Annotated in this window: 114 protein-coding genes and 1 riboswitch (2 of these 115 running past the window's edge); of the genes, 60 read left to right on the top strand and 54 right to left on the bottom strand. The window is 61.4% G+C overall.

Annotated features, from left to right (window positions below; all coding sequences use genetic code 11):
• A protein-coding gene (locus HV822_RS14335) for a DUF1835 domain-containing protein (RefSeq protein ID WP_238870833.1) crosses the window boundary here: on the bottom strand, window positions 1-753 show its 5' portion. Its footprint begins 528 nt before the window's first position; the window shows 753 of its 1,281 coding nt (coding positions 1-753); its start codon is at window positions 751-753; its stop codon lies off the left edge, out of view.
• 246 nt (window positions 754-999) lie between these two features.
• On the opposite strand from HV822_RS14335, the gene HV822_RS14340 reads away from it, so the two are divergent.
• Window positions 1,000-1,422, top strand: coding sequence for an Mpo1 family 2-hydroxy fatty acid dioxygenase (locus tag HV822_RS14340; RefSeq protein WP_238870834.1), 423 nt, complete (start codon window positions 1,000-1,002; stop codon window positions 1,420-1,422).
• A 42-nt stretch (window positions 1,423-1,464) separates the two neighbouring features.
• Here HV822_RS14340 and HV822_RS14345 read toward each other — a convergent pair whose 3' ends face one another.
• The 9 genes from HV822_RS14345 to HV822_RS14385 all read right to left on the bottom strand — a co-directional run bounded on the left by HV822_RS14345 (window position 1,465) and on the right by HV822_RS14385 (window position 8,572).
• A complete protein-coding gene (locus HV822_RS14345) occupies window positions 1,465-2,934 on the bottom strand; it encodes a class I adenylate-forming enzyme family protein (RefSeq protein ID WP_238870835.1) in 1,470 nt (489 codons plus the stop codon).
• 53 nt (window positions 2,935-2,987) lie between these two features.
• Complete coding sequence (locus HV822_RS14350; protein WP_238870836.1) at window positions 2,988-3,608, bottom strand: pseudouridine synthase; 621 nt, start codon at window positions 3,606-3,608, stop codon at window positions 2,988-2,990.
• Window positions 3,609-3,620: 12 nt separating this feature from the next.
• Window positions 3,621-3,788, bottom strand: coding sequence for a hypothetical protein (locus HV822_RS14355; RefSeq protein ID WP_238870837.1), 168 nt, complete (start codon window positions 3,786-3,788; stop codon window positions 3,621-3,623).
• Window positions 3,789-3,796: 8 nt separating this feature from the next.
• A complete protein-coding gene (locus HV822_RS14360; protein ID WP_238870838.1) occupies window positions 3,797-5,449 on the bottom strand; it encodes an acyl-CoA dehydrogenase family protein in 1,653 nt (550 codons plus the stop codon).
• On the bottom strand, window positions 5,446-6,084 hold the full coding sequence (locus HV822_RS14365) for a TetR/AcrR family transcriptional regulator (protein ID WP_238870839.1): 639 nt from the start codon (window positions 6,082-6,084) through the stop codon (window positions 5,446-5,448). Before HV822_RS14365 ends, HV822_RS14360 begins: the two co-directional genes overlap by 4 nt.
• A 128-nt stretch (window positions 6,085-6,212) precedes the next feature.
• Window positions 6,213-6,383, bottom strand: a complete 171-nt coding sequence (locus tag HV822_RS14370; protein WP_090475018.1) for a DUF2788 domain-containing protein — start codon at window positions 6,381-6,383, stop codon at window positions 6,213-6,215.
• 111 nt (window positions 6,384-6,494) lie between these two features.
• Complete coding sequence (locus HV822_RS14375) at window positions 6,495-6,983, bottom strand: Lrp/AsnC family transcriptional regulator (RefSeq protein WP_238870840.1); 489 nt, start codon at window positions 6,981-6,983, stop codon at window positions 6,495-6,497.
• A gap of 303 nt (window positions 6,984-7,286) precedes the next feature.
• Entirely contained in the window at window positions 7,287-8,168 is an 882-nt protein-coding gene (locus HV822_RS14380) for a cation diffusion facilitator family transporter (RefSeq protein WP_238870841.1), read from the bottom strand.
• Window positions 8,165-8,572 (bottom strand): polyribonucleotide nucleotidyltransferase, encoded by a 408-nt coding sequence (locus tag HV822_RS14385; RefSeq protein WP_238870842.1) that lies wholly within the window; start codon window positions 8,570-8,572, stop codon window positions 8,165-8,167. Before HV822_RS14385 ends, HV822_RS14380 begins: the two co-directional genes overlap by 4 nt.
• 112 nt (window positions 8,573-8,684) lie before the next feature.
• Here HV822_RS14385 and hrpB point away from each other — a divergent pair, with 112 nt between their 5' ends.
• The 3 genes from hrpB to HV822_RS14400 all read left to right on the top strand — a co-directional run bounded on the left by hrpB (window position 8,685) and on the right by HV822_RS14400 (window position 13,118).
• Window positions 8,685-11,222: an ATP-dependent helicase HrpB gene (gene hrpB, locus HV822_RS14390; RefSeq protein ID WP_238870843.1), complete on the top strand. Its 2,538-nt coding sequence runs from the start codon at window positions 8,685-8,687 to the stop codon at window positions 11,220-11,222.
• Window positions 11,223-11,290: 68 nt separating this feature from the next.
• Window positions 11,291-12,310: a class I SAM-dependent methyltransferase gene (locus HV822_RS14395; RefSeq protein WP_238870844.1), complete on the top strand. Its 1,020-nt coding sequence runs from the start codon at window positions 11,291-11,293 to the stop codon at window positions 12,308-12,310.
• 26 nt (window positions 12,311-12,336) lie between these two features.
• Window positions 12,337-12,457, top strand: a riboswitch (yybP-ykoY riboswitch).
• An 88-nt stretch (window positions 12,458-12,545) separates the two neighbouring features.
• Window positions 12,546-13,118, top strand: a complete 573-nt coding sequence (locus HV822_RS14400; RefSeq protein WP_238870845.1) for a TMEM165/GDT1 family protein — start codon at window positions 12,546-12,548, stop codon at window positions 13,116-13,118.
• A gap of 2 nt (window positions 13,119-13,120) precedes the next feature.
• Here the strand turns inward: HV822_RS14400 and HV822_RS14405 are convergent, their stop codons facing one another.
• Window positions 13,121-14,062: a sensor domain-containing diguanylate cyclase gene (locus tag HV822_RS14405; protein ID WP_238873619.1), complete on the bottom strand. Its 942-nt coding sequence runs from the start codon at window positions 14,060-14,062 to the stop codon at window positions 13,121-13,123.
• An 83-nt stretch (window positions 14,063-14,145) separates the two neighbouring features.
• Entirely contained in the window at window positions 14,146-14,364 is a 219-nt protein-coding gene (locus HV822_RS14410) for a hypothetical protein (RefSeq protein WP_238870846.1), read from the bottom strand.
• 214 nt (window positions 14,365-14,578) lie between these two features.
• Between HV822_RS14410 and HV822_RS14415 the strand changes: the two genes are divergently transcribed.
• Complete coding sequence (locus HV822_RS14415; RefSeq protein WP_238873620.1) at window positions 14,579-15,820, top strand: ABC transporter substrate-binding protein; 1,242 nt, start codon at window positions 14,579-14,581, stop codon at window positions 15,818-15,820.
• Window positions 15,821-15,868: 48 nt separating this feature from the next.
• Here the strand turns inward: HV822_RS14415 and HV822_RS14420 are convergent, their stop codons facing one another.
• From HV822_RS14420 to HV822_RS14440, 5 genes are all read right to left on the bottom strand, one after another.
• Window positions 15,869-16,912 carry an ArsA family ATPase gene (locus tag HV822_RS14420; protein ID WP_396265168.1) on the bottom strand — a complete coding sequence of 348 codons (1,044 nt, stop codon included), beginning with the start codon at window positions 16,910-16,912 and terminating at the stop codon, window positions 15,869-15,871.
• The gene (locus HV822_RS14425; protein WP_238870847.1) at window positions 16,903-17,184 is read right to left on the bottom strand and encodes a cory-CC-star protein; all 282 of its coding nucleotides are present in this window, start codon (window positions 17,182-17,184) and stop codon (window positions 16,903-16,905) included. The genes HV822_RS14420 and HV822_RS14425 overlap by 10 nt, the downstream gene beginning before the upstream one ends.
• Complete coding sequence (locus tag HV822_RS14430) at window positions 17,174-18,859, bottom strand: carbon starvation CstA family protein (protein WP_238870848.1); 1,686 nt, start codon at window positions 18,857-18,859, stop codon at window positions 17,174-17,176. The genes HV822_RS14425 and HV822_RS14430 overlap by 11 nt, the downstream gene beginning before the upstream one ends.
• A 131-nt stretch (window positions 18,860-18,990) precedes the next feature.
• Window positions 18,991-19,584: a LysE family translocator gene (locus tag HV822_RS14435; RefSeq protein ID WP_238870849.1), complete on the bottom strand. Its 594-nt coding sequence runs from the start codon at window positions 19,582-19,584 to the stop codon at window positions 18,991-18,993.
• Window positions 19,584-19,820 (bottom strand): DUF1272 domain-containing protein, encoded by a 237-nt coding sequence (locus HV822_RS14440; protein ID WP_238870850.1) that lies wholly within the window; start codon window positions 19,818-19,820, stop codon window positions 19,584-19,586. The genes HV822_RS14435 and HV822_RS14440 overlap by 1 nt, the downstream gene beginning before the upstream one ends.
• 114 nt (window positions 19,821-19,934) lie before the next feature.
• Here HV822_RS14440 and HV822_RS14445 point away from each other — a divergent pair, with 114 nt between their 5' ends.
• Both HV822_RS14445 and chrA read left to right on the top strand, forming a co-directional pair.
• Window positions 19,935-20,585 (top strand): DsbA family oxidoreductase, encoded by a 651-nt coding sequence (locus HV822_RS14445; protein ID WP_238870851.1) that lies wholly within the window; start codon window positions 19,935-19,937, stop codon window positions 20,583-20,585.
• 63 nt (window positions 20,586-20,648) lie between these two features.
• Window positions 20,649-21,980: a chromate efflux transporter gene (chrA, locus tag HV822_RS14450; RefSeq protein WP_238870852.1), complete on the top strand. Its 1,332-nt coding sequence runs from the start codon at window positions 20,649-20,651 to the stop codon at window positions 21,978-21,980.
• An 18-nt stretch (window positions 21,981-21,998) separates the two neighbouring features.
• Here the strand turns inward: chrA and HV822_RS14455 are convergent, their stop codons facing one another.
• Together HV822_RS14455 and HV822_RS14460 are read right to left on the bottom strand one after the other, a co-directional pair.
• The gene (locus tag HV822_RS14455) at window positions 21,999-22,655 is read right to left on the bottom strand and encodes a 7-cyano-7-deazaguanine/7-aminomethyl-7-deazaguanine transporter (protein WP_238870853.1); all 657 of its coding nucleotides are present in this window, start codon (window positions 22,653-22,655) and stop codon (window positions 21,999-22,001) included.
• A 177-nt stretch (window positions 22,656-22,832) separates the two neighbouring features.
• Window positions 22,833-23,639, bottom strand: a complete 807-nt coding sequence (locus HV822_RS14460) for a M48 family metallopeptidase (protein ID WP_238870854.1) — start codon at window positions 23,637-23,639, stop codon at window positions 22,833-22,835.
• A 111-nt stretch (window positions 23,640-23,750) separates the two neighbouring features.
• On the opposite strand from HV822_RS14460, the gene HV822_RS14465 reads away from it, so the two are divergent.
• Both HV822_RS14465 and HV822_RS14470 read left to right on the top strand, forming a co-directional pair.
• The gene (locus HV822_RS14465) at window positions 23,751-23,897 is read left to right on the top strand and encodes a hypothetical protein (RefSeq protein WP_238870855.1); all 147 of its coding nucleotides are present in this window, start codon (window positions 23,751-23,753) and stop codon (window positions 23,895-23,897) included.
• A 128-nt stretch (window positions 23,898-24,025) separates the two neighbouring features.
• Complete coding sequence (locus HV822_RS14470; RefSeq protein WP_238870856.1) at window positions 24,026-26,161, top strand: methyl-accepting chemotaxis protein; 2,136 nt, start codon at window positions 24,026-24,028, stop codon at window positions 26,159-26,161.
• Here HV822_RS14470 and HV822_RS14475 read toward each other — a convergent pair.
• From HV822_RS14475 to HV822_RS14485, 3 genes are read right to left on the bottom strand one after another with little or no spacing between them, the layout of a single operon-like run.
• Complete coding sequence (locus tag HV822_RS14475; RefSeq protein WP_238870857.1) at window positions 26,146-26,796, bottom strand: SOS response-associated peptidase; 651 nt, start codon at window positions 26,794-26,796, stop codon at window positions 26,146-26,148. The two genes, HV822_RS14470 and HV822_RS14475, sit on opposite strands and share 16 nt — an antisense overlap.
• Window positions 26,793-27,053, bottom strand: coding sequence for a putative signal transducing protein (locus HV822_RS14480; protein WP_238870858.1), 261 nt, complete (start codon window positions 27,051-27,053; stop codon window positions 26,793-26,795). Before HV822_RS14480 ends, HV822_RS14475 begins: the two co-directional genes overlap by 4 nt.
• Before the next feature lie 2 nt (window positions 27,054-27,055).
• Entirely contained in the window at window positions 27,056-27,250 is a 195-nt protein-coding gene (locus HV822_RS14485; protein WP_238870859.1) for a CPXCG motif-containing cysteine-rich protein, read from the bottom strand.
• Window positions 27,251-27,365: 115 nt separating this feature from the next.
• Between HV822_RS14485 and HV822_RS14490 the strand changes: the two genes are divergently transcribed.
• Window positions 27,366-28,514, top strand: a complete 1,149-nt coding sequence (locus HV822_RS14490; protein WP_238870860.1) for a 1-acyl-sn-glycerol-3-phosphate acyltransferase — start codon at window positions 27,366-27,368, stop codon at window positions 28,512-28,514.
• Window positions 28,515-28,517: 3 nt separating this feature from the next.
• Here the strand turns inward: HV822_RS14490 and HV822_RS14495 are convergent, their stop codons facing one another.
• On the bottom strand, window positions 28,518-28,793 hold the full coding sequence (locus tag HV822_RS14495; protein ID WP_238870861.1) for a hypothetical protein: 276 nt from the start codon (window positions 28,791-28,793) through the stop codon (window positions 28,518-28,520).
• Between the two features lie 271 nt (window positions 28,794-29,064).
• On the opposite strand from HV822_RS14495, the gene HV822_RS14500 reads away from it, so the two are divergent.
• The 7 genes from HV822_RS14500 (at window position 29,065) to HV822_RS14530 (ending at window position 35,471) form a co-directional block, all read left to right on the top strand.
• Window positions 29,065-29,526 (top strand): outer membrane lipoprotein, encoded by a 462-nt coding sequence (locus HV822_RS14500; RefSeq protein ID WP_238870862.1) that lies wholly within the window; start codon window positions 29,065-29,067, stop codon window positions 29,524-29,526.
• 203 nt (window positions 29,527-29,729) lie between these two features.
• The gene (locus tag HV822_RS14505; RefSeq protein ID WP_238870863.1) at window positions 29,730-32,522 is read left to right on the top strand and encodes a monovalent cation/H+ antiporter subunit A; all 2,793 of its coding nucleotides are present in this window, start codon (window positions 29,730-29,732) and stop codon (window positions 32,520-32,522) included.
• Complete coding sequence (locus HV822_RS14510) at window positions 32,522-32,848, top strand: Na+/H+ antiporter subunit C (RefSeq protein ID WP_238870864.1); 327 nt, start codon at window positions 32,522-32,524, stop codon at window positions 32,846-32,848. The genes HV822_RS14505 and HV822_RS14510 overlap by 1 nt, the downstream gene beginning before the upstream one ends.
• A complete protein-coding gene (locus HV822_RS14515; RefSeq protein WP_238870865.1) occupies window positions 32,848-34,365 on the top strand; it encodes a monovalent cation/H+ antiporter subunit D in 1,518 nt (505 codons plus the stop codon). The genes HV822_RS14510 and HV822_RS14515 overlap by 1 nt, the downstream gene beginning before the upstream one ends.
• Window positions 34,362-34,868 (top strand): Na+/H+ antiporter subunit E, encoded by a 507-nt coding sequence (locus HV822_RS14520; protein ID WP_238870866.1) that lies wholly within the window; start codon window positions 34,362-34,364, stop codon window positions 34,866-34,868. The genes HV822_RS14515 and HV822_RS14520 overlap by 4 nt, the downstream gene beginning before the upstream one ends.
• The gene (locus HV822_RS14525) at window positions 34,853-35,122 is read left to right on the top strand and encodes a K+/H+ antiporter subunit F (protein WP_238870867.1); all 270 of its coding nucleotides are present in this window, start codon (window positions 34,853-34,855) and stop codon (window positions 35,120-35,122) included. The genes HV822_RS14520 and HV822_RS14525 overlap by 16 nt, the downstream gene beginning before the upstream one ends.
• A gap of 10 nt (window positions 35,123-35,132) precedes the next feature.
• Window positions 35,133-35,471 (top strand): Na+/H+ antiporter subunit G, encoded by a 339-nt coding sequence (locus HV822_RS14530; protein WP_238870868.1) that lies wholly within the window; start codon window positions 35,133-35,135, stop codon window positions 35,469-35,471.
• Between the two features lie 28 nt (window positions 35,472-35,499).
• Here HV822_RS14530 and HV822_RS14535 read toward each other — a convergent pair whose 3' ends face one another.
• Entirely contained in the window at window positions 35,500-36,825 is a 1,326-nt protein-coding gene (locus HV822_RS14535) for a Na+/H+ antiporter NhaC family protein (RefSeq protein WP_238870869.1), read from the bottom strand.
• A gap of 106 nt (window positions 36,826-36,931) precedes the next feature.
• Complete coding sequence (locus tag HV822_RS14540; RefSeq protein ID WP_238870870.1) at window positions 36,932-37,369, bottom strand: OmpA family protein; 438 nt, start codon at window positions 37,367-37,369, stop codon at window positions 36,932-36,934.
• Window positions 37,370-37,722: 353 nt separating this feature from the next.
• Here HV822_RS14540 and HV822_RS14545 point away from each other — a divergent pair, with 353 nt between their 5' ends.
• Window positions 37,723-38,370 carry a hypothetical protein gene (locus tag HV822_RS14545; RefSeq protein ID WP_238870871.1) on the top strand — a complete coding sequence of 216 codons (648 nt, stop codon included), beginning with the start codon at window positions 37,723-37,725 and terminating at the stop codon, window positions 38,368-38,370.
• Here the strand turns inward: HV822_RS14545 and HV822_RS14550 are convergent.
• The 5 genes from HV822_RS14550 to HV822_RS14570 form a co-directional block, all read right to left on the bottom strand.
• Window positions 38,355-39,056 (bottom strand): ATP-binding cassette domain-containing protein, encoded by a 702-nt coding sequence (locus HV822_RS14550; RefSeq protein ID WP_238870872.1) that lies wholly within the window; start codon window positions 39,054-39,056, stop codon window positions 38,355-38,357. The two genes, HV822_RS14545 and HV822_RS14550, sit on opposite strands and share 16 nt — an antisense overlap.
• A gap of 12 nt (window positions 39,057-39,068) precedes the next feature.
• On the bottom strand, window positions 39,069-39,836 hold the full coding sequence (gene livG / locus HV822_RS14555; RefSeq protein WP_238870873.1) for a high-affinity branched-chain amino acid ABC transporter ATP-binding protein LivG: 768 nt from the start codon (window positions 39,834-39,836) through the stop codon (window positions 39,069-39,071).
• On the bottom strand, window positions 39,833-41,089 hold the full coding sequence (livM, locus tag HV822_RS14560; protein ID WP_275419433.1) for a high-affinity branched-chain amino acid ABC transporter permease LivM: 1,257 nt from the start codon (window positions 41,087-41,089) through the stop codon (window positions 39,833-39,835). Before livM ends, livG begins: the two co-directional genes overlap by 4 nt.
• A complete protein-coding gene (livH, locus tag HV822_RS14565; protein ID WP_238870875.1) occupies window positions 41,089-42,015 on the bottom strand; it encodes a high-affinity branched-chain amino acid ABC transporter permease LivH in 927 nt (308 codons plus the stop codon). The genes livM and livH overlap by 1 nt, the downstream gene beginning before the upstream one ends.
• A gap of 105 nt (window positions 42,016-42,120) precedes the next feature.
• Entirely contained in the window at window positions 42,121-43,248 is a 1,128-nt protein-coding gene (locus HV822_RS14570) for a branched-chain amino acid ABC transporter substrate-binding protein (RefSeq protein WP_396264899.1), read from the bottom strand.
• Between the two features lie 316 nt (window positions 43,249-43,564).
• Here HV822_RS14570 and HV822_RS14575 point away from each other — a divergent pair, with 316 nt between their 5' ends.
• Complete coding sequence (locus tag HV822_RS14575; protein WP_238870876.1) at window positions 43,565-43,867, top strand: DUF2288 domain-containing protein; 303 nt, start codon at window positions 43,565-43,567, stop codon at window positions 43,865-43,867.
• Here the strand turns inward: HV822_RS14575 and phnE are convergent, their stop codons facing one another.
• Genes phnE through HV822_RS14595 form a run of 4 tightly spaced genes read right to left on the bottom strand, consistent with a single transcriptional unit; the run spans window position 43,868 to window position 47,145 of the window.
• Window positions 43,868-44,632: a phosphonate ABC transporter, permease protein PhnE gene (gene phnE / locus HV822_RS14580; protein ID WP_238870877.1), complete on the bottom strand. Its 765-nt coding sequence runs from the start codon at window positions 44,630-44,632 to the stop codon at window positions 43,868-43,870. It lies immediately after the preceding gene.
• Window positions 44,629-45,465 (bottom strand): PhnE/PtxC family ABC transporter permease, encoded by an 837-nt coding sequence (locus tag HV822_RS14585; protein WP_238870878.1) that lies wholly within the window; start codon window positions 45,463-45,465, stop codon window positions 44,629-44,631. The genes phnE and HV822_RS14585 overlap by 4 nt, the downstream gene beginning before the upstream one ends.
• 10 nt (window positions 45,466-45,475) lie before the next feature.
• On the bottom strand, window positions 45,476-46,279 hold the full coding sequence (locus HV822_RS14590) for a phosphonate ABC transporter ATP-binding protein (RefSeq protein WP_238870879.1): 804 nt from the start codon (window positions 46,277-46,279) through the stop codon (window positions 45,476-45,478).
• Complete coding sequence (locus HV822_RS14595; protein WP_238870880.1) at window positions 46,276-47,145, bottom strand: putative selenate ABC transporter substrate-binding protein; 870 nt, start codon at window positions 47,143-47,145, stop codon at window positions 46,276-46,278. Before HV822_RS14595 ends, HV822_RS14590 begins: the two co-directional genes overlap by 4 nt.
• Window positions 47,146-47,307: 162 nt before the next feature.
• Between HV822_RS14595 and HV822_RS14600 the strand changes: the two genes are divergently transcribed.
• Entirely contained in the window at window positions 47,308-48,102 is a 795-nt protein-coding gene (locus HV822_RS14600) for a hydroxypyruvate isomerase family protein (protein WP_238870881.1), read from the top strand.
• On the opposite strand, the gene HV822_RS14605 is transcribed toward HV822_RS14600, so the two are convergent.
• Both HV822_RS14605 and HV822_RS14610 read right to left on the bottom strand, forming a co-directional pair.
• A complete protein-coding gene (locus HV822_RS14605) occupies window positions 48,099-48,479 on the bottom strand; it encodes a PA0061/PA0062 family lipoprotein (protein ID WP_238870882.1) in 381 nt (126 codons plus the stop codon). The two genes, HV822_RS14600 and HV822_RS14605, sit on opposite strands and share 4 nt — an antisense overlap.
• Window positions 48,480-48,526: 47 nt before the next feature.
• Window positions 48,527-50,041, bottom strand: coding sequence for a transporter substrate-binding domain-containing protein (locus HV822_RS14610; RefSeq protein WP_238870883.1), 1,515 nt, complete (start codon window positions 50,039-50,041; stop codon window positions 48,527-48,529).
• 273 nt (window positions 50,042-50,314) lie between these two features.
• Here HV822_RS14610 and HV822_RS14615 point away from each other — a divergent pair, with 273 nt between their 5' ends.
• Window positions 50,315-51,163 (top strand): SDR family NAD(P)-dependent oxidoreductase, encoded by an 849-nt coding sequence (locus HV822_RS14615; RefSeq protein WP_238870884.1) that lies wholly within the window; start codon window positions 50,315-50,317, stop codon window positions 51,161-51,163.
• Between the two features lie 47 nt (window positions 51,164-51,210).
• Here HV822_RS14615 and HV822_RS14620 read toward each other — a convergent pair whose 3' ends face one another.
• From HV822_RS14620 to rfbB, 5 genes are all read right to left on the bottom strand, one after another.
• Window positions 51,211-52,074 (bottom strand): alpha/beta fold hydrolase, encoded by an 864-nt coding sequence (locus tag HV822_RS14620; RefSeq protein ID WP_238870885.1) that lies wholly within the window; start codon window positions 52,072-52,074, stop codon window positions 51,211-51,213.
• A 116-nt stretch (window positions 52,075-52,190) separates the two neighbouring features.
• Window positions 52,191-53,057 (bottom strand): dTDP-4-dehydrorhamnose reductase, encoded by an 867-nt coding sequence (gene rfbD, locus HV822_RS14625; RefSeq protein WP_238870886.1) that lies wholly within the window; start codon window positions 53,055-53,057, stop codon window positions 52,191-52,193.
• A complete protein-coding gene (gene rfbC / locus HV822_RS14630; RefSeq protein WP_238870887.1) occupies window positions 53,057-53,602 on the bottom strand; it encodes a dTDP-4-dehydrorhamnose 3,5-epimerase in 546 nt (181 codons plus the stop codon). Before rfbC ends, rfbD begins: the two co-directional genes overlap by 1 nt.
• Window positions 53,599-54,477 carry a glucose-1-phosphate thymidylyltransferase RfbA gene (gene rfbA, locus HV822_RS14635; protein WP_238870888.1) on the bottom strand — a complete coding sequence of 293 codons (879 nt, stop codon included), beginning with the start codon at window positions 54,475-54,477 and terminating at the stop codon, window positions 53,599-53,601. Before rfbA ends, rfbC begins: the two co-directional genes overlap by 4 nt.
• 21 nt (window positions 54,478-54,498) lie before the next feature.
• Entirely contained in the window at window positions 54,499-55,596 is a 1,098-nt protein-coding gene (gene rfbB, locus HV822_RS14640) for a dTDP-glucose 4,6-dehydratase (RefSeq protein WP_238870889.1), read from the bottom strand.
• 128 nt (window positions 55,597-55,724) lie between these two features.
• On the opposite strand from rfbB, the gene HV822_RS14645 reads away from it, so the two are divergent.
• From HV822_RS14645 to flhB, 34 genes are all read left to right on the top strand, one after another.
• Entirely contained in the window at window positions 55,725-56,642 is a 918-nt protein-coding gene (locus HV822_RS14645; RefSeq protein WP_238870890.1) for a GNAT family N-acetyltransferase, read from the top strand.
• Window positions 56,632-57,366, top strand: a complete 735-nt coding sequence (locus tag HV822_RS14650) for a class I SAM-dependent methyltransferase (RefSeq protein ID WP_238870891.1) — start codon at window positions 56,632-56,634, stop codon at window positions 57,364-57,366. Before HV822_RS14645 ends, HV822_RS14650 begins: the two co-directional genes overlap by 11 nt.
• Window positions 57,350-58,747, top strand: coding sequence for a hypothetical protein (locus HV822_RS14655; protein WP_238870892.1), 1,398 nt, complete (start codon window positions 57,350-57,352; stop codon window positions 58,745-58,747). Before HV822_RS14650 ends, HV822_RS14655 begins: the two co-directional genes overlap by 17 nt.
• Entirely contained in the window at window positions 58,744-59,487 is a 744-nt protein-coding gene (locus tag HV822_RS14660) for a class I SAM-dependent methyltransferase (protein ID WP_238870893.1), read from the top strand. The genes HV822_RS14655 and HV822_RS14660 overlap by 4 nt, the downstream gene beginning before the upstream one ends.
• A complete protein-coding gene (locus tag HV822_RS14665; protein WP_238870894.1) occupies window positions 59,487-60,605 on the top strand; it encodes a DegT/DnrJ/EryC1/StrS family aminotransferase in 1,119 nt (372 codons plus the stop codon). Before HV822_RS14660 ends, HV822_RS14665 begins: the two co-directional genes overlap by 1 nt.
• Before the next feature lie 19 nt (window positions 60,606-60,624).
• A complete protein-coding gene (locus tag HV822_RS14670; RefSeq protein WP_238870895.1) occupies window positions 60,625-61,041 on the top strand; it encodes a sugar 3,4-ketoisomerase in 417 nt (138 codons plus the stop codon).
• Between the two features lie 65 nt (window positions 61,042-61,106).
• Window positions 61,107-65,426: a glycosyltransferase gene (locus HV822_RS14675; RefSeq protein ID WP_238870896.1), complete on the top strand. Its 4,320-nt coding sequence runs from the start codon at window positions 61,107-61,109 to the stop codon at window positions 65,424-65,426.
• 254 nt (window positions 65,427-65,680) lie between these two features.
• A complete protein-coding gene (locus tag HV822_RS14680) occupies window positions 65,681-66,883 on the top strand; it encodes a flagellin (RefSeq protein WP_238870897.1) in 1,203 nt (400 codons plus the stop codon).
• 72 nt (window positions 66,884-66,955) lie between these two features.
• Window positions 66,956-67,357, top strand: a complete 402-nt coding sequence (locus HV822_RS14685) for a flagellar protein FlaG (RefSeq protein ID WP_238870898.1) — start codon at window positions 66,956-66,958, stop codon at window positions 67,355-67,357.
• A 100-nt stretch (window positions 67,358-67,457) separates the two neighbouring features.
• Window positions 67,458-68,912 (top strand): flagellar filament capping protein FliD, encoded by a 1,455-nt coding sequence (fliD, locus tag HV822_RS14690; protein WP_238870899.1) that lies wholly within the window; start codon window positions 67,458-67,460, stop codon window positions 68,910-68,912.
• A 4-nt stretch (window positions 68,913-68,916) separates the two neighbouring features.
• A complete protein-coding gene (gene fliS / locus HV822_RS14695) occupies window positions 68,917-69,285 on the top strand; it encodes a flagellar export chaperone FliS (protein ID WP_238870900.1) in 369 nt (122 codons plus the stop codon).
• A 119-nt stretch (window positions 69,286-69,404) separates the two neighbouring features.
• Window positions 69,405-69,788 (top strand): flagellar export chaperone FliS, encoded by a 384-nt coding sequence (gene fliS / locus HV822_RS14700; RefSeq protein WP_238870901.1) that lies wholly within the window; start codon window positions 69,405-69,407, stop codon window positions 69,786-69,788.
• A gap of 11 nt (window positions 69,789-69,799) precedes the next feature.
• Window positions 69,800-70,096: a flagellar protein FliT gene (locus tag HV822_RS14705; protein ID WP_238870902.1), complete on the top strand. Its 297-nt coding sequence runs from the start codon at window positions 69,800-69,802 to the stop codon at window positions 70,094-70,096.
• Between the two features lie 158 nt (window positions 70,097-70,254).
• On the top strand, window positions 70,255-71,724 hold the full coding sequence (locus HV822_RS14710) for a sigma-54 dependent transcriptional regulator (RefSeq protein WP_238870903.1): 1,470 nt from the start codon (window positions 70,255-70,257) through the stop codon (window positions 71,722-71,724).
• 110 nt (window positions 71,725-71,834) lie between these two features.
• Window positions 71,835-73,052 carry a sensor histidine kinase gene (locus HV822_RS14715; protein WP_238870904.1) on the top strand — a complete coding sequence of 406 codons (1,218 nt, stop codon included), beginning with the start codon at window positions 71,835-71,837 and terminating at the stop codon, window positions 73,050-73,052.
• A gap of 3 nt (window positions 73,053-73,055) precedes the next feature.
• Complete coding sequence (locus HV822_RS14720) at window positions 73,056-74,453, top strand: sigma-54-dependent transcriptional regulator (protein WP_238870905.1); 1,398 nt, start codon at window positions 73,056-73,058, stop codon at window positions 74,451-74,453.
• Between the two features lie 139 nt (window positions 74,454-74,592).
• Window positions 74,593-74,925: a flagellar hook-basal body complex protein FliE gene (fliE, locus tag HV822_RS14725; RefSeq protein WP_238870906.1), complete on the top strand. Its 333-nt coding sequence runs from the start codon at window positions 74,593-74,595 to the stop codon at window positions 74,923-74,925.
• 24 nt (window positions 74,926-74,949) lie between these two features.
• The gene (fliF, locus tag HV822_RS14730; protein WP_238870907.1) at window positions 74,950-76,668 is read left to right on the top strand and encodes a flagellar basal-body MS-ring/collar protein FliF; all 1,719 of its coding nucleotides are present in this window, start codon (window positions 74,950-74,952) and stop codon (window positions 76,666-76,668) included.
• Window positions 76,661-77,683 carry a flagellar motor switch protein FliG gene (gene fliG, locus HV822_RS14735; RefSeq protein WP_238870908.1) on the top strand — a complete coding sequence of 341 codons (1,023 nt, stop codon included), beginning with the start codon at window positions 76,661-76,663 and terminating at the stop codon, window positions 77,681-77,683. The genes fliF and fliG overlap by 8 nt, the downstream gene beginning before the upstream one ends.
• Before the next feature lie 53 nt (window positions 77,684-77,736).
• Window positions 77,737-78,510, top strand: a complete 774-nt coding sequence (gene fliH, locus HV822_RS14740; RefSeq protein WP_238870909.1) for a flagellar assembly protein FliH — start codon at window positions 77,737-77,739, stop codon at window positions 78,508-78,510.
• Window positions 78,507-79,859, top strand: a complete 1,353-nt coding sequence (gene fliI, locus HV822_RS14745) for a flagellar protein export ATPase FliI (protein ID WP_238870910.1) — start codon at window positions 78,507-78,509, stop codon at window positions 79,857-79,859. The genes fliH and fliI overlap by 4 nt, the downstream gene beginning before the upstream one ends.
• Window positions 79,852-80,307 carry a flagellar export protein FliJ gene (gene fliJ / locus HV822_RS14750; RefSeq protein WP_238870911.1) on the top strand — a complete coding sequence of 152 codons (456 nt, stop codon included), beginning with the start codon at window positions 79,852-79,854 and terminating at the stop codon, window positions 80,305-80,307. Before fliI ends, fliJ begins: the two co-directional genes overlap by 8 nt.
• Window positions 80,308-80,371: 64 nt before the next feature.
• On the top strand, window positions 80,372-80,677 hold the full coding sequence (locus HV822_RS14755) for an STAS domain-containing protein (RefSeq protein WP_238870912.1): 306 nt from the start codon (window positions 80,372-80,374) through the stop codon (window positions 80,675-80,677).
• 3 nt (window positions 80,678-80,680) lie between these two features.
• Window positions 80,681-82,432, top strand: coding sequence for a fused response regulator/phosphatase (locus HV822_RS14760; RefSeq protein WP_238870913.1), 1,752 nt, complete (start codon window positions 80,681-80,683; stop codon window positions 82,430-82,432).
• Window positions 82,433-82,450: 18 nt separating this feature from the next.
• The gene (locus tag HV822_RS14765) at window positions 82,451-82,786 is read left to right on the top strand and encodes an Hpt domain-containing protein (protein WP_238870914.1); all 336 of its coding nucleotides are present in this window, start codon (window positions 82,451-82,453) and stop codon (window positions 82,784-82,786) included.
• A 96-nt stretch (window positions 82,787-82,882) separates the two neighbouring features.
• Entirely contained in the window at window positions 82,883-84,286 is a 1,404-nt protein-coding gene (locus tag HV822_RS14770; RefSeq protein WP_238870915.1) for a flagellar hook-length control protein FliK, read from the top strand.
• A gap of 442 nt (window positions 84,287-84,728) precedes the next feature.
• Window positions 84,729-85,235 carry a flagellar basal body-associated FliL family protein gene (locus tag HV822_RS14775; RefSeq protein ID WP_238870916.1) on the top strand — a complete coding sequence of 169 codons (507 nt, stop codon included), beginning with the start codon at window positions 84,729-84,731 and terminating at the stop codon, window positions 85,233-85,235.
• 9 nt (window positions 85,236-85,244) lie between these two features.
• Window positions 85,245-86,216, top strand: coding sequence for a flagellar motor switch protein FliM (gene fliM / locus HV822_RS14780; RefSeq protein ID WP_238870917.1), 972 nt, complete (start codon window positions 85,245-85,247; stop codon window positions 86,214-86,216).
• A gap of 34 nt (window positions 86,217-86,250) precedes the next feature.
• Complete coding sequence (gene fliN / locus HV822_RS14785) at window positions 86,251-86,718, top strand: flagellar motor switch protein FliN (RefSeq protein ID WP_238870918.1); 468 nt, start codon at window positions 86,251-86,253, stop codon at window positions 86,716-86,718.
• Window positions 86,718-87,152, top strand: a complete 435-nt coding sequence (gene fliO, locus HV822_RS14790; RefSeq protein WP_238870919.1) for a flagellar biosynthetic protein FliO — start codon at window positions 86,718-86,720, stop codon at window positions 87,150-87,152. The genes fliN and fliO overlap by 1 nt, the downstream gene beginning before the upstream one ends.
• Window positions 87,149-87,901, top strand: a complete 753-nt coding sequence (gene fliP / locus HV822_RS14795; protein WP_238870920.1) for a flagellar type III secretion system pore protein FliP — start codon at window positions 87,149-87,151, stop codon at window positions 87,899-87,901. The genes fliO and fliP overlap by 4 nt, the downstream gene beginning before the upstream one ends.
• Before the next feature lie 9 nt (window positions 87,902-87,910).
• Entirely contained in the window at window positions 87,911-88,180 is a 270-nt protein-coding gene (gene fliQ / locus HV822_RS14800) for a flagellar biosynthesis protein FliQ (protein WP_238870921.1), read from the top strand.
• A complete protein-coding gene (gene fliR, locus HV822_RS14805; RefSeq protein WP_238870922.1) occupies window positions 88,180-88,956 on the top strand; it encodes a flagellar biosynthetic protein FliR in 777 nt (258 codons plus the stop codon). The genes fliQ and fliR overlap by 1 nt, the downstream gene beginning before the upstream one ends.
• Window positions 88,956-90,086 carry a flagellar biosynthesis protein FlhB gene (flhB, locus tag HV822_RS14810; RefSeq protein ID WP_238870923.1) on the top strand — a complete coding sequence of 377 codons (1,131 nt, stop codon included), beginning with the start codon at window positions 88,956-88,958 and terminating at the stop codon, window positions 90,084-90,086. The genes fliR and flhB overlap by 1 nt, the downstream gene beginning before the upstream one ends.
• Here flhB and HV822_RS14815 read toward each other — a convergent pair whose 3' ends face one another.
• Window positions 90,087-91,001 (bottom strand): flagellar motor protein MotB, encoded by a 915-nt coding sequence (locus tag HV822_RS14815; protein ID WP_238870924.1) that lies wholly within the window; start codon window positions 90,999-91,001, stop codon window positions 90,087-90,089.
• Window positions 91,001-91,777, bottom strand: coding sequence for a flagellar motor protein PomA (pomA, locus tag HV822_RS14820; RefSeq protein ID WP_238870925.1), 777 nt, complete (start codon window positions 91,775-91,777; stop codon window positions 91,001-91,003). Before pomA ends, HV822_RS14815 begins: the two co-directional genes overlap by 1 nt.
• A gap of 167 nt (window positions 91,778-91,944) precedes the next feature.
• Here pomA and HV822_RS14825 point away from each other — a divergent pair, with 167 nt between their 5' ends.
• Window positions 91,945-92,661, top strand: coding sequence for an SIMPL domain-containing protein (locus HV822_RS14825; RefSeq protein ID WP_238870926.1), 717 nt, complete (start codon window positions 91,945-91,947; stop codon window positions 92,659-92,661).
• A gap of 38 nt (window positions 92,662-92,699) precedes the next feature.
• Here the strand turns inward: HV822_RS14825 and HV822_RS14830 are convergent, their stop codons facing one another.
• A complete protein-coding gene (locus HV822_RS14830) occupies window positions 92,700-93,473 on the bottom strand; it encodes an alpha/beta fold hydrolase (protein WP_238870927.1) in 774 nt (257 codons plus the stop codon).
• A 112-nt stretch (window positions 93,474-93,585) separates the two neighbouring features.
• On the opposite strand from HV822_RS14830, the gene HV822_RS14835 reads away from it, so the two are divergent.
• Window positions 93,586-94,464 (top strand): alpha/beta fold hydrolase, encoded by an 879-nt coding sequence (locus HV822_RS14835; protein WP_238870928.1) that lies wholly within the window; start codon window positions 93,586-93,588, stop codon window positions 94,462-94,464.
• Here HV822_RS14835 and HV822_RS14840 read toward each other — a convergent pair.
• From HV822_RS14840 to HV822_RS14870, 7 genes are all read right to left on the bottom strand, one after another.
• Window positions 94,400-96,019 (bottom strand): cation:proton antiporter family protein, encoded by a 1,620-nt coding sequence (locus tag HV822_RS14840; RefSeq protein WP_238870929.1) that lies wholly within the window; start codon window positions 96,017-96,019, stop codon window positions 94,400-94,402. The genes HV822_RS14835 and HV822_RS14840 overlap by 65 nt on opposite strands.
• A gap of 96 nt (window positions 96,020-96,115) precedes the next feature.
• Window positions 96,116-97,546 (bottom strand): aspartate kinase, encoded by a 1,431-nt coding sequence (locus HV822_RS14845; protein WP_238870930.1) that lies wholly within the window; start codon window positions 97,544-97,546, stop codon window positions 96,116-96,118.
• Between the two features lie 66 nt (window positions 97,547-97,612).
• Window positions 97,613-98,527: an ectoine hydroxylase gene (gene thpD, locus HV822_RS14850; protein ID WP_238870931.1), complete on the bottom strand. Its 915-nt coding sequence runs from the start codon at window positions 98,525-98,527 to the stop codon at window positions 97,613-97,615.
• A gap of 29 nt (window positions 98,528-98,556) precedes the next feature.
• Window positions 98,557-98,946: an ectoine synthase gene (locus HV822_RS14855; protein ID WP_083723446.1), complete on the bottom strand. Its 390-nt coding sequence runs from the start codon at window positions 98,944-98,946 to the stop codon at window positions 98,557-98,559.
• Between the two features lie 14 nt (window positions 98,947-98,960).
• On the bottom strand, window positions 98,961-100,247 hold the full coding sequence (gene ectB / locus HV822_RS14860; RefSeq protein ID WP_238870932.1) for a diaminobutyrate--2-oxoglutarate transaminase: 1,287 nt from the start codon (window positions 100,245-100,247) through the stop codon (window positions 98,961-98,963).
• 14 nt (window positions 100,248-100,261) lie between these two features.
• Entirely contained in the window at window positions 100,262-100,783 is a 522-nt protein-coding gene (ectA, locus tag HV822_RS14865; RefSeq protein ID WP_238870933.1) for a diaminobutyrate acetyltransferase, read from the bottom strand.
• Between the two features lie 332 nt (window positions 100,784-101,115).
• Entirely contained in the window at window positions 101,116-101,886 is a 771-nt protein-coding gene (locus HV822_RS14870; protein WP_238870934.1) for an SDR family oxidoreductase, read from the bottom strand.
• 482 nt (window positions 101,887-102,368) lie between these two features.
• On the opposite strand from HV822_RS14870, the gene speA reads away from it, so the two are divergent.
• The gene (gene speA, locus HV822_RS14875) at window positions 102,369-104,288 is read left to right on the top strand and encodes an arginine decarboxylase (RefSeq protein ID WP_238870935.1); all 1,920 of its coding nucleotides are present in this window, start codon (window positions 102,369-102,371) and stop codon (window positions 104,286-104,288) included.
• 170 nt (window positions 104,289-104,458) lie between these two features.
• Here the strand turns inward: speA and HV822_RS14880 are convergent, their stop codons facing one another.
• From HV822_RS14880 to HV822_RS14890, 3 genes are read right to left on the bottom strand one after another with little or no spacing between them, the layout of a single operon-like run.
• A complete protein-coding gene (locus HV822_RS14880) occupies window positions 104,459-105,175 on the bottom strand; it encodes a hypothetical protein (RefSeq protein WP_238870936.1) in 717 nt (238 codons plus the stop codon).
• An 11-nt stretch (window positions 105,176-105,186) separates the two neighbouring features.
• On the bottom strand, window positions 105,187-105,867 hold the full coding sequence (locus HV822_RS14885) for an SDR family NAD(P)-dependent oxidoreductase (RefSeq protein ID WP_238870937.1): 681 nt from the start codon (window positions 105,865-105,867) through the stop codon (window positions 105,187-105,189).
• A gap of 14 nt (window positions 105,868-105,881) precedes the next feature.
• Complete coding sequence (locus HV822_RS14890) at window positions 105,882-106,850, bottom strand: alpha/beta fold hydrolase (RefSeq protein WP_238870938.1); 969 nt, start codon at window positions 106,848-106,850, stop codon at window positions 105,882-105,884.
• A 220-nt stretch (window positions 106,851-107,070) separates the two neighbouring features.
• Here HV822_RS14890 and HV822_RS14895 point away from each other — a divergent pair, with 220 nt between their 5' ends.
• Both HV822_RS14895 and HV822_RS14900 read left to right on the top strand, forming a co-directional pair.
• Window positions 107,071-109,947, top strand: a complete 2,877-nt coding sequence (locus HV822_RS14895) for an HD domain-containing phosphohydrolase (protein ID WP_238870939.1) — start codon at window positions 107,071-107,073, stop codon at window positions 109,945-109,947.
• An 83-nt stretch (window positions 109,948-110,030) separates the two neighbouring features.
• Window positions 110,031-110,038: the 5' portion of a lysophospholipid acyltransferase family protein gene (locus HV822_RS14900; RefSeq protein ID WP_238870940.1), read on the top strand. The gene runs 739 nt beyond the window's last position; 8 of the gene's 747 nt are visible here — the first part of the coding sequence; the start codon lies at window positions 110,031-110,033; its stop codon lies beyond the right edge, outside the window.

The raw sequence follows: 110,038 nt of genomic DNA on the forward strand, positions 1-110,038 counted from the left end.
AGGTTTGATGTGCTTGCGTTGCGGCCACAGCCAGCTCAGCACTTCGGGCGCCAATTGGCCGATACCGATGAAGCGCGCTACGCCCGGCACCTGATCGACCGCAATCAGCTGCAACTCGGCGCCGGGTTGCAGCTCGCGCAGGCGATGCAGCAGGTAGGCGAGGATCAGTTGGTCGTAGCTGTCGTGCTCGAGCCACAGGACGATGCGCTGGTACGGCGCAAGGTTCAGCAGGGCGTTGTAGCTCTGCTGTTGGCGGCCCAGCGCATCGGCGGGCGCCAGATTGAAGGCCTGCGCAAGAAAGGCGGCGCGTTCATGCAGCAGGGTTTGCGGGTCGCTATCGCTCAGCGGGCCAATGCAAAACGGGTCAGAGAATTCCAGAAAGTCGCCGGTCAGTCCTGCGGTGCGCAAGCTGTGCTGGATATCGCTGCCGCAGCGAATGTGCAGGGTCTTGCGGTCCTGGTCACCGGTGCGTTGCAGTTGCTGATTGGCCAGGCTGATGCTCTCGATGTGCTGCTTGAGTCGTGGCCAGCTGGCGAAACCGGCCTCTCGCGCGATGACCAGCTGGGCGTCGGCCAGACGCAGGGTCTGACTGCGCGGCGGCAGGTGCTGGCTAACGCGCTGCAGGGCATCAGGGTCGCCGGCGTTGAGCGATTTGAGCAGGTCTTTGGCGCGCTTGCGTTGCTGCTCCAGGTTGAGCCTGCCGTTGCTGACGGGGCTGCTGGGCGAGCGGCGAGGTGCTTTGGGTGTGGACATACGATCCCCTTATCGGGCCTGTGTCCGCCTGGCAGGCTGGGTGTCGTATGGCGATATCGGAGGTGGTTACAGCGGGCGCAGCCCTTTCCGCGAACGGGGACGCCTTGCGGCGCGAGTCAGAGCATCGCCGCTGGCCGGCGGCTTGTCAACACACCATGGCCCCTTCAGACACTGGTTGCTGCTCGCCTGGTTTGTCTACACTGTGAGGCACGAAAAGCCCCCATCAGACCAATAATAAGGTGGTTTATGAAAGCGATTGATCAATGGTTTGACGAGTACGGTGAAAGCCACCGTAACCCGATCAACAAGCTGACCCACTGGATTTGTGTACCGCTGATTACCTTCAGCGTGCTTGGCATGCTTTGGGCAATCCACCCTTGGGTAGCGATGCTGGTGGTTGGCGCCTCGCTGGTGTTTTACGCCATGTTGTCCTGGCAGATTGCCGCCGCCATGCTGGTTGTCAGCCTGGTGATGTTGCTCATCCTCAGTTTGATGACCTATGTGTTCTGGCCCAGTGTGGCGATTTTTGTACTGGCTTGGATCGGTCAGTTCATTGGGCACCACATCGAGGGCAAAAAGCCGTCCTTCTTCAAGGACTTGCAGTTTCTGCTGATCGGGCCTGCCTGGCTGTTGGGTTATGTGTTCAGGCTGTTCGGGTTGCGCTACTGAGAAAAAAGGGCGCCGGTTGGCGCCCTTTTTCGTGCAGCTGGCTTATGACAGCTGATGTTTCATCACTTTGCCGTTGGCATTGCGCGGCAGCACCTGCGCCTCGCCGTACAGGCGCGGGCGCTTGTAGTCGGCCAGCAGCGGCTCCAGGTAGGCGCTCAGCTCGCTGTGCAGGTCGGCGACCGGCTCGCGCAGCACAACAACCGCCTTGACGGTTTCGCCCCACTGCGGATGCGGTACGCCAAATACCGCAACTTCGACGATATTCGGGTGCGCTTCCAGCGCCACTTCAATCTCCCGCGGATAGACGTTTACGCCGCCGGAGATGATCAGCTCCTTGGCCCGGCCCAGTACCCAGTAGTAGCCGTCGGCGTCGCGGCGGGCCAGGTCGCCGGAGTCCAGCCAGCCGTCGCTGTGCAGGCACTCGGCGGTGGCTTCCGGCTTGTTCCAGTAGCCGAGCATCATGCCTTCGGTGCGGATCTGGATCTGGCCGGTGCATTCGCCTGCAAGCTCGTTCCCGTGCTCGTCGACCATGCGCAGTTCGGTGTGCAGCGCGCCGCGGCGGCCGATCGAACCGGCTTTGCTGGCGTGTTCTTCCGGCATCATGATGCTGCCGCTCGGGCCGGCTTCGGTCAGGCCGTATACACAGTACAGACGGTCGGTCTGCATGCGGTCGGCCAGAATCTCCAGTTGTTCGGTCGACATCGGGCCGCCGCCGTAGATCCAGTACTGCATGGAGCTGATATCGCGCTCGGTGATGTCCGGCTGCTGCGCGGTCATCATAAAGGCGACCGGGGCGCCGAAGAAGTGCGTGGTGCGCTCCTTCTCCACGGTGTCCAGCAACAACGTGGGGTGGAATTCGGGCAGAACTACGTGAGCGGCGCCGACGTAGGTGCCGCCAAGCAGAAAGACGTTGAGCGGCGCCGAGTGGGTCAGCGGCATCATGTGCAGCATGCGGCTGTGCGGGCGCATGTCCATTTCCAGCGCGGACGAATTGGCAACGGTCAGCAGGGCATGGTGGTTAAACAGTACGCCCTTGGGTTTACCGGTGGTGCCGGAGGTGTAGAGCAGCGTGCAGGGCTGTTCGGCCGGCATCTCGGCGACGCTCCAGCGGCTCTGCATGTCGGTCACCTGTACAGCCGGCTGATCCAGGCGCAGACAGGGTGCCAGCGTGCTGGCGCGGTCGGCGTGGTCGCCCAGCGCGATGACCAGACGGGCGTCACAGTCGCTGAGGATGTACTCCAGCTCGGCGGTTGTCAGGCGGGCGTTGACCGGTACCACGATGGCACCAAGGTTGATCACGGCAAAGTAGCCCAGCACCCAGCTGTAGCTGTTGGGCATGTACAGGGCGACGCGGTCGCCGCTGCCGATCTGGTACTGCTCATGCAGATGGGCGGCCAGGCGCAGGCTTTGGTCATGTAGCTCGGACCAGCTGAGGCGGCAGTCAGCGGTGATCAGGGCCTCGCCCGCGGGGAACTTGCGGGCGTTGACCGCGATCAGCTTGGGAATGTTCATGGGGTGTCCATCCTGTTGTTGTCGTGGAGTGATGGGATCTTACGGTGTTGGCTTCAGCCGGCGCTTGGCAGTTCACGCCACTGCCCCGGTTGCAGGTCGCCCAGAGACCAGTCACCGATGCGCACGCGCACTAGTCGCAGGGTCGGCAGGCCGACTGCTGCGGTCATGCGGCGTACCTGGCGGTTGCGGCCTTCGCGGATGGTGATCGCCAGCCAGCGGGTTGGCACGCTTTTGCGGAAGCGTACCGGCGGGTTGCGTGGCCAGAGTGCCGGCTCATCGATCAGTTCGACTTCGGCTGGTCGCGTGGGTCCGTCATTCAGCACTGGACCTGCTCTGAGCTGCGCGAGCTGCTGTTCGCTGGGCTCGCCCTCTACCTGCACCCAGTAGGTCTTGGGCAGCTTGTGCTTCGGGTCGGTGATGCGGGCCTGCAGGCGGCCGTCGTTGGTGAGCAGCAGCAGCCCTTCGCTGTCGCGGTCCAGCCGCCCGGCGGGGTAAACGCCCGGTACCGAGACAAAGTCGCGCAAGGTTGTTCGGCCGTCGCCGTCGGTGAACTGGGTAAGCACGTCGAAGGGCTTGTTCAGGGCAATCAGGCGCGGCTCTGCGGGTGGCGGCGCGGGTTTGCGGCGCGTGCGCTGAGGCGGTCGCGGGCGAGGCGGGCGGGGCGTTTGCTTCATGGCATTCCCGGGTCAGGTTAGGCGGCAGTGGGGGCGGGCATTGTCCATTTGCCTGGCGCCGGCTGCAACGCGCTGGTCAGCCGCCAAGGCCACCAGCGCGACGCCCAGGTCGCCAAGGAACGGGGCGTGAGCAAAGCCTTTACGCACCAGCCCTCCAATCTGTTGCTGTGTTCTGCCCATGGCCGCTTCTACAGCGTTGCCGGCGTGGAGCGGGCGACCAGGGCTTCGACATCCAGGCCACGCGGCAGGGTGCCGTAAGCCTGGCCGTGCTGGCCCAGTCGGCTGGCAATGAACGCATCTGACACGGCGCTGTTACCGGCTTCGAGCAGCAGCTTGGCCTGCAGCGCGGTGGCGACATCTTCGGTGAGCTGGCGGGCGCGATACTGGATGTCGTCGGTGTCGGCAAACTGCTGTTTGATGCGTTCGATGCGTTGCTTGAGGGCGCTGGAGCCGTGGCCATCGCCCAGTTCGATAAACAGCGCATCGAGTACGCCGGGCTCCTTGGACAGCGCACGTAACACGTCCAGACACTGGACATTGCCCGAGCCTTCCCAGATGGAGTTGACCGGAGCCTCACGGTACAGGCGGGGGAGGATGGTTTCTTCAACATAACCCGCGCCGCCGAGGCATTCCTGCGCCTCGTTGATCATGCCGGGGGCGCGCTTGCAGATCCAGTACTTGCCGATGGCGGTGACCAGCCGGGCGAACTTGTCTTCCTGTTCGTCATGCGCATGATCCAGCGCCTTGCCCATGCGCATGGTCAGGGCGAGTGCCGCTTCGCTCTCCAGCGCCAGGTCAGCCAGCACGTTCTGCATCAGTGGCTGCTCGTTCAGTACGCGAGTGCCCACGCAGCGGTGCGCGCAGTGGTGCGCGGCCTGGGTCAGCGCCTGGCGCATCAGCGAGCTGGAGCCGATCATGCAGTCAAAGCGCGTCAGCGAGACCATCTCGATGATAGTGGGTACGCCGCGGCCTTCTGCGCCAATCATCCAGGCCAGCGCGCCACGGTACTCAACTTCACTGGAGGCGTTGGCCCAGTTGCCCAGCTTGTTTTTCAGGCGCTGTATGTAAAATTCATTGCGAGTGCCGTCCGGGCGGTGACGCGGCAACAGGAAGCAGCTCAGGCCCTTGTCAGTATGGGCCAGGGTCAGGAAGGCGTCGCACATGGGGGCCGAACAGAACCATTTGTGGCCGACCAGCTCATAGGCCTGACCAGGGCCGCCTGCGCCGACCGGGTAGGCGCGGGTGGTGTTGGCACGCACATCGGTGCCGCCCTGTTTCTCGGTCATCGCCATGCCAATGGTGGCGCCGGTTTTCTGTTCAATCGGCAGGTTGCGCGGGTCGTACTGGCGCGACAGGATCTTGGGCAGCCAGTGTTCTGCAATCTCGGGCTGCAGGCGCAAGGCCGGTACGCAGGCAAAGGTCATGGTCAGCGGGCAGCTGGTGCCGGCCTCAGCCTGATTGTGCAGGTACATGGTGGCGGCGCGCGCGACCTGCGCGCCAGGTCGCGGGTCAGTCCAGGGGGCGCTGGTAATGCCGGCGGCAATGCCGGCAGCCATCAGCTCGTGGTAGGCCGGGTGAAACTCGACCAGATCGATGCGATGGCCGTAGCGGTCGTGGCTTTTGAAGACCGGCTTGTTCTCGTTGGCCAGAAAGCCTGCGTGCATCAGTGCATCGCCGGCCTGCTGACCATAGGCGTTGAGCTGGGCGTCAGCCCAGTCACCCTGATAGCGGCGCACCCACTCTTGCAGCGGCAGGTCAGCGCGGTACAGGTTGATGCCCTCCAGCGGCGGCACCTGATTGATGACGTCATGGGTTTCGGCGTACTGATGCAGCTGGGTCATGGGACCTCCTTGGCGTTGATGGCGCGCAGACAAAAGCGAATGATGGCCAGAGTGACGGCCTCAAGGGTCTCGCTGGGCAGGCCGCTTTCGCGGTCAGCGCGGGCCTGCGGTGACAGTGGGCCGACCAGCGACTCGGCAATGGCGCCAACCACACAGGCGGCGGTCAGCGGGATGTTTTCGACGGCAAAGCTGCCGTCGGCATTGCCCTCAACCAGTAGTGCGCTGTACAGCGTGGCATAGGCTTGACGGTAGTAAAGCCGCTGGGTTTCGACCTCTTCCTCGGCGGGTTCGGCGATCAGCGCGTAGGCCAGCTGGCGGCTGTGCCAGGCGCGCGCGGCAAACTGCGTAAGACCGCTCTTGAGGCGGTCTACTGCGCGGCCGGGGCCCTGAAACTCGCGCTTGAGGGTTTCCAGCTCAATGCGGGTGGCCTTGACGAAGACATCGGCGGCTAGCGCGCCCTTGCCCGGGAAATGCCGGTAAAGGCTACCGGTGGCAACGCCGGCAGCGCGCGCCAGGCCGCTCATGGTCAGGTTGCTGAAGCCGTTATCGGCAACCTGTTGCAAGGCGCAGTCGAGAATGTGTTCACGCAGCGCCTGGTCGCGCTCGATGCGCTGGGCGGTGGTGCGGTAGGCCATGCGCTGTATCCTGTATTGTTCTTGTGGATCTGCTGCGCGGCCGATGGGGGCGTGCAGCAGATCTTTAGTGAATCAGGATTCAGACTTTGGGGCAGCGGGGATAATAGCCAGAAAAGCGGCTGAATTGGTCAGTGTTCGACCACCATGATCAGGACTTCCTTGATCACAAAGGCCAGCACGCCAAGGCCAAGGGCAAAAAACAGCACCGCGGTGCCCCAGCGCCCGGCCTGAGATTTTTTTGCCAGGTCCCAGACGATAAAGCCCATAAAGGCAACGAGGCCAAAAATCATCAGGGGCATGGCGATGGCTTCGAACTGATCGTAAGTCACAGGCGACTCCGGTTAGAAAGAGGGGGCGACAGTATAACGGCTCTGCTGTCTGGCCGGGCACTGTCTGAGCCGCCCAATGTCTTACCGCGAGCCGAGGTGCTTGAGCGGGAGTTCGGTACTGCCGATGATCTGGTTGAGTACAAAACTGGAGCGTACGCTGGAAACGCCCTCGATGCGCGTCAGGGTACCAAGCAGCAGTTGCTGATAGTGCTCCATATCGGGGACGACCACTCGCAGGTGGTAGTCGGCGTCCATGCCGGTGACCAGGCAGCAATCAAGCACCTCCGGGCACTGCCCAATGACCTTCTCGAAACCGGCAAAGCGTTCAGGGGTATGGCGGTCCATGCCGATCATCACAAAGGCGGTTAGCTTTAGCCCCAACTTGGCTGGATCGAGCAGGGCGACCTGTCGCCTGATTAGTCCACTTTCTTCCAGCTGCTTGACCCGTCGCGAGCAGGGCGAAGGAGACAGGCCGATGCGCTCAGCCAGCTCCTGATTGCTGATGCGGGCGTCATGTTGCAGGGCTGCGAGGATCTTCAGGTCGTAGCGATCGAGGTGAAGAGTGTCCATTATTTTTCCTGATTGCTGGAGTTTGTTATTTTTTAGTTATTTATTGCGCACATGGCAAGCATTTGTGCAAAAAGAGGGAATTAATGGCGGGCGGGTCGCGATACCATGTTCAACAGATTCAGCCAGAGCCGGTCGTCCAGATCGCTACGTCCACAAGGCGAAGCGGAGCCACAGCATCCAGAAGGTGTGAGGCAAGCCGGTTACCCAGCCCACAAGGCAAGGGAGTAAGGAACCACCCCAAGAGGATGGCACAGGACGTATAAAAGGCGAGCTGCCCCGCAGGCAGCTCGCCTTTTTGTTTTTTTAGGCCGGGTCCTTGTGGACCAGCACGTCAGCTTGCGGAAAGCGTGTGCTGATGGCCAGGCGAACCTGCTCGCCGCGTTCATGAGCTTGCGCCAGGGTGAGTGACGCCGGTAGCTCCAGATGCAGCTGCATGAACCAGTGCTGGCCGGACTGACGAGTGCGCAGGTCGTGCACGCCCACTACGTCCGGGACGTTGCGCGCCAGCGCAAGTGCTTCGTTGCGGACCTCGTCCGGCAGCTCGTGGTCCATCAGAATCTGAACGGCGTGGATGCCGATGCGCACAGCACCATAGCCGATGAAGAGCGCTACACCAGCCCCGAACAGGGCGTCGGCGTGCTGTATACCCAGTTGAGCCAGCAGTAGGGCTGCGATGATGCTCAGGTTAAGCAGCAGATCGGAGCGGTAGTGCAGGGCGTCAGCGCCAACGGCGGTGGACTGGGTGTGTCTGATGACGTGGTGTTGCACCGCCAGCAGCCCCAGGGTGGCAGCTATCGAAAACAGCATTACCGCGATGCCGGACCACGGGTCGTCGACCGCGGTGGGGTGCAGCAAACGGTCAATCCCCTGCAGCAACACCAACAAGGCCGAGCCTGTGATGAAAGCGGATTGGGCAAGACCTGCCAGCGCCTCGGCCTTGCCATGACCAAAGCGGTGCTCGCGGTCAGCGGGTTTCAGGGCATAGGCCACAGCGACCAGGTTGATCAGCGAGGCCGCACCGTCCATCAGCGAGTCGATCAGACCGGCCAGCAGGCTGACTGAGCCGGTCTGCAGCCAGGCTAGCGTTTTTAGGCCGATCAACAGCAGCGCGACCGCCACCGAGGCGCGTGTTGCCAAACGCAGCAGACGTGCGCGTTCCTCGCTACTGACGGTCGGCTTGCTCACGCGCGCGGGGGTTGGCCCAGCAGGGCAAGCTCTTGCGGACCAGGCTCGATCTGGCGGGCATTGTCCAGCGGCAGGCTCAGACCCAGCTCCTGCTGCAGAATGCCTTGCAGCGCCTGACGGTCAACCTGGCGATCGGCGTCAACAGCCGGTTGCAGCTTTTCCGGCGCCACGCTGTAGCGGCCGTTGGGCAGGTAAATGGCACCAGTGGCAAAGTCTACGCCAAAGGCAACCAAGCCGGGGATGATGTAGAACAGCAGGCCAATGCCGTTGAGGATGGCCACGCCGGGGTCGATCTGGCCGCTGATCTGGCCGCGCCGTTCGGGGTAGAAAAGCGAGCCGCAGGCGCTCAGTTGCGTCAGCAGCGTACCGGCCAGAACGAGGGAAACAACGGGTTTCAAGCGCATGGTCTACCTTTCGTAGGAGCGAATGTCTGCTGGCAAGAATAGCGCGGCCCGGCGGATGACGGAAAGCCTGCCACCGCTATAATGCCGGCTCATTTTCTGCTGTTGCCAAACCATGTCCGAACTTCCTGTCCTCCAGATACTACCTGACTTGCAACAGGCGCTTGCGCAGCATGATGCGGTGGTGCTGCAGGCGCCACCGGGTGCCGGTAAAACCACCCAGGTGCCTTTGGCATTGCTGCAATGTGACTGGCTGGCCGGGCAAAAAATCGTCCTGCTGGAGCCGCGCCGCCTGGCCGCCAGAGCCGCCGCTGAACGGCTTGCAGAGTTGCTGGGTGAGCCGGTTGGCCAGACCGTTGGCTATCGCATCCGGCTGGAGAGTCGTGTCAGCGCCGCGACTCGCATCGAAGTGGTTACCGAAGGGATCTTGCAGCGCATGTTGCAGGATGATCCGGAACTGCCTGGTGTTGGCGTGGTGATCTTCGATGAATTTCACGAGCGTAGCCTGGATGCTGACCTGGGGTTGGCGCTGTGCGTGCAAACCCAGCAATACCTGCGCGACGACCCGCCGCTGAAGCTGTTGGTGATGTCGGCAACGCTGGATGCCCAGGGGGTTAGCAGCTTGCTGGATGACGCGCCGATCATTACCAGTGAAGGGCGCCAGTACCCGGTGGATATTCGCTATGACGCACCGGCCACCTTGGGTCGGTCCAACGACGCTGAAGTTGTGCGAACCGTGCTGCGTGCAGTGCACGAAGAGTCGGGTAGCGTGCTGGTGTTTCTGCCGGGCATGGCGGAGATTCGGCGGGTGCTGGCGCGGTTGGAGGAGGCGTTGGGCGATCAGCCGAACGTGCTGCTCACGCCGTTGTATGGCGACCTGGATTTGGCCGCCCAGCGCCGTGCGATTGCGCCAGCGCCCGAGGGTAAGCGCAAGATCGTGCTTGCCACGGCGATTGCCGAGACCAGTTTGACCATCGAAGGCATTCGTGTGGTGGTGGACGCGGGGCTGTCGCGTGAGGCGGCCTTTGATCCGTTGTCCGGCATGAGCGCGCTGCAGACCCGCCGGGTTTCCCGCGCAGCGGCGGAGCAGCGTGCCGGCCGTGCCGGACGACTGGAGCCTGGCGTGTGCTATCGCCTCTGGTCTGCCCAGCAGCATGAGCAACTGGCCGCCCAGCGTGAGGCGGAGATACTGCAGGCTGACCTTGCGCCGCTGGCCTTGCAGCTGGCCCAGTGGGGCGTGCAGCAACCCGATGAACTCGTCTGGTTGGACCCGCCCCCTTCAGCTGCGCTGGCGCAGGGGTGCGAACTGCTGGAGGGCTTGGGTGCCTTGGTGCGCGATGGCGCCAACTGGCAGCTGACAGAGCATGGTCGCGTGCTGGCTGGTTTGCCTATGCACCCCCGGCTGGCGCACATGCTGGCTGAAGGGCAGCGCCTTGGTCTGGGCGAGCTGGCCGCGCGCATTGCCGCGGTGGTGGATGAGCGGGACCTGCTGCGCCGCGCCGACAACGCTGATCTCAGCCGCCGCCTTGGCCTGTTTGACGACCCGCGCGGCGCGGATGTAGATCGCGGCGCGTTGCAGCGGGCCAAGCGATTGGTGGAGCAATGGAAACGTTTGCTGAGCCGACTGCCGTGTACCGACCCGGTGAGCGACCCGCAGAGTGACGACTGGCATGGTGTGCTGCTGGCGCTGGCCTACCCCGACCGTATTGCCCAGCGCCGCAGCGCTGCGGGTTCAGACTACCGCCTGGCCAATGGTCGCTCCGCCGGGTTTGCCGATGTCGACCGCCTGCAGCAAAGCGAGTGGCTGGCGATTGCTGCACTAGGCGGGCAGGGTGGGCAACGTCAGGCGCGCATCTTTATGGCCGCCGAGCTGAACGTCGAGCGTCTGCTGACGGTGGAGCCGGGCATGCTACAGGTACGCGATACGCTTGAATGGGACAGTCGCACCGAAACCCTGATGGCCGAGCGGCAGGAGCGCATCGGTGAGCTGGTCTGGTGCCGCAAGGCGCTGCCCAATGTGGCGCCGGAGCAGCGTCAGCGTGCGCTCTGTGATGTGGTGCGGCGTCAGGGCATCAACCTGCTGCCATGGAAGCCGGAGCAGCGCCAATGGCAGGCGCGCGTTATGCTGCTGCGCGAGCTGGATCTGGCGCAAGGTGCTGACAGCCGCTGGCCGGACCTGTCGGACGAGGTCTTGCTCGCCAGCCTGGAAGACTGGCTGGCGCCATATCTGGATAAGGTCAATCGACTGGCTCACTTCGCCAATCTTCAGCTGGGCAACATCCTCGCCGGATTGCTGCCTTGGCCGCTGCCCAAGGAGCTGGACGAACAGGCGCCGACCCACTGGACGGTGCCGACCGGCTCGCGGATTCGCATCGACTACAGCGAGACACCACCGGTGCTCGCGGTACGCCTGCAGGAGATGTTTGGCAGCGCTGATACGCCACGCATCGCCGGAGGGCGACAGGCGCTCAAGCTGCATCTGTTGTCACCGGCGCAGCGCCCGGTGCAGGTTACCCAAGACCTCGCCGGCTTCTGGCAGGGCAGTTATGCCGAGGTAAAGAAGGACATGAAGGGCCGCTATCCCAAACACTACTGGCCGGATGACCCGCTGCAGGCTGAGCCCACCCGCCGTGCAAAGCCGCGCGGCACCTGAAATTGATCAGTGCTTCCTTAGATTGGTACATCCCTTACAATGCGCCCCTTTGATCAGCGGAGACTCCGATGGACAACACCAGCCAGATTCTTGAGCGCAGTGCCGAGCTGTTCAGTGGTCAGCGCCTGCTGTTGGTCAATCCGGCGGCCGATGGGCTGACGCGCAGCCTGTCGGCTGACTGGACGCTGTGGAGCTGGGATTACGCCGCCGCTCGCGGTCTGGCCGCTGGGCTGCCGGAAGATCGATTGGTGTTCTCGCATCTGTGCCCGCCAGTAACTGATCTGGACGCGGCGATTTTGGTCATGCCCAAGGCGATCGAGCGCGCTGAATATGCGCTGGCGCAGATGTTGCCGCTGCTGGCGCAGGGCAAGACGGTCTATCTGGTAGGCGAGAAAAAGGGCGGCATCACCCGTGCCGAGAAGCTGCTGGGCCGCTACGGCGCGCAGCCTCAAAAGCTTGACTCGGCGCGCCATTGTCAGCTCTGGCGGGTGGTGGTCGATCAGCCGGTTGCGCCGTTCGTGCTGGAAGACTGGCTGCAGCAGTATGAATTGACGGTCGATGACCAAGCCCTGCACCTGGTCAGCCTGCCCGGGGTGTTCAGTCATGGTCGCCTGGACGAAGGCAGTGAGCTGCTGTTGGCCGAGCACCGAGCGCTGCCTGAGGGGCGTGTGCTGGACTTTGGCTGCGGCTCCGGTGTGCTGTCGGTGGCGATGGCGCGGCGCAATCCGGGCTGCCGGTTCGAGCTGGTGGATATCGATGCGCTGGCAATCTACTGTGCCGGGCAGACGCTGGCGCTCAACGGCATTGAGGCCGAGGTGTATGCCTCGGATGGGCTGAGTGATGTGCATGGGCGCTTTGTGGCCGTGATCAGCAATCCGCCGTTCCATACTGGTATCCGCCAGGACACCAGCATTGCCGAGCGCTTTTTCAATCAGGTGACGCGCAATCTGCTGCCGCGCGGCGAGTTGCGTATCGTGGCTAATGGCTTTCTACGCTATCCGCCGTTGATCGAGGAGCATATTGGCCCTTGCCATGTGCTGCGCGAAAACAACCGCTTCAAGGTCTATTCGGCGGTCGCTCCGGGTTGATTGCGCTGCGACCTGTCGCTATAGTTGCGGCCGTCTTAGGGGAGTAGCCTCCTTGCAAGCGCCTGCTTGCACCGGCAAACGTCAACATAATTGATCCGCAGATCATGGCGTTTGCGACCCTCCACCGCCCTGTGCGGTATCGGGTTTGACGAGACCTATGACATACACGTACCAGCCGAGGGCGGGGGTGCGCGTGTGTCATTGGTAACTCAACCCGCCCTCTGTTGGAAAATCCGTGGACGCTTTTTTCGTTTCAACCGGGATTGTCACGCTGGCAGAGATCGGCGACAAAACCCAACTGCTGGCGTTGATGCTGGCCGCACGTTTTCGCCGCCCCTGGCCCATTATCTGGGGCATTCTCGTTGCAACCATCGTCAATCACGCGCTGGCTGGTGCGTTGGGTCAGCTGTTGGCCGAGTATCTGACGGACGCTTGGCAACATGCCGTTTTGGCAGTGTCGTTCTTGGTGGTGGCTGCCTGGGCGCTTATTCCGGACAAGCTGAGCGCCGATGAGGCACCGCAGAGCAGTCGCTATGGCGCCTTTCTGGTCAGTTTGGTAGCGTTTTTTCTGGCGGAGATGGGGGACAAAACCCAGGTCGCAACCGTGGTGCTGGCGGCGCAGTTTGACGCCTATTTGTGGGTGGTAATGGGCACCACCCTGGGCATGTTGATAGCCAACGTGCCGGTGGTTGTGCTCGGCCAGGTGGCGGCTCAGCGGCTGCCGCTTGCGATGATCCGGCGTGTCACCGCGATGGCCTTTCTGGCGCTCGGGCTCTACTCGGCCTGGCAGTTGCTGCAGCTTCAGTAGCGTTAGCTGTTGGTAATGCTGCGATTGCGACCCTGCTCTTTGGCTTGATACAGGCGGCGATCCACTGCGTCTAGGAAGTCGCGTGGATCGTCCTGCTGGCTGGGCACGGCCGTACCTATGCCCATACTGATGGTGAGAATCTGACTGACTGGTGAGGTGGCGTGGACAATCTGCTCCTTGAACAGCAGCGCCCGGCATCGTTCAGCGACCCGCTCAGCCGCCTTGGCATCAGTCTCCGGCAGCACCAGAATAAATTCCTCGCCGCCGTAGCGGGCAAAGAAGTCCCGCGAGCGCGCGGCTGCGCCGCTGAGCACTTTGGCAACCCGCTTGAGGCAGTCGTCGCCGGCGATGTGCCCGTAGTGATCGTTGTATTGCTTGAAGTAATCGATATCGAGCAGGATCAGCGACAGGGGCTGACCAGTGCGCCGGGAGTTGGTCCACTCCAGCTGCAGGATCGAGTCGAACATGCGTCGGTTGGCGACGCCGGTCAGGCCGTCCTTGAAAGACAGTTCTTCCAGCTCTCGCTGCAGGGACTTGAGTTTTTCCTCGGTCTTCTTGCGTTCGCTGATGTCGAACATGAAACCGATGAGTGCCTCTACCTCGCCGTTCTCGTCCCGTGCTACATGTACCACGTCGCGTATCCAGACGTAATCTCCGTCGGCGGTCAGCGCCCGGTAGTCTGCTTCATGGTCCGTACCGGACTGTGACTGGGAAACGCAAAAGTTGACCACCCACTCCCGATCCTCCGGGTGCATCCGGGTGGCCCAGTCATCCACGCTTAGCCAGCTGTCCTGTCGCCAGCCCAGCAACTGCTCGATCTGCGGGCCAATGTACGTGAAGGCCATGGTCTTCCAGTCGATCTTCCACGGAATGGCCTTGGTCGATTCCAGCAGTGTTTTATACACCGCACTGTCTTGGGCAATTTCGATCGCGATGTTGTTCATCATGGCGTCTCTTCTGGGCAAGGTTGGCAGTCAGTTACTGATACCAGTTAGCAGGTGTCATGCCAAGTGGCCATGGCGCTCGGTCACGTTGGCGGTTGTGTGCCCGCAAGGCTGCGCTGCGCCCGCTGATACAGCGCCATCAGCTGGTCCGGCAGGGTCTGGCCAACCCGCGCGCCCACCGGGTTCTCGCGTAGTGACAGGTCAATAAAGAACGGGTTGATATTGCGCAGTTGGTCAATCTTGTCCTGCGCTCCCGCGAGAATCGCGTGGGCGTTGCTAAGCGTGTTGTCGATGGTCGACATCGGCATAACCTTCCGTGGAGTGTCAACTCTTGTGTATAGCACTCCCAAGTCGGCCTTGCCACCGCGCCTGGTCGCCGAGTGCGACCAAAGCACACTGCCGGTTGTCATCTTGCTGTGTTACCTATGACCTGGATCAGCACCTTCACCGAACCCAAAACCCATACTCTGTGCTGCCGATTCAAGGATGTCCGTCATGAGCTCTGTTATTGCCCGCGTGTCCCGTTGCCTGCTGCCTTCTTTACTGTTGTGCTGGAGCAATTTTGCCTTCGCTGCCGAGCCTATCGCCCTTGGCCTGAACCTGCCGCGCACCGGGCAATATGCGCAGGAGGGGCTGATGCAGATGCGTGGGGCGCTGTTGGCGGTGGACCAGATCAATCAGGCGGGCGGCGTGCTGGGACGGCCATTGACGTTGCTGGAGCGGGATTCGGCGTCTAACCCTGAGCGGGCGCGACGTAACGTCGACGAGCTGGCAGACGACGGGGCGCGGATGCTGTTTGGTGGTGCCTCCAGTGCGGTAGCCATTGCGGCCGGGCAGCGCGCTCGCGAGCGTGGTCTGCTGTACTTCGGCACGCTGACCTACTCCAACGACACCACCGGCGCAGCCGGGCATCGCTACATGTTCCGCGAGAGCTACAACGCCTGGATGGCGGCGCGGGTGCTGTCGGCCCAATTGCAGGAGCAGTTTGCCGGCAAGCGTTACTACTACGTGACCGCTGACTACACCTGGGGGCATAGCACTGAGCAATCGATGCGCCACTTTACCGACACTGCGTCTGCCGAGACCCATGGCGCGACCCTGGTGCCCTTTCCGAATGCGTCGCTACGTGAGCTACGCGAGGCGCTGCAAAAAGCTAAGGAAGCCGAGCCGGAGGTGTTGGTGCTGGTACTGTTTGGTGAGCAGATGGTCAAGGCAATGGGCATTGCCCGGCAGCTTGGCCTTGAGAATGTGCAGATTGTGGTGCCCAACCTCACCCTGAGTATGGTCGAGCAGGCCGGCCCGGCGGTAATGGCCGGTGTGATGGGCGCGGTGCCTTGGGCCTGGAATGTGCCGCAGCAGTTTGACTATCCGCGTGGTGAGGCCTTTGTCAGTGAGTTTGTTGAGCGCTACGAAACCTACCCCTCCAGCTCGGCAGCCTCGGCTTACAGCATTGTTTATCAGTGGGCGGATGCGGTGAGCCGTGCGGGCTCGCTGGACAGCGAGACGCTGATTCGCGCACTGGAAGGGCATAGTTACCAGCTGCTGAAAGACGCCCAGACCTGGCGAGCCTTTGATCACCAGAACCTGCAGACGGTGTACGCCGTGCGCATCAAGCCGCGTACTGAGGTGATGGCTGACCCGCTGCGACAGGACTATTTCGAGATCCTGGGCTCGCTGTCGGGCGAGCAGGCTGCGCAGACCCTGGAGCAATGGCAGCAGGTACGCCGTGAGGCCGGGCAGCCGCAGAGCCTGCAGTAGGGCTGGCGCCTTGCAGGCTGCAATCGACCATCAAGCCTAGCGGCGGGCCTAGAAACCCTGCGCCGCCAGCAGTGCGGCGACCTGCTCAAGGGCGGGGATATCCTGCACGTCGGTCTCCAGCCAGGGCAGCTGCGGGCGCGGCAGTGCGGCAAAGGAGGCTTCGATCTGTTGCAGGTACTGGGCCTCCTGGTCACGACGGCGCTGCAAAAAGGCGCCATCGGCTTCGGCCGGAATGACGCGGTTTACCAAGGTGGCGACCACCGGGATACCCGCGTTACTGAGCGCCATGACTGCGCGTTCGGTTTCCAGAATGGGCAGGCGCTCCGGTGTAAGCACGAACATGAAGCCGCTCAGCGCCGGGTCTTCCAGCTGGCGCCGGGCCTGGTGAAACAGGCGGCGGCGGGTGCGCAGGGTGTCGGCCACATCGCGGCTGCGTTTGTCCAGCCCGCTGAGTTGGTCTTCGTTGGGGTCGGACAGCGGGTTTGCCAGGTCGCGTCCGCTGCGCGGTGTCAGGTGCTGCAGAACCTTGCTCAGCTCGGCGGATTTGCGGTTGTGGCTGAGCAGGCCGTCGGTCCAGGCGGCCATGGCCTCGGGGAGTGTCAGCAGGCGCAGGGTGTGGCCGGTGGGCGCAGTGTCGAAGATGATCAGATCGTAGGCGTCTGGAGGGGCGGTTACCAGCCGGGCGATGCGCTCCAGCAGGGCCGCCTCCTGGGTGCCGGGTGAGTGACGGGTCAGCTGCATCTGCCGGGTTAGCTCTTTGAGCATGTCGGGTGACGCCAGTTTGCGCATCTGCTCGGTAACCCTGGCCAGATGGGCGTCGACTTCGGCGTCCGGGTCGATTTCCATGGCGTCGAGGTTGGGTAAAAGGCGGCGCGGGCTGTCATCCAGACTACGTGCAAAGACGTCGCCCAGGCTGTGAGCAGGGTCTGTGGATACCACCAGGCAGCGCTTGCCGCGCTGGGCGGCCAGTACGGCGAGGGCAGCTGAGACAGTGGTCTTGCCGACACCGCCCTTGCCGCCGACCCAGATCAGGCGGCGTTCCAGCAGGTTGGAAAGGTTGGATGAAATAACGTGTCTCCTGATCAGCAGCAGCGGAAATGGTCCAGCGGCGAGTGTTCCATGCCCATGCGGCGGTGCCAGTCGTGGAAGCGCTCCAGCAACAACGGCTGCAGCTCCAGCGTGTAGTAGGACGCGGGGTTGGGCACGCCCATCATTTCGCTAAACACCAGCAGCATGAACAGGTCATCGTGGTCCCGGCGACTGCGGGCAATGGCGCCGCGGTAGCGCGCGCTGTAGCTCTCTTCAAGAAAGAAACGGGCCTGGCTAAGCCAGGCCCGCCAGTTGTCACCGCGTTCAGCTGGCATCGGATTGTTCGGCCGCCGCCAGTGCACGGTGGCGTTTCAGTGCTGCGGCGCACTCCAGCGCCACCAGAATGGCGGCCACCAGCACCACGATATCCAGCCCCAGCAGGAAGTAGTTCTCCTGTTCAAAGAAGGTCTTGAGCTGCAGCACCAGGGCCAGCACGGTCATGATCAGCAGGAAGCACAGCGGCAGCAGGGTGTACCACATGGGGCGGCGCATGTGCACCAGCATCACAGTGATCACCAGCAGGGTCAGACCGGCCAGCAGCTGATTGGTGGTGCCGAACAGTGGCCAGATGATCATGCCGCCCGAGCCGTCTGCACCGCCCGCGCCAAAGGCGAGCAACAGACAGGAGCCGATGGCCAGGAGGGTCGCCGGCAGCGGCTTTTTCATCCACTGCTGGTTATAGATTTCACCCCACTCCTGGAAAATGTAGCGTTGCAGGCGCAGACCAGTATCCATGGTCGTGCCGGCAAACAGCGCTGCCATCACGGTCAGCAGGGTTGCAGCGGTTACTTCCGGCAGGCCCAGGCCGTTGTGGATGACATAAGCGCCGCCCTGCACGAAAGCCGTCACGCCGCCTTGGCCAAAGGCCGAGTACATGGCTTTCCAGTCAGTCAGGCTGGCAAAGCCGGCGCAGGCCACGAGAATGGCCGCCAGTGACAGGCAGCCTTCACCGATGGCGCCAAAGTAACCGACAAAGCGCGCATCGGTTTCCTTGTTCAGCTGCTTGGAAGTGGTGCCTGAGGCGACCAGGCCGTGGAAACCGGAAATGGCCCCGCAGGCAATGGTCACGAACAGCAAGGGCAACAGCGACGGGGTGCCGGCGGGCACATCGTTGTTGATCATGGGGGCCACCAGCACCGGGTTGAGCAGGGCGATGGCGCCATAGAGGATCAGCAGCCCTACAAACAGTTGCAGGCCGTTGATGTAGTCACGCGGTTGCAGCAGCATCCACACCGGCAGGACAGAGGCGATACCGGCATACAGGAACAGCAGCAGAATCCACACGGCGTTGCCGGACATGCCGGCTACCTCGGCCGGCATCTGGATCGGCACGCTTGGGCCGGCCCAGATCAGCGCATACAGCGCGACTACGCCAATAACCGATACCACCGGCAGGCTGATGATGCGGCGATAAATCAGCTGACCGACGATCAGCGCGACGACGATGGCGCCCCACACCGGCAGTACCGCAGTGGGGAAGTTCATCATCAGCTTGGCGATCACCACGGCGAACACCGCGTTGACCATCAGCAACACCAGGAAGATCACGATCATGAAGATGCTGCGCGCGCGCTTGCCGACCACATCGCCGGTCAGTGAGCCGACCGATTTGGCCTTGTTGCGCACACTCGCCCAGATCGCGCCCATGTCGTGCACGCCAGCGAAAAAGATAGTGCCCATGACCACCCAGAGGAAGGCGGGCAGCCAGCCCCAGATCACGGCAATGGCGGGGCCAACGATGGGCGCGGCGCCGGCGACAGAGGTGAAGTGGTGCCCCCAGAGCACAAAGCGGTTGGTCGGGACAAAGTCGATGCCATCCTCAAACTCGTGCGCCGGCGTGCGGAAGTCCGGGTCGAGTCGATAAATGTGTTTGGCAATGAAACGCGAGTAAACGAGGTACCCGAGGGACATCATGACCAGCCCGATCAGCAGAAGGATCGCTGCGCTCATGGGGTGAGGCTCCTGTACGGTTGGATCTTGTTTTAAGCGCTTTGCCTTTGTCTCAGGCAAAGCGCTTACTACTATAGTTCAGTGCGCCAGCAAGCGTGCTACGACTTATGTCTAGGGTGGGCGTGGGGCCTTCAGCGACTGGCGAGCCACAAACCGCATCCGATCATCAAACCGCCGCCCAGTTTACGCGCACCGGGCCGACCCAGCGGCCGGGAAAGGCGGCTACCGAGCACGGCGTACAGCCCCTTGACCAGCAACAGCGCGACAGCAGTGGTGCCCAGTACCTGCAGACATAGCAGCGGCGACAGTGGGGCGGTGACAAATAATGGAAAGAAGCTGGCATAAAACACCAGCGCTTTGATATCGCTCAGGGTCAACATTAGCCCGGCCAGCAGGCTGGCACCCCAGTTGCCTGCAGCGTTAGGTATTGGGCGGGTTGTCGGCTGCCTGTGCCAGAGCGTCCAGCCAAACCAGATCAGATAGGCCGCCGCCAGCCAGCGCAGCAGCTGGAACAGGGAGCCAAGGCTCTCCATTGCTGCCTGCCAGCCGGCCAGTGCCAGTGCGGCTAGCAGCAGGTCTGCGAGGGTAATTCCCGCTGCGGCAGCCAGGCCGTGGCTGATACCCCGCTCGGCGCTGCGAATCACCACCAAGGCAACGCTGCTGCTGGGTAGCATCGCGAGGGCAACCAGGGCCAGAAACAGTGACAGCCAGGCTGCAAGGCTCATCAGCGGTCATGCACCTTGCGTACGCGCTCGCTACTGGCAGGATAGCGCTGCAGCAGTGACGTGGGTCGAATAGGGCGGGTGACAAGATCTCCGCCGCAGTTGGGGCAGCGGCCGGCGAAGCGTTGCTGGGCGCAGTCGCGGCAGAAGGTGCATTCAAAGCTGCAGATCATGGCGTTGCCGGCATCGGCCGGCAGGTCCGTGTCGCAGCACTCACAGTTGGGGCGTAATTGCAGCATGGCGAATTCTGAGGGTGGAGTTATTCGTTGTTATAGCAGCGGCTGATGCGCGGTGAAAGTTGCCTGGCAAGGGTATACGCTGACGGCTGACTTCTTACAGATGCGAGCAAGCCCATGCCAAGCCTGACCATTGATATCATTTCCGACATCGCCTGCCCTTGGTGCGCCATCGGCTATGCCCGCCTGGAACAGGCACTGACCGCGCTAGAGGGTGAGATTGAAGGGCGCGTTGAGTGGCATGCCTTTGAGCTCAACCCGGACCCGAATCAGCGACCCATGCCGATCGTCGAGGCGCTGTCGCGCAAATACGGCCGCACGGAAGCCGAGATGCGGGCGGCGCAGGACAACATGATCCGTATCGCCACCGACCTGGGGCTGAACTTTACCCACATGCAGGAACGCAGCACCGCCAACACTTTTGATGGCCACCGGCTGGTCAAGTGGGCGGCCGAGCACGGCCGGCAGACGGCGATGAAGCAGGCGCTGTTCGATGCCTACTTTGGTGAAGCCAAGAACGTCAGCGATAAAGACGTCTTGCTGGAGGCGGTGGGCGCGGCCGGGTTGGATACGGCGGAGGCTGAGCAGGTGCTGGACAGTGACCGCTTTGCCGATATCGTGCGCGCCGATGAGGCAAAGTGGCAGCAAGCCGGTATCTCGTCGGTGCCGGCTTTTGTGATTAATGGCCGCTATCTGATCTCGGGTGCGCAGGAGCCGGACTATCTTGTGCAGGCCTTGCGCGAGGTGGCGAGCGAGTCTGCGGGCTAGTGCAGTCATTTTGCAATCTTGTGACAGCATACTGACTGGCATCTACGCTCGGATAGTGACTTCATGACCCACGAGAATCCAGCCCCGGCCAGCCTGCGCTCGGCGTTTGCGTTCTGGCTCAAGCTCGGTTTTATCAGTTTTGGCGGCCCGGCTGGGCAGATTGCCTTGATGCACGAGGAGCTGGTGAGCCGGCGGCGTTGGCTGTCGGAGCGGCGGTTTTTGCATGCGCTGAACTATTGCATGCTGCTGCCCGGCCCGGAGGCGCAGCAACTGGCGACTTACCTGGGTTGGCTGTTGCACCGCACCTGGGGCGGCGTGGTGGCAGGGCTGCTGTTTATTCTGCCTTCGTTGGGTTTGTTGATATTGCTGGCGTGGGTCTATCTGGTGTTCGGTCAGGTGCCCTGGGTGGCTGGTCTGTTCTATGCGATCAAGCCGGCGGTCGTGGTGATTGTGTTCCAGGCCGCCTGGCGCATTGGCGGCCGGGTGCTGCGTAACCGCTGGCTCTGGTTGATTGCCGCTGCGGCCTTTGTGGCCATATTCGCGTTGCGGCTACCATTTCCTCTGATCGTGCTGGGCGCTGCACTGGCCGGAGCGCTGGGCGCGCGTTGGCGGCCCGCAGCTTTTAGCGCCGGTGGCGGTGACTCGGTATCCGCATCTGCTGCGCCGGCGCTGATTGATGACCACACTCCGACCCCTGAACACGCGCGCTTTAGCCGTATGCGGTTGCTGCGATTGCTGTTGGTGGGGGCGCTGCTCTGGTGTCTGCCAATGTTGGTTTTGACGGCAAGCGTAGGTTGGGACGGCACCCTGACTCAGATGGCCTGGTTCTTCACCAAGGCGGCGCTGCTGACCTTTGGTGGTGCCTACGCGGTGCTGCCCTACGTGTACCAGGGCGCGGTGGTGCAGTTCGGCTGGCTTTCTCCACTGCAGATGATCGATGGCCTGGCGTTGGGCGAGAGTACGCCGGGGCCGTTGATTATGGTCGTAGCCTTTGTGGCCTTTGTCGGTGGCTATCTGGGACAGGTACTGGGGCCAGATCAACTGCTGGCCGGCGGCGCGCTGGCGGCACTACTGGTGTGCTGGTTTACCTTTCTGCCGTCCTTTGTGTTTGTGCTGGGCGGTGCGCCGTTGATTGAGGCAACCCGCGGTGAGCTGGGCTTTAGCGCGCCTTTAACAGCGGTCAGTGCAGCCGTGGTGGGGGTGATTCTGAATCTGGCGTTGTTCTTTGCCTGGCACGTTTTCATGCCCCAGGGCGTGGGCCCTGACTGGTTGGCTTTGGGCATTGCCGTGGTGGCGGCGACCTTGGTGTTCTGGCGCGGCTGGACGGCCCTGCAGACCCTGCTGCTGTGTGGCGCAGCAGGTCTGCTGTTGGGCGTCGTCGGCTGGCTGCCCTGAGTCTCTGGCAGGTCTGGTTCAGGCCGCGCTGGGGGCCGCCGGGCCGCCGAGGCGGTTGAGCAGGCTGCGCAGCAGCACACCGTACAGCGGCAGGAACAGCAACAGGCTGATGATCAGCTTGATGACGTAATCCACGGTGGCAATCTCAACCCAATGCTCGGCCATGAAGGGGTTGCTGCTGTGCCAGAAGGCCACTGAGAAAAACGCGAAGGTGTCGGCCAGGTTGCCGAGCACGGTCGACAGGCTCGGCGCAATCCACCAGGCTTTGATGCGGCGCAGACGATCAAACACCTGGATATCCAGCAGTTGGCCCAGTACATAGGCTACGAAGCTGGCCAGCGAGATGCGCAGCACAAACTCGTTGAACGACAGCAGTGCGTCGATGCCCCGGTAGCTGCCTTCCTGAAATACCACCGACACGACGTAGGAAGCCACCAGCGCCGGCAGCATGACGCGCGCGATGACGCGGCGAGCGGCCTGTTTGCCGAGCAGGCGAACGGTCAGGTCGGTAGCCAGGAAAATGAACGGAAAGCTGAAGGCGCCCCATGTGGTGTGGTAGCCGAACAGGGTGATCGGCAACTGCACCAGATAGTTGCTGGCGATGATGATAGCGATGTGAAAACTGATCAGCAGTGCAAGCGCGCGGCGCTGCATGCCGGACGTAAGTGCGGTCATGGTCTGTCCTTTTTACGATTCGGACCGGTTGGTCCGCCGTTTTGTCAAATGGGGTGAGGGAACCCATGTCGTTCGGTATGAACGGCGCGCAATTCTACCGATATTGCGGCAATTGACCAGTGAATTTGCGTGCTTCCGACTGGCGGGCCCAAGGCGGGCTCGCCGCTCGGTAGGCGATTATCTGGCTGCTTCGTACAGCGCCTGTACCTGAGGAGCCGCCGCCTGCAGTGCCTGAATTCGGCCGGCAGAGGAGGGGTGGGTGCTCATGAACGCTGGCGGTTCGCCCTGAGAGGCCGCCTGCATCTTCTGCCAGAGGCTGACGGCGGCTTTCGGGTCGTAGCCGGCGCGGGCTGCCAGTTCCAGACCGATCAGGTCGGCCTCGCTTTCGTTTGAACGGCTGTTGGGCAAGGTCAGACCGTACTGCACGGCCATCTGAGCCGCCTGGTTGCCGCCTTCACCCAAGCCCAGCAGGGCGCTTGCCAGTTGCGTGCCCATTTGCGTTGCGTAGGCGCGGGAAATGGCCTCGCGGCCGTGCTCACGCAGAGCATGGGCGATCTCGTGGCCCATGATCTGGGCAATTTCGGCATCGGTTAGCTCCAGCTGGTCGATGATGCCGGAGTAGAAAAGGATCTTGCCGCCAGGGGCACAGCTAGCGTTGAGCTGGTCGTTCTTGATCAGGTTTACTTCCCAATCCCAGTTGCTGGCGTCCGGCCTGAAGTGTGGCACCTCGTTGATCAGCTTGGCCGCAATGCTGTTGAGCCGGCGTACGGTGGTGGCGTTGGTATTGAGTAGCCCCTGTTTTTTGGCTTCGGCCAAGGTCTCCTGATAAGACTCGGCCGCCATCTGGTTGACCTCATCAGATGACAGGCCACTCATCATGTACTGGGTTCGACTAACCCCAACGTTACCACCCTGGGTGGTCTGAACGCTCTGGCAGCCAACCAGCGCAACAAGTGGTAGGCAGAGAAGGAAACGCAGTCGCATGGCAGATACTTCCTTGGTGTCTGGAGAAACAGGGACCGGACGGCTGCGCTGCGTTACTACAGCGGGTGTGGCGCCGGTGACGTCAAAAGGGTAACAGACCCGGGCGGACTGTTGAAAAACTACCTGTGTTGTCATGGTCACGTTTTACGCAGCGCGGCTCAGTGCTGCCCGGCGTTGGTCGGCGGCATCCTGAATGCTGTCACCTACCGCCTGTACAGCTTCACCGACGCCGGCCACGGTATTGCAGCCGGTCAGTGACGGCTCTGGAGGTTGGACCGCAGTAAATAGCTAAAGTATTCACAACACTGCAGATTTTTCCTCGCTGGCCGATACCCCCCTTGAAGCGGTATCTTTTCACGCCCTGCTGTCCAGAATAGAGGTATTTCATGAAATTCAGGTCCATTCAGCTGTCGATCGCCGTTCTGGCCGGCGCCTGCCTGTTTATTGCGGTTGGGGTGATGACCCTGTATTCGCTCTATTCTGCCGAGCGCAACCAGGCGTTGGTGCACGAGCGCAGCCATGGACTGGCCGAAAACCTGATTGAGGATCGCCTGATGGCGATTGCTCGTGGCCAGCAGGCGCGTATCCAGCAGCGGCTGGAGTACCCGTTGACCGTGGCGGCCCAGTTGGCCCAGCTCAACAGTCTGCTCGGGCAAATTCAGGGCGATGGTATGCCGGCGCTGATGATGGGGCGTGAAGAAATGACCCGGGTCATCCGCATGACGCTGGAGCAGAACACCTCGCTGTGGGATGCCTACGTGGGCTGGGAGCCCAACTCGCTGGACAACCTGGACAGCTTTTTCGTTGGTATTGAAAGCGACGGCTACGATGGTACTGGGCGCTACATGCCGATCTGGTATCGCAATGATGACGGCAGCCTGGCGATCGAACCGCTCGGCAACATGGAGAGTAATGACCTGCTGGAAAACGGTGTGCGTGCCGGCGAGTACTACCTGTGCCCGCGCGAGACGCTGAAGGCCTGTGTGATTGAGCCCGCCCCCTATGAAGTGGGCGGACGCACCGTATTGCTGTCGTCATTCACCGTGCCCATCATCGCAGACGGTGAGTTTATGGGGGTCGCGGGCGCGGACTTGTCGATGGATTTTCTGCAGCAGCTGCTGCAGCGCAACAACCAGGATCTCTACGATGGTGCAGGACAGCAGGTGCTGGTCAGCGCTGCTGGTCGTCTGGTCGCTTACACCGGAGATGACGCGCAACCCGGCGACCCTGCCGATCGGGTGCTGAGTGCGGCGCAGCTGGAGCGTTTGAACGGTCTGAGTGATGAGCCGACGTACCTGCTTGACGAGGCGGCCGGGCGCATTGAGCTGAGCATGCCGGTGTCGCTCGGGGAAACTGAAACGCGCTGGGCATTGTTGATCAGCCTGCCACTCGATGTCGCCATGGCGGGCTTTAACCAGATGGAGTCCGAGCTGAATGACCAGCGCCAGGCCAACACCCTGTGGTTGGCCCTGATCGGGCTGCTGGTCGCGGTAGCCGGCGTGGTGGTTATGGTGCTGGTAGGGTATGGCCTGGCGCGCCCGGCGCGGGCGCTGGTCGCCATGCTGGACGACATCGCCAAGGGAGACGGTGATCTGACCAAGCGTCTGGAGGTTGACCGCGAGGATGAGCTGGGCGCCATCGCTCGCGGCTTCAATGCGTTTCTCGACAAGTTGCAGGGCATGATTCGTGAGGTGGTGGGCTCGGTGCAGCAGGTGACCGATGCCTCTGAGCACACGGCCGATATCGCCATGCGTACCAACGATGGTGTGCAGCGTCAGCTCAGCGAGATTGACCTGGTCGCTACCGCTGTGACCGAGATGACGGCGACTGCGCAGGATGTGGCGCGTAACGCCTCGCAGGCCGCCAGTGCCGCTCACAACGCCGATGGCTCGGCCAGCCATGGTCGTGAGGTGGTCAAGGCAACCTCTGAGGCCATTCAGAGCCTGTCGCAGGATATCCAGCGTGCGGTAGACAGCGTGCAAGCGCTGGCCCGTGACAGCGAGAACATCACCGGCATCCTCGACACCATCCGCGGCATCGCCGAACAAACCAATCTGCTGGCGCTGAATGCGGCCATCGAGGCGGCGCGGGCCGGCGAGCAGGGCCGTGGTTTTGCGGTGGTGGCCGATGAGGTCCGCAACCTGGCGCAGAAAACGCAAAACTCGACGGCCGAGATTCAGGCCATGATCGAGCAGTTGCAAAATGGCACCCGTGACACCGTCAAGGTCATGGAGCAAAGCCGTAACCGCACCGAGCAAAGCGTGCTGCAGGCCGAGGAGGCTGACGCGGCGCTGACGTCTATCACGCAGGCAGTGTCGGTAATCAATGATATGAACAATCAGATTGCCAGTGCAGCCGAGCAGCAGAGCGCGGTGGCCGAGGATATCAATCGCAACGTCACCACCATTGATACCGTGGCCAAGGCGGTGGCCAAGGGAGCTGATGAAGCCTCGCAGGCCAGTGGCTCACTGACCAAGCTGGCTGAGCATCAGCGTCGCCTGATTAATCAGTTCAAAGTTTGAGCAGGGCCGCTCGGGTTGCAGCAATGCGGCCCGGCGGTGGTCGGGTTGCTTACGGCGGGGTTGACCGGGTAGATCATCTCGATGCGCCCCTCGGCGTTCAGCAGCAAAGGTTGCAAGGCGCTGACGGCGGTGCGCTCGGCCAGCCAGATCGCCTGCTCGCCGCTGTTCAGTGCGGCGGGCATGCGGTCACCCAAGCGGCTGGCCAGCCCCTTGGCGGGTACGGTGATCAGCGCGCAGCTGTCCCAGAACTGCCCATCATCGAGTTGGTATCTCTCCCACAGGCCCGCCAGCGCCAGACCGCCTTCCTTTCGACGTAGATACCAGGGCTGCTTGCGGGCGCCCTGCCGCAGCCAGAGAAAGTAGCCGTCGACTGGGATCAGACAGCGCCGTTGGGCGAATGCCTGGCGGAACATCGGTTTCTCATGCAGGTATTCGGCGCGCGCAGAAAAGCTCGCGCGGCTGAGGTCGGTGAGCCAACCCGGAGTCAAATTCCACAGCGCCTGCACGCACTCCATCTGCCCGGCCTGTTTGCGCAGGATCAGCGCTGGCTTGCCCGGTGCCAGATTCCAGTTGGGTTTCCAGTCGGCGGGCAGTTGGCTATGGGGCGGGCTGAACTGGGCCAGACGCCCGCTCATGCTTGTGGCTCCCCGGCGCCTTGCCACTCATCTTCATCATTCAGCGGGCTGGCGCTAAGGTAGTCGTGAATCAGTTGCTGGCTGCGCAGCAGGTCGTCATCCTCGACCCAGAGCCCAAGCAGGTCGTGTACCGGCAGGTCGCCGATCGCCCCTTGCAGGTAACCGCCGCTGATGTGGCTGCGAATGTGATGGGCTGCCAGCATGCCCGATAGCAGGTTGGCTTCGGCAAGATCGGCCGGGCTGTAAACGCGCTGCATGCTTAGTCCTGTTCCCGGCGCAGGTCGATGTGCACTTCGTCGCTGTGTTCGTCGATCCACAGATTGACCAATATCGGCTGACAGCAGACCTGACAGTCTTCGACATAGGATTGCGCGCCGCCGGTCAGGTCCAGCAACAGGGTGATGGGCTCGCCGCAGTGGGGGCAAGCGAGGTTGGCTTCTTCCAGCGCCTGCACTGTGAATACTCCATACATTCGGGGTGTGACACAAAGTGTAGCTGCATCGTCAATCTGGCGAAACCGCAGTCACCGACGCATAATGCGCGGCTGACGACAAGACTCAGAGGGTGACATGAGCGAGTTCGAGGGTATACGCCCCTACAACGATGCCGAAGTGCCGGCCGTGCTGCAACGGCTGCTGGCCGACCAGGAACTGATGCGCATGCTGGCGGCTTATCGCCTGCCACGCTTCAATCGCCTGCTGCCGGGGCTCAGTCGACGCCTGGTGCAGGTGGCATTGCGTCGCGAGGCGCGTGGTGTGGCAACGGTGGATGATCTGCAGCAGCGGCTTGAACCCTATCTTGATCGTCTGATCGAAAACAGCACGCTGGACGTCACTTACAGCGGTCTGGACCAGCTCAGTCCGACGCAGTCGCACCTGTTTATTGCCAATCACCGCGATATCGTGATGGACCCGGCGTTCGTCAACTACGCGCTTTACCACGCCGGCCACCCGACGCCGCGTATCGCCATTGGCGACAACCTGCTGCAACGTCCGTTTGTCAGCGACCTGATGCGTCTGAACAAGAGCTTTATCGTGCATCGCTCGTTGACCGGGCGGCGCGAGAAGCTGCAGGCCTACCAGAACCTGTCTGCCTATATCAGCCACTCTATCGCCGAAGGTGAGTCCATCTGGATTGCCCAAGCCGAAGGGCGTGCCAAGGACGGGCTGGATGAGACCGACTCGGCAATCATCAAAATGTTCTGCATGAGCCGCAAGAGTGAGCCGTTCGACGAGGTGATTGCCTCGCTGAATATGGTGCCAGTGTCCATTTCCTACGAATGGGACCCGTGCGACGGCATGAAGGCTCGCGAGCTTGAACAGCGTGCTCGCACCGGCGCCTATGCCAAGGAGGCCGGAGAGGACGATCGCTCCATCGCCATGGGGCTGACCGGTTACAAGGGGAGGGTGCACGTGGCCTTCGGTACGCCGTTACCGGCGGGCATGGCCGATGCGCGAGCGGTAGTGGCCGAGGTCGATCGGCAGGTGCTTGGTAACTATCGCCTGTATGCGGCCAACTACCTGGCCTTTGAGCAACAAGAGACCTTGCCGCCGGCGCTGGCTGGTTGGCGAGACGGTTTCTCTGCGCTGGAACTGGCGCAGGAGCAACAGCGCTTCACCGCACGGCTGGACGCGCTTCCCGAGGCGCTGCGGCCGTTCTGGCTACTGCAGTATGCCAACCCGGTGCGCAGCCACCTGCGGGTGCTGGGACAGGACTGAAGGTCAGAACTGGGTACTGGTCAGCGTCAGTAATGTGGCTAACCCAAGGCAGAGGCCGCCTACACTGTAAAACAGGCGGTTGACGCGCTGATCGCGGTTTTGGCCAAGGTCGCTTTCACTGGGCGGCAGAGTGGCCAAGCGCTGACGACCCAGACTGCTGCGCAGTTGGGTGGCAATCCACAACCAGCTGCCATTGACCGCAAAGAACAGGGCGAGGGCGTTGAGCACCAGCGCCGGGTTTTCCAGGTAATACAGCCAGGCTGCCTGTAGTGGGAACACGGCAGTACCTCCGGTGTCTCGGATTCGGGCAACCAACTGGTTTTTGTAGTTTTACAGGTTACGACGAAACGCAAATAGGGAATGACGTGGCGCTGGGTGTTTCAGAGCGCCGGTTCATAAGCGCGGCCGATGTTATGCCAGGGCGCGATTGATTTCGACCCGAATTGATCATTTTCCGATCAATGGTTGTCAAAGCAAAGTAGCGGTATCGGTTTCCGGCCGTGGTGCCTTTTTCGCGGCGCTGCAGGTCGACTTCAGCGAGGTGGGTGAGATGAAAAAGCAGTCTGTTGCAATCGTGGTGTTGGGTGCGCTGCTGGCGCTGGGTGGTTGTGCGTCGTCGCTGACTGGCGATGTTTATAGTCGTGAGGATGCACGCACGCCACAGACGGTCCGCATGGGCACCGTTGAGTCGGTGCGCCTGGTGCAGATCGAAGGCACCAAAACCATCATCGGTCCGGCTGCCGGTGCCGCGATTGGCGGCGTGGCTGGTAGCACCGTCGGTGGCGGGCGCGGTAGCACCGTCGCGGCTATCGTAGGTGCTCTGGCCGGTGGTATGGCTGGCGCCGCGGCCGAGGAAGGCATCACGCGCACGCAGGGCGTGGAAATTACTGTCAACGAAGACGGCGGCTACACCCGCGCCTACGTGCAGGAAGCGGTGGAGGGGGTGAGCTTTGCGCCGGGCGAGCGTGTTCGTATCATGACGGTCAATGGTCAGTCCCGGGTGGTGAAGTAGCCTTGCCAAGCGGCAGCGCGCATGGCCCGCGCTGTCCTGCAGGCCCGGTAGACTACGCATTTTGTAACGGATTCAGCGGCTTGCGTTGATCGGGGACAGGGCCTTGCCTCTATAATGGCCTGCGCTATTTACGCGCGGGCCATTGTTTTGGGAGTGGGCTTGCCTGTGATAGCCGCATTGGCCATTAACGGAGTAAGTCCCGCATGACCTTGGCGCTGATCGTCATTCTTCCGCTACTCGGCAGCTTGCTGCCGCTGCTGTTCAACAATCAGGGGCGTTCGCTGTGTGCTGCGATGACCATGGTCGCGCCGGTGATCGGGCTGGTGCTGCTATGGCAAGATGCCGGTGCAGTGTTCGCCGGACAGGCGGTTATCCAGTCCTGGCCCTGGTTGACGGACTTGGGGCTGAACATCAGCTTTCGTCTCGACGGTCTGAGCTTTCTCTTTGCACTGATGATTCAGGGCATTGGCCTGCTGGTCATTCTGTACGCCCGTTACTATCTCTCCAAACGCGACCCCATGGGTCGTTTTTTCTGCTATCTGCTGCTGTTCATGTCCGCCATGCTGGGCGTGGTGTTGTCCGAAAACCTGCTGCTGATGATGGTGTTCTGGGAGATGACCAGTCTGTCGTCCTTCCTGCTGATCGGCTACTGGTCGCACTCTACCGACGCACGCAAGGGCGCACGCATGGCGCTGGCCGTGACGGGCGCTGGTGGTCTGGCGCTGCTGGCCGGCGTTCTGTTGCTGGGGCAGGTGGTCGGCAGTTACGAGCTGACCGATGTGTTTGCCGCTGGCGAGCAGATTCGTCAGCACGCGCTCTATCCGGTGATTCTGGTGCTGGTGCTGCTGGGCGTTTTCACCAAGTCGGCGCAGTTTCCCTTCCATTTCTGGCTGCCCCATGCGATGGCGGCGCCAACCCCGGTCTCGGCCTATCTGCACTCGGCGACCATGGTCAAAGCCGGCGTGTTCTTGTTGGCACGGCTGTATCCGGCACTGGCAGAAACGGATCTGTGGTTCTATCTGGTCAGCAGTGCGGGCATGGCGACGCTGCTGGTGGGGGCCTGTACTGCGCTGTTTCAGCATGACCTCAAGGGGTTGCTGGCCTACTCAACGATCAGTCACCTGGGCCTGATTACCCTGCTGTTTGGCCTGGATACCCAGCTGGCGGCGGTAGCAGCGGTGTTCCATATCATTAACCATGCGACCTTCAAGGCTTCGCTGTTCATGGCTGCCGGCATCATCGACCATGAGACGGGTACCCGCGACATGCGGCGCATCAACGGCTTGCTGCGTTTTATGCCGCATACTGCGACGCTGGCGATGGTGGCGGCCTCAGCGATGGCAGGCGTGCCGTTGCTCAACGGCTTTCTCAGCAAGGAGATGTTCTTCACCGAGACGCTGGAGCAGCACATGCTCGGCAGTTTCAGCTGGCTGATTCCGCTAGGCGCAACGCTGGGCGGGGTGTTCTCGGTGGCGTACTCGCTGCGCTTTATCCACGATGTATTTTTCAACGGTAAGCCGGTCAACCTGCCCAAATACCCGCCTCATGAACCGCCACGCTATATGAAAGTACCGGTAGAAGTGTTGGTGGCCATGTGTCTGGCGGTTGGCCTGGCCCCCGGCTTTACGGTAGCAGGGTTGCTTGCCTCGGCGGCTTCGGCAACCGTTGGTGGAGATCTGCCCTATTACAGTTTGGCCATCTGGCATGGTTTCAACCTGCCGCTGCTGATGAGCGTCGTCGCCATGCTGGTCGGCATCGCGGTGTATTCTGCCCGCCGTCCGCTGTTTGCCTGGTATGCACGCCAGCGTGACATTGATGCCAAGCTGGTGTTTGAGCGGGCCGTGCAGGCGCTGGTCCGAGCCGCTGCGCGCTTGACCCTGCTGCTTGAAAATGCGTCGCTGCAGCGCTATCTCACTTGCCTGCTGCTCAGCGCGCTGGTGGTCAGCGGCTACTGGCTGTGGCGGCTGCCATCGCTGCAGGGCACGGTTGCCCTGACCCCGGTCGATGGCGTGACTCTGGCTGCGGCCCTGATCATGATGCTGGGCGCCTTGGCAACCGTCTATTGGCACCGGCTGCGTCTGGTGTCGCTGACCATGCTGAGCGTCGTTGGCCTGGTGGTATCCCTGAGTTTTGCCCGGTTTGCGGCGCCGGATCTGGCGTTGACGCAAATTTCGGTAGAGGTGGTAACCATCGTGCTGCTGATGCTGGCGTTGTTCTTCCTGCCGGCCCGCACACCGCGCGAGTCCTCGGCACTGCGACGGGGGCGTGACCTGCTGATTGCCGGCGCATGCGGCCTGCTGGTGGGCGCCCTGGCCTTTGGTATTTTGACGCGCCCCTACGACAGCATCTCTGACTTCTTCCTCGCCAACGCGGTTAGCGGCGGTGGGGGGCATAACGTGGTCAACGTGATTCTGGTCGACTTCCGTGGTTTTGATACCCTTGGCGAGGTGACGGTGTTGGCCATTGCCGCCATCGCCATCTATGCCTTGATCGACGGCCTGCGTTTGCGCGTACCAGGGGCTGACAGCCTCGGCAAGCCCTGGGCAAAGCGTGGTGATCTGCTGATGCTGGTGAACCTGTCGCACGTTTTGCTGCCGCTGGCTCTGGTGATTTCCTTCTATATCTTCCTGCGTGGCCACAACTTGCCCGGTGGTGGCTTTATTGCCGGTTTGATTACCTCGGTGGCGTTGATTCTGCAGTATGTTGCCAGCGGTGAGGCCTGGACTTCTGAGCGGTGGCCGGTGAACTACCACTGGCTGGCAGGTGCCGGGGTGCTGATTGCAGGGGCTACCGGCTTGGGTAGCTGGGCCCTTGGTTATCCCTTCCTGACCAGCGCGTTCGGTCACTTCTATATCCCGCTGGTGGGTGACATTGAGCTGGCAACCGCCATGCTGTTTGACCTGGGTGTTTATCTCACGGTGGTGGGTGCCACGCTGTTGATTCTGGCCAATCTGGGCAAACTGCCCCAGACGCGCGGAAGTGAAGGAGAGTTCTGATGGAGCTGCTGTATGCGGTGGCACTGGCGGTGCTGACCAGTTGCGGGGTGTATCTGATGCTGCGCGCGCGAACCTTTCCGGTCGTCGTCGGGCTGGCACTGTTGAGTTATGCGGTCAACCTGTTCCTGTTTGCCACCGGCCGAATTGGCGATGCAGCACCGGCGGTGCTGGGTAAGGCTGAGGTGTATGCCGACCCGCTACCCCAGGCACTGGTATTGACGGCTATCGTTATCGGCTTTGCCATGACCGCCTATGCGCTGGTGCTGGCGCTGCGCGCCCAGGGCGAACTGGATAGCGACCACGTTGACGGCAAGGGAGACCATTAATGAGTCACCTGCCAATTATGCCAGTGCTGGTGCCCATGTTTATCGGCGCACTGCTGCTGGTGCTGCGTGGTAGCCTGGATATGAAACGCGCGCTGGCGCTGCTGGCAACCCTGGTGCAGGTGCTGCTGGCCAGCCTGCTGCTGGTAGAGGCGAGCCAGGGCACCCAGGTCTATGCCTTGGGCAACTGGATGCCGCCGTTCGGCATCGTGCTGGTGGTTGATCGGCTCAGTGCCTTGCTGCTGCTGATTACCTCGGTACTTGCCAGCGGCGCGTTGTTGTATGCCATTCGCGGTGACGACGCTGCCGGCCGCAATTTCCACCCGTTGTTCCAGTTCCAGTTGATGGGGATTAACGGCGCCTTCCTGACCGGCGACCTGTTCAACCTGTTTGTCTTCTTCGAGATTCTGCTGATTGCCTCCTATGCCTTGCTGCTGCACGGCGCGGGCTCGGCGCGGGTGCGCTCCGGCCTGCATTACCTGCTGCTCAACCTGACCGGCTCGGCGCTGTTCCTGATTGCGGTGGGCACCTTGTACGGTGTGACCGGCACCTTGAATATGGCGGACATGGCGTTGCGAGTGCGTGAGCTGGGGGCCGACGATGCGCCCTTGGTGGGCGCTGCGGGCATGCTGCTGCTGGTGGTTTTTGGTTTGAAGACCGCTTTCTTCCCGCTGTATTTCTGGTTGCCGCGTGCCTACGCTGCGGCCAGCGCGCCAGTGGCCGCGCTGTTCGCGATCATGACCAAGGTCGGCTTGTATTCGATCTTGCGGGTTTACACGCTGATCTTCGGGCAAGACGCCGGCATGCTGGCCGATATGGCTGCCGCCTGGCTCTGGCCCCTGGCGTTGATCACCCTTGCGCTAGGCGCGATAGGTGCCCTGGCGGCCAGCACCTTGAACGCACTTAGCGCCTATCTGGTGGTGGTCTCGGTGGGCACGTTGCTGGCTGGGGTGGCGCTGGGTACCGAGCAAGCCCTGAGCGCCAGTCTGTTCTATCTGATGCATTCAACCTGGATCAGTGGCGCGCTGTTTTTGCTTACCGGGATAATTCAGCGCGTGCGCGGACCGCGCTTTGCGGCGCGACTGGTGGCCGGCCCGGCGCTGCCGCACCCGATGCTGCTGGGCGGGCTGTTTTTCCTGGCGGCGATGTCGATTGCAGGCATGCCACCGCTGTCGGGCTTTATTGGCAAGCTGACGCTGCTCAGAGCCGCCGGTAGCGGCATGAATGCCGCCTGGCTGTATCCAGTGGTGCTCGGCGGTGGTCTGCTGACGTTGATCGCGCTTAGCCGCGCTGGCAGCACCTTGTTTTGGCGGCGCGCCGATGTTGCGCTCACCGGCGAGCCGCTGGATGGCATGCGCTTGACCGCCGCCTTGCTGCTGTTGCTGTGCAGCCCGGCGCTGGTGGTCTTTGCGGCGCCCACCCTGGCGTATCTGAGCCTCACGGCCGCCCAGCTGTTGCAGCCGCAAGACTACATTGATGCTGTGATGTCTGTGGTACCGGTCACGGGAGAGGCGCCATGAAACGACCTGATCGCTGGTTTCCTCACCCCTGGTTGAGCTTGTCGCTGCTGATCGGCTGGTTGTTGCTGATGAACTCGGTATCGTTCGGCAATGTGTTGATGGGGGCGGTGCTGGGCTGTCTGATTCCCTGGTTGACCCACGTGTTCTGGCCAGCTTCGCCTTACCGGCTACGCGTGCTGCCGCTGCTGCTGTTTGTGGCGCGAGTGGTTACCGACATCGTGCTGGCTAATCTGCAAGTAGCGCGGTTAATCCTGGGGTCGCGCCGCGCTTTGCGTCCGGCCTTCGTCAATTACCCGCTGTCGCTGGAGCGTGATTTCTCCATCAGTGTGCTGGCTAGCACCATCTCCCTGACGCCCGGCACTGTGTCTGCCGATATCAGTGCAGACCGCAAGTGGCTGCTGATTCACGGCCTGGATGTGGGCGATGAAGCCGCGCTGATCGAGCAAATCCGCCGACGCTACGAAGAACCGATTCGGGAGATATTCGAATGCTCGACACCGTAGTGCTGATCTGTCTGGGCATCATCAGTCTGGCGATGCTGCTGACCTTTGTGCGGCTGGTGCGCGGACCGGATCTGCCGGACCGTATCCTTGCGCTGGATACGCTCTATATCAATGCCATCGCGCTGATCATGTTGCTGGGGTTATATCTGGACTCCAACCTGTTTTTCGAAGCCGCGCTGCTGATTGCCGTAATGGGCTTTGTCAGCACGGTTGCCATCGCCAAGCACTTGCTGCGCGGCAACATCATCGAATAGGAGATACCGCATGGGCGAAGCGAGCTGGGTGGAATGGCTGGTTGCGGCGCTGCTGCTGACCGGTAGCCTGTTTGCGCTGGTGGGAGCAATCGGCTTGTGCAAGTTGCCGGACTTTTTCATGCGTTTGCATGGGCCGACCAAGGCGACCACGCTGGGCGTTGGCTCGCTGGTGGTGGGGTCGATGGTGTATTTCAGTGTGCAGGGTGGGGCGCCGAGCCTGCATGAGCTGCTGATCACCTTCTTCCTGTTTATCACCGCCCCGGTCAGCGCCAACATGCTGGCCAAGGCCGCGATGCACGAAAAGTTGCGCCGCGAAGCACGCACCCGCGGCGAACCCTGGGATCAGTAAGGGCACAGCAGGCTGTGCCCGGGCGCGCTCAGGCCGTAGCTGGCTGCGCCTTGATCCGCGGAAAGCCAAACACAATGGCCAGTACAGCCATCAAACCCAGCAGCCAGCAGTAGTGCACCTGAGTGATCAGGGCCAGCGGTGACAGCGCGGCCAGCGAGCCAGCCAGCAGGATTTGCGCGCCGTAGGGTATCAGGCCCTGCACGACGCAGGAGAAGATATCCAGCAGGCTGGCACTGCGTCTTGGGTCGACCTCATAATGCTGCGCCAGGTCCTTGGCGACACTGCCACTGATGATGATAGCGACGGTGTTGTTAGCTACAAACAGGTTGGTCGCGGCCACCAAGCCGGCGATACCGGTCTCGCCACTGCGCCGCCCAGCGTTGCGTGCGGTCAGCGCCTGAATACGTTCACGCAGCCAGTCCAGCCCGCCTTCCTGCTTCATGATGGCCGACAGGCCGCCAATCAGCATCGACAGCACCATGATTTCCAGCATGCCGGCAAAGCCCTGGTAGATATCGTTGCCGTAGGTGGCCAGTGCGTACTCCGGTTGGATCAGCATGCCGGTCACGCCGGACAGGATGATGCCGGTCATCAGTACGATCATTACATCCAGGCCGCACAACGCCAGTACCAGGACCGCCAGATAAGGCAGCACCAACCAGGGGTTGAAGTCTGCGGCCACCGGTTCTGCGCTGGTGTCGCCCAGTACAAACAGCAGTACTAGCGTCAGCAGCATGGCCGGCAGGGCGATAGCCAGGTTGAGGCGGAACTTGTCGCGCATGCCCACGCCCTGGGTGCGGGTGGCGGCAATGGTGGTATCGGAGATGATCGACAGGTTGTCGCCTGCCATCGCTCCACCGATCACCGCTCCCATTGCCAGCGGTAGCGAGAGGCCGGTCACCTCGGCAAAGCCCATGGCAATCGGTACCAGCGCGCCGATGGTGCCCATGGAGGTACCCATGGCGGTAGAGATAAACACAGCAATAACGAAGAGTCCGGGCAGGATCAGGCTGGGCGGCAGGATACTCAACCCCATGTTGACGGTGGCATCAACGCCGCCAATGGCCTTGGTGACGCTGGAGAAGGCACCGGCCAGCAGAAACACCAGCGCCATGGTGATGATGTTGCGGTCACCGATGCCGGCAACAAAGGTTTGCAGGTTGTCACGATAGCTTGGTTTGGCCAGCAGCAGGCCAAGGATGATAGCCGGCAGAATCGCGACCGGCGCCTTGATTTGATAGAAGGCGAACTCGGTGCCAGCCAGGCTGTAGTAAATGCCGCTGCCAAGGAAGATCAGCAGAAACAGCAGCAGAGGCAACAGCGCAACTGCTCGAGGTTGAGTGGGTGCTTGCATGAAAAGGGTCTCTGTATAACGAACAATGCCGTCGTATCGACGGCAACGTGCAGTATTTTAGCAGAGACCTGCCGGCCGCCGAAGGCAGCCGGTCGGCATTGGAGTGCTAGGGCGCCAGGGCGATGTTGGAAGCAGGGTTGCGCGGGGTAATGTTGATGACCACGCGGCGGTTCCGCTCACGGCCTTCTGGGGTGCCGTTATCGGCACGGGGTGCACTTTCACCTTCGCTGCGAAGTTGCATGTTGTGACGGCTGACGCCACCCAGTTGCAATACGCTGGCGACGGCCTGAGCGCGCTCCATGCTGAGTTGCTGGTTGAGGCTGTCATCGCCATGGCTGTCGCTATGACCGGTGACTTCGATATTACTGTCAGTGGCACCGCGCAGCACCTTGGCTACGCGCGATAGCGGAACCAGACCGGAGGGCAGCAGCAGGGTGCGTTTGGGGTGGAAGTTGCCGTTGACCGGAATGGTCAGGCGGATCTCTTCACCGTTGTTTTCGATTTCATACTGCTCTTCCAGAGCGATAGCAGTCAGTTCGGCCATATGCAGCTGAGCCCAGGGAGTGGCCTCGGGAGTGGGCGGAGCAGCCGGGGCTGGTTTCGTGCTTGCGCAACCGGTGACGAACAGACAGCCTAGCAGGGACAAGGCAGAAATCAGTTTCATTATTGATTATCCATACATGCAACGGGAACAAAATGCCGCCTGGCTAGGGTCTGTTACCGATGTCTGCCGGAAAATGGCTCCGGCCCTTCAGGCTGCGCTTGTAAGCAGAGAAAAACAAAACGGCATCAGGCGCTAACCGCAAGCGCTTCACTGCGGCACAGAGTAGCATTGGCTTGTGCGTTTGTGACCTGCCGTATGTCATGATTTGTGCCGTATTTAAAGGAGTTCACAGATTGAAAGCTATTCGTTGGCGCGGGGCGCTGCTCGCGGTTCCATTGTTGTTGGGTGGTTGTAGCCTGTTTCAGGGATTTACGACGAATCAGGAGCAGCGCTTCAGCGGCTTGTTGGAACGCTCCGGGCAGGCGTTTGTGCTGCGCGAATGCGGCAGTCAGCAGGTGCTGGCGGTGCAGTCAACCGAGGCGTTGGATGCGCTTTGGCAGCAAACGGCGCAAACCGGCCAAACGGCGATTTTTATCGAGATGATGGCCCGTCAGGGGGAGGCGCTGTTGCCGGGAGAGGTCCTGCGCATGCAGTCCCACGGGCGCGGGTGTGCCGACCAGTCGGCAGCGGCTGCCCAGTGGGTTGCGCTGGGCTATCGGCCTGGCTGGCAGGCAACCCTGGATAACCAGGGGCTGACCCGCAGCGAGCCGGACCATCGCTTGCCAGCGGATTCGGTGATGGTGGAATACCTGCCTGACGGTTCGCTGAATGCGGCCTCGTTGCCGGCTCAGCGGGTGCAGCTGTGGCTTTACCCGCAGGCCTGTCAGGAGCCGGTCAGTGGCGACTATTTTCATATGCGCGCCACCCTGGTGGTGGATGGTGAGCAGCGCAGCGGCTGCGCCTATCGCGGCCGCCAGCCGACGGGTCAGCCGCCGAGGTAGGCCTTGCGCACCTCGGGGTTGGCCAGCAGGGCGTCGCCGCTGTCTTCCAGCACAATATGACCGTGCTCCATCACATAGCCACGATCAGCCAGCTTGAGTGCCTGGTTGGCGTTTTGCTCGACCAGGAACACGGTAACGCCTTGCTGGCGCAACTGCTCGATGATGTCGAAAATCTGCTGAATGATGATGGGTGCCAGCCCCAGTGACGGCTCGTCAAGCAGCAGCAAACGCGGCTTGCTCATCAGCGCGCGGCCGATGGCGAGCATCTGTTGCTCACCGCCAGACATGGTGCCGGCCCGCTGGGCAAACCGCTCCTTCAGGCGCGGAAACAGTGTCAGCACGGTATCCATCTGCACCTGCCGGGTTTCCTTGTCGCTGAAAAAACCGCCCATGCTGAGGTTCTCTTCCACTGTCAGGCGCGAGAACACGCGTCGGCCTTCAGGCACGATGGCGATATCCTTGCGCATGATCTGGGCGGTGGTCAGCCCGGTCAGCTCTTCGCCTTCATAGCGGATGCTGCCGGTGGTGGCCCGTGGGTCACCGCACAGGGTCATCAGCAGCGTGGTCTTGCCGGCGCCGTTGGCGCCGATCAGGGTGACAATTTCGCCGCGCTGGACCTCCAGGTTCACCTCGTGCAGGGCCTGAATCTTGCCGTAGTGGGTTGATACGTTCTTCATGTACAGCATGACAGGCAATCCTCAGGTTTCACCCAGATAGGCTTTGATGACGTCCGGGTTCTGCTTGATCTCATCCGGTGTGCCGGCGGCCAGCGGGCGGCCCTGGTTGATCACCACGATGCGGTCAGAAATGCTCATGACCAGCTTCATATCGTGTTCGATCAACAGCACGGTGATCTGGTGCTGGTCGCGCAATTCGCTGATCAGCTCCTTGAGGTCATCGGTTTCCCGCGGGTTGAGGCCGGCAGCCGGCTCATCCAGCATCAGCAGCTTGGGTTGGGTCACCATGCAGCGGGCAATCTCCAGCCTGCGCTGCTGACCGTAGGCCAGGGTGTTGGCGGGGCGGTTGGCAAAGGCGTGCAGGTCAACGCGGTCCAGCCAGTAGGCGGCGCGCTCCAGTGCTTCCTGTTCGCTGCGCCGGTAGCCTGGAGTCTTGAACAGGCCGGCCAGCAGATTGGTATTCATGTGCTGGTGCTGGGCAACCAGCAGGTTTTCCACCACGGTCATTTCCTTGAACAGGCGAACGTGTTGGAAGGTGCGGATCATGCCGCGCCGGGCCACCTTGAAGCCGGGCATACCCTGAATTTCGCGGCCGTCAAAGACAATCTTGCCGCCGCTCGGCTTGTAGAAGCCGGTCAGGCAGTTGAATACCGTGGTCTTGCCGGCGCCGTTGGGGCCGATCATGGAAACGATTTGCCCGGGCTCGACACTCAGGTGTACGCCGTCCACGGCCAGCAGGCCGCCAAAGCGCATGGTCAGGCCCGATACATCCAGAAGGGGGCGGCTCATGTACGTAACTCCAGGTGCGGGCGGCTCATCGGCAGCAGACCCTGCGGTCGCCAGATCATCATCAGCACCATCATCAGGCCGAACAGCAGCATGCGGTACTCATCAAACTCGCGGGCCATTTCCGGCAGGATGGTCATGATGATCGCGGCGAGGATTACCCCGACCTGCGAGCCCATGCCGCCCAGTACCACAATGGCGAGAATGATCGCCGATTCGATAAAGGTGAAGGATTCCGGGCTGATAAAGCCCTGGCGTGCGGCGAAGAAGCAGCCAGCAAAGCCGGCAAAGGTGGCGCCAATGGTGAAGGCGCTGAGTTTTACCGCGGTGGGGTTGATGCCCAGCGCACGGCAGGCGATCTCATCTTCGCGCAAGGCTTCCCAGGCGCGACCGATCGGCATGCGCAGCAGGCGGTTGATCACAAACAGGGTGATCAGTACCAGCAGCAGGGCTAGCAGATACAGGAAGATGATGCGGTGTTCTGAGCTGTAGCTGATGCCGACAAAGTCGTGAAAGCTCTGCATGCCTTCGCTGGCGCGGCGGCTGAATTCCAGCCCGAACAGGGTCGGCTTGGGGATGCCGCCGATGCCGTTGGGGCCATTGGTCAGCCAGGTCATGTTGTTGAGCAGGATGCGGATGATCTCGCCAAAGCCGAGGGTGACGATGGCCAGATAGTCGCCACGCAGGCGCAGTACTGGAAAGCCCAGCAGAAAGCCGAACAGCGCTGCCAGCAGGCCGGCAACCAGCAGGCCGGTCCAGAAGCCAACATCAAAGTACATGGCCATCAGTGCATAACCGTAGGCGCCGACGGCGTAGAAACCGACGTAGCCCAGATCCAGCAGGCCGGCCAGGCCAACCACAATGTTCAAACCCAGACCCAGCATCACGTAGATGAGTACCAGGGTGCCCAGGTCTGTGCCGCCACGATTGGACAGGAACGGCCAGAGGATCGCCGCGGCGATCATAAAACACCAGAACAGGCGACGCAGCGCTGGCTTGTGGCTTACCTCAACCAGCTTTTGCGGTGCCTTGGGCAGGCCCGGCAGACCTTTCCAGAGCACGCTGAGCTGATCGCGGAACAGGTTGAAGAAAAACAGAAAGGCAGCGGCTGCGCCGATCTTCCAGTAGACATCCGGGCCGGCGCCAACCAGTGTCAGCGTGGTGCCCTGCTGGTTCAGGCGAATGCCCAGCAGCAGACCGGCGAGGATAGCGACGACCACCGCAGAGATGATCGCCGGCTTGAGATTGGCGCGCATCATACTTTCTCCACCTCCGGACGGCCGAGGATGCCGCTGGGGCGGAACAGCAGGATCAGGATCAACAGAGCGAAGGCCACCACGTCTTTGTATTCGGTACTGAAATAGCCGGCGGTGATGGCCTCGGTCACGCCTAGCAGCAGGCCGCCGAGTACCGCGCCGGGGATGCTGCCAATGCCGCCGAGCACGGCAGCGGTGAAGGCCTTTAGTCCAGCCATAAAGCCGATGTACGGGTTAATCACGCCGTAGTACATGCCCAGCAGCACGCCCGCGATGGCGGCCAGAGCGGCGCCGATGACAAAGGTCAGGGCGATGATGCCGTTGGTGTTGATGCCCAGCAGGTTGGTCATCTTCAGGTCTTCGGCGCAGGCGCGGCAGGCGCGGCCCATGCGTGAGCGGGAGATGAACATTGTCAGGCCGAACATGGTGATCAGGGTGACCACAAAAATGATCATCTGCATGTAGGACAGGGTGGCGTGAAAGCCCTCCTGCGGACCGATGTCGATGCCACCGGAAATCATGGTGGGCATGGCGATGTCACGCGAGCCCTGGGCGATCCGCACCAGGTTCTGCAGGAAGATCGACATGCCGATGGCGGAGATCAGCGGGATCAGGCGGTTGCCGCCGCGCAGCGGGCGATAGGCAACACGCTCAATGCTGTAACCGTAGGCGCTGGTCACCATCATGCTGATGGCAAAGGCCGCAACGATCATCAGGGGCACCGATTCGATGCCGAACATCGCCAGTGCGGCAATGACGATAAAAGCGATGTAGCTGCCGATCATGTAGATCTCGCCATGGGCGAAATTGATCATGCCGATGATGCCGTACACCATGGTGTAACCGATGGCGATCAGGGCGTAGGTACTGCCCACGGTCAGGCCGTTGATCAGCTGCTGGATAAAGTAATAGAGGGACTCTGGCATGGCCATGACACCAATAATGCTGGAAGGGCTGAGCGGACGCATGCGGTCGCGCAGCAAATAAAAGGGCCTGCCAACGGGGGTTGGACAGGCCCTGAGCGGTCTTGCTTACTCGGTCATTGCGGTCTTGGTGGCGTCGGCGTGCCATTCATAGACGACAAAGTTGAAGTTTTTCAGATCGCCGTTCTCATCGAAGGCCAAAGTACCGGTGGGGGTCTCGAAGCTGTTGCTGCGCAGGGCTTCGGCGACGGCCTCGGTGTCGGTGCTGTCGGCCAGCTTGATGCCGTCGGCAATGACTTGCACGGCGGCGTAAGCCGGGAAAACGAAGGCGCCGGATGGGTCTTCGTTTTTGGCCTTGAAGGCCTCAACCAAGTGGGCGTTGGCCGGGTCCTGGTCAAATGCCTTGGGCAGGGTCACCAGCAGGCCTTCGGAGGCGTCACCGGCAATGGCGGAGATGTCGGTGTTACCCACACCCTCTGGCCCCATGAAGCCAACGTCCAGACCCTGCTCGGCGGCCTGGCGCAGGATTAGACCCAGCTCCGGGTGATAGCCGCCGTAGTAAACGAAATCAACGCCTTCCTGACGCAGCTTGGCGATCAGGGCCGAGAAGTCCTTGTCGCCGGCGGTAATACCTTCAAACACCGGTACATCGATGCCGGCCTGGGTCAGTACCTCACGCACGGCAGTGGCAATCCCTTCACCGTACTGCTGCTTGTCGTGGATGACCGCAACCTTGCTTGGTTTGACCTGCTGGGCAATATAGTTGCCGGCGGTGGGGCCTTGCAGGCTGTCCAGGCCGATGGTGCGGAAAATCATCTGGTAGCCACGCTCGGTGATTTCCGGGCTGGTGGACGCCGCGGTGATCATCAGAATGCCTTCTTCTTCATAGATGTCGGAAGCCGGCTGGGTGGAGCTGGAGCAGAGGTGACCAACGACAAAGCTGATCCCCTCGTTGACGATGCGGTTGGCGACGGCGACAGCCTGTTTCGGGTCGCAGGCGTCGTCAAATACCACGCCTTCGAGCTGAGCGCCGTTCACACCGCCGGCCTGGTTGATCTGCTCGATGGCCATCTTGGCGCCGATGAATTGCATGTCACCATATTGGGCAACCGGGCCGGTAACCGGGCCGGCCAGCGCGATCTTGATGGTGTCGGCAGCCAGCGCACAGCTGCTGGCGCCCGCCAGTGCGGCGGCGGCGATCATCCGGGAAAGTGCTTTCTTGTGTGCCATTTTCATGTCATCTGCTCGCTTGTGTTGTTATGCCGAAGTCGTATTGGCTCGTACTTTATTGGTTGTTAATACAAACGGTGCTTGGAACTGTACCGGCGCAGTTTAGCAACCGCTGAGCCAGCTGGGAAAGCCGGTCGTGCACAATCTGAAGCTATGTCCGTAAACTGCAATATTCTGTCTGTATGACGACATGTTCACGTTCACATTACCCTTTTCCGGCGATCTTGCGTTTGCGCAAAGGTGCCACAGCGGGGCTGGCTGTGGCGCTGATCCGGGCATCCCTTGTATGCTTCGGCCCGAACACAAGGGGAGTTTTAACGGCATGACAGTCTCGGACGAGGCCTACGCGGCCATTCTTGGTGCTACCGCTCAAATTGAATGGAGTGTGTTGGAGCCGCATTTCGCGCGTGGTGATTTGCTCGCGGTAGCGCCACAGCTGGATCTGGTGGCGGTAGCGGCGGCGATGATGGAAGACAACAGCGAGACCATCAAGGGCTGGATGGATGCCGGACAACTGCAGGTTGCCAGTGACAGCCAGGCCGCTGATTGGGCCGAGCGACAGCCCAATACCCTGTGGGCGGTGGTGATCCGTCCTTGGGTGCTGGTGCAGGAGCGGGCGGTCTAACTACCCCAGTCTGGCGCGAATCCAGCCGCTCAGCGCGTCGACCAGCAGCACCATCACCAGCATCGCAATGATCACGCTTGCCGCCTTCGACTGCTGGAACAGACTGAGGGTGACGTGCAGCATCTGACCGAGCCCGCCGGCGCCGACGAAGCCCAGCACCGCGGCCATGCGAATGTTGTTCTCCCAGCGGTACAGGCTGTAGGACAGCCATTGCGGCAGCACGCCGGGCAGGGTGCCATAGAGAAAGGCTGCAACACGCCCGGCGCCAGCGTCGCGCAGCGCCTGTGCTGGCGCGGATGGGGTGTTTTCCAGCGCCTCGGCAAACAGCCGGCCCAACACACCCGTGGTATGCAGCGCCAACGCCAGGGTGCCGGCAAAGGGGCCAAGGCCGGCAGCCAGCACCATTAGTGCGGCCCACACCAGTTCGGGCACGGAACGCAGGGCGTTGAGCAGCAGACGACAAAGCGCGCGGGCTGCGCCGCCCATACGGCCGGCCGCCAGCAGGCTGAGCAGAGCGCCGAAGATGGCAGCCAGCAGCGTGCCAATCGCGGAAATGGCTAGGGTTTCCAGCGCGCCGTGCCACAGCTTGGCCAGCCAGGCAGGGCTGGTGTTGGGTGGGAAGAACGCCGCCGCGTAGCTGTACATCTGGCTTCGACCGTCTGCTGTTAGCAAGGCGCTCAAATCAAGCTGTAGCCAGATGAACGAGGCCAGCACCGCTGCCAGCAGCAGGCCGAGGGTCAGCAGGTTGCCCAGCGTGCGTCTCATGCCAGCCTCCGACGCAGCAGCAGGCTTATCTGATCTGCCAGCAGCACAAGCAGCAAGAAGGTAATCAGGATACTCACCACCTCGCCGCCGGCAAACATGCGGATCGACAGGTCGATCATCTGCCCCAGGCCGCCTGCGCCGACAAAGCCCATGACCACCGAGGCCCGTACGGCACACTCCCAGCGGTACAGGGTATAGGACGTCAGCTCCTGGGCGGCATTGGGCAATAGCCCATAAAAGAACGCTGCCAGACGTGAGCTGCCGCCGAGCAGCAGGGCACGCGCTGGTGCCGGGTCGACCGATTCCAGAATTTCCGCGTAGACCTTGCCCAGCATGCCGCTGTAGGTGATGGCGATGGCCAGTACTCCGGCGGTTGGCCCCAGGCCCACAGCGCGCACGAACAGCAGTGCCCAGACAATCTCCGGGATGCTGCGCAGTACCATCAGCAACAGGCGCACGGGGTAGCGCAGCAGCCGACCGGCCAGTCCGGCACGACCGTTCAGCAGCTGTGAAATAGACAGCGCCCGGGTCGCCAGCAGCGCCGCCGGTATCGCCAGCAGCATTGCCAGGGTCATACCGGCGGTGGCCATGGCCAGGGTCTCCAGCGTGGCCTTGGCCAACAGGCGCAGAAAGTCAGGCTCGCGCTCTGGTGGCCAGAAACCTGCGAGAAAGCGCCCCATGGTGTCCAGGCTCTGGCTGTTGAACAGTATTTGCGGCCGGAACTCGGTCAGTTGCAGGCCGGGCCATAACAGCGCAATCAGCAGCAGGGTGATCAGCGCTCTGGGCAGGGCGGCTGGGTCGCGGGGGTGCCAGCGATGGGCCTGACGGATCATGCGGCGTGGCTCAGCAGCGGCCGGGCCGCACAGTGGCGACCTGGCTGTCTGACGGTGGCGTGGCGGTGCTCAGGCTGGCATTGGTATAGAGCGCGGACAGATCCTGTTGACTGACCTGCGTACTGGCCTTGTCAAAGAGCACGCGGCCATCGCGCAGGCCCAGTACCCGCGGAAAGTGGCGCAGCGCCAACTCTACCGCATGCAGGCTGGCTATTAGCGGCACACCGCGCTCGCGGGCCACCTCTCCGAGCAATGCCAGGGTGTGGTCAGCCAGTACCGGGTCCATGGCTGACACCGGCTCGTCAGCCAGCAGCAGATCAGGCTGCTGGTAGAGGGTGCGGGCGATGCCGACACGTTGCTGTTGGCCGCCAGATAGCTGATCGCAGCGCTGGAACAGCTTGTCGGCCAGGTCCAGACGTGCGAGTTCGCGCTCAGCGCCGGCGGCGTCCAGCGGATAGCAGAGCGAGATCAGGGTGCGCGCTAGAGACCACTGACCTAGTCGACCAGCCAGTACCGCGGTGACCACGCGCTGACGCGGCGGCAGTGGCGGGCTCTGGTGAATCAGGCCGATGCGGCTGCGTAGCTGGCGCAGGGCGCGGCCGTGCAAATTGACCGGCTGCTGGTCCAACAGCGTCAGGCTGCCACTGGTTGGCTGCAGGCTGGTGGCCAGCAGGCGTAGCAGTGTGGTTTTGCCGGCGCCCGAGGGGCCAATAATGGCCACCTGCTCGCCGGCGTCCAGGTGCAGGTCAATGTCGTGCAGTGCCCGCTGCCCGTTGGGGTGAACATAGCTCATCCCGGACAGGCGCAGACTCACTCCAGCAGGCCGGCAGCGCGGGCGGCTTGTTCGATACCGTCGTAGTTTTCAGGCGCGGTAGCAATGAAGCGGGAGGCGCGCTGCAGATCAAGGATGGCCTTGTGGTCCGGGTTGGCCGGATCCAATGCCAGGAAGGCGGCCTTGATGCGCTCAACCAGCTCGGGCTCCAGGTCGCCGCGCACGGTCCAGTTGTAGTCATAGTAGGTCGGGGTGGTGGTGTAGACCCGCACCTTGTCGGTGTTGACCTTGTTTTCTTCCAGCAGCTTGTCCCATACGGAGGAGTTGAGCACGCCAGCATCCACCTTGCCGGACTCGACCCAGGCTACGGTTGCGTCGTGGGCGCCGGAAAAGCCGACGCGGCTGAAGAAGGCGTCTGGATCAACGCCGTCCTGCTGCAGAAAGTAGCGCGGCATCAGGTGCCCGGAGGTGGAGGACACCGAGCCGAAAGCAAAGCTCTTGCCTTCCAGGTCGGCGTGACTCTGAACGCCGGGATCAGCGCTGATAAAGGTACTGGTGAAGACTTCGTCCTGCTCGCGCTGTACCAGCGGGATAGCGTTGCCGGTGCGCAGCTTGGCCTGTACGAAGGTGAAGCCACCCAGCCAGGCCAGGTCCAGGCGCTTGGCGGCCAGCGCTTCGACTACGCCAGCGTAGTCGGATACCGGTTGAAACTCCACGGGCATGCCCAGTTCAGCTTCCAGATAGGTGCCCAGCGGCTCGAATTTGCGCTGCAGCTCGGTAGGCGCTTCATCGGGGATGGCGGAGACGCGCAAGGTGGTGGTCTCGGCCTGGGCCGTGGCGGTGAACAGGGTGGCGACAGACAGGCACAGGCCTGCCAGCAGCGCCACGGGGCGATTGCGTGTGGACATGGTTTTTCTCCGGTTCAATAGCGGATGACTCGGGCCCGAGGGTCCACTCGGGCGAGGCGTGAGCGCAGTGTAGTGAAAAAAACGCCGGAGGCGAAGCAACGGTTTGGCTGTTGTGAGAGCGCATCCCGTACACTGGCAAGCCCTTTTCGTGGAGGTAAGACCATGAGCTGGCCGCTGGCTGCCAATCTATCCTTGCTGTTTACCGAGCTTCCGCTGTTGGCGCGGATCGACGCTGCGCGCCAGGCGGGGTTCGCCGGCGTGGAAATTCAGTTTCCCTATGAGACGCCGGCCGCCGAGCTGGCCGCTGCGTTAGGCGCCGCCGAGCTGCCGCTGGTACTGATAAACCTGCCGGCGGGTGACTTTATGCAGGGCGGTGCCGGGCTGGCCGCTGTCCCTGCGCGGCAGGCGGAATTCGACGCCGCTTTGGCACAGGCGCTGCACTACGCGACGGTGGCTCGGCCTGAGCGTATCAACGTGCTGCCGGGCCGTTTGGCAGCGGATGTTGAGCGACCCGCTGCGCTGGCGTGTCTGGTGGCCAACCTGCGGCGCGCCGCTGATGCCTTCGATGAACTGGGCGTCGGGGTCTGCTGTGAAGCCATCAATCGTTTGGATATGCCGGGCTTTCTGGTCTCCGGGGCAGCCGAACTGGCGGAGTTGGTAACCGAGGTTAACCACCCCAACTGCCATGCCCAGCTTGATCTCTACCATATGGCGCGCATGGGCGAAGCGCTGCCCGAGTCTATTGCCAGCCTGGCAGGCCGGATTGGTCATGTGCAGTTTGCCGATGCACCGGGTCGCGGCGCGCCGGGTTCCGGCGGAATGGACTACGCATCTGCGTTGGCAGCGTTGCAGCAGACGGGCTATCAGGGCTGGTTGGCTGCCGAATACCGGCCGGCAGGGCAGACCAGTGATGACCTGCAGTGGTTGGCGCAGTGGCGGCGCGTAGGTTGGATTTAGACGCCGGGCCCGCAACGTACCTCTTCTGCGCTCGCCAGTTTGCTCCCGGTGTCAGCGTCCAGCAGCCAGCCGGCCGGGCGCCAGCCACGGCGCGAGGCATGAATGCGATAGCGCTTGCCTGCCTGAAAGTCAGGGTAGTCGATGGCCAGGATGCAGCGTCGTTCGCCGTTGTTGAAGCCACCGTTGGCCTCGCCGCCACCGCCGGTCACTTCAAACAGAAAACGTACTTGCAGCTGGTGGGCGCCAGCGGGCAGGTCGGGAAAACGCAAGCTGCGCACCGGTTCGCCGTCCAGTCGCTCGGCGTGCAGCCGATTGCCGGCCTCGGTCTCCAACGTGACGCGCGCCAGCGCGCTGTCCAGCGGCACGGGCGGGGGCACTGCACAGGCGCCTATGGCGCCAGCCAGTAGCAATAAAAACAGGTGTTTCAATGCGCTGGGGCTCCGTTGTGCAGCGCTTTTTCCATGCGCAAGGCTTGTTCGATATCAAGTCCGATAATTAGCACACCAATGACCTCTCCGCTGTGTGGATTACGGACGCCGCTGCTGATATGCACCTGATAGCGGCGAGTGGATTGATCGTACCCCAGTTGCCCCATATAGGGCTGCCCTTCGCTGGCAAAAAAGGGTTCGGCAAATTTGGTTTCATCTCCCTGCCAGTAGTCGGTGCTGAGGTTGCTGGTGGCTACGTTCAACCCTTGCTGGTCGGTCAGCAGGATTTCACTGACCAGCTCGTCGTGCTCCTGTTGTCGTGCGCGCAGCCAATCGGCGACGGGGTTTTGCATAACGGAATCAATCAGCGGGCCGCCGCCCTCGTCGCGTTCTTGCTGCCATTGCTGGTCTCGCGAGTGAATCTGCGGCAGCGATAGCTGGCTGTGCTGGCTATTGTGCAGCATGACCGCATCGATCAGCCGGGGCTCCTCACGCCAAGCGGCAAACAGCAGGTTGTAGAGCTCTTGCAGGCGCTGGCGTTCATTGGCATGCAGCACGCCGATTTCGGGCAGGCAGTTAAACACCTGCTGATTGAACCGCTCCATAAAGCCGGGGTGACGTTGCAGATAACGGTTGGCGAAATAGACGCCCAGCGTGGTGTATTGCTGGAAGCGCGCGTGGCGCGGGCGCAACATTGTGGGTTGGCGTGTCAGTTCGATGCGCAGCGTTTGCTGGTCAGCCAGAAACGCGTCAATGCGGTCGCGCTGCAGTAACTGCAGCAGCTGGCCGGTGCTGCCGACCAGCGGGTCCACGCGGTACCCGTGCTGGCGTAACCAGTTGGCTTCGTTGCTGCCGCGAATGCCTGCGACCCGCAGCGGTGTCCGCCCTTCAGTCGGCTGCAGAGGCCCGTCGTGATTGCTGTACCAGTACCATTTTTCCAAGGCCAGCGGCGCCGACAAGGTGGCGAAATGGTTGGCGCGGTTCATTCGTGTGGCTGAAAAGAAGCCGTCGGCCTTGTCATCGCTTACCTCCTGAACGGCTCGCTCCCAGGGTAGCACCCGGATCTGATAGGCGATGTCCAGCGCGTCGAAAATGCAGCCCAGCGCCTTGATTGAACTGCCGCTCAGGTGGTCGCCCTCGCGCACCTGATAGGGCGGGAAAATATCGGTATTCAGGCGCAGAGGTTCCGCCGCCGCGATGCTGGTGGCCAGCAGAAGCAGGGAAAGGGTGGTGACGCGTAGCATGATTCTCGTCCTTGTGCAGTCAGCGCGTTCTAGGGGCTGTTGACGTTTCGCGCGTCCGCCTGCTGCTGTCTGTAAAGCCGGCCAATCAAAGGGCGGAGTTTGTTCAGCGCGTCCCTGCGCTTCATCCCTTCGGGGCTGGCGCGCAAAAACGCTGCCGGCGTTCTTGTGGTCATTCCAGATAAGCGACGAGCGACGCCGAATGACGGCTTTACAGGCGCAACCTCGGCGGCCCCACCTCGGCAGCCCCATCCGCAGGGCCGAGGCCATTTTCGGTCATGCTGCCTTGCCGGTCGCTTGTGTAGAACGAACAGCACTTGCTCCGCCTTGCCTGGCAGACAAATGGCCGCCGGCAGACGGGTGAACGAAACGTCAACTGACCCTAGAACTATAGGACATGGTTCAGGGTTCATAAACCGGATTGCTGCCGAGCGATCAAGCACGCCGATAGCGCTGGCGGCGGAGGGGGGCGCGCGGCATGCTATTCATTCAACTTATATTCATTCAGTCTGCCCATCACGCAGACAGGGGAGGAGGCACAGCATGCAACAACTTCAGGGTAAGGTGGCGGTTATCACCGGCGGTGGTAGCGGTCTGGGGCGTGAGCTGGCGCTGTGCTGCGCGGCACGTGGCATGAAGCTGGTGCTGGGTGACGTAGATGAAGCGGGCATGCAGGAAACCCTGCGCCTTGTTGAGGCCCAGAGCCCTGGCACCGAAAGCGCTAGCATGCGTCTGGACGTCTCCAAGCTGGAGCAGTTGCAGGCGCTGGCCGAGCTGTGCACCTCGCGCTTTGGCGCAGCGCATGTGCTGTTCAATAACGCAGGTGTGAGTGTCGGCGGCGCAGCCTGGGAAAACACCGTTGATGATTGGGAATGGGTCATGGGTGTCAACCTGTATGGTGTGGTCTGGGGTGTGAAGGTGTTTACCCCGATGATGATCGCCCAGGGTGAAGGCCATATCGTCAATACTGCCTCGGCGGCTGGCTGGGTCAATGGTCCGAACATGTCTGTTTACAACGTCACCAAGCACTCGGTTGTGGCGCTGTCCGAAACCCTCGCGCTGGACCTGCGCGATGCCGACGCGAATGTTGGTGTGACCTGTCTGTGTCCGGCCTTTTTCCCCACCGGTATTCACGAGTCGGCGCGCAACCGTCCGGCTGACAAGGGTGACACCGTCGAGCTGAGCGAAACTGCGCTCAAGCGCGCCGAGTTGACCAAGGCCGCTATTCAGAAGGGCAAGATTCAAGCGTCTGATATCGCGGAAATGACGGTTAAGGCCGTTGAAGATGACCAGTTCTATGTCTTCCCGCATCGCAAGATCAAGCAACTGATCGGCCTGCGTGCGCAAGCGGCCAGCGACGAGAAGACCGTGTTCGACTCGATGAACCCGTAACACTCGGCTGTGCTTGAAGCCCCCGGCCTTGCGCCGGGGGTTTTCGTTCAGCCTGCCAACGCAAGACGCTGCTGGCTGGACACCTCTGGCTGCAGCACAAAGCCCTCTACCGCCGCGCGCATGTCCTGCCAGGCGGTCTTGTGCTCCATATCCAGAAAGTGCCCGGTGTGGGCAATGCTGGCAAAGCGCGCGTTGCGTGCCAGGTCAGCGAAGTGGCGCGCGTCGGCCGGCCCGGTGTATCTGTCCCATTCGCCGTTGATAAACAGCAGCGGAATATCGATATTGCTCACGCAGCGCATGTACTGGTCGGCATCCAGTTCCAGCACTTGGCGGATGTGGAATAGCATCTGGCTGTACTCGTGTTCCTCCAGGCTGCTGACGTGGCGGAAGTTGCAGCGCTTGTAAAGCGAGGGCAGGTGCTCGCCAATCGTCTCGTTGATCAGCTCACCGACGGCCTGGCGGTCGCAGGCAGCCAGGTGGGTCTTGCCGCGCGCGAGATAGTCCTGCATGGCCGGGTTGAGTACCGGGGCGAAGGAGGTCACCAGCGCCCGGCGGATCCGCGCAGGGCGCTGGGCCAGCGCCAGCATCGCCGCTACGCCGCCCCAGGAAAAGGACATCAGGTGGTCGGCGCGAAAGTGCTCAATCAGATCCAGCAGAATCAGCGCTTCGTCTTCCTTGCCAATCAGCGGCAGACTGGGGTTGTGGGCTCGCGAATGGCCGCTGTAGGGCTGGTCAAATAGCACCACGTTGAACAGCGGCTGCAGGTAGCGCAGGGTCTGGCCAAAGGAGGCTGCAGTCGCCAGCGAGCCGTTGACCAGAATGATAGTCGCATCGGTCTCGGGGTTGGGGTAAAACCAGGTGTGCACCTTCAAGTCACGGTGCACGCGAATAACGGCTTTCTCAGCGTACATGGGCACCTCGGTGTCAGTCGTTCAGCGCACGCCGATGGCGCGCAGGTCGGAGTCGACACCAGCTAAACCCAGACAGATGACAGCGACGTGTCACCGGGTCACCGTTCAGGCGATCTTCACGGGGTTGTCATCTGTTGCAGGCAGGAGGTCAGCGCGCTGGCCCAGTCAGGCTGGGGGATACCGCATTCGCGCTGCAGGCGCGTGCAGTCCAGGATCGCCGACGCGGGGCGTTGTGCGAGGGTGGGGTACTCGGCGCTGGTCAGCGGTGAGAGTATTGGCGCTTGCTTGAGCAGGCCTAGCTGCAGCGCGTTGGCGAAGATGCATTGTGCAAAGTCATACCAGCTGCAGGGCGGGTTGCCGCTGTAGTGAAAGAGCCCGTGAGCGCCGGGCTGCTCTGCCAGCTTCCATAAGGTGTGGGCGATGGCCTGTGCTGGCGTTGGGCCGCCTGTCTGGTCGCAGACGATACCCAGTTGCTGGCGCTCGGCGCCGAGGCGCAGCATGGTTTTTACGAAGTTGCCGCCGTGCGCGCCGAATACCCAACTGGTACGCAGCACCAGCGCTTGCTTGCCCAAACTCAGTGCCGCCTGCTCGCCAGCCAGTTTGCTGGCGCCGTAGACGTTGAGCGGCTTGCAGGGGGCGTTTTCTGCCAGAGGGGCTGCTGTGTCACCGGGGAAAACGTAGTCGGTGGATAACTGAAACAGCCGCGCCCCGATGGCGTTGGCTGCGGCGCTCAGGTGCTCGACGGCGCTGGCGTTGATGGCGAAGGCGCGTTCGGGCTCGCTCTCGGCGCGGTCAACGGCGGTGTAGGCTGCGGCGTTGATAATCAGCTCGGGCCGCCAGTGGCCCAGCAACTGGCTGATCTGCTGCGGCTCGCTCAGGTCCAGCTCCTGGGAGCTGGGTGCCAGGCACTCAATGCCTTGCGGCTGGCAGGCGAGCAGGGCGTGGCCGACCTGGCCGCTGCTCCCGGTGACGAGAACACGCATCAGCACTGCCCGCCTTCCAACAGTGCTTGCAGCCTGGGGTTTTGGCGGTCCTTGTCAGATAGCTTCGGATCGCTGACGGGCCAGTCGATAGCCAGCGCGGGGTCATTCCAGAGCACACCACCTTCATCCTGCGGTTGGTAGAAGTCGGTACATTTGTACTCGAAGTCGGCTATTTCGCTGAGCACGCAAAAACCATGGGCGTAGCCCGGCGGCACCCACATCTGCAGGTGGTTGTCGTCTGAGAGAATGGCCGAGGCGTGCTGTCCGCAGGTTGGTGAGTCCGGGTTGATATCCAGCACCACGTCGAACACGCAGCCACGGCTGACGCGCACCAACTTGCCCTGCGGGCGGTTGCGCTGGAAATGCAGGCCGCGCAGCACACCGCGTGCCGAGCGTGAGTGGTTGTCCTGCACGAATGGCTGGGTGATGCCCAGCTCGGCATAGCGCTCGGTTTGGAAGGTTTCAATAAAGAAGCCCCGGCTGTCGCCGAACACCCGAGGTTCCAGAATCAGCACACCGGGCAGCGCGGTTTCGCGTACCTTCATGGCTTGCCGTCCTGCTGCAGCAGACGCAGCAGGTACTGACCATAGCCGGTCTTGCTCAGCGCGCTGGCCTCGGCGCGCAGGGCCTCAGCGCTGAGCCAGCCCTGGCGGTAAGCAATTTCCTCCAGGCAGGCAACCTTCAGGCCCTGGCGCGCCTCGATGGTCTGTACAAAGGAGCTGGCGTCCATTAGCGAGTCGTGGGTGCCGGTGTCCAGCCAGGCAAAACCGCGCCCCAGCAGGCTGACGTTGAGGTCGCCGCGCTTGAGATACGCCATGTTGACGTCGGTGATTTCCAGCTCGCCCCGGGCCGATGGTTTGATGCCGCGGGCGATCTCGATTACGTCGTTGTCGTAGAAATACAGGCCGGTCACGGCGTAATTGGATTTGGGCTGAACCGGCTTTTCTTCAATCGATACCGCCATGCCCTGGTCATCAAACTCGACCACGCCAAAGCGCTCGGGGTCGCTCACGTGGTAACCAAATACGGTGGCACCGCTGCTGCGCTGGGCCGCTTCGTTGAGCATGGCGCTGAAGCCGTAGCCGTAGAAGATGTTGTCGCCCAGAATCAGGCACACGTTGCTGTCGCCGATGAACTCCTCACCAATCAGAAAGGCCTGGGCGAGACCGTCTGGAGAGGGTTGTTCGGCGTAGCTGAGGTGGATGCCAAAGTCGCTGCCATCGCCCAGCAGGTTGCGAAAGTTGGGCAGGTCGTGCGGGGTGGAGATAATCAGAATCTCACGGATGCCGGCCAGCATCAGTACCGACAGCGGGTAGTAAATCATCGGCTTGTCGTAGATCGGCAGCAGTTGCTTGGAGATGCCACGGGTGATTGGGTGCAGCCGGGTACCCGAGCCGCCGGCCAGTACGATGCCTTTCATGGTTGCATCCTGTTATTGGAGTCAGTCCAGAGTATGGCCCAAGCGCCCCAACTGATAATTGCCGCTGAGCACGTTCTGCCACCACTGGCGGTTAAGCAAATACCATTCCACTGTCTTGCGGATGCCGCTCTCGAAGGTTTCTTGCGGTGTCCAGCCAAGCTCGCGCTGTATTTTTGACGCATCAATAGCGTAGCGGCGGTCGTGCCCCGGCCGGTCCTTGACGAAGGTGACTAGCTCTCGATAGCTGGCAAGCCCTGCCGGGCGCTCATCCGCCGCCAGCTCGTCGAGCAGCCGGCACAGGGTGTCGACGACCTCGATATTACGTTTCTCGTTGTGCCCGCCAATGTTGTAGGTCTCACCCACGGCGCCGCGGGTGGCTACCTCGATCAGCGCGCGGGCATGATCCTCGACGTACAACCAGTCACGCACCTGGCCTCCGTCGCCGTAAACCGGCAGCGGTTTGCCTTGCAAGGCGTTGAGGATCATGTGTGGTACCAGTTTTTCCGGAAAGTGATAAGGCCCGTAGTTGTTGGAGCAATTGGTCACCACCACGGGCAGGCCAAAGGTGCGCTGCCAGGCACGCACCAGATGATCTGACGCCGCCTTGCTGGCAGAGTAGGGCGAGCTGGGCGCGTAGGCGGTGGTCTCGGTAAAGAGATCGTGTTCGCCCTCAAGGTCACCGTACACCTCGTCGGTAGACACATGATGGAGGCGGAAGGCTTTGCGGCGCTCGGCTGGCAGACTTAGCCAGTATTCGCGGCAGGCCTCCAGCAGACTATAGGTGCCGACGATGTTGGTTTGGATGAATTCGCGCGGCCCGTCGATGGAGCGGTCAACGTGAGATTCGGCGGCCAGGTGCATGACAATATCTGGTTGAAAGTCGTGCAGCAGCGCGCTCATCGCCGTTTGGTCGCCGATGTCCTGGCGAGCAAAGCGGTAGCGGGGTGACTGCTCTATCGGGGCCAGCGACTCCGGGTTGCCCGCGTACGTCAGTTTGTCGACGTTCAGTACCTCATGCTCTGTACTGGTGAGCAGGGTGCGAACCACAGCAGAGCCAATAAAACCGGCGCCGCCGGTGATCAGGAGCTTGAGGGGGCGAGGGTGCTGGTTGGCTGGCAAGATAATTGCCTCCTTTACGGAATCGAGCGTCTGGCGTCAGGTTTTGGTCAGGTGCGGTGTTGTTTGTACACACTCAGGGATTGTTGGTAGATGAACGGGCGATGTAAAGGCATTACTGGAGGACAGACGTGTTAAGCGTCAATCGGTTCGAGCCGCAGCCGCAGGATCGGCTGTTCAACTCCGAGGCGTTCTTTCGGCTGCATGCGCCTGAGTGCGCGTTCTACTTTCAGTGGATGCTCAAGGGCCGGGTTGCCATGTGCCTGCATGTCAGCGAAGTTGCTGAGGCGCAGGTTCGCTCACCGCGGCGCGGCACCTTTGGCGCTGTCAGCTTTTTTGAGGACGTGGCGCTACCTGAGCTGGAGGCCTTTTTGCTGGAGGTGATGCGCTTTTTGCAGCAGCAGGGTATCCGGCGCCTGGAATTGCTGTTGCCACCAGCCGCGCATGTCGATGAACGGGTGGCCGAGCAGCATTTTGTACTGCGTTCGCTGGGCTTCAGCGAAACCCTCTGTGATGTGAATTACGCCATTAGCGTGGATGAGCGGCCGCTGTCGCAGCGGCTGAATTATGCCAACCGTAAGCGCTTGAACAAATGCGCGCGTGAAGGTTTCAGCGCAGGGCCAATGGGGCCTGGCTTGCTGGAGGCAGTATACGAGGTAATCCAACGCAATCGACAGAGCAAGGGCTACCCCATGACCATGAGCCTGCCGCAACTGTCTGAGATGCAAGCGTTGTTTGCGGATCAGGTGCTGCTGTACGGCTGCCATGCTGGCGACACCCTCGCCGCGGCGGCGCTGTGTCTGCAGCTCTCGCCTTCGGTGCTTTACGTCTTTTACTGGGGAGACGATGCCCAGTTCTCCGGTTACAGTCCTGTCACGCTGTTGGCGGATGCCATCTATACCGACTGTCAGCACAGGGGCATTGCCTTGCTGGACATTGGCACGGCCAGTGATGAGGGGCAGGCCAATCATGGGCTGATTCGTTTCAAGCGCGGCCTGGGCTGTGAGGCATCATTGAAATTCAGACTGGAGAAGATCCTTGAGCCGTGACTTGCAGCAGTATCAGCAGGACTATCATGCCTTGCCCTTTGAGGCGACGCAGCTTGGCTACCGCCGGCGCGTGGTGCTGGCGCAACTGGCCGCTCGCGCGCCCGAGCATGTGCTGGAAGTCGGCTGTGGCCTGCGTCCGCTGTTCTGCGAGGTGGAGGCCTTTAGCTCCTTCACCGTGGTCGAGCCGGCCAGTGAGTTTGCCGCCCATGCGCGTCAACTTGCTGGCGATGACGGGCGGGTGCGAGTCATCGAGCAACGGCTGGAAGAGGCGGTTGCACAGGTCGAGCAAAAACCGGACATGATCATCGTCAGCAGCCTGCTGCACGAGGTCGAGAATCCGCAGGTGCTGCTTTCAGCTGTACGCGAGCTGTGCCACGCCGAGACGCTGGTGCACGTCAACGTACCGAACGCCTACTCACTGCACCGACTGCTGGCGGTGGAAATGGGCCTGATTGCCGACCCGTTTGAGCGTTCGGCAACCCAGGCGCGGATGCAGCAGCACAGTACCTTTTGTCAGGCTTCACTGAAGGCATTGCTTGAATCTGCCGGGTTTGTCGTTCAGGACAGTGGCAGTTTCTTCATCAAGCCCTTTACCCATGCACAGATGCAGCAGTTGTGCGAGCAGGGGGTGCTGAGCGAGGCGCACCTTGAGGGGCTGTTCAAGCTGTGTCGGCGGTTACCCGAATTCGGCTCGGAGATTTATGCCAATGCCACACGCAGTTGATGTCATTTTACTGGGCAACAATCTCGCGTTGATGGTCGCTGCGCGGGAGCTGGCAGCACAGGGCCAGTCGGTTGTCATGCTCGGCGATGGCAAGCGCCCCGGCGCGCACTTCACCGGCATGCGGGTGGAGAACCATGACTTTGATATCGGCATGGTGCTGTTCGAGCAGGTGCAGCGTGGTGAGCAGGCACTGGACGTTGACAGCTACAACCCTGAGCAGCGCAACGATTCCGCGCGTTTTGCCCGGCTGGTCAGCGACTACGTCGCACAACTGGTGGAAACGGTCCCGGTGCCGACGCCGTCGGTTTATCTGGACGGCCAGCGTCACCCTGACTTTGTAATTGCCAATCGGCTGGATTACTTCGCCTCCAGCGAGCGTCGCGCTGACCTTGCCCAGGCCCTGCTGGCGCTGCCCGATCCGGGGCCCTTGCACGCGTCGCGCAAGCTGGCCGTCGACTATCAGGGGATCGGTTATGCCGAGGCCTCCCTGGCAAATCACGGCGAGCCTTTGCATGCGCTGTTCGAACTGCTGGCCAGCAAGATTACCCAGCGCTCAACGCGAGACATCCTTGCCCCCTGGCATCGGCTGGCTTGGCTTCCGTTGTATTACCCGCAGACGTTGCAGGCAGCGGTGCGGGGCGATGTTTCAGGTTTGCCTGAATATCCCTTCCGCGCCGCCCGTGAGGGTTTTACCGGCGCTATGGTTCGAGAACTGCTCCATGCTATGCATCAGGCTGGTGTCCAGATTGTGGACGACAGCGTGCAGGCGTTGGCGGTTGTAGACAATGGACTGCTCGTCACCATGGGTGACGGCCAGCAGTGGGCCGCCCCCAGGGTTGTCATGGGGCTGGCGCAGGCGCGGGCTGGCGAATTGCTGGGTGTCGCCCACGCGCCGCCCAAGGGGGCGTCGGTCTGCATTCTGTTTGGCCTGATTGAGCGCGAAAAGCTGCGTCAGCTCGATAGCTGTTTGCTGGTGCTGGACGCAGAACGGGCAATTTATCGGTTGAGCAATCAGGACGTGGCTGCCGGTACACAGGCGCCGGTGTGCCGTGTCACGGTAGAGTTCAATCCGGCCTATGCGGCGCAGCGTTACCCTGATCAGGACGAGGCGGGTTTACTGCAGTGTGTCAGCCAGGAGCTGGTCGCACTGGGCGTTATTGAGGATGCCGAGGATTTTCGCGTGTTGCGCCGCATTCAGGCAGACGGCGCCTTGCCTTTCCCTGATCAGGCGCTGCTGGACTACAGCGCGTTGCTGCGCCAGGCCGCTGCCGACTGGCCGGGAGTGGACCTGACTGCCGGCCTGCTGGGCATGGGCGTGTCTTCTTTCAATGATCAGATTATCCAGGGGCTGAAGCTGGCCCGGAGCGGGAGCAAGTCATGAGCGACTCACTGCAAGGCCTCGAGCAGATTGCGCAGAGTTACCACCTGAGCGAGGACGTGCCCGACCGCTTTATCGAGACGGCCTGTCAGCACTATTGCTGTGACTGGATTGCCGGGCATCTGCAGGGCGCGAGCAATGTTCTGGAGCTGGGCTATGGCGATGGCATCACCCTGGCGCGCCTGAGTCCTCTGGTGGAGCATTATCGCGTGCTTGAGGGCGCGGAAAGTCTGGTGCGTAAAGTGCGCGCCGAGCATCCGCAGGTTGACGTGCTACATCAGCTTTTCGAGCAACATCACGTCGACCAGCCGTACGACCGGGTGCTGGCTTTGCATGTGCTTGAGCACGTCGATGCCCCGGTCAGCCTGCTTAAGCACATGGCCGGCTGGATGGGGCCCGACTCTGAGATGATCATCGTTGTGCCTAATCGCGAATCCCTGCATCGTCGTCTGGCGGTGCTTATGGGGTTGCAACCGGAGCTTGATACCCTGAGTGCGCGGGACAAGGTGGTGGGGCATCAGCGGGTTTATGATCTTGCTGGCCTGACTGCCGATCTCCAGGCCGGTGGCTTTGAGGTTATTGAAAGCAAAGGGTTCTTTCTGAAAACCCTGCCCAACTCAATGATGCTGGACTACAGCGATGCGCTGATCGCCGGGCTCAATGAGGTGGGGGAGCAATTGCCAGCCGAGCTGCTGGCGAATCTTGCAGTGCGTGTGCGCCTGGCCTCGGATCGCTCTGTCTGATGGCTGAGTTACGCGTACCCTTTCTTGATCTACGGCGACTCAACGCCCCCTTTCTGCCGGCTATTCAACAGGCCATGGAGCGGGTGATGGCGTCGGGTTATTACCTGCTTGGCGAAGAGGCCGCCGGCTTTGAGCGCGAATTCGCAGCCTACTGCGGCGCGAGTTGCGCGGTGGCGGTGGCCAACGGTCTGGATGCCCTGACCCTGGTGCTCCGCGCCTGGAAAGAGCTGGGACTGTTGCGCGATGGTGATGAGGTCATAGTACCGGCCAATACCTATATCGCTACGGTGCTGGCGGTCAGTGCCAATGGGCTGGTGCCTGTCTTGGTGGAGCCAGATGCTGCGTCTTTCAACATCAGCGTTGATGGCGTACGCAGCGCGCTGAGCGCGCGCAGCCGAGCGATCATTGCCGTGCATCTGTATGGTCAGCTGGTTGATATGCCAGCACTGATGGCGCTGGCGCAGGAGCAGGGCCTGCTGGTGCTGGAGGATGCCGCCCAGGCCCACGGCGCCACGCTGGATGGTCGTCGCGCTGGCAGTTGGGGTGACGCCGCGGGGTTCAGTTTCTATCCCGGTAAGGTGCTGGGGGCGATGGGGGATGCCGGCGCGGTGCTGACGTCAGACGAGCGTGTGGCGGAGGTGGTGCGCACGCTGGCCAACTATGGCTCCAGCGAGAAGTACGTCTGCCCGATGCAGGGCTGCAACAGTCGCATGGATGAGCTGCAGGCTGCGATACTGCGTATCAAGCTGGCTGCACTTGAAGATGAGCTGCAAGGTCGCCGGGATGCTGCGCAGGCCTATCGGCAGGGTATCGTCAATCCGGCGTTGCTCTCACCGCAGGGTTCGCTGAATGAACACGCTTGGCATTTGTATGTGGTGCGCTGCCAGCAGCGCGACCGCTTGCAGCAGCATCTGGCTGCGGCGGGCGTTGGCAGTCTTATTCACTATCCGATACCACCTCACCGTCAGGGTGCCTATGTCGGACTCAGACACGGCCCCTTGCCGCTGACAGAGAACTTGGCAGATACGGTGCTGAGTCTGCCCATTTATGCTGGGGTGGACACGCAGCAGGTAATAGATGCCTGTAACAGCTTTACAGGGGCCGCTTGGCGCGCATAACCAAAAGGAAGAACAACCCATGGCGATCCAAGACTGTCGTCTCATAGAGTTGCCGCAAGTGCACGATCAGCGAGGCAATCTTACCTTTGTCGAAGGGGGGCGCCATGTGCCCTTTGAGATTCAGCGAGCCTACTATCTCTACGACGTACCTGCCGGCTCGCACCGCGGTGGGCATGCTCATCGTGGGCTTTACCAGTTGCTTGTTGCCATGTCGGGCAGTTTCGACATCACCCTGGATGACGGATTCGAGAAAAAGACGTTTCATCTTGCACGGCCACATTACGGTCTGCTGATTACGCCGATGGTGTGGCGGGAGATGGATAACTTTTCTGGCGGCTCCGTGTGCATGGTGTTGGCCTCGGCCTATTACGATGAGGCCGACTACTTCCGCGACTATGACCAGTTTTGCACGGCGGCCCGTGCCGCCGCGCCGTGACCATGGCCAATGACCTGAGGGACCGCACGCGCGGCGAGCAGGCAGGCCACCAATCAGGAAATCCCATGCACGTTGAAACCCCTGTAGCAGTCTCCGTTGTTGTCATGTCTTACAACAACGCCCGTTTCATTGGCGAGACCATCGAGTCGGTGCTGTCCCAGCAGGATGTGGCGCTGGAGCTGATCATCGTGGATGACTGTTCCAGCGACGACTCCCTTGAGGTAGTGCGGCGCTACCAGTCAGACCCTCGGCTGGTGCTGGAGGTCAACGCTGAAAACCTGGGCCAGACTGGCAACTTCAATAAATGCGTCCGGTGCGGCACCGGCCGCTATGTCGTGGTGTTGGGGTCTGACGATATTCTCTATCCTGGCCACTTGAGCGCACTGGTCGAGGCGCTGGACGCCGACCCCAAGTTATCGCTGGCCTATACCCAGTGCACCTGGATCGACGAGGCCGGCAAGGTCCTGCAGCATATTGACCATCGCGGGCATCCTGCGCGCTCCTACTCGGGTGGACGCGATGAGGTCGTTGACCTGCTGACCTTCGACAACTACATCACCCCGTCTACGGTCATGCTGCGGCGGAGCATGCTGGATGACATGCGTCTGTCTGAGGGCGTGTATGCCCAGGAAGGCATGCTGGCAGGGGATTGGGAGCTGTGGATCAGGGTGGCGCGCCATAATCCTGATTTTGCCTTCGTACGGCGTGCGTCGGTTGGTTACCGTATTCATGGCAATCAGGTGTCCCAAGACTTTTATCGCTCGGAGCGGCCGCTGTGGGAGCACCTGCATATTCTCGAGCTAAACCTCGCAGACCCGCAGGTCAAGCCGCGTCTGCAAGCTGCCGCCGAGCGGGTGTGGGCATTGGTAGAGGGACGCATGTCGCGCTTCTCGGCCGAGGTGCTCAATAAGTACCGGGACGATATCGATCGGGTGCGTGGCCAGCTGTTTGGTTTCTCAGTCGCCGCCGACACCGACCGCTGCCTGTTCTCGATCATCCTCACTACTTACAACCGGCCGGCGATGCTGCTGGATGCGCTGCGCAGCGTAGCGGCTCAGACCTTGCGTGACTTTGAGGTTATTCTGGTCAACGACCACGGCGAGCCGGTAGAGGCCTTGCTCAAGGGCTTCGACTTTCCGCTCACCTATCTGTATCAGGGGCGCAATCAAGGGCTGTCGGCTGCGCGCAACGCCGGCCTGGCGTTGGCTCGGGGCCGTTACGTCTGCTATCTGGACGACGATGACTTTTATGCGCCGCAGCATCTGGAAACGCTGGCCGGCGCCTTTGAAGACGCTGGTGATGCCGTTGTTTACACGGATGTCGAGACTGTCACCGAGCGCGTGGAAGACGGCGCACGAGTCGAGCTGTCCCGGCAAACGCCGCTCCGGCCCGAGCAGTACGACCGTGAGCAGCTGTTCATTTACAACTACATCCCCGTCAACACCTGGGCTCACCCGCGCGCTCTGCTGCAAGGCGTTGGGCAGTTCGATACTGGGCTGACGGCCTTTGAGGACTGGGATCTGTTGCTGCGTCTGGCGGCGCGCTACCCGCTGGTCCATGTCCCCAAGGTTACCGCCGAGGTGCGTACCCGTGAGGGGGGGAGTGCCGGCGACGACCATATGCTTGGTCGCGAGCGTGAACGCTTTGCCTCGCTGTATCAGGAAATGTATCGGCGCCATTCCGACTTGGGCAGCGAACGGGTGCGCAAGGGCAGAGCTGTCCAGTTGCGCAGCCTGGGTGTGGTCGCCAAGGGTGACCCAACGCCGGTGCGCACCTGGCTGTCGGCGCGCAAGCTGACCGCGTCGCAGCAGCGCCTGGCCAACGACTACGTGATGGCGCACCGCGACGATGGCGCGCGCTTGACCGTGATACTGCTGGATCTGGCGGGCGATGCAGCTCTGCGTCAGCAGTCGCTGGACTCGCTTGTCGTGCAGGTCGACGCCGGCAATATCGACATGCAGGTGATGAGCGTCGATGCCGCACCCGCAGCGTCGACCATGCCCTGGACCCATTGTTCCGCGCAAGGCTGGCCGGCTCAGCTCAATGCGCTGCTGGCCCAGCTGGACGGCGACTGGGTGATGTTGCTGCGGGCAGGGGAGGAACTGGTCAGCAGCGGGCTGCAGATGCTGTCCCTAGAGCTGCTGGCCAACCCCGATTGCCGCGCCATTTTTGCCGATGCGCTGTTCCGTCAGGACGGTAGCGACTACGGCGTTGCGCTGCGCCCTGACTTTAACCTCGACTATCTGCTCAGCTTTCCGCGTGGGCTATCGGCCAACTGGCTATTCCGGCGTGAAGCGCTGTTGGCTTTGGGCGGCTTTGCCGAGGATGCAGACGAGATCATCGAGCTGGACGCCATTCTCCGCCTGATCAATCAGCAAGGCGCCATCGGGCTGGGGCACGTGGCTGAGCCGCTGGTGCTCAGTGACGCGCCGGTGCTCAGTGACTCGGCTGCCGAACGTGCCGCTGTGTTGCGTCACGTGCAGGCGCGTGGCTACGAGCACGCGCAGGTGCAGGCGGTCAGGCCCGGCCAGTATCGCGTTGATTACGGCCATGTTGAGCTGCCGTTGGTCTCGGTGGTGGTTATCGTGCAGGATCAGATGGCTGCCGCGCAACGCTGTGTCATGAGTCTGCTGGAGCAGACCCGTTATCCGAATTATGAAATTTTGCTGATCGACAACGCCAGTGAGCAGGCTGCCACTCGTGAGTGGTTGCAGTCGGTAGAAGGTATGGGCAGCGAGCGGCTCAAGGTGCTGCGTACGCCCGAGTGCCTGACCTACAGCGAGCTGTGCAACCAGGCAGCACTGAACAGTCAGGGCGATTACCTGTTGCTGCTGCGCGCTGAGGTAGCGGTGTTGGATTCCCATTGGCTGGATGCCCTGATGAACCACGCGCTGCGCCCCGAGGTCGGGGCGGTAGGGCCGCGTCTGGTCGACTCTGAAGGCCAGATTACCCATGCGGGCCTGGTCCTCGGCTTGCGCGGGCCAGCGTCGAGTCCCTTTGTCGGTGAGTCGTCCGATGCGCCCGGTTATATGCAGCGCTTGCAGGTAGACCAGAACCCCAGTGCCCTTGGCGATGCCTGTCTGTTGGTGCGTAAATCCGTCTACGTTGATCTGGGTGGGTTGGATGCGGGCGCCTTGGATGGCCAGGCGGCGGTGATCGATTTTTGCCTGCGCTTGGCCGACAGCGGTCATCTGCTGGTCTGGACACCGTCAGCGACGCTGCTGCATGCCCGAGAGCAGGGTGGTATGGCGGTAGAGGTCGAGGATGCACTCTATCAGCGCTGGCTGCCCCGTCTGGCGCGCGATGCTGCCTACAACGCTAACTTCTCTCTGGTGCGAAAGGGCGGCTTTCAGCTGACCGATCCGCAGATTTCCTGGCGTCCGCTGGATATCTGGCGCCCCCAGCCGGTTGTGCTGGCGCATCCTGCCGACGTGTTCGGTTGCGGACACTATCGCGTCATTCAGCCGTTTAACGCGCTGAGTGAGGCGGGACTGGTGGATGGGGCACTCTCTCAGGGGTTGATGCATGCGGTGGATCTGGAGCGTTATTCGCCAGATGTGGTCATCCTGCAGCGCCAGATTGGCGACGAGCGGCTGGAAGCCATGCGCCGCATGAAGGCGTTTTCATCGGCCTTCAAGGTCTATGAGCTGGACGACTATTTGCCCAACCTGCCGATGAAGAGTGCCCATCGCAGTAAGATGCCGAAGGACATCGTACGCTCACTCAAGCGCGGCCTGTCGCTGGTGGACCGCTTTGTGGTGTCCACCGAGCCGCTGGCCGAAGCACTCAGCGGTTACCATCCGGATATCCGGGTCGTACATAACCGGCTTGACCCGCGCTGGTGGGGCCAGCTGCCAGTATCACAGCGCGGGCAGTCACGTAAGCCCAGAGTGGGCTGGGCCGGGGGCTCCAGCCACACCGGAGACCTGGAGCTGATTCTGGATGTGGTCAAAGAGCTGGCCGCTGAGGTGGAGTGGGTGTTTTTTGGCATGTGTCCCGACAGCCTGCGCCCTTATGTCCACGAGTTTCATCCGGGTGTTGCGATCAACCGGTATCCACGCAAACTGGCTGAGCTGAATCTGGACCTTGCACTGGCGCCGGTCGAAGAAAACCTTTTCAACGAGTGCAAGAGCAACCTGCGCCTGCTTGAGTACGGCGCCTGCGGTTATCCCGTGGTCTGCTCTGACGTGCGCTGCTACGTCGGGGAGCTACCGGTGACGCGAGTGAAGAACCGCTACCGTGACTGGGTGGATGCCATTCGCATGCATTTGTCTGACCCTGAAGCGTCTGCTGCGCAGGGCAAGGCGCTGCAGCAGGTGGTACGTGACGGCTGGATGCTGGATGAGCAGGGGCTGGTTGCCTGGCAACAAGGGTGGCTGCCCTGAGCCGCTCGTGGGCGACGAACGGTCACTAAAGGATTTTTGCCTGAGGTCGATAACTGAACCATGGCTGGCGGGGGTGCCAGCGCAGCCATAGCTGACCGGAAGAATTCGCCAGAGAAAAAATGAATTTCCTCCTAAAGCTTTCGGACAAGGTGTCGATACAGTAATCGAATGCGAACTCAATGGGTGCCTGGGCAGGTCCGGCCCACGAGTCGCAAGCTCAGGCAAACATTTTCAGGTCCTTTGGAGGCAATACCATGGCCCTTACAGTCAACACAAACACAGCTTCTCTGAACGCTCAGCGCAACCTGAACGGTTCGTCCAACGCGCTGGCTACCTCTCTGGAACGTCTGTCTTCCGGCTCTCAAATCAACAGCGCCAAAGATGACGCTGCTGGTCTGCAGATCGCCAACCGTCTGACCAGCCAGGTCAACGGCCTGGGCGTTGCGACCAAGAACGCAAACAACGGTATCTCCATCGCTCAGACTGCTGAAGGCGCTCTGCAGGAGTCCACTAACATTCTGCAGCGCATGCGTGACCTGGCTCTGCAAGCTGCCAACGGTTCTAACAGCGAGAGCGAGCGTGACGCACTGAACTCGGAAGTGACTCAGCTGAAGAAAGAGCTGGATCGTATCGCCAACACCACTGCTTTCGGTGGCAAGAAACTGTTCGACGGCAGCTTCGGTACTGAAACCTTCCAGGTTGGTAGTGCTGCTAACGAAGCGATCAGCGTCAAGCTGGACGAAGTGAGCACCAAGGAACTGAAGAGCGACTCCATCAGCTCGGGTACCATTGCTGCTCAAGCCGCTGCTGGCGGTTCTTCCGGCGCTGTGGCAGTAACCTTCACTGTCGCCTCCGGTAGTGCAGACGGTACTGACCGCGTGTTCACCATCAGCGCTGAGTTTGATGACGACGCGACTGCCGCTGAACAGACTCAGCTGCTGGCCACCGTAATCAACGATGCCAACATGGGCGTGGGTGCCTTCGTACAGGACGACGGTTCTATCTCGGTTGTAACCGACGCTGACGTGGGTACTGCCAAAGGTGAGCTGTCCTTCGCATTCGGTAGCGGTGCCACTGTCGACGCCGCAGAGACTGCTGCTGGCTCTGCCAGTGACGTGGCGCTGTCTAGTGTCACCACTGACAACACCGTCAAGGACATTGATATCAGCAACGCCAAGACGGCTCAGGAAGCGGTCTACATCATCGACGAAGCCATCGCCTCCATCGATGCCCAGCGTGCAGACCTCGGTGCGATCCAGAACCGCTTTGAGTCCACCATCGCCAACCTGCAGAACGTGTCCGAAAACGCCTCCGCCGCCCGCGGCCGGATCCAAGACACTGACTACGCGGCTGAAACTGCAAACCTGACCAAGAACCAGATCCTGCAGCAGGCAGGTACTGCGATCCTGGCCCAGGCCAACCAGCTGCCCCAGGCCGTTCTCAGCCTCTTGGGCTAAGATCGGAACAGGGGTAACATGCGGGGGGAGGGCTAGCCTTCCCCCCGCTTTGTCCGTTGCGAGGTAAGCACCATGGAAATGGGTGTAATCAAACCGTTTGAAGTAACGCGCTCCGTATCGAATGCCGGGGCGGTGGAAGCGGGCGTCAGCAGCCAAGCTGGCAAGCAGACGGAAGCTGCGCAAGAAGGTACATCAGCCCAGGCAGTCGCCTCCCAGACCCGCGATGCTGTTCAGCAGCCGGCAGAGGTTGAGCGCGAACAGCTGCAGGCTGCGGTGTCGGATATTCAAGATTTTGTCCAGTCGGTACGTCGAGACATCAATTTTGCACTTGATGACGATAGCGGCCGGGTGGTTATCAACGTAACCGAGGCGAGCAGTGGCGATGTGATTCGCCAGATCCCCTCGGAAGAGGCGCTGCGACTGGCCGAGAATCTGACGGAAATTCGCAGTGTTTTGTTTGAGGCAGAGGCCTGACACTCTGCTGCCGGTTTTGCTGGCATGTAACTTGCCTGATTAGACCGGAATACCCCTTTCGGCAGGCGAACCGTCAAAAAACGGTCGCGAGGTAAGCATCATGGCTATTACAGGTATTGGTTCGGGTCTTGATATCAGCTCCATCGTCACGGCGCTGGTCGAGGCCGATGGTGCGCCAAAGAGTGCACAGCTGACTCGGCTCGAAAGCAGCACAACCGCCAAGTTTACGGCGTTGGGCAGCTTTCGCAGTGCCCTCTCCACCTTTCAGGGGGTGCTGGAGAAGTTGAACAGCGCTGACCTCTATGAAAAGCGCAGCGCCACCTCCGGTGATAGCAAAACCTTCAGTGTAACGGCCGATAGTGCGGCGTCAGTAGGTAGCTACGATGTTCAGGTGTTTAACCTGGCGCAGAGCAGCAAGGTGGCGTTACGCGGCCAATCCAGCGCAACCGACGCCATCGGTACCGGCACCCTGACCATCTCTGCCGGAGATACCTCTCTTGATATCGAGGTGAGCGAGGCCAACAACAGCCTCGCGGGCATCCGTGATGCGATTAACGCCAAAAGTGCCGACAGCGGCATTACCGCCACGGTGGTCAGTGACCCCAGCGGTGGCGGTGGTTCACGGCTGGTGCTGAGTTCCAACGAGACCGGCACAGGCAACGACATCAGTGTTGCGGTCACCACCGATGCCAGCGACACCGGCGACCTCGGAGTGCTGGCTTATACACCGCCGGCTACCACCGACTATGAGCCGACCGAGGTTGACCCGCTGGATCCGCTTGCTCCGCGGGTGATCTCCTACGCACGCGACGCAAATCTTTCGATCGACGGCCTGTCTATCAGCAGCGCCAGTAACTCGATCTCCGATGCTATCGACGGCGTTACGCTGACGCTGAAAGCCGCGCAAACTCAGGAAGCGATAGACGCTGGTACGAGCGTCAAGCTGAGTGTTGGCTTGGACAAGTCTGGCGTGCGTACCTCCTTGCAGTCGTTTGTCGATGGCTACAACGCGATGATGAAAACCATCAACTCGTTGACCTCTGTGACCGCTGTCGGAGGGGACGATGGCGAGCCTCTGGCTGCGGCGCTGGTTGGTGATGCATCGGTCCGCTCCGTCGTGTCGGCGCTGCGCACGGAAATGTCCAGCGTAGCCAGTGGCGATATTCGTATTCTTGCGGACCTGGGCATCACCACCCAGAGTGACGGTACGCTGGCAATCGATAGCGACAAGCTCGATGATGCACTGGACAACAACTTTGATGCTCTGAGCAACTTTCTCTCAGGTGAGAACGGCTTGATGGGTCGCCTGGATGCCAAGCTTGAGCCATACACCAAGAGTGGTGGCATCATCGAGGGGCGAACCACCTCGTTGCAGAACACCCTGTCCGGCATTGATGAGCAGCGCGAGCGGCTCGAGGCGCGGTTGAGCAGCATGGAGACACGCCTACTGGCGCAATTCAATGCGATGGACTCACTCGTGGCCAACCTGTCGAGCACCAGCACTTATCTGGCCAGCCAGTTGGCAAATCTGCCTGGCGTCGTGAAGGAGTCCTGAACCCGTGGCAAACCCGATTGATACCTACAAAAAGGTCAACATTTCTCAGGAAGTGTCGCAGTACCGCGCTGTACAGCTGTTGCTTAACGGCGCGATAGAGCGCGTCAAGTTGGCTCGGCATGCCCAGGAAACCGGCAACTCCGAGCGCCGCGGCGTAGCCGTGAGCAGTACCATCAGCATCATTGGTGCATTGCAAGCGTCGCTGGATAAGGATCTGGGTGGCGAGATTGCCGAGAATCTGGATGCCCTGTATGACTACATGACCCTCAAGCTTGCCGGTGTGGCGCTGGATGATACCCCGCGCTCGCTGGATGAGGTGCAGAGCTTGCTGACTGAGATCAAAGAGGCGTGGGACGCTATTGAGCCGGCGTGAACGCGAATCGAAAGCTCGAAAGAACCGGCCTGGCGCCGGTTTTTTCATTTCTAACCTTTAGCTTTTGGCTGCGATGCCGATAACCGAGTCATGTACCACTTGCATGCAGGATATGTCCGATGAACGCTTACGCCGCGATGAAGCAGTACCAGACCGTCAACGTCAATGCGCAGGTCAGCGAAGCTGACCCCCATCGGTTGATCCAGATGCTGATGGAAGGTGGGTTGCAGCGGGTCGCCCAGGCCAAGGGGGCGATGCAGCACGGCAACATCGGGTTAAAGGGCGAGCAGATTGGCAAGGCCGTCGCCATCCTTGGCGGCTTGCGTGAAGCATTGGATCATCAGCAAGGCGGAGAAGTGGCAGGCAACCTGGATAGCCTTTATGCTTTCATGCAACAACGCCTGAGTGAGGCGAACCTGAAGAACGATGCAGCCATGCTCGATGAAGTGAGCGAGCTGCTGCGCGAAATCAAGGCCGGTTGGGACGGCATCCGCCAAGCGTGAGGAAATCAGTCATGGCTAATGCCGTAGAGCAATTGCAAGCAACCCACACATCGTTGATCGAGGCCGTCAAGGCCGGCGACTGGCAGCAGGTCGGTGAATTGGATCGCCTGTGTCGCCAGCATGTTCATCAGGCGATGCAGGATCCGCAGCGCGATGACCAGCAGGTGGCGGTTGCGCTGGAGAACCTGAGCGAGACCTATCGGGAGGTTGTTGCCCTGTGCCAGGCGGTGCAGGGTAAGCTGGCTGAAGAGCTCCAGGGGCTGCAGCGGGGACGTCAGGGCGCCAAGGTGTATCAGATGTTCAATTGAGTCTATTTCCGGCAGAATATTATCGCCGGAAATGGTGCGCCAACTATTTGACTCGTCTGCTGTTTCTGACTACATTTAGACCCACCTTAAAAAATATGGCGTAGCGCCAGTATTCGCTGCTGTCATCCTTGCCTGCCAACAGGAACGCTTCCCCGTCTATGCTGCCTAACAGCCACATCTTGTTGATCGACGACTCCGTTCAGGGGCGCCACGATCTGGGCGTTATTCTGTCCTTTCTCGGGGAAGACGCCATCATTGCCGATAGCGAAGGATGGCAGAGTGCCGTCGATGCTGCAGTTGAGTCCTCAAGCTATATTCGTTGCGTGATCCTGGGCCACTGTGCTTTGGAGCAGGGGCTGCCAGCGTTGTTGGGGCAGTTGGACAAGTGGGATGCAAACCTGCCGGTTATCCTGCTTGATCCCGAGCAGTCGACGCACTGGCCGGACCATCTAAAGCAGCGTTTGCTGGCCGTGTTTGAGCCGCCGTTGAGTTACAACCACCTGCTGGATGCCTTGCATCGAGCGCAGGTGTACCGTGAGGTGTTTGAAGAGAACAGCAACCGCCAGCGGCAGCGTGAGCCTAACCTGTTCCGCAGTCTGGTGGGTACCAGCCGGCCGATTCATGCGGTGCGCCAGATGATGCAGCAGGTGGCCGATACCGAAGCGACGGTGCTGATTCTGGGTGAGTCTGGCACCGGCAAGGAAGTGGTCGCTCGTAACCTGCATTACCACTCGCGCCGCAAGGATGCGCCCTTTGTGCCGGTCAATTGCGGTGCGATTCCGGCTGAACTGCTGGAAAGTGAGTTGTTCGGCCACGAGAAGGGTGCCTTCACCGGCGCCATCACCAGTCGTGCAGGTCGCTTCGAGTTGGCTCAGGGCGGCACTCTGTTTCTGGACGAAATAGGCGATATGCCGCTGCCCATGCAGGTCAAGCTGCTGCGCGTGCTGCAGGAGCGTACCTTCGAGCGTGTCGGCAGCAACAAGGTCCAGAGCGCCGACGTACGTGTCATTGCGGCCACCCACAAGAATCTCGAACAGATGATCGAGCAGGGCGGTTTCCGCGAGGATCTGTATTACCGTCTGAATGTCTTCCCCATCGATATGCCGGCGATGCGCGAGCGTATTGAAGATCTGCCGCTGCTGCTGAATGAGCTGATCACGCGGATGGAAAACGAGAAGCGCGGTTCCATTCGCTTCAGTACGTCGGCCATCCTCTCGCTTTGTCAGCACGACTGGCCGGGTAATGTGCGGGAGCTGGCCAACCTGGTGGAGCGCATGGCAATCATGCATCCGCACGGCGTGATTGGCGTGGGTGAGCTGCCGCGCAAGTTCCGCTATGTCGAAGATGATCAGGATGATCTGCGCCAACTGCGCGACGCCGAGGATGAGCGAGGTGACGCTTTCAGTGGTTTGGTGGGGCTGGACAGCCCGGCGTTCCTGCCGCCGGAAGGGTTGGACTTGAAAGAGTATCTCGGCGGTCTGGAGCAGACGCTGATTCAGCAGGCGCTGGATGAGTGCAACGGCGTTGTCGCTCGTGCGGCTGAGCGGTTGCGTATTCGCCGGACTACCCTGGTCGAGAAAATGCGAAAGTACGGCCTGAATCGCGGTTCAGACGCGTCAGAAGACTGACGCGGTTCTGCTTTTTTGTTTTCAAGCTATTGAAAATAAAGAGTTATTTTTTGTGGCACGATGATTGCTGAGTATCCCCTGACTGTTATTTGTAACTCAGGGGATGCCCGATGGCTGCCAAGGCTCACTTCAATCCGAACGCTGATCAGCACGCGCCCGCCGTAGCTGAAGGGGATCAGGCTGCCTTGCAGGCGGCCTTTGAGCGCTTTCAGGGTATGTCCGAGCAGCTTGGCGCATCCCATGCCTTGCTGGAGCGGCAGGTAGCGCAACTTAAGCGCCAACTGGCCGACGCTCAGGCCCAGCGCAGTCGTGAATTGGCCGAGAAGGCACGCTTGGCGGGCAGGTTGCAGAACGTGCTTAATCTGCTGCCCGGTGGGGTGATTATTCTGGATGGGCGTGGTGTGGTGCGTGAGGCAAATCCGGCGGCGCGGGCTCTGCTGGGCGAGCCGTTGGAGGGCCAGCTGTGGCGTGACCTGATCCAGCAGCGCTTTGCGCCGCGGGATGATGATTACCACGAAGTCTCGCTGCGTACCGGCCGCCGGGTGTCGCTGGCAACCCGCTCGCTGGAAGGTGAGCCCGGCCAGCTGATCCTGATTAACGATCTGACCGAAACCCGCCAGTTGCAAAGCGAATTGGCGCGTAATGAGCGCTTGTCCGCCCTGGGGCGCATGGTCGCCTCGTTGGCGCATCAGATTCGTACGCCGCTGGCGTCTGCCTTGCTGTATGCCGAACATCTGACCGACGCCCAACTGCCTGCTGCCCATCGCACTCGTTTCTCTGAGCGTCTGCAGGGGCGCTTGCATAGCATCGAACACCAGATTCGCGACATGCTGCAGTTCGCCAAGGGTGACCTGCCGATTGAGGACACGCTGCCGGTTTCCATTTTTATGGAATGGTTGCAACTGCAGGCCGATAGCGTCATTGCCAGTCGTGGCGGTGCTTGCCGTTGGGTAAACCTGCTGCCGGCGGACGCCATGCTGCGCTGTAATCGCGACACCCTGGTCGGCGCTGTTCTGAACCTGATCGAGAACGCCCTGCAGGCCGGAATGCCCGCGCCACGCCTTAAGGTGGTGGCGCGCCAGCTTGAAGGGCAGTTAAGCCTGTGTGTGGTGGATGCCGGGCAGGGCATGAATGCCGAGCAACTGGCGCGCATTGGCGAGCCCTTCCATACCAGTAAGCCGCAAGGCACCGGCCTGGGGGTGGCCGTGGTCAAGTCCGTGGTCAAGGCACATGGCGGCGCGTTTTATCTGCGCAGCAAGGCCGGCTGGGGTACCTGCGCTGAAATGTTGCTGCCGCTGCGGGCGCTGCCGACAACCGGGGAGGTGTAGGTGATGACGAGCGCTGCTGGGCGTATTCTGCTGGTTGAGGACGACGACGCGCTGCGTGAAGCCCTTGCCGACACCCTAATGCTGGGCGGCTATGACTACCTGGAGGCGGCCGACGCTGAGTCGGCGCTGCAGCTGCTGCGCCGAGAGAGCGTCAGTATGGTGGTCAGTGATGTCAACATGCCCGGTATGGATGGTCATGCGCTGCTGCGCACGCTGCGTAGCCAATACCCGCAGCTGCCGGTCTTGCTGATGACGGCCTATGGCACGGTGGAGCAGGCTGTCACAGCGATGCGCGATGGTGCAGCAGACTATCTGGTTAAACCCTTTGCGCCCAAGGCGTTGCTGGAGTTGATTGCCCAGCATGCTCTGGGCCGACTGGCGCCAGCGGCCGACGGCCCGGTGGCGGTGGAGCCGGCCAGTGTACAGTTGCTCGAATTAGCGGCGCGGGTAGCCGGTAGCGACTCCACCGTGCTGGTATCAGGTGAGTCAGGCACCGGTAAGGAGGTGCTGGCACGCTACATTCACCAGCGCTCGCCGCGTGCCGGTCAGCCTTTTATCGCCATCAATTGCGCGGCCATTCCAGAGAATATGCTGGAGGCTACCTTGTTCGGTCACGAGAAGGGCGCCTTTACCGGTGCTGTGGCGGCGCAGCCAGGCAAGTTTGAGCAGGCCAACGGCGGTACGCTGCTGCTGGATGAGATTTCCGAAATGCCGCTGGCCCTGCAGGCCAAGCTGTTGCGGGTATTGCAGGAGCGTGAGGTCGAGCGTGTTGGTGGGCGCAAGCTGATTCAGCTGGATATCCGTGTGATTGCTACCACCAACCGGGATTTGCTCGGCGAGGTGGCTGCTGGGCGCTTCCGTGAAGATCTTTACTACCGGCTGGGGGTCTTCCCGCTGCAGTGGCAGGCGCTGCGCGAGCGGCCGGCGGATATTTTGCCGTTGGCAGAGCGGCTGTTGAGCAAGCATTGTCGCAAGATGAACTTGGCCGCTGTCAGTTTTTCGTCGGCCGCCGCTCAGGCACTGCAGGCGCATCCTTGGCCGGGCAACGTGCGCGAGCTGGATAACGCCGTTCAACGCGCCCTGGTGCTGCAGCAGGGCGGTACTATTGAACCGGTTGACCTGTGCCTGGAAGGCTTTATCGGGGCTGCGGCGGTGCGGTCGGCGCCGATGCCTGCTGCCTCTGCGCCGGCAGCTGAGGCGCAAACGGTCGCCGGCGAGCTGGGGGCGGGCGTGCGTCAGCGCGAATTCCAGCTGATTATCGAGGTGCTGCGCGCTGAGCGTGGCCGACGTAAGGAAGCCGCCGAGCGCTTGGGTATCAGCCCGCGCACGCTACGCTATAAGCTGGCCCAGATGCGCGATGCCGGCCTGGACGTTGAAGGCAGCCTGTTCGCGGGTGTTTGAGTCCTCTGGCCTTTCAGTCGGCGCAGCCCTGCGCCGGCTGTTGTTTCCCTTCATACAGCCCCTGCTGTTGGCACCAATCTTGCTGAATACCCTGTAAAGCGATAGTAGCCGTCAACATTTGGACGGTGGGGAGGCAACGATGACTCAGGGTGTGGAATTCAATCGACTGATGCTGCAAATGCGCACCATGCAGATGGAGGCCATGGGCAAGCCACAGCCGGCGCAAGCGGCCGAGCCCAGTGTCAACGGCCCAGGCTTTGACGATTTGCTCAAGCAGGCGGTCGACCGGGTCAATGAACTGCAAAAGACGACCTCCGAGTTGCAGACTGGTTACGAGCGCGGGGTTGAGGGTATCGATCTGACCGAGGTGATGATCGCCTCGCAAAAGTCGTCGGTCGCCTTTCAGGCCATGACCCAGGTGCGCAACAAGATGGTTGCGGCCTACGAAGACATCATGAAAATGGCAATCTAGGCCTGACCCTCCGAGGAAACGACCATGGACTCCGCCAGCAACGCCCCGGCGACCCGCAACCAGCCCGACGGCCTACGCAAGCCACTGATGGGGCTAACCTTTCTGGATAACCTGGCGCAGCTGCCGATGCTGCGTCAATTCGGCCTGCTGGTCGGTTTGGCCGCGAGCGTGGCGATCGGCTTTGCCGTGGTGCTGTGGTCCCAGGAGCCGGAATATCGTCCGCTGTATAACAGCCTCGAAGGGTATGATGCCGCCCAGGTCGTCGAGATGCTGCAGCAGAGTCGCATTGACTACAAGGTAGAGCCCAACAGCGGCGCGTTGCTGGTCCGCAGCGAAGATCTGGCCGATGCGCGTATGCGCCTGGCCAGCGCCGGTATCGCGCCGACCGATGGCAATGTCGGCTTCGAGATTCTGGATCGCGAGCAGGGCCTGGGCACCAGCCAGTTCATGGAAACCACCCGCTATCGCCGTGGCCTGGAAGGGGAGCTGGCGCGCACTATTTCCAGCCTCTACAACGTCAAGAGTGCCCGCGTGCACATTGCGATTCCGCGCTCCACCGTATTCGTCCGTGACGACCGCAAGCCCAGCGCCTCTGTGCTGCTGGAAATGTATGCCGGTCGGCGCCTGGAGCCGGCGCAGGTGATGGCCATCGTCAATCTGGTGGCCACCAGTGTGCCCGAGCTGGGTAAGGATGAGGTAACTGTTGTCGACCAGAACGGCAATCTGCTGTCCAACCAGAACGAGCTGAACGAGCTGACCATCGCCGGACGTCAGTTTGACTATACCCGTCGTCTGGAAGATACCTACACCCGCCGTGTGCACAACATCCTGCAGCCGTTGCTGGGCGCGGGGCGCTACAAGGCTGAGGTATCGGCGGATGTAGACTTCAGCACGGTCGAGTCTACTGCCGAGATGTTCAGCCCGGATGCTGCGCTGCGCAGCGAGCAGGTGGTCAGTGAAGCGCGTGCTGCCAACAGCGGTCCGCAGGGGGTGCCCGGGGCGCTCTCCAATCAGCCGCCGGGCGCCACCCAGGTGCCCGAGCAGGTTATTGATCCGGCTACCGGTGAGCCGGTGGTGGTGGCACCGCCGCAGGACAAGCGCGAGCAAGCCATCCGCAATTACGAGCTGGATCGGCAGATCAGCCACACCCGCCAGCAACAGGGCCGTCTCAAGCGCCTGTCGGTGGCGGTGGTTGTTGATGACCCGGCCGAGATTAATGCTGAGACCGGCGAGGTTACCCGTACCCCGCTGAGTGAAGCAGAAGTGCAGCGTCTGACCCGTCTGGTGCAAGACGCAGTCGGCTATGATGCTGCACGTGGTGACAGCGTGAGCGTGATCAACAGTGCCTTTGTGGCGGAACCCAAAAGCGAGCCGCTGCCAGCCATCCCGTTCTGGGAGCAGCCCTGGTTCTGGGATGTGGCCAAGCAGATTCTGGGGATACTGTTTGTCCTGGTACTTGTGTTTGCGGTGCTGCGTCCCGCGCTGAAGAACCTGACGGTCGCAGGCAAGGGGGCTAGCGACGGCTACCCGGCGGCCCTGCCGGCCGGTGCCGGGTTGGGCGGCCTGGATGGTGAGCTGAGTGACGATCACGTTAGTCTGTCGGGCCCGGCGTCCGGCCCGGTGCTGCTGCCGCCGCCCGGGGCGGGTTATGAACAGCAATTAAATGCCATCAAGGGGCTGCTCGCCGAAGACCCCGGTCGGGTGGCCCAGGTCGTCAAGGAATGGATCAATGCCGATGAGTGAAGAAGCCAGCAAACGACCGGCCAAGATGTCCAAACTGGACAAGGCCGCGATCTTCCTGCTTAGCCTGGGCGAGTCGGACGCGGCGGCGATTCTCAAGCACATGGGGCCGAAGGAAGTGCAGCGGGTGGGCAGTGCAATGGCCGGTCTGCGCACGGTCCAGCGGGACCAGGTACAAGAAGTCATGGGCGACTTCATCGAGGTTGTGGGGGAGCAAACCGGTCTGAGCGTCGGTGCTGACAGCTACATCCGCAGCATGCTCACTCAGGCGCTGGGTGAGGACAAGGCCAATAGCCTGGTTGACCGCATCCTGCTGGGCGGCAGCACCTCCGGCCTCGACAGCTTGAAGTGGATGGAACCGCGCGCGGTGGCCGACGTCATTCGCTTTGAGCACCCGCAGATTCAAGCCATCGTGGTGGCTTATCTGGACCCGGACATGGCAGCCGAGGTAATCGGCTACTTTGATCACAAGGTGCGTCTGGATATCCTGCTGCGGGTGGCGGCGCTGAACACGGTGCAGCCTTCGGCGCTGAAGGAGCTGAACGAGATTCTCGAGAAGCAGTTTGCCGGCAACTCCAACACCTCGCGTGCTGCCATGGGTGGCATCAAGCGCACTGCCGACATCATGAACTTCCTGGAGTCCAGCACCGAATCGCAGCTGATTGAGTCGATCCGCGAAATGGACGAAGACCTGTCGCTGCGTATCGAGGACCTGATGTTTGTCTTCGACAACCTTGCCGAGGTGGATGATCGCGGCATTCAGGCGCTGTTGCGCGAGGTGTCGTCCGAGGTGCTGATCGTTGCACTCAAGGGTGCGGATGATGCCATCAAGGACAAGATATTCCGCAATATGTCCAAGCGTGCGTCCGAGTTGCTGCAAGATGATCTGGAGGCCAAGGGGCCGGTGCGTATCAGTGAAGTCGAGGCGGCGCAGAAGGAAATTCTCACCATTGCCCGTCGTATGGCCGACGCCGGCGAAATTGTGCTGGGTGGCAAGGGTGGTGAGGAAATGATCTGATCGGTGCTGCGCGGTGGTATGCTGCCGGGGTTTGCAGAGCGGGGTAGGGTGCGATGTCGCAAGTCAAGAATGAGAGCGAGCTGCTGCGCAGCAGCGAGGTGTCGGGCTTCAGTCGCTGGGACCTGCCCAGTTTTGACGAGGCGCCGCATCAGGTTGCGCTGGAGCGTGACGCCCCCGAAGTCGGCGAACCGGAGGAGCACGAGGAGCCCGACATCGAGGTGGAGGAGGTCAAACCCTTTACCGTTGAAGAATTGGAGCAGATTCGTCAGGAGGCCTACAACGAAGGCTTCTCCACCGGTGAAAAGGACGGTTTCCACGCCGGCCAGCTCAAGGGGCAGCAGGAAGCCCGTAGCGCGCTTGAGGCCCGTCTGGGTGAAATAGAGCAGCTGATGGCCCAGTTGATGGCGCCGCTGCAGCAGCAGGATGAGCAGATTGAAGACATGCTGCTGATGCTGCTGGAGCAGATGCTGCGCCAGTTGCTGCAACGTGAAGTGCTGGTTGACCGAACCCAGGTGGTGACTGTTCTGCGCGGCGCGCTCAAGGCGCTGCCGGTGGGCGCAGAAAATATCCGTATCTACCTTAACCCCAAAGACTTCGACGCCATCAAGGCGCTGCGCGAGCGGCACGAGGAAAACTGGCGGCTGCTGGAAGACGATGGTTTGATGCCGGGCGGCTGCCGTATCGAAACTGAACACAGCCAGGTAGACGCTACCCTGGAAACCCGATTTCAGCAGTTGCTGGCGCAGTTGCAGGAACAGCAGCGCGAGCAACGTGCCCACCCGCCTGAACCTGATCTGCCCGTGACCGGCGACGTTGAGCCATCATGAGCCGCGTGGAACGAGTCAGTTTTGCGCGGCGGCTGTCGCGCTATCAATCCGCCCTGCAGCTGCCGACGCAGCCGGTCGTCGAAGGGCGCCTTATTCGCATGGTCGGCCTGACCCTGGAGGCCGAGGGGTGCAAGGCGCCAGTCGGCAGCCGCTGCCTGGTGATGAGCGACACCGCCCAGGGCCAGACCCAGATTGAAGCCGAAGTCATGGGCTTTGCCGGCCACAAGATTTACCTGATGCCGGTGGACCGTCTTGAGGGTTTGCAGCCGGGCGCCCGGGTGGTGCCCTCGGCCGGTGGTGGGAAGTTGCCCATGGGCTCGGCCATGCTGGGCCGGGTGGTAGACGGCATCGGTCGGCCGCTGGACGGCAAGGGCAGCTTCAAGGCTGACGACTGGGTCGACCTCAATGGCCCAACCATCAACCCGCTCAAGCGCCACCCCATTGAGGAGCCGCTGAACGTTGGTATTCGCTCGATCAATAGCCTGCTGACCGTCGGGCGCGGCCAGCGGCTTGGCCTGTTTGCGGGCAGCGGCGTGGGCAAGAGTATGCTGCTGGGCATGATGACGCGCTTCACCGATGCCGATATCACCATTGTTGGTCTGGTGGGTGAGCGTGGTCGCGAGGTCAAGGAGTTCATCGAGCAGATTCTTGGCGAAAAAGGCATGGCCCGCTCGGTGGTGGTTGCCTCGCCAGCTGACGATGCCCCGCTGATGCGGTTGCGCGCAGCCATGTATTGCACGCGCATTGCTGAGTACTTCCGCGATCAGGGCAAGAACGTGCTGTTGCTGATGGATTCGCTGACGCGCTTTGCCCAGGCCCAGCGGGAGATTGCCTTGGCCATTGGTGAGCCGCCGGCTACCAAGGGGTATCCGCCATCGGTGTTTGCCAAGTTGCCACAGTTGGTTGAGCGGGCCGGCAACGCCGAGCAGGGCGGCGGCTCGATTACCGCCTTTTACACCGTGTTGTCCGAGGGTGATGACCAGCAGGACCCGATTGCCGACGCCTCGCGCGCGATCCTAGATGGCCACGTGGTGCTGTCTCGGCGTTTGGCCGAAGAGGGGCATTACCCGGCCATTGATATCGAGGCGTCGATTAGTCGAGCGATGCCGCAGATTGTATCGGCCGAGCAACTTCAGAAGGCGCAGCTGTTCAAGCAGCTCTACGCGCGTTATCAGCAGAGCCGTGACCTGATCAGCGTGGGCGCCTACTCGGCCGGCTCAGATCCCTTGACTGACAAGGCCATGGAGAAAATGCCGTCTATGCAAGCCTTCTTGCGTCAGGGGCTGCACGATAGCGTCAATTTGACCGAGAGCCAGAGCGCGCTCGAGCAGACCCTGAGCAATGAGTGAAACACGCATCCGACGCCTGGCGCCGGTGCTGGATATGGCGCTGGAGGAAGAGCGCAAGGCGGCCACCGTGCTTGGCCAGTGCCAACAGCAGCTGGATGACGCCAGTGCCCGTTTGCGTGACCTGGAGTACTACAGCAGCGAATATGCCAAGGGCTGGTCACAGCGCGGTGCTCAGGGTGTAGGGCGCGACTGGCTGATGAACTACCAGCGCTTTATGGCGCAAATGGAGGTCGCCATCGAGCAACAGCGACAGACCGTCACCTGGCATGGTCAGAGTATCGAGCGGGCGCGGGAGAACTGGCGTCAGCGCTATCAGCGTCTGGAAGCACTGCGCAAGCTGATCGAGAAATATCGACAGGAGGCCCAAGCCAGAGCGGACCGGCAGGAGCAGAAGCTGCTTGATGAGCTTTCCCAGCGTGCCCATGCACAACGCACAAATAATCCCTGACAGCGCCCATCCCCTGTGCTACAAGAAATGGTGTATGTGATCGCAAACCTGACAGGGAGAACTCATGTCGATCCAGGCGTCCATGTCGGCTGACAGCCAGGTACTGACCATCAACGTCAAGGGCCGTTTTGATTTCGGCGCACATCAGGACTTTCGCAACGCCTACGAGCGCAGCGGCCTGACTCCCCGCCAATATGTCGTCGATCTTCACGAGACCGACTATATCGACAGCTCGGCACTAGGCATGCTGCTGCTGCTGCGCGACCACGCCGGTGGCGACAGTGCTGATATCCGCATCGTTCATTGCAACCCGGATGTGCGCAAGGTGCTGAGCATCTCCAACTTCGAACAGCTGTTCAGCATCGAGTGATCGATGCAGGGCGCGGGTAATCTTCCCCTGCCGGCTGACCCACAGGCCGCGCCTTTGCTGGTTTTGGTCGCCGACGATAACCCCACGGACCGGTTGATTCTTGGCCGCCTGGTCGAGCGTTTGGGCCATCAGGTGTGCCTGGCGGAGGACGGCGCCCAGGCGGTGGCGCTGTTTGACGAGCGCCGCCCTGACCTTGTGCTGCTGGACGCTCTGATGCCGATTATGGACGGGTTTGAAGCGGCCCGCCGGATCAAGCGCAGCGCCGGTGAAGACCTGGTGCCGGTGATATTCCTCACCAGCCTGACCGAGACCGATGCGCTGGTGAAGTGCCTGGAAGCTGGCGGCGACGACTTTCTGACCAAACCTTACAACCCGGTGATTCTCGACGCCAAGATTCGCGCTTTCAGGCGCATGCGTGAGATGCATCAGACCCTGCAAAGTCAGCGTGATGTCATCGCAGCCCAGCATCGCAGCCTGGTGCGCGATCAGGAGCTGGCGAAGATCATCTTTGACCGCGTGGCCCATTCCGGCGCCTTGAGTGACAGCAGCTTGCGCTACCTGCAGTCAGCGTACGCGATGTTCAACGGCGACATTCTGCTGGCCGCACACCGGCCTTCCGGTGAGATGCACCTGCTGCTCGGCGACTTCACTGGTCACGGTCTGTCGGCGGCGATTGGTGCCATGCCGCTGGCCGAAGTGTTTTATGCCATGACCGCCAAGGGCTACTCCTTGCGCGACATTTTGCTGGAGCTCAATGGCAAGCTGGCCAGTATTTTGCCGGTGGGTATCTTTTGTTGCGCAGTGCTGATTGAGGTCAACCCCAGCAAGGGGCTGGTGGAAATCTGGAATGGTGGCTTGCCGGAGGTGATGATTCTCGGCCGGCAAGGCGAATTACTGCAGCGGGTGCCGTCGGTCCATTTACCGCTTGGGGTCGCCAGCCGTGAGCGCTTCAACCCGAACCCGCTGGTGCTGGTCATGCACCCGGGCGAGCGCCTGTTGTGTTGGACCGACGGCGTGATAGAAAGCCGCAACGGCGCTGGCCAGCAGTTTGGCGATGGGGGGGTGACCCAGGTGATCGAGGCGCACCACGGCCAGCCAGATGAGCTGTTTGATGGCTTGCTCACTGCACTGGCTCGCTTTCACGGCAGCCCGGAAGACGACGTCAGCCTGCTGCAGGTAGTAATGCCGGAGCGTGACCGGCTATTTGAGCCGATGGCGCTTTCGCCGGGTGGCGACACCGATGTCCTGCAGGACTGGCGACTCAGTTACACCTTCCGGGCGCAAGCCATACGCACCCAAAATCCGCTGCCGTTTGTGCTGCAAAAGCTGTTGAGCATCGCAGGCCTGCGGCCACGCGCCGGGGCCATCTTTACCGTGTTGAGCGAGTTGTATAGCAACGCGCTGGAGCATGGTTTGCTGCAACTGGATTCGGCCTGGAAGCAAGACTCCAACGGGTTTGCCTTCTACTACCAGGAGCGCAGCGAGCGTTTGGCGCAGCTGCGCGCTGGCTGGATTCGGTTGGGCATCGATCATCAGCCCGCCGCCGAGGGAGGCGGAACCCTGGTGTTGACCTGTGAGGACAGCGGCGATGGCTTTTCCCCGGTCTGCGCCGCCGCCGATTATGCGGGGCGTGGCTTGGCTTTGGTGGCTGCTTTGGCCGACGAGTTGGCAATCAGCGAACAAGGCAGTCGGGTCAGGGTGGCCTTCCACTGGCACCTTGGGCATACTCCCGATGCGATACCGGCTCAGGGTTGAAAAGGGGAAAGAACGGCGATGGTTGAGTCCGTGCAAGATGTGAATCCAACGGTGCTGCAGGCACTGCGAGAGTTGATGCAGGACGATTACGCGCTGCTGCTGCAAACCTTTCTGGCCGATGCTGAGCTGCGCCTGCGCCAGTTGCGCAGTGCTTTGTCGGCTGACGATATGGACGCTTTCCGCCAGGCTGCGCACAGCTTTAAGGGCAGCTGCGGCAATATGGGAGCTGAAGTATTGGAGCAGGCCTGCCTTGAGGCTGAAGCCGCCGGGCTGGCGGGAGACCGCGCTGGTGCCGCCAGTTCGCTGACGTTGATCGAGCAGGGGTTTACCAGGCTGCAGCCGCTGTTGCGTTGATCTACCCCGACTTTCCTTCTCCGGGTCAATCTGGCCCAACCCTTGCAAAAGACTCTCCGTACATTTGACCGAGCCATCTCGTGTGGAGATCTTGTCATGCCTATTGGGCAAAATCTGCTGGCGCTATTCAATACCGGTTTTTCGCGCAATGCGCTGCCTGAGTTAGGCGGGGCCAGGGCTGGAGGCGCCGACGCTGAAGCGGTTGCTGCGTTTTCTGCGATTCTGGCAGAGCAGACGCCGGCGCAGCTGGATGCGCTAATGGTCGAGCTTAATGCGGTGGTTGGCACTGACGCAGGGGCGACTCCCGAGCTTGCCGAGTTTGCCGACAGCGGCAAGGAATTGCCGATGCAGGTGCAATCTTGGTTGCAGCAACTGTCGCAGATGTTGCCCGGCGAACAAGCCGAATCGGCTGAGACCTCGGTGGCCGACAGCGCGAGCAGCGCATCCTCGTTGGCCGAAGACCCCTCGGTGCTGGCCGAGATCAGTGCCCAGTGGCAACGCTGGCTGGCCCAGCTGCCACCTGAGTCTGCAGCGGCCGAGCCCGCGGAGTCAGTCGCTGCCGTGCCCGGCGCCTCATCGTTGGCCTTGGCTGCGAGCGAAGCCGGGAAGCTGAGCGCGCCGGCCAGCGGCAGCGACACAAGTGACGTCGCGCCTGTGCGAGCCGGCGTTGCCCTGTCTGAGTTGGTGTCGCAGTTGCGAGCCGCGCTGCGTGGCGCAGAGGCCCAGGCCAACGCTGATGTGCAGCCGGCAGCTGCCAGTACTAGCGTTCAGCCGGGCCGCGTCGCTGGTGCCGAGTCTGCGCAACGTCAGTTGCAGGACACTACTCAGCCGCAGCAGCGAGTGCAGGCCGCGGTATCCCAGCCGCTTGAGGCGGGCAGCCTGGGCCGTATGGTTGAGCAATTAGAGGCGCGCCTTGCTGGTAATGCCGGGCGAACCGACGCGGAGAGTGGCGATGCGGGTAAGTCGATCGCGGCAGCGCAGCTTCAGCAGAGCGGGCAGGCGGCCCTGAGCGCGCGTCCGGTCACTGCGCCGACGCAAAGCCTGGGAGTGCCCATGGGGCAGGCGGGCTGGAGCGAGGCGGTGGTCAACAAGGTGATGTGGATGTCCAGTCAGAACCTGCAATCGGTGGAGATACAGCTCGACCCAGCTGAATTGGGCCCGCTGGAGATCAAGATTCAGACGCGTGGGCAGGAGCATCAGGTGCAGTTTGTCAGCCAGCACGCCGGGGTACGTGATGCGCTAGAAGGGCAGATGTATCGCTTGCGCGAGATGTTTACCCAGCAGGGTGTTGGCCAACTGGATGTCAATGTTTCCGATGGTTCCTCGCAGCAGCGTCAAAGTGACGGCGGCCTGCTGGCCCAAGGCGATGGGCGGGGTAGTGAGCAGCGTGGCGGTACCGGCAATGGGCTGGGCGGGCTGCCTGAGGAGAACCCGGTTGCCGAACAGCTGTCGCCGCAAGCGCTGCTGGCCCATGCCCGTTTGGTTGATTACTACGCCTGATTTTTTCCTGCATCGTCTTCTTTGCCGCACCTAAGGAAGCACTGGTCAATTCCGCATGCCCTCTGGCGTTCAGGCTGGGCCGCAATCAAGACGTGGTTTCGAAGGCATGTCTGGACCTGTCGAGAAATCACAACGCAGAGTGCGGCCCAGACTGAACGCCCCGCAGGGCGAGCGCTCAAGCATGCATCTGCTGCGTTGCGCTGTTTGCCAATAGAACCACTATTGGCTGCACATCGTGCCTTGCGGCTACACGCTTGAGCACTCGCAGAGGGCGTGTGGGATTGATCAGTGCTTCCTCGGGTGCGGCAAAGACATTTTCCCTCTGAATCAGTATCCTATATCCGTTGGCCGCCCTACGCGTTGCGTCGTGGCTGGACTGGCACGCTCAATGCATCAAGCATGGTTACTGGTGGCTGAAAGGCCCGAATGACGGAATATTGGCATGGCGAAGCAACCCTCAAAATCCGAAGACGATCTGCCGGAAAAGCCGGCCAAGAGCCGTAAGAAGCTGTTTATTCTGGTTGGTATTGGTTTGCTGGCCCTGCTGCTGTCGGCTGCCGGTGTGGCCTTCTTCTTGCTGAAAGGCGATGACGCACCGGAGGAGGCTGCGCCAGCCGAGCCGGTCAAGCAGGTCGCCTTGTATCAGTCACTGGAGCCGGCATTCGTTGTCAACTACGCGGTGGGCGGCCGGCAACGCTATATGCAGGTCAGCGTGGTGTTGATGAGCCGGGACGCCGCAGGCATGGCCAAGCTGAATCAACACTTGCCGCTGATCCGTAATCAGCTGGTGATGCTGTTTGGCAGCGAGGAGTTCGAGACACTGGCAACGCCGGAGGGTAAGGAAGCGCTGCGCGAGAAGGCCAGCCTGGCCGTCAAGGCGCTACTGGAGAAGGAAGTGGGTGACCCGGTTATTGAGTCGGTGCTGTTTACCAATCTGGTTCTGCAATAGGACATAGCCATGGCCGTACAGGATCTGCTGTCACAGGATGAGATCGATGCCCTGCTGCATGGGGTAGACGATGGCGCCATCGACACGGATGTCGAGAGTGAACCGGGGTCGATCAAGAGTTATGACCTGACCAGCCAGGACCGTATTGTACGTGGGCGCATGCCTACGCTCGAGATGATCAACGAGCGCTTTGCCCGCTATACCCGCATCAGCATGTTCAACCTGATGCGCCGTTCCGCCGATGTGGCTGTGGGCGGCGTGCAGGTGATGAAATTTGGCGAGTACGTGCACTCGCTCTACGTGCCCACCAGCCTCAACCTGGTGAAGATGAAGCCGCTGCGTGGTACCGCGCTGTTTATTCTCGACGCCAAGCTGGTGTTCAAGCTGGTGGACAATTTCTTCGGCGGTGACGGTCGCCACGCCAAAATCGAAGGTCGTGAATTTACCCCGACCGAGCTTCGCGTTGTCCGCATGGTGCTGGATCAGGCCTTCATCGACCTTAAGGAAGCCTGGCAGGCGGTGCAGGACGTGCAGTTCGAGTACGTCAACTCCGAAGTTAACCCGGCGCTGGCGAACATCGTCAGCCCCAGCGAAGTGGTAGTGGTGTCTACCTTTCACATCGAGCTTGATGGTGGTGGCGGTGACCTGCATGTGACCTTCCCCTATTCGATGATCGAGCCGCTGCGTGAAGTGCTGGACTCGGGTGTCCAGTCCGACGTAGACGAGCACGATGAGCGCTGGGTGCGCGCACTGCGCGAGGAAATTACCGGGGTCAAGGTGCCGCTGAGCGCCACCGTGGTGAAAACCCAGCTGCGCCTCAAGGATCTGATGAGTATGCAGGCCGGTGATGTGATTCCGGTAGAGATGCCAGAGCACATGGTGCTGTGCGCCAACGGCGTGCCGACCTTCAAGAGCAAGCTGGGTTCGGTCAAGGGGAACCTGGCGCTACAGATTTTGGGTCCGGTCGTGCGTCCGCGCTGATCGGCCACGGCCAACAACAACAGGGGACAGCGAGATGGCTGAGGACAAACAACCCGACGAGATCAGCCCGGAAGAGCAGGCGCTGGCCGATGAGTGGGCGGCGGCTCTGGACGAGGCGGGTAACGCCGAACAGGATGATATCGACGCCATGCTCGAGCAGAGCAACGCCCAGCCGCGTATGCCGATGGAAGAGTTCAACGCGCCGGCGCGCGCTGGCGGCGAAGATTTTGATCCGGGCGATAGCCCGAACCTGGATGTCATTCTCGACATTCCGGTGACCATTTCCATGGAAGTAGGTAACACCGATATCACCATTCGCAACCTGCTGCAGCTCAACCAGGGCTCAGTGGTTGAGTTGGATCGCTTGGCTGGCGAGCCGCTGGATGTGAAGGTCAACGGCACGCTGATTGCCCACGGTGAGGTGGTGGTGGTGAACGAAAAGTTTGGCATCCGCCTGACTGACGTGATCAGCCCCTCCGAACGTATCAAGAAGCTGCGCTGATGCGAGCCTTGCTGGCGCTTGTGGCCGCCGTGCCGCTGCCGCTTCTGGCGCAGACCGCTGAGCCGGCGGCGGCTGCCGCGTCCAATGTCGGCAGCGCGTCGCTGGCCGCCCAGCTGAGCCAGCTGGCGCTCGGCCTGCTGGTGGTGGTAGGGCTGATCTTTCTGCTGGGGTGGTTGCTGCGCCGGGTTGGGCCGATGGCGGCGCAGGGCGGCCAGCACATTCGGTTGCTAAGCAGTTTGCCATTAGGGCCGCGTGATCGGTTGTTGCTGGTTGATGTGGGCGGCACCCAGATGCTGCTGGGCACCTCACCTGGCCGAATCAACACCCTGCACGTATTTGACCAGCCGGTGGCTGATCTTGCCCAGGCGGCCGCCAGCAACAGTGACTTTGCCCGCAAGTTGCAGGCACTACTGAAACGGGATCAAACCCCATGATGCGCTGGTTGGGCTTGTTGCTTTTGCTGTTGGCTCCTTCGGTTTGGGCGCAGACGGCGGCCGATCCGCTGAGTATGCCGGCGATTACCCTGAGTACCGATGCCGAGGGGCAGCAGACCTACTCGGTCAGCCTGCAGATTCTGCTGCTGATGTCGGCGCTCACCTTTATTCCCGCGTTTGTAATGATGATGACCAGCTTTACCCGGATCATTATTGTGTTTGCAATTCTGCGCCAGGCGCTGGGGTTGCAGCAGACGCCATCCAGTCAGATCCTGATTGGTCTGGCGCTGTTCCTCACGCTGTTCATCATGGCGCCGGTGTTCAGCAAGATAAACGAAACCGCGCTGCAGCCGTATCTGAACGAGGAGATGGCTCCCCAGCAGGCGCTGGAGACCGCCAGCCTGCCCCTGCGCGACTTTATGTTGGCGCAGACCCGTGAGACTGATCTTGAGCTGTTTGTGCGGCTGGCCAAGCGCACCGATCTGGCTGGGCCGGACGATGTGCCGTTTCACATTCTGGTGCCGGCATTTGTTACCTCCGAGCTGAAAACCGCTTTCCAGATTGGTTTTATGATCTTTATCCCGTTTCTGGTGATCGATCTGGTGGTCGCCAGTGTCTTGATGGCGATGGGTATGATGATGCTGTCGCCGCTGATCATTTCCTTGCCATTCAAGATCATGCTGTTTGTTCTGGTGGATGGTTGGGCGCTGATCATCGGTACGCTGGCCGCCAGTTTTGCGGTGACATAGGAGCAGGCCATGACCCCGGAAGTGGCGGTAGATCTGTTTCGTCAGGCGCTTTGGCTGACCTCGGTGGTGGTGGCCATTGTGGTTGTGCCTAGCCTGCTTATTGGCCTGATCGTGGCCATGTTTCAGGCCGCGACCCAGATCAACGAGCAAACGCTCAGCTTCCTGCCGCGCCTGCTGATCACCTTTCTCACGCTGATCTGGCTGGGGCCCTGGCTGGCGGCGCAGATGATCGAGTTCACCGATACGCTGTATCGGCAGATTCCTGGACTGATCGGCTGATGTTTGAGCTTTCCAGCGCCGAGATCAGTCGCTGGGTAGCCAGCTACCTGTGGGTACTGTTCCGCATCGCCTCGTTGCTGATGACCATGCCGGTCATCGGCACCCAGCTGCTGCCCATGCGCATTCGCCTGTATCTGGCGCTGGCGATTACCGCGCTGGTTGCACCGCAGGTGGGCGACGTACCCGTGCTGGATGCCTTGTCGTTGCAGAGCTGGCTGGTGATTGGCGAGCAGATTCTGATTGGCGCTGCGATGGGCTTCTCATTGCAGCTGCTGTTTCAGGTGCATGTGCTGGCCGGGCAGATCATCGCCATGCAGATGGGCTTGGGTTTTGCGTCGATGAACGACCCCAGCATGGGGATTTCCGTGGCGGTGGTGGCGCAGGTATTTACCATGCTGGTGACCCTGCTGTTTCTAGCCATGAACGGCCACCTGGTGGTGCTGGAGGTGCTGGTTGAGAGTTTTACCACCTTGCCGATTGGCGAGACGCTGGGGCGGCTGGATTTTCAGGCCCTGGTGCTGCGCTTTTCCTGGGTGCTGTCAGCCGCCATTCTGATTGGCCTGCCGGCGATTACCGCGTTGTTGATCGTCAACATCTCCTTCGGCGTGATGATGCGCGCTGCGCCGCAACTGAATATTTTCTCCATTGGTTTTCCGCTGACATTGGTGTTTGGCCTGTTCATTCTTTGGGTGTTGATGGATAGCGTGCTGGCACACTATCAGCAGTTGGCTGCAGAAGCGCTGATCTATCTCAGGGCGCTGGTGAGGGTGGGCTGATGGCTGAATCCGAAAGCGGTCAGGAACGCACAGAAGAGCCCACGAGCAAGCGACTTAAAGAGTCGCGTGACAAAGGTCAGGTGGCGCGCTCGCGCGAGCTCAATACGCTGGCAGTGGTCATGGTGGCAGCGATCGGATTGCTGATGCTGGGGCCGGCGATGGCGCAGAAGCTGATGAACATCATGAGCTTCAACTTCAGCATTGAGCGCGAAGCCCTGTACAGCAGCGACAGTCTGGGCTTGCACCTGTTTGCCTCTGTAGGGGAGGGGCTGGAGGTGCTGGGACCGCTGTTTTTCCTGCTGTTGGTGGCGTCCATCGTCGGGCCGGTGATGCTGGGTGGTTGGTTGTTCAGCGTCAGCTCGCTGGTCCCCAAGTTCGAGCGTATGAACCCCTTGGCAGGGCTCAAGCGCATGTTTTCCCTCAAGGCACTGGTAGAGCTGCTCAAGGCGTTGGGCAAGTTTCTGGTGGTGTTGGGTGCGGCATTGATGGTGCTGCATTTGCGTACCGAGGACTTGCTCAGCATGGGGCAGGAGTCGTTGCAGGCGGCTGTCGTGCATTGCGCCTGGGTGCTGGGCTCTTCGCTGCTGATTCTGTCGGCCTCGTTGATCCTGATTGCGGCGGTGGACGTGCCGTTTCAGTTGTGGGATCACAAGCAAAAACTGCGCATGACCAAGCAGGAGGTCAAGGACGAGTTCAAGGATTCCGAGGGCAAGCCGGAAGTGAAAGGGCGCATTCGCCAACTGCAGCGTGAGATGGCTGAGCGGCGGATGATGGATAAGGTGCCGCAGGCTGATGTGGTGATCACCAACCCGACGCATTTCGCCGTGGCGCTCAAGTACGATCCGCTGTCCACCGGCGCGCCGGTGTTGCTGGCCAAGGGGGCTGATCTGGTGGCGCAGCGTATTCGTGAGGTGGCTGGTGAGCACCAGATTGTGGTGCTGGAATCACCGCCGCTGGCCCGGGCGGTGTATTACAGCACCGAGCTGGATCGGGAGATTCCCGCTGGTTTGTATCTGGCGGTAGCGCAGGTGCTGGCCTACGTCTTCCAGTTGCGGCAGTTCCGCGCGGGGCAGGGCAAGCGGCCGGGGCCGATGCCCGAGCCGCCCATTCCTGATGACCTCAAGCGCTGATCAGTGGCGCGGTGACGGGTGGTGCTGCAGCTCCAGGTCCTGAATCAGCTCGCCCAGGTCTTCTTCCATCAGCCTGCGCAGTTCCGCTTCGTATTCCTCTATCGAGCCTGAGAGGTCGAGGATAATCTCCACCCGGCGGTTCAGCGCGCGTGTCTCCGGCCATTCATTGCTGGCGCGGGGGCGGGTTTCGGCATAGCCCTGCACGCGGATACGTTCGGGCTTGATGCTGTCGCCCAGCAGCAGGGCATTGGCGACCGAGGACGCGCGCGCCGCTGACAGGTCCCAGTTGGACTGAAAGCGGCTGGTATGAATCGGAATATTGTCGGTATGCCCTTCAATGGTGATTTCGCCCGGTAGCTCGACCAGTACTTCGGCTATGCGGTCAAGCATGGCATGGAAGTCTTCGGTCATGTCCGCCGAACCAGAAGGGAAAGACCCCTTCTCCTCAACGCGAATGATGATGCGCTTGCGGTCGTGCTCCAGTTGAATGCGGCCTTCCTGCAGCTCGTTCTCCAGAACATCGCGCAGGGCATCGACGCTGGTGTCGATCTGTTGCTCGGTGGTGCTCTGCACCTGTTCCTGCAGCTCGGTCTCCATTTCTGCGCGCAGGGTATCGAGCTGTGGCGCTTGTTCTGTGGTTTGCTGACGAACGCTGTCTACCGGAGTGGGTTCGGGTTTGCCGGGTGAGAAGTTGTCGAAGATCGGGCTGGTCCCCATGGGGATATCCAACGCGGGTATCTCCCGTTGCACGCCAAAGGCCTTGGACAGCTCGCCGGCAATCTGCTTGAACTTCTGCGCGTCGATCTCGGAGAAGGACAGCAGCAGTACAAAAAAGCACATCAGCAGTGACATCAGGTCGGCGAAGGTCATGACCCACGCCGGGATGCCGGGCTTGTCGTCCTCCAGCTCGTCCATCAGGCGTCCTGCGCCTCACCGTTGGCGCTCTTGTCGCGCTTGTCCTGCGGCAGGTAGCTGCGCAGCAACTGTTCGATTACTCGGGGATTGGTGCCTTCCTGGATGGCGAGCAGGGCGTCAATCCAAAGGGCTTGCATCCGCGCCTCTTCGGTCATGCGCAGGGTCAGTTTGTCGGCAATCGGCAGACAGATCATGGTGGCAAGCATGGCGCCGTACAGGGTGGTCAGCAGGGCGACCGCCATGGCAGGGCCAATCGACTTTGGATCCTCCATGTTCGAGAGCATTTGAACCAGGCCGATCAGCGTGCCAATCATCCCCATCGCGGGGCCGACGTCACCCAGTGCGGAAAACACCTTGGCGCCCCAGCGATTGCGTTCCAGGGTGAGTAAGCGCTCTTTCTCCAGGATGGCCTTGACGGTCTCCTGGGGGTGGCCATCAATCAGCAACTGAATGCCGCTGGCGAGAAAAGGCTGTGAAATTCCCTTCTCTTCCAGTGCCAGCAAGCCCTGTTTGCGCGACAAGGTGGCCAGCTCAACCAGCTCACTGATGCTGGCCTCGGTATCGGGCAGCTTGAAGCGAAATGCGCGACCTGCCACCTTGATGGCGCCAATAAATTGACCAAAGCTGAATTTGGCCAATACCACGAACAGGCTGCCGCCCAGAACGATGAGCAGGGAAGGGACGTTGAAGAATACCTGGGCGCCAGTGCCCAGCAGAATCGAAGCGCCGATAATGGCGATGGCGCCGATCAGGCCTATCAGGGTTGCGAGATCCAACAGGGACTCCTGGAACGAGACAGCGGGGTAGCGGGTTAGGTGCCGAGCGGCTCGGCGTTAGGAGTTTGTATGGTGCTCCAGTCGTCTATTCTAAGATGGTTAGGTGATATTGCAAACGCGCAGCGTTGTTTCATGGGGCTGCTATATGACCCGGTTGGAGTGAGTCTATGTCTGGAGTAAATCGTTTTTCCCTCTGGTCGCTACTGGCGGCATTGCTGATCGCGCTGGCGCTGGCGTTCATGGGGGTGAGCCTGAAAACCGGGCTGCTGGAGTTTCGCGGCGCCGATCGGGTAGTGAGTGTCAAAGGATTGGCAGAGCGAGAGGTGGCCGCTGACCTTGCGCTCTGGCCGGTGAATTTCAGTGTTAGCGGCGACAGTCTCGATCGCCTGCAGGCTGACATTGAAACCCAGCAGGGGCTGGTGCGCTCCTTTCTGCTGCTCAAGGGGTTTACCGAAGCGGATATTCAGTTATCGGTGCCCAAAATAGTCGATCAGCACGCCAACAGCTACGGCGCCAATCTGCCGCCCGAGCGCTATCGCGCGGAGGTGACGGTGTTGGTGCGCACTGACGACGTAGAAGGCGTCAAGGCGGGCATGCAGAGTGTGGGTGAGTTGGTGAAATCGGGGGTGGCCTTGACCCAGAGTTACGAGTTTCAGCCCAGCTTCATTTTTACTCAGCTTGAATCGATCAAGCCGCAGATGATTGCCGATGCCACGGCCGATGCGCGCGCCGCCGCAGACCAGTTTGCCCGTGACTCGGGGAGCGCGGTGGGCAATATCCGACGTGCCTCTCAAGGCTACTTTTCGATTGAAGACGTTGATCCCTTCACGCCAGAGGTTAAGCGCATCCGGGTGGTGACCAATATTGATTACAGCCTGGATTAAGTAAGCACTGATCAATTCTACACGCCCTCTGCGGGGGCTCAGGCGTGTTGTCGCACAAACTCGCTGATCTGTCGCGGCCAGTCAGCTAGCTGTGCGGCGCTGTCGATGACCTGTAGCTGGGCCTGCGGCAGGTTGGCGGCCAGTTGCTCGGCGCTGAGCAGAGGGTGAATGGGGTCGTCCCGCCAGGCCAGAATCAGGGTGGGTATCTGCAGGGCTTGCAGTATGTCGGGTGGTGGCAGATCGCACTGGCAGGCGGCTTCCAGCATGTCCATCAGGCTGTCGGGTGATATCTGCGCCATCGCCTGCAGCCCAGCGTTGGCGTGCTCGGGGTGGGCCTCCAGCAGCCAGGCGGGTAGAGCCGGGTAGCGCTTGGCCAGGGCGATCAGGTTATCTATGCCGCGCTGTTGAAGGAGACGCTGCATCTGGCGGTAGCGTTGCACTTGCGAAGGCCGTTTCTGCCAGACGCAGGGCGGAGTGGCCAGTATCAGGCAGGTGACCTCTTGAGGTCTTTGCAAGGCCGCCAGCAGCGCCGCCGCCGAGCCCATCGATTGTCCGCCCAGCGCCACCGGTGCCAGGGTCTGGCTTCTTGCCACGTCCAGCATGTCGGCGGCCTGGGCTGACCAGCGGTAGTCTTGTGTGCCACTGCCGACCGGCGACAGGCCGTGGCCGCGTGCATCAAAGCGTAGCCGCTGAATGCCGACATCTTCAGCGGGGTGAAACCAGCCGGTTTGGCTTTCAAACTGCATCGAGTACGTCAGGCCGTGGGCCCAGACCAGGGTTGGGCCGGAGCCGGTTGCCAGGGTATTTAGCATGGGTGTCATCGCTATCAAGGCCGAATTGCCAGATTAACAGACGGGAATGCCACTGACAGGCTGCAGGTAGCGAATTAGACTGGTTGTTTTGGTTTCTTGGGGAGTTCGCTGGATGGAGTTGTTACCCTGGGCGCAGGATGTCAGCGCCGGATTTACCCTGCGTGGTTGGCACACGCCCCCCAGCGGCAAGCCGCTGCTGCACTTTTTGCACGGCAACGGCTTTTGCACCCGTACCTACGAGCCCATGCTGGCGCTGCTGGCCAAGGATTTTGATTTGTGGCTGTGTGATTTGCAGGGACACGGTCTAAGCGATCACGGGGAGCGCTTTGTTGGCTGGAATCGCAATGCTGATGCGGCGGCTGAAGCACTGAGCGCCGGGCGCAAGCAGTTTGGCGATGTGCCCAGCGTGGCTTGTGGTCATAGCTTTGGTGGGGTGCTGAGTGCGCTGATGATGGCTGCCAACCCGAGCCTGTTCGAGCGGGCAGTGCTGCTGGATCCGGTTTTCTTCCCGCCAGCGTTGATTGCCCTGCGGCGTGGTCTGGGACTGGTTGGGCTGAATGATCACGCGGTCGCCAAGCGCGCTGCTGCGCGGCGTGACTACTGGCCGGATCGCACCGCGGCGCATGCTGGATTGCACAATCGTGGCATGTTCCGCGGTTGGGACGAAACCGCCTTTGAGGCGCACATTGCCCATGCGTTGCGTGAACGCCAAGGCGGGGGCGTCGAGCTGTGCTGTCGCCCCAGCCGCGAAGCCGAGGTGTTTCGTACCATGCCAAAAGGGCTCTGGTCGTCGCTGCGTCGTCTGAAAACCCCAACGCATATTGTCTACGGCGACCGTACTTATCCGTTTGTCATTCAGTCGGCCAAGCGCCTGGCGGTCAGCAATCGTCAGGTTAGCGCCCACCAGACGGCAGGCGGTCACTGCTTCATGCTGGAGCATCCGGCTGCGGCGGCCGCACAGGTGGTTGAATTCCTGGCGCCCCGTCGCTGAGCAGGTTGCTGCGTTCCTGAATGCTGCGTGCTACGTGCTCGGCGAGGCCGGTGCCGGCTTCGCTCATGGTGAGATAAGTGTGATCTGCGCCGGCCTGGATGATGCGCCGAGCGATATCCTCGTACATTGCGTGGGACACGATCAGGCCACTGAAGCCGCGGCCACGCAGATTGTGAACGGTGATGGTCTTGGCCTCGGCATCGTTCATGGCCAGAATCACCGAGTGGATGTTGGGCATATCCAGGTTTTGCCAGAACACCGGGTCCTCGGCATCGGCGAATAGCGCACGGCGACCGGCCTGCAGGCTGGCTTCTACGGCTACCGGGTCTGAGTCCAGTGCTATGACCCGGTAACCTTTCTCTGACAGGTTGTCGTAGGCTGCCCGGCCAGTTCGGCCCAGACCCATGACCAGGATCTGCGCATCGTCCAGGGTGATTGGTTGCTCGTCCGGGTGGCGAATATCGCGCTCAAAGCGGGTGAGCAGCGGCGCTATGTGCTCGTAGATGCCGTGTACGATCCGGTTCAATGGGGCGGAAATCACAAAGGAGAAGGCGACGGTTAGGGCCAGGGGCACCAGCCATTGCGGCAACACCAGGCTGGCCATGATCAGCCCGAACTCGCTGTAGTTGGTCAGTGTCAGGCTGCTCAGAAAGGCGCTGCGGGCCCGCAACTTGAAGCCAACGAAGAGCAGGAAGAACAGCGCACTTTTCAGCGGCAGCAGCAGCGTCATGATCAGTGCGAAGATCAGGGCGTGCTGATCCGGCAGACCGCCCAGGCCGATCTGCAGGAAAAAGCCGACCAGGAAAATCTCTTTCAGGCTCCACAGCGACTGCGACAACTCGCCGGCGCGCTTGTGGCCGGCCAACATGGCACCGAATGCCAGCGCGCCCAGCTCGGAGCTTAGCCCCAGTTTTTCAAAGCCGGCACCGCCGACCACCAGTGCCAGCAGCAGTCCGAGCAGCACCATCAGCTCTTCGTGGCCGCTCAGGTCCAGTAGCTTGTACAGCAGTGGCTTGCATAGCGGCAGAATCAGGACCATCAGGGCCCAGCTTGATGGGCTCTTGCCGCTGGCAATGCTGATGGCCACCAGAGCTATCAGGTCCTGCATGATGAGTACACCAATCGCAACCCGGCCATGGAAGGCGCGTAGTTCACGCTTGCTTTCCAGTACCTTGGCAGCCAGCACGGTGCTGGAGAATGACAGTGCCATGGCCAGCAGGGAGGCCTCCCCCAAGGGCAGATCAAGTAAGTAGAGGAAGGCGGGAAGGAAGAGCGCGGTGGACAGTCCGAAGTGCAGCAGGCTGCCGCCGACCACTTCTGGGCGTACCAGGTTTTTTACCTTCAGCTTCAAGCCGACGGTGAAGAGCAGCAGTAGTACGCCCAGGTGGGCAATGTGCGTGAGAATGTAGCTGTCGTCCGGGCCGACGCCAACGCGCTCGCCCAGCAACGAGAGGGCGAACCCGGCACCCAGGTAACCAATCAAAGGGGGCAGGCCGATCTGCTTGAATAGCAGACCCAGGCCAAAGGCAAAGGCAATCCAGACAGCTTCAATCACAACAGCATTCCGTTATCGGGTTATTTCCGTCGCCTGACTATAACGCACAAACCCGGCCTGAGCCGGGTTTGTGCGTATCGCAGATGCTCTGGGGAATCAGGCGGCGACGATTACGTCGCCATGATTTTCCGGCTCGATCAGTGCACGGTGTAACGCAGCAATCGCGGCGTCGTAGTCCTCTTCCTGCACTACGCACTGCATCTCCACCTGGCGAATCGACTGGTGGACTGCCTGGATGCTGATGCCGGCTTCGGCCAGGGCCGCGACGGTCTTGGCCAGGATACCCTTGACTTTGAGGTCCGAGCCGATCGCCGACACGATGGCGATGTTGTGCACGTTGACCTCGGCCATCGGGTAGCGTTCTTCGATCAGGCGCGAAGCGCGGTTGATCATCTTGCGCGAGCCGGAGATGTAGTAGGTGATGCTGTTGGCGTCTGAGTCCTTGTTCACCACATACAGCTTGAGCTTGCGCAGCAGCTTGGTGATTTCCAGGTCGTATTCCACGTCACCCAGCATTTCCTGGTCGAATACCTCGATGCCAAACACGTCCTTGCGGCCGGCGATGATCTCGACGCAAGGCTTCTCGCTGCAGTAGTCCTGGCTGATCAGTGTGCCGCCGTGATCCGGCTCGAAGGCGTTCTTGATGCGCAGGTGAATGCCGGCGCGGCGCAGGGTGCGTGCTGCCTTGGGGTGGATCGCTTCCATGCCCAGGTTGGACAGCTGGTCGGCCACGTCGTAGTTGGTGCGACCGATGGTCACGACCTTGTCGACGCCGACCAGGGCCGGGTCGGCACTGGAAAGGTGATACTCCTTGTGAATAATCGCCTCGCGCGCGCCGGTGGTGGCCGCGATCTGTGCGAAGGTGATTTCGCTGTAGCCACGGTCGAAGGTGTTCATCAAGCCTTCGCTGCAGTGCGTGTAACCGGTCGCAACTACCAGTTCACGGCTGAAGTCGATGCCGTCGAAGCTGTCGCGCACCATGTCCTGGAACGTCTTGGGCTCGCGCTGGTTCCAGCCGGTCAGGTCGGCCAGGCGGGCGTTGACGCCGCGCTTCTTCAGCGCCAGCACGGTGTTGAAGGCGCTGTGCGCTTCGCCCAGCGAAGCCAGCATTTCACGTACCTTCATCAGGTGCTCGGTCAGTTGAAAGTGACCGTAGGAGCACAGCTGCTGCAGGCTTACCATGCAGTCACGTACGTCGCTGATGCGGCCTTCGATAAAGCGATTGGCTGCTTGCAGCTCGTACTCGCCGGTGAACAGCTCGGCGTTCTTGTTGAGCATGGCTTGCTGAACGGCGTCCAGCGCGTCGAGCCAGGCGTCCTCGTTGTGGGCGTCGGCAAAGCGCTCATACACACCGGGCTCGCCGGTTTTCTTGTGTTCGAGCAGCATGTTGGTCATACCGCTGTAGGCAGAGACAACGAAAACACGCTGGTACAGCTCGGTACCCTGACGTTGGCCAATGAAAATGTTGTTCAGTACTTCCTCAAAGCGGCTCATTGAGGTGCCGCCGATTTTCTCTACTGTATGCATAGTCCTGGTTTCTGTCTTTGGTGAATTCGGTCCTGCCACCAGCAGGTCGGGGGCCTCATGCCTCCGTTACAGATAACGCTGCGGCGCGATGTGCAGCGGCGTTACCGGGCCGCGTTCGGCCACAAATGCAGGTCTGGGTGTCTCGGCCCCAAAGGGCTCGACCGGCAGATTATCCACGTGGTTGTACACGTAGAACAGGTTGCTGCGTGGATCCGGTGTAATGTTGCTGTTGGAGCCGTGCAGCGTGTTGCAGTCAAACAGTATCACCGAGCCGGCCTGGCCGGTCGCGGCGGTGATGCCGCCCTCGCTAACCATGTCGGCGAGGCTGGCGTCATCCGGTACCCCCAGCTCCTGCTTGCGCAGCGAGCGGCGGTAGTGCTCTTCCGGGGTCTCGCCTACACAGCTGATAAAGTAGCGGTGTGAGCCCGGCACCAGTAGTAACGGGCCGTTGCAGGGCGAGTTGTCGGTGAGCAGGATGGAGCCGCTGATGGTGCGCATACGTGGCAAACCGTCTTCTGCGTGCCAGGTTTCAAAGTCGGAGTGCCAGTAGAACTCCTTGCCTTTGAAGCCGGGTTTCATATTCAGACGCGATTGGTGCACGTACAGGTCACCGTCGAGCAGGTGTCTTACCTTGCCGGCAATCCGCTCATCGGCGGCTACGCGAGCAAACAGGTCGCTGCTTTGGTGAATCGCGAACAGCGAGCGCAGGGCGCCGCTGTCCGGCTCTCGTATTGCAGCGTCACTGGCAAGAATGCCTGTATCGCTGCGTAACCGTTCAACCTCTCGGCGGAAAACGGCAACTTCCTCCGCGCTGAATGCATTGGGCAGAAGCAGAAAGCCATCTCGTTCAAACTGGTCTATCTGCTGTGCCGTCAGCGGCGCTTCGCGGTCATGGCACCGATAGATTATCGGGTCAATTCGCTCGTGCCAGCGGGGCTGGTCTTGGCGGCGTGTGGGATACAAGTCAACCGCTGCCGTCATTGATCCTCCTTTTCTCGGTTGTCTGGTCCTCAGCTGTTATCGACGGGATACACGCCGTCTTTGTCGTGTACTTCCTTGCCGCTCAGCGGCGGGTTGAATACGCAGGCCATTTTCATGTCCTCGGTACCGCCGCGCAGCATGTGCTCGTCGTGCTTGTCCAGGATGTACAGCGTGCCGGGACGGATTTGATATACCTTGCCGTCCGACAGGGTTTCGATCTCGCCGTTCCCGCTCATGCAGTAGACCGACTCCAGGTGGTTCTTGTAATGGATGTGGGTCTCTTTATTGGCGTAGATGGTGGTGATGTGGAAGGAAAACCCCATCTGGTCGTCCTTGAGTAGCATCCGGGTGCTTTCCCAGGTCTCGGTGGCGACGCGGCGTTCGGAGTTTTCGCATTCTTCCAGTGTACGTACGATCATATTGTCTGTTTTCCTCAAGAAGCTTGGTTCGCGACCTGCTCAGCCATTACTTTGGCGAAAGCAGCGTCCAGAATGGTCAGGGCCTTGTCGATCTGCTCTTCGGTGATGGTCAGCGGGCACAGGCACTTGACGACTTGGCTGTGGTTGCCGCTGGTTTCAATGACCAGGCCGTTGGCAAAGGCTTCCTTGCAGATAGCGCCAGCCGTGTCGCCATCCGGGCAGTTGATGCCGAGCATCATGCCGCGACCCTTGACGTAGAGAGAGTCCGGGCCGTGCTTGCGGACGATCTTCTGCATGCCGTCCGCGATGCGCTTGCCCTTGGCCTGTACGCTCTTGGCAAAGGCTTCATCGGTCCAGAAGTGTTCCAGTGCGGCGGCAGCGGTGACGAAGGCGTGGTTGTTGCCACGGAAGGTGCCGTTGTGCTCGCCCGGCTCCCACTGGTCCAGCTCGTTGCGCATGACCACGATGGCGAAGGGCAGGCCAAAGCCGCTGAGCGACTTGGACAGGGTAATGATGTCCGGCTTGATGCCCATTTCCTCAAAGCTGAAGAAGGTGCCGGTACGGCCACAGCCAGCCTGAATGTCATCAACAATCAGCAGCATCTCGTGCTTACGGCAGAGCTTTTCCAGCTTGCGCATCCAGTCAGCGGAGGCGGTGTTCAGGCCGCCTTCGCCCTGCACGACTTCCACGATCACGGCGGCGGGCTTGTCGATACCGCTGCTCGGGTCGCTGAGCATCTTGTCCATCATGGCGATGGTGTTGACCTTGTCGCCAAAGTAGTTGGCGTAAGGCATGCGGCTCACCTCGGACAGCGGCACGCCGGCGGCGCCGCGGTGGTGGCCGTTACCGGTGACCGACAGCGCACCGATGGTGCAGCCGTGGAAGCCGTTGGTGAAACTGATGACGTTGCTGCGGCCGGTGACCTTGCGGGCCAGCTTGAGGGCTGCTTCAACCGAGTTGGCACCGGTCGGGCCGCTGAACTGGACCTTGTACGCACCCAGGCCGCGTGGCTCCAGGATCACGCGATTGAAGGTCTCCAGGAAGCGCTCCTTGGCGTCGGAGTACATGTCCAGGCCGTGGGTAATGCCGTCATCTTCCAGATACTGGATCAGAGCCTTTTTCAGAATCGGGTTGTTGTGCCCGTAGTTCAGGGTGCCGGCACCGGCCAGAAAGTCGATGTAGCTCTTGCCTTCGCGGGTCACCAGTTCGGCGCCACGGGCCTGCTTGAAGACCACCGGGAACGAGCGGCAGTAGCTGCGAATATCCGATTCGTTTTTCTCGAACTGTTCAAAGGTGTTCATGGGATCTCCTGATCTCAAGCTTGAGCTGATTGGGGTGCAGATTGGGTAAAGGGGCCGGCGCGATAGATGACTTCATCATCGTGCTGGCCATTGAAATGGGTTTCGCGGGAGAACAGCACTTCGGTGCTGTACTCGGCGCCGAGCAGACGGAAGGCCTTCTTGAACAGTGCCTCGGATGCTTCGTTACCGGGGGAGATAGTGGTCTCCAATCGAGCGACGCCGTCGGTGCGTGCGCGCTCAACCAGTGCCAGCAGCATCTTCAGTGCCAGGCCTTGGCCGCGCATGCGGCTGTCAACGGCGACCTGCCAGACAAACAAGGTGTCCTGGCGCGTCGGCGGACGATAGCCGGAGATAAAGCCGACCAGATCGCCTTCTGCTGTTTCGGCGGCGATCGCGGTGTCGGCAAAGTCGTGACACTGCAGCAGGTTGCAGTACACCGAGTTGGTGTCCAGCGGCTTGCAGCGTTCTACGAGGTTGTTAAGGGCAAAGCCGTCCGTGCTATTAGGTTTTCGTAGTGTTACTGGTGTAAGTGACAAACCGGGTTCCTAATGCTTATTCATAAATACTTTTTCCATAATAAACATATCCAAAAGATTATCTCAAGCCGCATTAAACGCCGTGTTCGTGCGGTTCTAGATGGTTTTGAGATGTTTATAGCTGTTAAATAGATTTGTCATCAAACTATTTTCTTGTGTAATCAATTTGCCGCTATGCCCCGTCTGGTGGGGGTTGTGCGCAAGCTGGCCTGCAGCCATCGGGCTGCACCGCGAAGGCGCAGGCGCGCCTCACACCGGGGCGTGATCGAGGGTGTTTCAGGTGGGAGAGGACGCCCGCCGGGCGGCGGGCGTTTTAACGGCCGAGGGTGCGCTTACAGAGTGAAGCCGCCGTCAATCGGAATGATGTTGCCGGTCATGTAGGCGCCGCCGGTGCCGGCCAGCATGATCGCCAGCGCAGACATTTCCTCTTCGCGGCCCCAGCGTTTCATCGGAATGTGCTTGCAGTCTTCTGCCATGGCGGCGGGGTCGCTGTGGATGTGGCTGGTCATCTTGCTGGGGAAGCGGCCGGGGGCGATCACATTGACGTTGATGTGCTCGCTGACCAGTTCGCGGGCGAGGTTGCGTGACAGCTGATGCACCGCGGCCTTGCTTGGGCCGTAGGAGTAGGCCTGCTCGCCGAAGGAGCTGATGCCGGCCACCGAGCCGATATTGATAACGCGCGCCGGGTTGTCGGCGCTGGCCGAGGTGCGCAGCAGTGGCAGCAGTTGCTGGATGCAGCTGAATACTGAGATGACGTTCAACTGCATGACCTTTTCCCAGCCGGAGACCGGGAAGTCTTCCAGCGGCGCCCCCCAGCTGGTACCGGCGTTGTTGACCAGGATGTCCAGGCGGTCGGTGAGCTTGGCGACATCATCAGCGAGCTGGCGCGCGCCTGCCTCGGTGGAGAGGTCGGCGGCCAGGGCAGTGCACTCGCCGTACTGGCTCAGCTCCTGGGCGGTCTGTTGGCCCTCGGCAATCTTGCGGCAGCAGATAATGACGCGAGCGCCGGCTTCCAGGTAGCCCTGGGCGATCATGCGGCCAATGCCGCGGCTGCCGCCGGTGACCAGCGCGGTGCGCCCGGCCAGGCTGAAGTACTGTTGCATGGGAGTCTCCTTGTTGTTTACCCGGGCTACGTTAAACCAGTGCCGATCTGGCCCCAAGCGCGCCGCCAGCTTATAGAGAACGCAAATGGCGGATCATGGCGGGCGCTGCGGACAGATGGCTTTTGGCTTATCCTTGGCTAGGGCCTGTTGTCGTTTCGTTCGCCCGCCTGTTGCAGCCTGTAAAGCCGCCAATCAAGAAGCGAGAAGCGTAGCGTGGTCATTCCACGTGAGCGACGAGCGACGCCGAGTGGCGGCTTTACAGGCGCAACCCAGAGGGCCGGGGCCATTTTTTGGCCATGCTGCGTTGTCGGTCGCTTATGTGGAATAACCACACTGCGCTCCCTCCGCCTTGCCTGGCCGAAAAATGGCCTCCGGCAGGCGGATGAACGAAACGGCAACAGGCCCTAGAGTCGCCAGCGGAACTGTTGTCACGAACAAGGTTCACAATGGCGAGCCCAACAAGTGAGTAGAGTGAGGAAGCAATGGGATCTGTTCGACGTTCGCGCAAAGAAGATGCATCGGCCTGGACTGTGGCAGACAGCCGCAGTGTTTACGGCATTCGCCATTGGGGCGCGGGCTATTTCAACGTCAATGAACAGGGCCATGTCGAGGTTATGCCGCGCGGCCCGGAGGCGGGCAGCATCGACCTGCACGAGCTGGTAGGACAACTGCGCGAGAGTGGGCTGGACCTGCCGTTGCTGGTGCGTTTCCCGGATATTCTGCAGGCGCGGGTGCGTCAGTTGACGGGCGCCTTTGACCGCAACATCGAAGCGCTGGAGTACGGCGCCGGCTATACCGCGCTCTATCCGATCAAGGTCAACCAGCAAGAGGCGGTGGTGGAGAACGTGATTGCCACCGAGAACGTCTCCATTGGCCTTGAGGCCGGTTCCAAGCCTGAGCTGATGGCGGTGCTGGCGCTGGCGCCCAAGGGGGGCACCATTGTCTGCAATGGCTACAAGGACCGCGAGTTCATTCATCTGGCGCTGATTGGCCAGAAGCTTGGCCACAATGTGTTCATTGTGATCGAGAAGGAGTCAGAGGTCCGGCTGGTGATCGAGGAGGCGGAAAAGCTCGGTGTGACGCCGCAGGTGGGGTTGCGGGTAAGGCTGTCTTCGCTGGCTTCCAGCAAGTGGGCCGATACCGGCGGCGAGAAGTCCAAGTTCGGCCTGTCTGCCGCCCAGCTGCTGCGCGTGGTTGATACCTTCCGAGCGGCCAACCTGCAGGATGGGGTGCGCCTGCTGCATTTTCACATGGGCTCGCAGATCGCCAATCTGGCGGATTATCAGCACGGTTTCCGCGAGGCCATTCGTTACTTTGGCGAGCTGCGCGCGCTAGGGCTGCCGGTCGACCATATCGATGTGGGCGGCGGCCTGGGCGTGGACTACGACGGCACCCACTCACGCAATGCCAGCTCCATTAACTACGACGTCAATGAGTACGCGCAGACCGTGGTGGGCATGTTGCGTGACTTCTGCGATGAGCAGGGGCTGCCGCATCCGCACATCTTCTCCGAAAGTGGGCGGGCGATGACCGCGCATCACGCAGTGCTGGTTGTGCAGGTGACAGATGTTGAGCGGTACAACGACGTGATGCCCGAGATTGCAGACCGGGAGGAGCTGCCGGTGGTGGTGCGCAATCTGGTGCGCCTGCAGGATCAGCACGATATTGAAATGGTCACCGAGACCTATTGGCGCGCGACGCACTACATGGCCGATGTGGCGGCGCAGTATGCCGAGGGCAAGCTCAGCCTGTCCGAGAAGGCGCTGGCCGAGCAGTGCTACTACGCTCTGTGCAATCGTTTGCACGCCCAGCTAAAGGCCCGCCAGCGCTCCCATCGGCAGGTGCTTGATGAGCTGAACGACAAGATGGCGGACAAGTACATCTGCAACTTCTCGGTGTTCCAGAGTCTGCCCGATACCTGGGCGATCGATCAGGTGTTGCCGATCGTGCCGCTTGACCGGCTTGAAGAAGAGCCGCTGCGTCGTGCTGTGTTGCAGGACCTGACCTGCGACTCCGATGGCAAGATTCGCCATTACGTTGATGAGCAGAGCATTGAGAACACGCTGCCGGTGCATGACCTGCGTGAGGGAGAGGACTATCTGCTGGGGATTTTCCTGGTGGGCGCCTATCAGGAGATTCTGGGTGACATGCATAACCTGTTCGGCGATACCGACTCGGTGAATGTCTACCTGCGCCCGGATGGCAAGGTGGTGCACGGTGGCATCGAAACCCACGACACCATCGAAGACATGCTGCGCTACGTGCACTTTGCCCCGGATGAGCTGGTGACCCTGTACCGCGACAAGGTCTCCGGTGCGCGCCTCAGCCCGGCCGAGCGCACGCGCTTTGTCGATGCGCTGCGGCTCGGTCTGACGCGCTCTTCCTACCTCAACGCCGAGTAAGTCGGCGTTAAGGAAGCACTGATTAATTCCGCATGCCCTCTGCGAGCGCTCAAGCATGCATCTGCTGCGTTGCGCTGCTTGCCAATAGAACCACTATTGGCTGTACATCGCGCCTTGCATCTGCACACTTGAGCACTCGCAGAGGGCGTGTGGAATTGGTCAGTGCTTCCTTAGGCCGCTTGTTTCTGCAGGCTGATCCAGGTCGCCTCAGCCCAGCCTAGTGCCACACCGTCAGCTGTATAAATGGCGGTGCCGGCACGGTGCTTGCGGCCGTCATGGGCGATGCCCCAGCCCACTACCACCAGTGCTTCACCTACCTTGATTGGGCGCTCGATGTGCGCAGCAAAGCGGCCCAGTAGTGCCACGCCGGCCTGATCTTTCACGGCAAAGTAGCCGGGGCAGTCCAGCGCCGCCCAGACAAACTCCGGAGCAACGCTACCATCGCCGGCATCCAGTGTGCTGTCCGGTGTCCAGGGGCAGGCCACGGTGCTGTCACGACCGGTTACCGGGCCGGTGTGCAGCAGCAGGCCATCGTGCTCGCAACGCTCAGTACCGCAGACAAAGCAGCCGGGCAGTCCGTGCTGTTCATAGCCGCTGAAACCGGGCCGGGCGGCCTCTGCCTCGGCGAGGCTGACGGCGGGCGGCGGGGTCAGCTCTAGCTGGTAGGCGCGGGCGCTGCCCAGCAGGGTGTCGCCCTGCAGCAGCCGGGCGCCATCGGCGTCGCGGACGATCTCAAGGTCGGTATCCAGTGGCGGCGGGGCGTGCAGGGTGACCTGGCAAGGTTCGCCCATGGCATTGGCCAGCAGGCCGCAGACGTAGCCGCCGTTGCCGCTGTTCGGTGGGCCGCAGAAGCGCTTGCGGATGACGGTTGGGGTGGTGCTGTGCATATATCTCTTCCTTAATGGCTCCAGCCGCCACAGACCGGGAACACCTGACCAACAAAGCAGTTGGCGGCGTCCGAACAGAGGTAGGCGGCGAAGTGGCTGTCTTCGTCTGCCGAGACCAGGCGACCAAGCGGCACTTCGCGTTGCAGCCGAGCCTGAAATGCCGGGTTGGCCTGAATCTCGGCCGGGAAATAGGTAGGGTTGTCGACAAAGTTCTGGGCGATGGCGTTGACCTGTACGCCTTTGGCGGCCACCTCGGCGCCCACGGCCTGCACCCAGGCCAGCTGCGCGCCGCGGGCGGCGCTGTAGCTGGAGGCGCGTTTCATGCCGCGCAGAGCAGAGGCGCTGCCCATCAGCACTATTTTCCCGTGGCCCCGTTCGGTCATCGTAGGCAGCAGGGCGCGGGCAAAGCGGGGCAGCGGGTCGACCATGTGGCGGAACAGCAAGCCCCATTCCTCATCCTCAACCTGATCGGCCGGCGTACTGGGGGCCGGCACGCCCAGGTTCAGCAGTAGTACGTCGATATCGCCGCACTCTTTGATCAGGCTCGCGGGCGCCTTGGGGTCGAGAAAGTCACGCTGGTCGGCGATCACCTGCGCGCCGCAGGCCTGCAGTGTCTGGCGCAGGGCGGGGCCCATGAAATCGCCGGCCTGGGTCAGGAGAATCCGTTTGTTGCTCAGGTCGCACAGGCTCATGGTTATCCTCCGGGTCAGTTGGCCGGAAAGTGGCGTTCCAGAAATGGCAGTAGGTGGCTGTTGACCTCATCCGGCTTCTCGGCCTGAATCCAGTGGCCGCAGTCGCCGATCACGTGCTGCTCAACCTTGGGCACCACGCCCGGCATCTTCTTGATGGTGTAGGCCTCCAGGGTGCCGACCGGGTCGCGGTCGCCGATCAGAAACAGCGCGGGCTGCTCGATCTGCCGGCCAGCCAGGGCTTCGGTGCGCTCCCAGTTTCGTTCAAAGTTGCGGTACCAGTTGACCGGGCCGCGAAAGCCGCTTTGCTCGAAGGTTTTGACGTACACCTCAAACGCTTCATCCGAGCACCAGGCCGGGGGAGAGCCCGGGTCTTGATAGTCGCTTAGCCAGTCGGCATCGGCCGGCTTGTCCTGCACCAGCGAGCCGCTGTCCTGGCTGCTCAGGCCGTGCATCATCAGGCGCATGGTGCGTGGGATATCGGCCGCCAGTTCGGCTTCGGCCAGGCCGGGTGTCTGGAAATAGAGGATGTAATGAAATTTTCCTTTGTAGGCGTCGCGCATCATGTTGATGGCCGGTTGGCGCGGACGCCCGCCAAAGGGCACCGACATACCGCAGACGACCTTTACCCGGGCCGGCTCCAGCAGCGCCAGGTGCCAGGCAACCGGTGCGCCCCAATCATGGCCGATCATCGCTACCTGCTCGTGACCGTAGTGATTCATCGCGCTCTGGATGTCTGCGCAGAGGGTGATCAGGTCGTAGGCTTCTACCGCTTCCGGCGCGCTACTGGCGCCGTAGCCGCGCATTTCCGGCGCGAATACCCGAAACCCCTGGGCCGCCAATGCGCTGATCTGGTGGCGCCAGGAGTACCAGCATTCCGGGAAGCCGTGCAGCAGCCAGACCGGGCGGCCCGACGCGGGGCCGGCGACGTGAACGCTAAGGTCTATACCGTTGACATTGATCAGTTGCTGCTCGCTCTGCCGCATGGGGTGCTCCGCTAGTGTGTCAGCCCACACTATGGCAAATCCCGCCGTGACTGGCGCGTTCTGTCTGGCTGTCATTCACCAGCGGAAGAGTCCATCATCGCCCGGCTTAATTCATCCATTGATGAAAAATGCTGGCCTTTTGCTTTGTAAGCGCTGGGTTGGACTATGCTGTCTACTTTCCCTCTGCACCGGTCTTCAAACAGGAAGTCAGGACCAGGCGATGAAGAAAGCGCATACATGGATTTCCCTGCAAGGGCTCATCCCGGCCACCATTGTGGTTTGTCTATTGGCAATGCTCGCGGTCACCGCGTTACATGGGTACCGCGGCGCACGCGCTGTGCTGGTCGCGGCGGCGTCTGACTCGGCGCGACAAATCGGCTCGCTGCTGGATGAGCGAGCGGGGAGATTGATCAGTCCGGGCGAGAATGCACTGCGGCTGCTGGAGCATGACCCGCTGGCAAGTGCCGACTCCCTGCGCGAGCGACTCAGTCGCCTACCTGCCTTGGCCGAGCTGCTAAACAACGGCGAGGCTATTAGCGCGGTCTACGCCGGCTATCCCAATGGTGAGTTCTTCCTGGCGCGGCGGGTGCCCGAGGGCGCAACCAGGAAATTGCAGCTACCTAATGCTACACAGTTTCTGGTGCAGTCAATCGAGCGTGATGGTGACCAGATACACGGTCGCTGGCTGTTCTATGATGCCGCGTTACATCAGCTCGGCAGCCGGCCGATGCCACAATACCGCTTTGATCCGCGTACGCGGCCCTGGTATCAGCTGGCGCAGGATACTGATTCGATAGTGCTGACCCAGCCCTATCTGTTTTTTACCACTGGACAGGTCGGTTTGACGATGGCCGTGCGCAGCCCGTGGACCGGAGCCGTGCTGGGCTTGGACGCGGCGGTAGATGACCTGGCTGTGGAAGTGAACGATATGCACCTGACGCCCGGTTCCGAGATGGCCATCGTCAGCGGTCAGCGGGTGGTGGCTTATCCCGATCTGGAACGGTTGATTGTTCGCGAGAGCGATGGCGAGCCGCGCCTGGCGATGATCGACGAATTGCAGGTGCCGGTCTTGAGTGAGCTTGCCGCGTTGGAGCTAGAGCCGTCCAAGGTGCAGTTGCTGTCGCGCGAGGATGGCGACTGGTACGTCATCAGTCTGCCGCTGGCACGCATCGGCGGCGAGCAGGGGCGTGTCCTGATCGCCATGCCGGGTAGGGAAATGCTGTCTGGGGTAGTCGCCATTCTTCGCCATCAGGCAATTTGGGCGCTAGTGCTCATGCTGTTGTTGGTATTGGTTGGCTGGGCAGTGGGTCAGCGTTTGGGTGGGCCTCTCAGGCAGTTGGCCGATCAGGTTGGGTTGCTGGCGAATATGGATTTCAGCCAGAAGGTCGTTGTGCGCTCGCGAATTCGCGAGGTCTCCGAGCTAAGTGCCACGGTCTCGCGCATGGCCGGAGCGATCAATAACTTTCAGGAGATCAGTCTGGCGCTGAGCCGTGAAACCCGCCTGGAACGCATGCTGGATGTGGTGCTGGAGCGACTGATCGACATGGCCAAGGGGCGCGGTGGTGCGGTGTTTTTGTGTGACGAAGAGGCGAGTGAGTTGCGCTTGGCCAGCGGTATCAATGCTGATCATTATCCGCAGGTTCTGCCGTTGGACGAAAGTCTGCTCCACCGGCCCGCGCGTGTGCTTGCGACCAGGCTGGATCGCGAGCACCGCTACCTGACTCTGGCCCTGCGTGATCGTCAGGAGGTTTTGCTTGGGGTGCTGGCGGTGGAAGTGTCGCCCAGTTTGCCGAGCGCGGAGGTCAACGGTCTGCGTCAGTTTCTAGACACCTTGTCCGGGACCCTGGCGGTTGCCATCGAGACGCGTCAGCTGTTCGCTGATCAGCAGTTGTTGCTTGAGGCGATGATCCGCCTGCTGGCCACCGCCATTGATGCCAAGTCGCCCTACACCGGAGGGCATTGTGATCGGGTGCCTCAGCTGGCTGAGATGCTGCTTAACCGCGCGATCGCCGACGATACCGGCGCGCTGGCGGACTTCAGTTTGAGCGACGAGCAGCGCTATGCCTTTCGTATCGCGGCCTGGATGCACGACTGCGGCAAGATCACCAGCCCGGAATATGTGGTCGACAAGGCCACCAAGTTGGAAACCCTCTACAACCGTATTCACGAGGTGCGCACCCGTTTCGAGGTGCTCTGGCGTGACGCCGATGTGCGCTACTGGCAGGGCCTGGCGCAAGGTTTGCCTGCGGACCAGCTGGCCGCCGAGCGGGAGCAGACCCAGACGCGCCTGCAGGCCGAATTTGCCGCCGTCGCCAAGGCCAACGTAGGCGGCGAGTTTATGCAGCAGGCTGATATAGAGCAGTTGCATGAAATCGGTCAGCAAACCTGGTTGCGCCACTTCGACAATCGACTTGGCCTCTCGCATCAAGAGCTGCGTCTACTGGAAGGGGTGCCGAGCCAAGAGTTGCCGGCGGTCGAAGCGCTGCTGGCTGACCGACCCGAGCATAAAGTGCCCTGGGGTGAGCGCAAGCCGCCGGTCACCGCCGATGACCCCGACAACCGTTGGGGGTTTGATATGGCGCTGCCCGAGTACAGCTTCAACTTGGGTGAGCTGCACAACCTGCAGATTCAGCGCGGCACCCTGACGGCCGAGGAACGCTTCAAGATTAATGAGCATATAGTGCAGACCTTGATCATGCTTAGCACCTTGCCATTTCCGCGGCATCTCAAGGGTGTGCCGGATCTGGCTGCGACCCACCATGAAAAGCTCGATGGCACCGGCTATCCGCGCCGCCTGGGGGCGGATCAGCTGAGGGTGGAGGATCGCGTGCTGGCGATTGCCGACATTTTTGAGGCGCTAACGGCGGCGGACCGGCCCTACAAGTCGGCCAAGACACTCTCCGAGGCGGTGCGTATCATGTTGTTTATGGCCAAGGATCGGCATATCGACGGGGATCTGCTCGCGCTGTTTCTACGTACCGGTGTGCACCAGCAGTATGGCCAGCTGTTCTTGCAGCCGGAGCAGTGTGACGATGTCGATGTGCCGGCCTGCCTGGCGCAGCTGCGGGAGTGGGGCGTACTCAGCGAGGAGGTGTGATCGCCCCGCAGGCCGCGTGGAATTGATCAGCGTTTCCCTGGCAACTGTGGCATGCTGGCGCAACGATAATAACGAGTGCCTGCATGCCTGT

The organism is Halopseudomonas maritima (genome assembly GCF_021545785.1).
Classification (GTDB): Bacteria; Pseudomonadota; Gammaproteobacteria; order Pseudomonadales; family Pseudomonadaceae; genus Halopseudomonas; species Halopseudomonas maritima.

What these genes read in the sequence shown, in the direction of transcription:
- HV822_RS14345 (WP_238870835.1), bottom strand. Translation starts at nt 2,934, where the DNA reads ATGAACATTCCCAAGCTGATCGCGGTCAACGCCCGCAAGTTCCCCGCG.
- HV822_RS14445 (WP_238870851.1), top strand. Translation starts at nt 19,935, where the DNA reads ATGCCAAGCCTGACCATTGATATCATTTCCGACATCGCCTGCCCTTGG.
- HV822_RS14705 (WP_238870902.1), top strand. Translation starts at nt 69,800, where the DNA reads ATGGCTAATGCCGTAGAGCAATTGCAAGCAACCCACACATCGTTGATC.
- HV822_RS14835 (WP_238870928.1), top strand. Translation starts at nt 93,586, where the DNA reads ATGGAGTTGTTACCCTGGGCGCAGGATGTCAGCGCCGGATTTACCCTG.
- HV822_RS14680 (WP_238870897.1), top strand. Translation starts at nt 65,681, where the DNA reads ATGGCCCTTACAGTCAACACAAACACAGCTTCTCTGAACGCTCAGCGC.
- HV822_RS14660 (WP_238870893.1), top strand. Translation starts at nt 58,744, where the DNA reads ATGAGCGACTCACTGCAAGGCCTCGAGCAGATTGCGCAGAGTTACCAC.
- HV822_RS14455 (WP_238870853.1), bottom strand. Translation starts at nt 22,655, where the DNA reads ATGACCGCACTTACGTCCGGCATGCAGCGCCGCGCGCTTGCACTGCTG.
- HV822_RS14880 (WP_238870936.1), bottom strand. Translation starts at nt 105,175, where the DNA reads ATGCACAGCACCACCCCAACCGTCATCCGCAAGCGCTTCTGCGGCCCA.
- livG (WP_238870873.1), bottom strand. Translation starts at nt 39,836, where the DNA reads ATGAGCCGCCCCCTTCTGGATGTATCGGGCCTGACCATGCGCTTTGGC.
- hrpB (WP_238870843.1), top strand. Translation starts at nt 8,685, where the DNA reads ATGTCCGAACTTCCTGTCCTCCAGATACTACCTGACTTGCAACAGGCG.
- fliN (WP_238870918.1), top strand. Translation starts at nt 86,251, where the DNA reads ATGGCTGAGGACAAACAACCCGACGAGATCAGCCCGGAAGAGCAGGCG.
- HV822_RS14600 (WP_238870881.1), top strand. Translation starts at nt 47,308, where the DNA reads ATGAGCTGGCCGCTGGCTGCCAATCTATCCTTGCTGTTTACCGAGCTT.
- HV822_RS14510 (WP_238870864.1), top strand. Translation starts at nt 32,522, where the DNA reads ATGGAGCTGCTGTATGCGGTGGCACTGGCGGTGCTGACCAGTTGCGGG.
- HV822_RS14760 (WP_238870913.1), top strand. Translation starts at nt 80,681, where the DNA reads ATGCAGGGCGCGGGTAATCTTCCCCTGCCGGCTGACCCACAGGCCGCG.
- chrA (WP_238870852.1), top strand. Translation starts at nt 20,649, where the DNA reads ATGACCCACGAGAATCCAGCCCCGGCCAGCCTGCGCTCGGCGTTTGCG.
- HV822_RS14520 (WP_238870866.1), top strand. Translation starts at nt 34,362, where the DNA reads ATGAAACGACCTGATCGCTGGTTTCCTCACCCCTGGTTGAGCTTGTCG.
- HV822_RS14890 (WP_238870938.1), bottom strand. Translation starts at nt 106,850, where the DNA reads ATGCGGCAGAGCGAGCAGCAACTGATCAATGTCAACGGTATAGACCTT.
- HV822_RS14475 (WP_238870857.1), bottom strand. Translation starts at nt 26,796, where the DNA reads ATGAGCGGGCGTCTGGCCCAGTTCAGCCCGCCCCATAGCCAACTGCCC.
- HV822_RS14585 (WP_238870878.1), bottom strand. Translation starts at nt 45,465, where the DNA reads ATGATCCGTCAGGCCCATCGCTGGCACCCCCGCGACCCAGCCGCCCTG.
- HV822_RS14870 (WP_238870934.1), bottom strand. Translation starts at nt 101,886, where the DNA reads ATGCAACAGTACTTCAGCCTGGCCGGGCGCACCGCGCTGGTCACCGGC.
- HV822_RS14350 (WP_238870836.1), bottom strand. Translation starts at nt 3,608, where the DNA reads ATGAAGCAAACGCCCCGCCCGCCTCGCCCGCGACCGCCTCAGCGCACG.
- HV822_RS14885 (WP_238870937.1), bottom strand. Translation starts at nt 105,867, where the DNA reads ATGAGCCTGTGCGACCTGAGCAACAAACGGATTCTCCTGACCCAGGCC.
- HV822_RS14675 (WP_238870896.1), top strand. Translation starts at nt 61,107, where the DNA reads ATGCACGTTGAAACCCCTGTAGCAGTCTCCGTTGTTGTCATGTCTTAC.
- HV822_RS14710 (WP_238870903.1), top strand. Translation starts at nt 70,255, where the DNA reads ATGCTGCCTAACAGCCACATCTTGTTGATCGACGACTCCGTTCAGGGG.
- ectB (WP_238870932.1), bottom strand. Translation starts at nt 100,247, where the DNA reads ATGAACACCTTTGAACAGTTCGAGAAAAACGAATCGGATATTCGCAGC.
- fliE (WP_238870906.1), top strand. Translation starts at nt 74,593, where the DNA reads ATGACTCAGGGTGTGGAATTCAATCGACTGATGCTGCAAATGCGCACC.
- HV822_RS14825 (WP_238870926.1), top strand. Translation starts at nt 91,945, where the DNA reads ATGTCTGGAGTAAATCGTTTTTCCCTCTGGTCGCTACTGGCGGCATTG.
- HV822_RS14720 (WP_238870905.1), top strand. Translation starts at nt 73,056, where the DNA reads ATGACGAGCGCTGCTGGGCGTATTCTGCTGGTTGAGGACGACGACGCG.
- thpD (WP_238870931.1), bottom strand. Translation starts at nt 98,527, where the DNA reads ATGACGGCAGCGGTTGACTTGTATCCCACACGCCGCCAAGACCAGCCC.
- HV822_RS14340 (WP_238870834.1), top strand. Translation starts at nt 1,000, where the DNA reads ATGAAAGCGATTGATCAATGGTTTGACGAGTACGGTGAAAGCCACCGT.
- HV822_RS14620 (WP_238870885.1), bottom strand. Translation starts at nt 52,074, where the DNA reads ATGTACGCTGAGAAAGCCGTTATTCGCGTGCACCGTGACTTGAAGGTG.
- HV822_RS14665 (WP_238870894.1), top strand. Translation starts at nt 59,487, where the DNA reads ATGGCTGAGTTACGCGTACCCTTTCTTGATCTACGGCGACTCAACGCC.
- HV822_RS14525 (WP_238870867.1), top strand. Translation starts at nt 34,853, where the DNA reads ATGCTCGACACCGTAGTGCTGATCTGTCTGGGCATCATCAGTCTGGCG.
- fliH (WP_238870909.1), top strand. Translation starts at nt 77,737, where the DNA reads ATGTCGCAAGTCAAGAATGAGAGCGAGCTGCTGCGCAGCAGCGAGGTG.
- rfbC (WP_238870887.1), bottom strand. Translation starts at nt 53,602, where the DNA reads ATGAAGGTACGCGAAACCGCGCTGCCCGGTGTGCTGATTCTGGAACCT.
- HV822_RS14775 (WP_238870916.1), top strand. Translation starts at nt 84,729, where the DNA reads ATGGCGAAGCAACCCTCAAAATCCGAAGACGATCTGCCGGAAAAGCCG.
- HV822_RS14685 (WP_238870898.1), top strand. Translation starts at nt 66,956, where the DNA reads ATGGAAATGGGTGTAATCAAACCGTTTGAAGTAACGCGCTCCGTATCG.
- flhB (WP_238870923.1), top strand. Translation starts at nt 88,956, where the DNA reads ATGGCTGAATCCGAAAGCGGTCAGGAACGCACAGAAGAGCCCACGAGC.
- HV822_RS14410 (WP_238870846.1), bottom strand. Translation starts at nt 14,364, where the DNA reads ATGTCGACCATCGACAACACGCTTAGCAACGCCCACGCGATTCTCGCG.
- HV822_RS14515 (WP_238870865.1), top strand. Translation starts at nt 32,848, where the DNA reads ATGAGTCACCTGCCAATTATGCCAGTGCTGGTGCCCATGTTTATCGGC.
- HV822_RS14595 (WP_238870880.1), bottom strand. Translation starts at nt 47,145, where the DNA reads ATGTCCACACGCAATCGCCCCGTGGCGCTGCTGGCAGGCCTGTGCCTG.
- HV822_RS14435 (WP_238870849.1), bottom strand. Translation starts at nt 19,584, where the DNA reads ATGAGCCTTGCAGCCTGGCTGTCACTGTTTCTGGCCCTGGTTGCCCTC.
- fliP (WP_238870920.1), top strand. Translation starts at nt 87,149, where the DNA reads ATGATGCGCTGGTTGGGCTTGTTGCTTTTGCTGTTGGCTCCTTCGGTT.
- HV822_RS14530 (WP_238870868.1), top strand. Translation starts at nt 35,133, where the DNA reads ATGGGCGAAGCGAGCTGGGTGGAATGGCTGGTTGCGGCGCTGCTGCTG.
- rfbD (WP_238870886.1), bottom strand. Translation starts at nt 53,057, where the DNA reads ATGCGTGTTCTCGTCACCGGGAGCAGCGGCCAGGTCGGCCACGCCCTG.
- fliJ (WP_238870911.1), top strand. Translation starts at nt 79,852, where the DNA reads ATGAGTGAAACACGCATCCGACGCCTGGCGCCGGTGCTGGATATGGCG.
- HV822_RS14815 (WP_238870924.1), bottom strand. Translation starts at nt 91,001, where the DNA reads ATGGACGAGCTGGAGGACGACAAGCCCGGCATCCCGGCGTGGGTCATG.
- HV822_RS14385 (WP_238870842.1), bottom strand. Translation starts at nt 8,572, where the DNA reads ATGCGCTTGAAACCCGTTGTTTCCCTCGTTCTGGCCGGTACGCTGCTG.
- HV822_RS14670 (WP_238870895.1), top strand. Translation starts at nt 60,625, where the DNA reads ATGGCGATCCAAGACTGTCGTCTCATAGAGTTGCCGCAAGTGCACGAT.
- HV822_RS14355 (WP_238870837.1), bottom strand. Translation starts at nt 3,788, where the DNA reads ATGGGCAGAACACAGCAACAGATTGGAGGGCTGGTGCGTAAAGGCTTT.
- HV822_RS14830 (WP_238870927.1), bottom strand. Translation starts at nt 93,473, where the DNA reads ATGCTAAATACCCTGGCAACCGGCTCCGGCCCAACCCTGGTCTGGGCC.
- HV822_RS14715 (WP_238870904.1), top strand. Translation starts at nt 71,835, where the DNA reads ATGGCTGCCAAGGCTCACTTCAATCCGAACGCTGATCAGCACGCGCCC.
- phnE (WP_238870877.1), bottom strand. Translation starts at nt 44,632, where the DNA reads ATGAGACGCACGCTGGGCAACCTGCTGACCCTCGGCCTGCTGCTGGCA.
- HV822_RS14610 (WP_238870883.1), bottom strand. Translation starts at nt 50,041, where the DNA reads ATGGCCTCGGCCCTGCGGATGGGGCTGCCGAGGTGGGGCCGCCGAGGT.
- HV822_RS14365 (WP_238870839.1), bottom strand. Translation starts at nt 6,084, where the DNA reads ATGGCCTACCGCACCACCGCCCAGCGCATCGAGCGCGACCAGGCGCTG.
- HV822_RS14440 (WP_238870850.1), bottom strand. Translation starts at nt 19,820, where the DNA reads ATGCTGCAATTACGCCCCAACTGTGAGTGCTGCGACACGGACCTGCCG.
- HV822_RS14430 (WP_238870848.1), bottom strand. Translation starts at nt 18,859, where the DNA reads ATGAGCGCAGCGATCCTTCTGCTGATCGGGCTGGTCATGATGTCCCTC.
- fliF (WP_238870907.1), top strand. Translation starts at nt 74,950, where the DNA reads ATGGACTCCGCCAGCAACGCCCCGGCGACCCGCAACCAGCCCGACGGC.
- fliG (WP_238870908.1), top strand. Translation starts at nt 76,661, where the DNA reads ATGAGTGAAGAAGCCAGCAAACGACCGGCCAAGATGTCCAAACTGGAC.
- fliR (WP_238870922.1), top strand. Translation starts at nt 88,180, where the DNA reads ATGTTTGAGCTTTCCAGCGCCGAGATCAGTCGCTGGGTAGCCAGCTAC.
- HV822_RS14535 (WP_238870869.1), bottom strand. Translation starts at nt 36,825, where the DNA reads ATGCAAGCACCCACTCAACCTCGAGCAGTTGCGCTGTTGCCTCTGCTG.
- HV822_RS14765 (WP_238870914.1), top strand. Translation starts at nt 82,451, where the DNA reads ATGGTTGAGTCCGTGCAAGATGTGAATCCAACGGTGCTGCAGGCACTG.
- fliM (WP_238870917.1), top strand. Translation starts at nt 85,245, where the DNA reads ATGGCCGTACAGGATCTGCTGTCACAGGATGAGATCGATGCCCTGCTG.
- HV822_RS14375 (WP_238870840.1), bottom strand. Translation starts at nt 6,983, where the DNA reads ATGGACACTCTTCACCTCGATCGCTACGACCTGAAGATCCTCGCAGCC.
- HV822_RS14755 (WP_238870912.1), top strand. Translation starts at nt 80,372, where the DNA reads ATGTCGATCCAGGCGTCCATGTCGGCTGACAGCCAGGTACTGACCATC.
- fliQ (WP_238870921.1), top strand. Translation starts at nt 87,911, where the DNA reads ATGACCCCGGAAGTGGCGGTAGATCTGTTTCGTCAGGCGCTTTGGCTG.
- HV822_RS14895 (WP_238870939.1), top strand. Translation starts at nt 107,071, where the DNA reads ATGAAGAAAGCGCATACATGGATTTCCCTGCAAGGGCTCATCCCGGCC.
- HV822_RS14395 (WP_238870844.1), top strand. Translation starts at nt 11,291, where the DNA reads ATGGACAACACCAGCCAGATTCTTGAGCGCAGTGCCGAGCTGTTCAGT.
- HV822_RS14360 (WP_238870838.1), bottom strand. Translation starts at nt 5,449, where the DNA reads ATGACCCAGCTGCATCAGTACGCCGAAACCCATGACGTCATCAATCAG.
- HV822_RS14480 (WP_238870858.1), bottom strand. Translation starts at nt 27,053, where the DNA reads ATGCAGCGCGTTTACAGCCCGGCCGATCTTGCCGAAGCCAACCTGCTA.
- speA (WP_238870935.1), top strand. Translation starts at nt 102,369, where the DNA reads ATGGGATCTGTTCGACGTTCGCGCAAAGAAGATGCATCGGCCTGGACT.
- HV822_RS14505 (WP_238870863.1), top strand. Translation starts at nt 29,730, where the DNA reads ATGACCTTGGCGCTGATCGTCATTCTTCCGCTACTCGGCAGCTTGCTG.
- HV822_RS14855 (WP_083723446.1), bottom strand. Translation starts at nt 98,946, where the DNA reads ATGATCGTACGTACACTGGAAGAATGCGAAAACTCCGAACGCCGCGTC.
- HV822_RS14570 (WP_396264899.1), bottom strand. Translation starts at nt 43,248, where the DNA reads ATGAAAATGGCACACAAGAAAGCACTTTCCCGGATGATCGCCGCCGCC.
- HV822_RS14655 (WP_238870892.1), top strand. Translation starts at nt 57,350, where the DNA reads ATGCCACACGCAGTTGATGTCATTTTACTGGGCAACAATCTCGCGTTG.
- HV822_RS14500 (WP_238870862.1), top strand. Translation starts at nt 29,065, where the DNA reads ATGAAAAAGCAGTCTGTTGCAATCGTGGTGTTGGGTGCGCTGCTGGCG.
- HV822_RS14575 (WP_238870876.1), top strand. Translation starts at nt 43,565, where the DNA reads ATGACAGTCTCGGACGAGGCCTACGCGGCCATTCTTGGTGCTACCGCT.
- livH (WP_238870875.1), bottom strand. Translation starts at nt 42,015, where the DNA reads ATGCCAGAGTCCCTCTATTACTTTATCCAGCAGCTGATCAACGGCCTG.
- HV822_RS14425 (WP_238870847.1), bottom strand. Translation starts at nt 17,184, where the DNA reads ATGCCAGCTGAACGCGGTGACAACTGGCGGGCCTGGCTTAGCCAGGCC.
- HV822_RS14845 (WP_238870930.1), bottom strand. Translation starts at nt 97,546, where the DNA reads ATGCATACAGTAGAGAAAATCGGCGGCACCTCAATGAGCCGCTTTGAG.
- HV822_RS14615 (WP_238870884.1), top strand. Translation starts at nt 50,315, where the DNA reads ATGCAACAACTTCAGGGTAAGGTGGCGGTTATCACCGGCGGTGGTAGC.
- HV822_RS14770 (WP_238870915.1), top strand. Translation starts at nt 82,883, where the DNA reads ATGCCTATTGGGCAAAATCTGCTGGCGCTATTCAATACCGGTTTTTCG.
- HV822_RS14370 (WP_090475018.1), bottom strand. Translation starts at nt 6,383, where the DNA reads ATGCCCCTGATGATTTTTGGCCTCGTTGCCTTTATGGGCTTTATCGTC.
- fliI (WP_238870910.1), top strand. Translation starts at nt 78,507, where the DNA reads ATGAGCCGCGTGGAACGAGTCAGTTTTGCGCGGCGGCTGTCGCGCTAT.
- fliD (WP_238870899.1), top strand. Translation starts at nt 67,458, where the DNA reads ATGGCTATTACAGGTATTGGTTCGGGTCTTGATATCAGCTCCATCGTC.
- HV822_RS14550 (WP_238870872.1), bottom strand. Translation starts at nt 39,056, where the DNA reads ATGCTGTACATGAAGAACGTATCAACCCACTACGGCAAGATTCAGGCC.
- HV822_RS14540 (WP_238870870.1), bottom strand. Translation starts at nt 37,369, where the DNA reads ATGGCCGAACTGACTGCTATCGCTCTGGAAGAGCAGTATGAAATCGAA.
- HV822_RS14470 (WP_238870856.1), top strand. Translation starts at nt 24,026, where the DNA reads ATGAAATTCAGGTCCATTCAGCTGTCGATCGCCGTTCTGGCCGGCGCC.
- HV822_RS14490 (WP_238870860.1), top strand. Translation starts at nt 27,366, where the DNA reads ATGAGCGAGTTCGAGGGTATACGCCCCTACAACGATGCCGAAGTGCCG.
- HV822_RS14405 (WP_238873619.1), bottom strand. Translation starts at nt 14,062, where the DNA reads ATGAACAACATCGCGATCGAAATTGCCCAAGACAGTGCGGTGTATAAA.
- HV822_RS14460 (WP_238870854.1), bottom strand. Translation starts at nt 23,639, where the DNA reads ATGCGACTGCGTTTCCTTCTCTGCCTACCACTTGTTGCGCTGGTTGGC.
- fliO (WP_238870919.1), top strand. Translation starts at nt 86,718, where the DNA reads ATGCGAGCCTTGCTGGCGCTTGTGGCCGCCGTGCCGCTGCCGCTTCTG.
- fliS (WP_238870901.1), top strand. Translation starts at nt 69,405, where the DNA reads ATGAACGCTTACGCCGCGATGAAGCAGTACCAGACCGTCAACGTCAAT.
- rfbA (WP_238870888.1), bottom strand. Translation starts at nt 54,477, where the DNA reads ATGAAAGGCATCGTACTGGCCGGCGGCTCGGGTACCCGGCTGCACCCA.
- livM (WP_275419433.1), bottom strand. Translation starts at nt 41,089, where the DNA reads ATGCGCGCCAATCTCAAGCCGGCGATCATCTCTGCGGTGGTCGTCGCT.